This window comes from Phycicoccus duodecadis (assembly GCF_002846495.1).
Taxonomy (GTDB): Bacteria; Actinomycetota; Actinomycetes; order Actinomycetales; family Dermatophilaceae; genus Phycicoccus; species Phycicoccus duodecadis.
In genome coordinates this window covers 2,378,817-2,492,381 of record NZ_PJNE01000001.1, presented here as the reverse complement: position 1 = coordinate 2,492,381, position 113,565 = coordinate 2,378,817, and the positions used below count along the sequence as shown (strand labels likewise).

Annotated in this window: 100 protein-coding genes, 3 tRNA genes and 1 pseudogene (2 of these 104 running past the window's edge); 74 read left to right on the top strand and 30 right to left on the bottom strand. The window is 74.1% G+C overall.

What is annotated here, in order from left to right; genetic code table 11:
• A protein-coding gene (locus ATL31_RS11620; protein WP_101395910.1) for a GNAT family N-acetyltransferase crosses the window boundary here: on the top strand, positions 1–273 show its 3' portion. 477 nt of this gene lie to the left of the window's left edge; the window shows 273 of its 750 coding nt (coding positions 478–750); its start codon lies beyond the left edge, outside the window; the stop codon is at positions 271–273.
• A gap of 2 nt (positions 274–275) precedes the next feature.
• A complete protein-coding gene (locus tag ATL31_RS11615) occupies positions 276–1,292 on the top strand; it encodes a hypothetical protein (protein ID WP_101395909.1) in 1,017 nt (338 codons plus the stop codon).
• A 31-nt stretch (positions 1,293–1,323) separates the two neighbouring features.
• On the opposite strand, the gene ATL31_RS11610 is transcribed toward ATL31_RS11615, so the two are convergent.
• On the bottom strand, positions 1,324–2,601 hold the full coding sequence (locus ATL31_RS11610) for an AI-2E family transporter (RefSeq protein ID WP_101395908.1): 1,278 nt from the start codon (positions 2,599–2,601) through the stop codon (positions 1,324–1,326).
• A gap of 124 nt (positions 2,602–2,725) precedes the next feature.
• Here ATL31_RS11610 and ATL31_RS11605 point away from each other — a divergent pair.
• Positions 2,726–2,798 (top strand) — tRNA-Ala (locus ATL31_RS11605).
• A 466-nt stretch (positions 2,799–3,264) separates the two neighbouring features.
• On the opposite strand, the gene ATL31_RS11600 is transcribed toward ATL31_RS11605, so the two are convergent.
• From ATL31_RS11600 to ATL31_RS11580, 5 genes are all read right to left on the bottom strand, one after another.
• Positions 3,265–3,465 (bottom strand): hypothetical protein, encoded by a 201-nt coding sequence (locus tag ATL31_RS11600; RefSeq protein WP_101395907.1) that lies wholly within the window; start codon positions 3,463–3,465, stop codon positions 3,265–3,267.
• 100 nt (positions 3,466–3,565) lie between these two features.
• A complete protein-coding gene (locus ATL31_RS11595) occupies positions 3,566–5,689 on the bottom strand; it encodes a bifunctional diguanylate cyclase/phosphodiesterase (protein WP_101395906.1) in 2,124 nt (707 codons plus the stop codon).
• A 296-nt stretch (positions 5,690–5,985) separates the two neighbouring features.
• Positions 5,986–6,564: a hypothetical protein gene (locus tag ATL31_RS11590; protein WP_101395905.1), complete on the bottom strand. Its 579-nt coding sequence runs from the start codon at positions 6,562–6,564 to the stop codon at positions 5,986–5,988.
• Between the two features lie 105 nt (positions 6,565–6,669).
• Positions 6,670–10,233, bottom strand: coding sequence for a TM0106 family RecB-like putative nuclease (locus tag ATL31_RS11585; protein WP_101395904.1), 3,564 nt, complete (start codon positions 10,231–10,233; stop codon positions 6,670–6,672).
• A gap of 201 nt (positions 10,234–10,434) precedes the next feature.
• Entirely contained in the window at positions 10,435–11,994 is a 1,560-nt protein-coding gene (locus ATL31_RS11580; RefSeq protein ID WP_101395903.1) for a dolichyl-phosphate-mannose--protein mannosyltransferase, read from the bottom strand.
• A 56-nt stretch (positions 11,995–12,050) separates the two neighbouring features.
• Between ATL31_RS11580 and rsmI the strand changes: the two genes are divergently transcribed.
• The 4 genes from rsmI (at position 12,051) to ATL31_RS11560 (ending at position 16,513) form a co-directional block, all read left to right on the top strand.
• A complete protein-coding gene (gene rsmI, locus ATL31_RS11575; RefSeq protein ID WP_101395902.1) occupies positions 12,051–12,884 on the top strand; it encodes a 16S rRNA (cytidine(1402)-2'-O)-methyltransferase in 834 nt (277 codons plus the stop codon).
• A gap of 124 nt (positions 12,885–13,008) precedes the next feature.
• On the top strand, positions 13,009–13,713 hold the full coding sequence (locus ATL31_RS11570) for a succinate dehydrogenase cytochrome b subunit (RefSeq protein WP_101395901.1): 705 nt from the start codon (positions 13,009–13,011) through the stop codon (positions 13,711–13,713).
• A 12-nt stretch (positions 13,714–13,725) separates the two neighbouring features.
• Positions 13,726–15,723 (top strand): fumarate reductase/succinate dehydrogenase flavoprotein subunit, encoded by a 1,998-nt coding sequence (locus ATL31_RS11565; RefSeq protein WP_101395900.1) that lies wholly within the window; start codon positions 13,726–13,728, stop codon positions 15,721–15,723.
• A gap of 52 nt (positions 15,724–15,775) precedes the next feature.
• Positions 15,776–16,513 carry a succinate dehydrogenase/fumarate reductase iron-sulfur subunit gene (locus tag ATL31_RS11560; RefSeq protein WP_101395899.1) on the top strand — a complete coding sequence of 246 codons (738 nt, stop codon included), beginning with the start codon at positions 15,776–15,778 and terminating at the stop codon, positions 16,511–16,513.
• Between the two features lie 60 nt (positions 16,514–16,573).
• Here ATL31_RS11560 and ATL31_RS11555 read toward each other — a convergent pair whose 3' ends face one another.
• Positions 16,574–17,320 carry a CPBP family intramembrane glutamic endopeptidase gene (locus tag ATL31_RS11555; protein WP_101395898.1) on the bottom strand — a complete coding sequence of 249 codons (747 nt, stop codon included), beginning with the start codon at positions 17,318–17,320 and terminating at the stop codon, positions 16,574–16,576.
• A gap of 89 nt (positions 17,321–17,409) precedes the next feature.
• Between ATL31_RS11555 and ATL31_RS11550 the strand changes: the two genes are divergently transcribed.
• Positions 17,410–18,210: a hypothetical protein gene (locus ATL31_RS11550; RefSeq protein ID WP_101395897.1), complete on the top strand. Its 801-nt coding sequence runs from the start codon at positions 17,410–17,412 to the stop codon at positions 18,208–18,210.
• A 23-nt stretch (positions 18,211–18,233) separates the two neighbouring features.
• Here ATL31_RS11550 and ATL31_RS11545 read toward each other — a convergent pair whose 3' ends face one another.
• Positions 18,234–18,836 carry a DUF4126 domain-containing protein gene (locus ATL31_RS11545; protein WP_101395896.1) on the bottom strand — a complete coding sequence of 201 codons (603 nt, stop codon included), beginning with the start codon at positions 18,834–18,836 and terminating at the stop codon, positions 18,234–18,236.
• A 163-nt stretch (positions 18,837–18,999) separates the two neighbouring features.
• Between ATL31_RS11545 and ATL31_RS11540 the strand changes: the two genes are divergently transcribed.
• On the top strand, positions 19,000–19,827 hold the full coding sequence (locus ATL31_RS11540; protein ID WP_245862354.1) for a GNAT family N-acetyltransferase: 828 nt from the start codon (positions 19,000–19,002) through the stop codon (positions 19,825–19,827).
• Positions 19,828–19,875: 48 nt separating this feature from the next.
• Here ATL31_RS11540 and ATL31_RS11535 read toward each other — a convergent pair whose 3' ends face one another.
• Positions 19,876–20,190 carry a hypothetical protein gene (locus ATL31_RS11535; RefSeq protein ID WP_101395895.1) on the bottom strand — a complete coding sequence of 105 codons (315 nt, stop codon included), beginning with the start codon at positions 20,188–20,190 and terminating at the stop codon, positions 19,876–19,878.
• A gap of 179 nt (positions 20,191–20,369) precedes the next feature.
• On the opposite strand from ATL31_RS11535, the gene metG reads away from it, so the two are divergent.
• From metG to ATL31_RS11505, 6 genes are all read left to right on the top strand, one after another.
• Complete coding sequence (gene metG, locus ATL31_RS11530; protein WP_101395894.1) at positions 20,370–22,169, top strand: methionine--tRNA ligase; 1,800 nt, start codon at positions 20,370–20,372, stop codon at positions 22,167–22,169.
• Positions 22,170–22,173: 4 nt separating this feature from the next.
• Positions 22,174–23,028: a TatD family hydrolase gene (locus tag ATL31_RS11525; protein WP_101395893.1), complete on the top strand. Its 855-nt coding sequence runs from the start codon at positions 22,174–22,176 to the stop codon at positions 23,026–23,028.
• A gap of 323 nt (positions 23,029–23,351) precedes the next feature.
• Positions 23,352–24,479 carry a resuscitation-promoting factor gene (locus ATL31_RS11520; protein ID WP_281256264.1) on the top strand — a complete coding sequence of 376 codons (1,128 nt, stop codon included), beginning with the start codon at positions 23,352–23,354 and terminating at the stop codon, positions 24,477–24,479.
• Between the two features lie 206 nt (positions 24,480–24,685).
• Positions 24,686–25,552, top strand: a complete 867-nt coding sequence (rsmA, locus tag ATL31_RS11515) for a 16S rRNA (adenine(1518)-N(6)/adenine(1519)-N(6))-dimethyltransferase RsmA (RefSeq protein ID WP_211284020.1) — start codon at positions 24,686–24,688, stop codon at positions 25,550–25,552.
• A gap of 46 nt (positions 25,553–25,598) precedes the next feature.
• Positions 25,599–26,528, top strand: coding sequence for a 4-(cytidine 5'-diphospho)-2-C-methyl-D-erythritol kinase (locus ATL31_RS11510; protein WP_101395890.1), 930 nt, complete (start codon positions 25,599–25,601; stop codon positions 26,526–26,528).
• Positions 26,528–28,366 (top strand): ABC-F family ATP-binding cassette domain-containing protein, encoded by a 1,839-nt coding sequence (locus ATL31_RS11505; RefSeq protein ID WP_101395889.1) that lies wholly within the window; start codon positions 26,528–26,530, stop codon positions 28,364–28,366. The genes ATL31_RS11510 and ATL31_RS11505 overlap by 1 nt, the downstream gene beginning before the upstream one ends.
• A gap of 81 nt (positions 28,367–28,447) precedes the next feature.
• Here ATL31_RS11505 and ATL31_RS11500 read toward each other — a convergent pair whose 3' ends face one another.
• Positions 28,448–28,948 carry a MarR family winged helix-turn-helix transcriptional regulator gene (locus tag ATL31_RS11500; protein WP_101395888.1) on the bottom strand — a complete coding sequence of 167 codons (501 nt, stop codon included), beginning with the start codon at positions 28,946–28,948 and terminating at the stop codon, positions 28,448–28,450.
• 85 nt (positions 28,949–29,033) lie between these two features.
• Here ATL31_RS11500 and ATL31_RS11495 point away from each other — a divergent pair, with 85 nt between their 5' ends.
• The gene (locus ATL31_RS11495) at positions 29,034–29,858 is read left to right on the top strand and encodes a methyltransferase domain-containing protein (protein ID WP_101395887.1); all 825 of its coding nucleotides are present in this window, start codon (positions 29,034–29,036) and stop codon (positions 29,856–29,858) included.
• Entirely contained in the window at positions 29,858–30,217 is a 360-nt protein-coding gene (locus ATL31_RS11490; protein WP_101395886.1) for a VOC family protein, read from the top strand. The genes ATL31_RS11495 and ATL31_RS11490 overlap by 1 nt, the downstream gene beginning before the upstream one ends.
• An 11-nt stretch (positions 30,218–30,228) precedes the next feature.
• Here the strand turns inward: ATL31_RS11490 and ATL31_RS11485 are convergent, their stop codons facing one another.
• The gene (locus ATL31_RS11485) at positions 30,229–30,840 is read right to left on the bottom strand and encodes a TetR/AcrR family transcriptional regulator (protein ID WP_101397553.1); all 612 of its coding nucleotides are present in this window, start codon (positions 30,838–30,840) and stop codon (positions 30,229–30,231) included.
• A gap of 230 nt (positions 30,841–31,070) precedes the next feature.
• On the opposite strand from ATL31_RS11485, the gene ATL31_RS11480 reads away from it, so the two are divergent.
• The 5 genes from ATL31_RS11480 to ATL31_RS11460 all read left to right on the top strand — a co-directional run bounded on the left by ATL31_RS11480 (position 31,071) and on the right by ATL31_RS11460 (position 36,228).
• A tRNA-Gln gene (locus ATL31_RS11480) sits at positions 31,071–31,149 on the top strand.
• Between the two features lie 426 nt (positions 31,150–31,575).
• Positions 31,576–33,051, top strand: a complete 1,476-nt coding sequence (locus tag ATL31_RS11475) for an MFS transporter (RefSeq protein WP_101395885.1) — start codon at positions 31,576–31,578, stop codon at positions 33,049–33,051.
• Between the two features lie 13 nt (positions 33,052–33,064).
• Entirely contained in the window at positions 33,065–33,613 is a 549-nt protein-coding gene (locus ATL31_RS11470; protein ID WP_158239845.1) for a universal stress protein, read from the top strand.
• 126 nt (positions 33,614–33,739) lie between these two features.
• Complete coding sequence (gene glmU, locus ATL31_RS11465; RefSeq protein WP_101395883.1) at positions 33,740–35,230, top strand: bifunctional UDP-N-acetylglucosamine diphosphorylase/glucosamine-1-phosphate N-acetyltransferase GlmU; 1,491 nt, start codon at positions 33,740–33,742, stop codon at positions 35,228–35,230.
• Positions 35,227–36,228 carry a ribose-phosphate diphosphokinase gene (locus ATL31_RS11460; protein ID WP_170062480.1) on the top strand — a complete coding sequence of 334 codons (1,002 nt, stop codon included), beginning with the start codon at positions 35,227–35,229 and terminating at the stop codon, positions 36,226–36,228. The genes glmU and ATL31_RS11460 overlap by 4 nt, the downstream gene beginning before the upstream one ends.
• Before the next feature lie 22 nt (positions 36,229–36,250).
• Here ATL31_RS11460 and ATL31_RS11455 read toward each other — a convergent pair whose 3' ends face one another.
• Complete coding sequence (locus tag ATL31_RS11455; protein WP_101395881.1) at positions 36,251–36,805, bottom strand: CGNR zinc finger domain-containing protein; 555 nt, start codon at positions 36,803–36,805, stop codon at positions 36,251–36,253.
• Positions 36,806–36,883: 78 nt separating this feature from the next.
• Here ATL31_RS11455 and ATL31_RS11450 point away from each other — a divergent pair, with 78 nt between their 5' ends.
• The 9 genes from ATL31_RS11450 (at position 36,884) to ATL31_RS11415 (ending at position 48,455) form a co-directional block, all read left to right on the top strand.
• Positions 36,884–37,858, top strand: a complete 975-nt coding sequence (locus tag ATL31_RS11450; RefSeq protein ID WP_101395880.1) for an EamA family transporter — start codon at positions 36,884–36,886, stop codon at positions 37,856–37,858.
• A 205-nt stretch (positions 37,859–38,063) separates the two neighbouring features.
• Positions 38,064–38,738, top strand: coding sequence for a 50S ribosomal protein L25/general stress protein Ctc (locus ATL31_RS11445; protein ID WP_101395879.1), 675 nt, complete (start codon positions 38,064–38,066; stop codon positions 38,736–38,738).
• A gap of 91 nt (positions 38,739–38,829) precedes the next feature.
• The gene (pth, locus tag ATL31_RS11440) at positions 38,830–39,435 is read left to right on the top strand and encodes an aminoacyl-tRNA hydrolase (RefSeq protein WP_101395878.1); all 606 of its coding nucleotides are present in this window, start codon (positions 38,830–38,832) and stop codon (positions 39,433–39,435) included.
• 113 nt (positions 39,436–39,548) lie between these two features.
• Positions 39,549–41,150 carry a tyrosine-protein kinase domain-containing protein gene (locus ATL31_RS11435; protein WP_101395877.1) on the top strand — a complete coding sequence of 534 codons (1,602 nt, stop codon included), beginning with the start codon at positions 39,549–39,551 and terminating at the stop codon, positions 41,148–41,150.
• 64 nt (positions 41,151–41,214) lie between these two features.
• Positions 41,215–44,802, top strand: a complete 3,588-nt coding sequence (gene mfd, locus ATL31_RS11430) for a transcription-repair coupling factor (protein WP_101395876.1) — start codon at positions 41,215–41,217, stop codon at positions 44,800–44,802.
• Between the two features lie 11 nt (positions 44,803–44,813).
• Positions 44,814–45,347: a hypothetical protein gene (locus tag ATL31_RS16940; protein ID WP_245862347.1), complete on the top strand. Its 534-nt coding sequence runs from the start codon at positions 44,814–44,816 to the stop codon at positions 45,345–45,347.
• Positions 45,344–46,300: a MazG family protein gene (locus tag ATL31_RS16935; RefSeq protein ID WP_245862344.1), complete on the top strand. Its 957-nt coding sequence runs from the start codon at positions 45,344–45,346 to the stop codon at positions 46,298–46,300. Before ATL31_RS16940 ends, ATL31_RS16935 begins: the two co-directional genes overlap by 4 nt.
• 62 nt (positions 46,301–46,362) lie before the next feature.
• Positions 46,363–47,526, top strand: coding sequence for a PfkB family carbohydrate kinase (locus ATL31_RS11420; RefSeq protein ID WP_101395875.1), 1,164 nt, complete (start codon positions 46,363–46,365; stop codon positions 47,524–47,526).
• Complete coding sequence (locus ATL31_RS11415; RefSeq protein ID WP_101395874.1) at positions 47,523–48,455, top strand: pseudouridine-5'-phosphate glycosidase; 933 nt, start codon at positions 47,523–47,525, stop codon at positions 48,453–48,455. Before ATL31_RS11420 ends, ATL31_RS11415 begins: the two co-directional genes overlap by 4 nt.
• A gap of 37 nt (positions 48,456–48,492) precedes the next feature.
• Here the strand turns inward: ATL31_RS11415 and ATL31_RS11410 are convergent, their stop codons facing one another.
• On the bottom strand, positions 48,493–49,407 hold the full coding sequence (locus tag ATL31_RS11410) for a type IV toxin-antitoxin system AbiEi family antitoxin domain-containing protein (protein WP_101395873.1): 915 nt from the start codon (positions 49,405–49,407) through the stop codon (positions 48,493–48,495).
• A 178-nt stretch (positions 49,408–49,585) separates the two neighbouring features.
• Between ATL31_RS11410 and eno the strand changes: the two genes are divergently transcribed.
• The 10 genes from eno to ATL31_RS11360 all read left to right on the top strand — a co-directional run bounded on the left by eno (position 49,586) and on the right by ATL31_RS11360 (position 58,283).
• Complete coding sequence (eno, locus tag ATL31_RS11405) at positions 49,586–50,878, top strand: phosphopyruvate hydratase (protein ID WP_101395872.1); 1,293 nt, start codon at positions 49,586–49,588, stop codon at positions 50,876–50,878.
• 221 nt (positions 50,879–51,099) lie between these two features.
• Complete coding sequence (locus ATL31_RS11400; protein ID WP_143598381.1) at positions 51,100–51,540, top strand: FtsB family cell division protein; 441 nt, start codon at positions 51,100–51,102, stop codon at positions 51,538–51,540.
• Positions 51,537–52,088 (top strand): DUF501 domain-containing protein, encoded by a 552-nt coding sequence (locus ATL31_RS11395; RefSeq protein WP_101395870.1) that lies wholly within the window; start codon positions 51,537–51,539, stop codon positions 52,086–52,088. The genes ATL31_RS11400 and ATL31_RS11395 overlap by 4 nt, the downstream gene beginning before the upstream one ends.
• Complete coding sequence (locus ATL31_RS11390; protein ID WP_101395869.1) at positions 52,085–53,038, top strand: Ppx/GppA phosphatase family protein; 954 nt, start codon at positions 52,085–52,087, stop codon at positions 53,036–53,038. Before ATL31_RS11395 ends, ATL31_RS11390 begins: the two co-directional genes overlap by 4 nt.
• 125 nt (positions 53,039–53,163) lie before the next feature.
• Positions 53,164–53,496 carry a PadR family transcriptional regulator gene (locus ATL31_RS11385; RefSeq protein ID WP_101397550.1) on the top strand — a complete coding sequence of 111 codons (333 nt, stop codon included), beginning with the start codon at positions 53,164–53,166 and terminating at the stop codon, positions 53,494–53,496.
• A complete protein-coding gene (locus tag ATL31_RS11380; RefSeq protein WP_101395868.1) occupies positions 53,493–54,470 on the top strand; it encodes a hypothetical protein in 978 nt (325 codons plus the stop codon). The genes ATL31_RS11385 and ATL31_RS11380 overlap by 4 nt, the downstream gene beginning before the upstream one ends.
• Positions 54,471–54,504: 34 nt before the next feature.
• Positions 54,505–54,579 (top strand) — tRNA-Leu (locus tag ATL31_RS11375).
• 270 nt (positions 54,580–54,849) lie between these two features.
• A complete protein-coding gene (locus ATL31_RS11370; RefSeq protein WP_158239844.1) occupies positions 54,850–56,967 on the top strand; it encodes a PAS domain S-box protein in 2,118 nt (705 codons plus the stop codon).
• Between the two features lie 105 nt (positions 56,968–57,072).
• Positions 57,073–57,936 carry a Bax inhibitor-1/YccA family protein gene (locus tag ATL31_RS11365; RefSeq protein WP_101395866.1) on the top strand — a complete coding sequence of 288 codons (864 nt, stop codon included), beginning with the start codon at positions 57,073–57,075 and terminating at the stop codon, positions 57,934–57,936.
• Positions 57,933–58,283, top strand: coding sequence for a hypothetical protein (locus ATL31_RS11360; protein ID WP_101395865.1), 351 nt, complete (start codon positions 57,933–57,935; stop codon positions 58,281–58,283). Before ATL31_RS11365 ends, ATL31_RS11360 begins: the two co-directional genes overlap by 4 nt.
• A 33-nt stretch (positions 58,284–58,316) precedes the next feature.
• On the opposite strand, the gene ATL31_RS11355 is transcribed toward ATL31_RS11360, so the two are convergent.
• The gene (locus tag ATL31_RS11355; RefSeq protein ID WP_101395864.1) at positions 58,317–59,540 is read right to left on the bottom strand and encodes an acetyl-CoA C-acetyltransferase; all 1,224 of its coding nucleotides are present in this window, start codon (positions 59,538–59,540) and stop codon (positions 58,317–58,319) included.
• Positions 59,541–59,746: 206 nt separating this feature from the next.
• On the opposite strand from ATL31_RS11355, the gene ATL31_RS11350 reads away from it, so the two are divergent.
• Complete coding sequence (locus ATL31_RS11350; RefSeq protein WP_101395863.1) at positions 59,747–60,139, top strand: RidA family protein; 393 nt, start codon at positions 59,747–59,749, stop codon at positions 60,137–60,139.
• A gap of 46 nt (positions 60,140–60,185) precedes the next feature.
• On the opposite strand, the gene ATL31_RS11345 is transcribed toward ATL31_RS11350, so the two are convergent.
• Positions 60,186–61,253, bottom strand: a complete 1,068-nt coding sequence (locus tag ATL31_RS11345; RefSeq protein ID WP_101395862.1) for an SGNH/GDSL hydrolase family protein — start codon at positions 61,251–61,253, stop codon at positions 60,186–60,188.
• 136 nt (positions 61,254–61,389) lie between these two features.
• Between ATL31_RS11345 and ATL31_RS11340 the strand changes: the two genes are divergently transcribed.
• From ATL31_RS11340 to ATL31_RS11325, 4 genes and pseudogenes are all read left to right on the top strand, one after another.
• Positions 61,390–62,766, top strand: a complete 1,377-nt coding sequence (locus tag ATL31_RS11340) for a cystathionine beta-synthase (RefSeq protein WP_101395861.1) — start codon at positions 61,390–61,392, stop codon at positions 62,764–62,766.
• 230 nt (positions 62,767–62,996) lie between these two features.
• A complete protein-coding gene (locus ATL31_RS11335) occupies positions 62,997–66,227 on the top strand; it encodes an Ig-like domain-containing protein (RefSeq protein WP_158239843.1) in 3,231 nt (1,076 codons plus the stop codon).
• Between the two features lie 58 nt (positions 66,228–66,285).
• On the top strand, positions 66,286–66,762 hold the full coding sequence (locus tag ATL31_RS11330; protein WP_245862341.1) for a DnaJ family domain-containing protein: 477 nt from the start codon (positions 66,286–66,288) through the stop codon (positions 66,760–66,762).
• Between the two features lie 37 nt (positions 66,763–66,799).
• A pseudogene (locus tag ATL31_RS11325) lies at positions 66,800–68,832 on the top strand (oxidoreductase).
• Positions 68,833–68,850: 18 nt separating this feature from the next.
• Here ATL31_RS11325 and ATL31_RS11320 read toward each other — a convergent pair.
• A complete protein-coding gene (locus ATL31_RS11320; protein ID WP_101395858.1) occupies positions 68,851–69,447 on the bottom strand; it encodes a TetR/AcrR family transcriptional regulator in 597 nt (198 codons plus the stop codon).
• Positions 69,448–69,506: 59 nt separating this feature from the next.
• Between ATL31_RS11320 and ATL31_RS11315 the strand changes: the two genes are divergently transcribed.
• From ATL31_RS11315 to ATL31_RS11305, 3 genes are all read left to right on the top strand, one after another.
• Entirely contained in the window at positions 69,507–70,022 is a 516-nt protein-coding gene (locus ATL31_RS11315; RefSeq protein ID WP_158239842.1) for a MarR family winged helix-turn-helix transcriptional regulator, read from the top strand.
• Positions 70,019–71,710 (top strand): MDR family MFS transporter, encoded by a 1,692-nt coding sequence (locus ATL31_RS11310; RefSeq protein WP_101395856.1) that lies wholly within the window; start codon positions 70,019–70,021, stop codon positions 71,708–71,710. Before ATL31_RS11315 ends, ATL31_RS11310 begins: the two co-directional genes overlap by 4 nt.
• An 80-nt stretch (positions 71,711–71,790) precedes the next feature.
• Complete coding sequence (locus ATL31_RS11305) at positions 71,791–72,534, top strand: hypothetical protein (protein ID WP_101395855.1); 744 nt, start codon at positions 71,791–71,793, stop codon at positions 72,532–72,534.
• A gap of 21 nt (positions 72,535–72,555) precedes the next feature.
• On the opposite strand, the gene arr is transcribed toward ATL31_RS11305, so the two are convergent.
• From arr to msrA, 3 genes are all read right to left on the bottom strand, one after another.
• The gene (gene arr / locus ATL31_RS11300) at positions 72,556–72,966 is read right to left on the bottom strand and encodes an NAD(+)--rifampin ADP-ribosyltransferase (protein ID WP_101395854.1); all 411 of its coding nucleotides are present in this window, start codon (positions 72,964–72,966) and stop codon (positions 72,556–72,558) included.
• A 9-nt stretch (positions 72,967–72,975) separates the two neighbouring features.
• Positions 72,976–73,719 carry an alpha/beta hydrolase gene (locus ATL31_RS11295; protein WP_101397548.1) on the bottom strand — a complete coding sequence of 248 codons (744 nt, stop codon included), beginning with the start codon at positions 73,717–73,719 and terminating at the stop codon, positions 72,976–72,978.
• A 96-nt stretch (positions 73,720–73,815) separates the two neighbouring features.
• Complete coding sequence (msrA, locus tag ATL31_RS11290; RefSeq protein ID WP_101395853.1) at positions 73,816–74,511, bottom strand: peptide-methionine (S)-S-oxide reductase MsrA; 696 nt, start codon at positions 74,509–74,511, stop codon at positions 73,816–73,818.
• Positions 74,512–74,636: 125 nt separating this feature from the next.
• Between msrA and ATL31_RS11285 the strand changes: the two genes are divergently transcribed.
• Together ATL31_RS11285 and ATL31_RS11280 are read left to right on the top strand one after the other, a co-directional pair.
• Complete coding sequence (locus ATL31_RS11285; RefSeq protein WP_101395852.1) at positions 74,637–75,815, top strand: cystathionine gamma-synthase; 1,179 nt, start codon at positions 74,637–74,639, stop codon at positions 75,813–75,815.
• Between the two features lie 52 nt (positions 75,816–75,867).
• On the top strand, positions 75,868–77,184 hold the full coding sequence (locus tag ATL31_RS11280) for a glutamate mutase L (protein ID WP_101395851.1): 1,317 nt from the start codon (positions 75,868–75,870) through the stop codon (positions 77,182–77,184).
• Positions 77,185–77,331: 147 nt separating this feature from the next.
• Here the strand turns inward: ATL31_RS11280 and greA are convergent, their stop codons facing one another.
• Positions 77,332–77,820, bottom strand: coding sequence for a transcription elongation factor GreA (gene greA / locus ATL31_RS11275; protein ID WP_101395850.1), 489 nt, complete (start codon positions 77,818–77,820; stop codon positions 77,332–77,334).
• Between the two features lie 219 nt (positions 77,821–78,039).
• The gene (locus ATL31_RS11270) at positions 78,040–78,417 is read right to left on the bottom strand and encodes a DUF4307 domain-containing protein (RefSeq protein ID WP_158239841.1); all 378 of its coding nucleotides are present in this window, start codon (positions 78,415–78,417) and stop codon (positions 78,040–78,042) included.
• 93 nt (positions 78,418–78,510) lie between these two features.
• Here ATL31_RS11270 and mca point away from each other — a divergent pair, with 93 nt between their 5' ends.
• Entirely contained in the window at positions 78,511–79,449 is a 939-nt protein-coding gene (gene mca, locus ATL31_RS11265) for a mycothiol conjugate amidase Mca (protein WP_101395849.1), read from the top strand.
• Positions 79,446–79,862 carry a hypothetical protein gene (locus tag ATL31_RS11260; protein ID WP_101395848.1) on the top strand — a complete coding sequence of 139 codons (417 nt, stop codon included), beginning with the start codon at positions 79,446–79,448 and terminating at the stop codon, positions 79,860–79,862. Before mca ends, ATL31_RS11260 begins: the two co-directional genes overlap by 4 nt.
• A gap of 34 nt (positions 79,863–79,896) precedes the next feature.
• Here ATL31_RS11260 and trhA read toward each other — a convergent pair whose 3' ends face one another.
• Entirely contained in the window at positions 79,897–80,613 is a 717-nt protein-coding gene (gene trhA / locus ATL31_RS11255; protein ID WP_101395847.1) for a PAQR family membrane homeostasis protein TrhA, read from the bottom strand.
• A gap of 170 nt (positions 80,614–80,783) precedes the next feature.
• On the opposite strand from trhA, the gene ATL31_RS11250 reads away from it, so the two are divergent.
• From ATL31_RS11250 to ATL31_RS11240, 3 genes are all read left to right on the top strand, one after another.
• Positions 80,784–81,548 carry an isoprenyl transferase gene (locus tag ATL31_RS11250; RefSeq protein ID WP_101395846.1) on the top strand — a complete coding sequence of 255 codons (765 nt, stop codon included), beginning with the start codon at positions 80,784–80,786 and terminating at the stop codon, positions 81,546–81,548.
• A gap of 187 nt (positions 81,549–81,735) precedes the next feature.
• On the top strand, positions 81,736–83,073 hold the full coding sequence (phoH2, locus tag ATL31_RS11245) for an RNA 5'-3' helicase PhoH2 (protein ID WP_101395845.1): 1,338 nt from the start codon (positions 81,736–81,738) through the stop codon (positions 83,071–83,073).
• Positions 83,074–83,231: 158 nt separating this feature from the next.
• Positions 83,232–83,954 carry an aggregation-promoting factor C-terminal-like domain-containing protein gene (locus ATL31_RS11240; RefSeq protein WP_245862336.1) on the top strand — a complete coding sequence of 241 codons (723 nt, stop codon included), beginning with the start codon at positions 83,232–83,234 and terminating at the stop codon, positions 83,952–83,954.
• Between the two features lie 83 nt (positions 83,955–84,037).
• Here the strand turns inward: ATL31_RS11240 and coaA are convergent, their stop codons facing one another.
• Positions 84,038–85,030 carry a type I pantothenate kinase gene (coaA, locus tag ATL31_RS11235; protein WP_101397541.1) on the bottom strand — a complete coding sequence of 331 codons (993 nt, stop codon included), beginning with the start codon at positions 85,028–85,030 and terminating at the stop codon, positions 84,038–84,040.
• 142 nt (positions 85,031–85,172) lie between these two features.
• Here coaA and glmS point away from each other — a divergent pair, with 142 nt between their 5' ends.
• The 9 genes from glmS (at position 85,173) to tsaD (ending at position 94,017) form a co-directional block, all read left to right on the top strand.
• Entirely contained in the window at positions 85,173–87,032 is a 1,860-nt protein-coding gene (gene glmS, locus ATL31_RS11230) for a glutamine--fructose-6-phosphate transaminase (isomerizing) (protein WP_101395844.1), read from the top strand.
• 13 nt (positions 87,033–87,045) lie between these two features.
• On the top strand, positions 87,046–87,411 hold the full coding sequence (locus ATL31_RS11225; protein WP_101395843.1) for a holo-ACP synthase: 366 nt from the start codon (positions 87,046–87,048) through the stop codon (positions 87,409–87,411).
• Complete coding sequence (locus ATL31_RS11220) at positions 87,408–88,862, top strand: bifunctional ADP-dependent NAD(P)H-hydrate dehydratase/NAD(P)H-hydrate epimerase (RefSeq protein ID WP_101395842.1); 1,455 nt, start codon at positions 87,408–87,410, stop codon at positions 88,860–88,862. Before ATL31_RS11225 ends, ATL31_RS11220 begins: the two co-directional genes overlap by 4 nt.
• Positions 88,863–88,998: 136 nt before the next feature.
• Positions 88,999–90,165, top strand: coding sequence for an alanine racemase (gene alr, locus ATL31_RS11215; protein ID WP_101395841.1), 1,167 nt, complete (start codon positions 88,999–89,001; stop codon positions 90,163–90,165).
• Positions 90,165–91,316 (top strand): alpha/beta fold hydrolase, encoded by a 1,152-nt coding sequence (locus ATL31_RS11210; RefSeq protein WP_101395840.1) that lies wholly within the window; start codon positions 90,165–90,167, stop codon positions 91,314–91,316. Before alr ends, ATL31_RS11210 begins: the two co-directional genes overlap by 1 nt.
• Positions 91,313–91,801: a tRNA (adenosine(37)-N6)-threonylcarbamoyltransferase complex ATPase subunit type 1 TsaE gene (tsaE, locus tag ATL31_RS11205; protein ID WP_425440329.1), complete on the top strand. Its 489-nt coding sequence runs from the start codon at positions 91,313–91,315 to the stop codon at positions 91,799–91,801. The genes ATL31_RS11210 and tsaE overlap by 4 nt, the downstream gene beginning before the upstream one ends.
• Positions 91,795–92,463 carry a tRNA (adenosine(37)-N6)-threonylcarbamoyltransferase complex dimerization subunit type 1 TsaB gene (tsaB, locus tag ATL31_RS11200; RefSeq protein WP_211284019.1) on the top strand — a complete coding sequence of 223 codons (669 nt, stop codon included), beginning with the start codon at positions 91,795–91,797 and terminating at the stop codon, positions 92,461–92,463. Before tsaE ends, tsaB begins: the two co-directional genes overlap by 7 nt.
• Positions 92,460–92,981, top strand: a complete 522-nt coding sequence (gene rimI, locus ATL31_RS11195) for a ribosomal protein S18-alanine N-acetyltransferase (RefSeq protein WP_101395838.1) — start codon at positions 92,460–92,462, stop codon at positions 92,979–92,981. Before tsaB ends, rimI begins: the two co-directional genes overlap by 4 nt.
• Positions 92,974–94,017, top strand: coding sequence for a tRNA (adenosine(37)-N6)-threonylcarbamoyltransferase complex transferase subunit TsaD (gene tsaD / locus ATL31_RS11190; protein ID WP_101397537.1), 1,044 nt, complete (start codon positions 92,974–92,976; stop codon positions 94,015–94,017). Before rimI ends, tsaD begins: the two co-directional genes overlap by 8 nt.
• Positions 94,018–94,032: 15 nt before the next feature.
• On the opposite strand, the gene ATL31_RS11185 is transcribed toward tsaD, so the two are convergent.
• Together ATL31_RS11185 and ATL31_RS11180 are read right to left on the bottom strand one after the other, a co-directional pair.
• Positions 94,033–95,730 (bottom strand): NAD(P)/FAD-dependent oxidoreductase, encoded by a 1,698-nt coding sequence (locus tag ATL31_RS11185; protein ID WP_101395837.1) that lies wholly within the window; start codon positions 95,728–95,730, stop codon positions 94,033–94,035.
• A gap of 97 nt (positions 95,731–95,827) precedes the next feature.
• On the bottom strand, positions 95,828–97,084 hold the full coding sequence (locus ATL31_RS11180; protein WP_245862330.1) for a glycoside hydrolase family 3 N-terminal domain-containing protein: 1,257 nt from the start codon (positions 97,082–97,084) through the stop codon (positions 95,828–95,830).
• A gap of 178 nt (positions 97,085–97,262) precedes the next feature.
• Here ATL31_RS11180 and ATL31_RS11175 point away from each other — a divergent pair, with 178 nt between their 5' ends.
• The 3 genes from ATL31_RS11175 to ATL31_RS11165 are packed head-to-tail and all read left to right on the top strand — an operon-like array spanning position 97,263 to position 101,104.
• A complete protein-coding gene (locus tag ATL31_RS11175; protein ID WP_245862317.1) occupies positions 97,263–98,237 on the top strand; it encodes a nucleoside hydrolase in 975 nt (324 codons plus the stop codon).
• Complete coding sequence (locus ATL31_RS11170; RefSeq protein ID WP_101395835.1) at positions 98,234–99,067, top strand: PfkB family carbohydrate kinase; 834 nt, start codon at positions 98,234–98,236, stop codon at positions 99,065–99,067. Before ATL31_RS11175 ends, ATL31_RS11170 begins: the two co-directional genes overlap by 4 nt.
• A 57-nt stretch (positions 99,068–99,124) precedes the next feature.
• A complete protein-coding gene (locus ATL31_RS11165; RefSeq protein ID WP_101395834.1) occupies positions 99,125–101,104 on the top strand; it encodes an acyl-CoA dehydrogenase family protein in 1,980 nt (659 codons plus the stop codon).
• 21 nt (positions 101,105–101,125) lie between these two features.
• On the opposite strand, the gene ATL31_RS11160 is transcribed toward ATL31_RS11165, so the two are convergent.
• The gene (locus ATL31_RS11160) at positions 101,126–102,364 is read right to left on the bottom strand and encodes a class I SAM-dependent methyltransferase (RefSeq protein ID WP_101395833.1); all 1,239 of its coding nucleotides are present in this window, start codon (positions 102,362–102,364) and stop codon (positions 101,126–101,128) included.
• A gap of 244 nt (positions 102,365–102,608) precedes the next feature.
• Here ATL31_RS11160 and groES point away from each other — a divergent pair, with 244 nt between their 5' ends.
• From groES to ATL31_RS11145, 3 genes are all read left to right on the top strand, one after another.
• The gene (gene groES, locus ATL31_RS11155) at positions 102,609–102,902 is read left to right on the top strand and encodes a co-chaperone GroES (protein WP_055810586.1); all 294 of its coding nucleotides are present in this window, start codon (positions 102,609–102,611) and stop codon (positions 102,900–102,902) included.
• A gap of 135 nt (positions 102,903–103,037) precedes the next feature.
• Entirely contained in the window at positions 103,038–104,657 is a 1,620-nt protein-coding gene (gene groL, locus ATL31_RS11150; protein ID WP_101395832.1) for a chaperonin GroEL, read from the top strand.
• A gap of 110 nt (positions 104,658–104,767) precedes the next feature.
• On the top strand, positions 104,768–105,466 hold the full coding sequence (locus ATL31_RS11145) for an aspartate/glutamate racemase family protein (RefSeq protein ID WP_101395831.1): 699 nt from the start codon (positions 104,768–104,770) through the stop codon (positions 105,464–105,466).
• 32 nt (positions 105,467–105,498) lie between these two features.
• Here ATL31_RS11145 and ATL31_RS11140 read toward each other — a convergent pair whose 3' ends face one another.
• Together ATL31_RS11140 and ATL31_RS11135 are read right to left on the bottom strand one after the other, a co-directional pair.
• A complete protein-coding gene (locus ATL31_RS11140; RefSeq protein ID WP_101395830.1) occupies positions 105,499–105,726 on the bottom strand; it encodes an RNA-binding S4 domain-containing protein in 228 nt (75 codons plus the stop codon).
• A 250-nt stretch (positions 105,727–105,976) separates the two neighbouring features.
• Complete coding sequence (locus ATL31_RS11135) at positions 105,977–106,267, bottom strand: WhiB family transcriptional regulator (protein WP_101397533.1); 291 nt, start codon at positions 106,265–106,267, stop codon at positions 105,977–105,979.
• Positions 106,268–106,469: 202 nt separating this feature from the next.
• On the opposite strand from ATL31_RS11135, the gene guaB reads away from it, so the two are divergent.
• Together guaB and ATL31_RS11125 are read left to right on the top strand one after the other, a co-directional pair.
• Entirely contained in the window at positions 106,470–108,080 is a 1,611-nt protein-coding gene (guaB, locus tag ATL31_RS11130; protein ID WP_245862314.1) for an IMP dehydrogenase, read from the top strand.
• A gap of 43 nt (positions 108,081–108,123) precedes the next feature.
• Positions 108,124–109,077 (top strand): serine hydrolase, encoded by a 954-nt coding sequence (locus tag ATL31_RS11125; RefSeq protein WP_101395829.1) that lies wholly within the window; start codon positions 108,124–108,126, stop codon positions 109,075–109,077.
• 29 nt (positions 109,078–109,106) lie between these two features.
• Here the strand turns inward: ATL31_RS11125 and ATL31_RS11120 are convergent, their stop codons facing one another.
• On the bottom strand, positions 109,107–110,144 hold the full coding sequence (locus ATL31_RS11120; protein ID WP_101395828.1) for a P1 family peptidase: 1,038 nt from the start codon (positions 110,142–110,144) through the stop codon (positions 109,107–109,109).
• A gap of 60 nt (positions 110,145–110,204) precedes the next feature.
• Positions 110,205–111,854 carry a DHA2 family efflux MFS transporter permease subunit gene (locus tag ATL31_RS11115; RefSeq protein ID WP_342749468.1) on the bottom strand — a complete coding sequence of 550 codons (1,650 nt, stop codon included), beginning with the start codon at positions 111,852–111,854 and terminating at the stop codon, positions 110,205–110,207.
• Between the two features lie 310 nt (positions 111,855–112,164).
• On the opposite strand from ATL31_RS11115, the gene ATL31_RS11110 reads away from it, so the two are divergent.
• Positions 112,165–113,565, top strand: partial view of a fibronectin type III domain-containing protein gene (locus ATL31_RS11110; RefSeq protein ID WP_158239840.1) — the 5' end (the start) only. The gene runs 4,209 nt beyond the window's last position; the window shows 1,401 of its 5,610 coding nt (coding positions 1–1,401); its start codon is at positions 112,165–112,167; its stop codon lies off the right edge, out of view.

The following is a 113,565-nucleotide window of genomic DNA, read 5'->3' as shown; positions in this document are numbered from 1 at the left end:
GAGATCAACATCCGGCCCGAGAACACGGCCAGTCTCGCGGTGGTGCGCAAGCTGGGGTTCCGGTTCGAGGGGCGCCGGCCGCACTACCTGCACATCGACGGCGCGTGGCGCGAGCACCTGTCCTTCGCGCTCACCACCGAGGACCTCGCCGGGGAGACGATGCTCGCGCGGCTGACGCGTCTGACCCTGGAATCACAGTCGTCACACGAGTCACTTGCGCGACACACCGAGCCGGGTGCACGCCCGGGGGAGGCTCCGCACCTACCGTCGTAGCCGTGCAGTCGCCGTCGAGCCTGATCTTCCTCGTCCTCATCGGGGTCTGGGCTGCCTACTTCGTGCAGTACTGGATCCGGCGCCGTGACCACCTGGCCACGGCGCGCTCGGTCGAGCAGTTCAGCGCCGCCATGCGTGTCCTCGAGCGCCGCGCCCCGATCCCCCGCACCGACCTCTCCGACCCCACGCCCCGTTCGTGGGCCGTGCACCCGACCCGCTCGGTGCGGCCCCAGGTCGTCGTCAAGCGCGCCGTGCCCACCGACCCGGGCGGCGTGACCGCCGCGTTCTCGCGCCCGCCCGACCTCGAGCGCACCGCCGTCCCGGCCGCTCGCATCCCGGCCGTGGCCGGCGGTGCGCACCCGTCGCGACGGGTCAGGGCGCTGACCTTCCTGGCGGCCCTCGTCACGACCCTCGTCGTCACGGGCCTGGCCGTCGCCGGGCTGTTCGCCGGCTGGGCGCCGCTCGTGGCGGTGCTCCTCCTCGTCTCCTCCTTCGCCTGGCTGCGCGCGGGCGTCCGCACCGACCAGGCCGCCCGGGCGGCCCGCCGCCGCCGGGCCCGGGCCGAGACCCTCCAGCGTGCCGTCGCTCCGGCCGCCTCCGCCCGCCCGGCCCCGCTGCGCCGCCCCGTGGCGCGCCCGGCCGCGTCCGTCGGGGCGTCCGCCGGCCCGGTCGACGTCGAGGTCGCCGGTGCGGCCGCTGCGGTGGAGCCGTCCGCCCCGGTCGAGACCACCGAGGCGACCATCGCCCCCGTGGCGCCCGCGCCGATCGCCGCCGAGCCCGCCCCGGCTCCGGAGCCCGCGCCGGTCATGGAGATCGAGTACGTCCACCTGGTCGACGAGGACGACATCCCGCTGACCTGGGACCCGGTGCCGGTCCCGCGGCCGACCTACACGATGAAGGCCAAGGCCGAGCGGCCCGAGGTGGCCCCGGCCGCCGTCGCTCCCGAGGCGTCGTCGCTCGCCGCCGAGCTGCGCTCGCACGAGGACGACCTCGACGAACGGCGCGTCGCCGGCGCCTGACCTCCGGTGGGAGCCGGGCGCTGCGGCTCCGTCAGGCGTCGCGCGGGTCGGGCGCCACCGTGCCGTCGGGCGCGTCCTGCGCGGCGGCCTCGTCGGCCTCCACGGCGGCGGGGTGACCGAGGACGTCCTCGGCCGCCGGCTTCTCGATGCCCCGGTCGGCGGCGTCGTCGGGCGTGTCGAGCAGGTGGTGGCCGACCGCGTTGAGCACCGCGACGGTGGGCACCGCGATGAGGCCGCCGATGACGCCGGCCAGGATGATGCCGGCCGCGATGGCCAGGATCACGGCCAGCGGGTGCAGGCGCATGGCCCGGCCGATGAGGAACGGCTGGAGCAGGTGGCTCTCGAGCTGCTGGACCCCGATGACGACGGCCAGCATGATGAGCGCCTGCACCGGCCCGAGGGCGACGAGGGCGAGCAGCACGGCAACGCCGCCCGAGACCGCCGCGCCGACGATCGGGATGAACGAGCCGAAGAACACCAGCAGCGCGATGCCCGAGGGGAACGGCACGCCCAGCACCAGGGCACCCAGCCCGATGCCGGTGGCGTCGACGGCCGCGACGAGGATGGTGGCGCGGGTGAAGGCGGCCACCTGGCCCCACGCGATCAGCCCCGAGGAGTGCACCCGGGTGCGAGCACCCCGCGGGAAGAGCCGCACGATCCAGCCCCAGATCGCGGGACCGTCGTAGAGGAAGAAGAACAGCGAGAAGAGCGCCAGGAAGATGCCGGCCACCAGGTGACCCACGCCCAGCCCGGCCGCGGTGAGCGAGTCGGTGAGGCCCCCCGAGCTGATGGACTCGCGCGCCTTGGCGATGTAGTCGCTGAGCTGGGTGTCGGTGATCGCGAAGGTGTCCTGCACCCACTGGCGGACCTGGTCGATGCCGTCGGTGACCTTGGTCGAGATGTCGCCGAGCTGGCTGGTCAGCTGCGAGCCGACGAAGGAGATGAGCCCGATGACCACGGCGATGGTGCCGAGGACGGTGATGCCGGCCGCCGCGCCCTTGGGCACGACCCGGGCCAGGCGGTCGAAGATCGGGTGCAGCAGAGCGGACAGCAGCAGCGCGACGAGGATCGGGATGACGACCTCGCTGAGCAGGCTGGTCAGGAACAGCACGGCGACCAGCGCGGCGGCGATGACGAGCCCCCGCCAGGCCCACTCACTGGCGGTGCGCACCCCGCGGGGGACCGCCCACTCGGCCGGCAGCCGCGGGTCGTTCATCCAGGGGCCGCCCGGGTCGACCAGGACCCGGCGCGGAGGCCGGGGGCCCGGAGCGGCCTCGGCGCGGGCGCCGCGGGAGAAGGGAAGTCGCATGCCGCGACTCTAGGCGGTGCCGCCCTCGGCCGACGCCCGCCGACCTGCGGCGCAGCCCGTCCGAGGCGGTGACGGGCGGGTTTCGGGCACCCCCTCGCTCGGTGTTATCGTTTCTTCCGCACTCGGGGCTGTAGCGCAGTTGGTAGCGCGTCTCGTTCGCAATGAGAAGGTCCGGGGTTCGATTCCCCGCAGCTCCACCCGAGACGAACCCCGTCCGACCAGCCTGAACGTCGCTGATCGGGCGGGGTTCTCTCGTTGTCACGCACCACCCACGCCGTTTCGTGTCTCCCGGCGCCCCCGGAGTGGCGTTGAGCCTGTCCGACCCCGCCAGATCGTCACCCGTCCCGGAGACGGTGCGGTACCGGTTGACGGGGACAGGGCCATCGGTGAGATCTCGGTTCGATGCGTGCTTGGCGATACACATCGGGAATCTCGCCGGTGGCCCCTGCACTCAGGCGCCGCGCCGTCACCCCGAACCCCGCCACTCCCGAGGCACTGTCTGTCCCGACGTCCGCACCGCCATCCGGATCCCCCGATGAGCGCGAACTTCCGCGTCGTCACCGTGAGGGCGGGGACATGGGTCGAGGGCGCGGATATATCCATGGCAGGAGCGCACTTCCGCGCCATCGGCGTGACCGCGCGCGCGTTCTGACGGAACCGCGCTCATGCCGCGATCCGCTCGGTCAGGCAGGCTTCCCCCCGTAGCGGCAGAGTGCCGTGCGGTGACTCGCTGCTCAGCGCGTGGTGCTGAGCAGCGACGTAGGCGGCGTCGTCGGTGGTCAGGTCGTCCCGCAGCTCCCAGCACCGAGGCAACAACCCCAGGTGCGCGGCGCGGTGCATCGGCAGTGCCGCCACGTCGATCATGGCCAGCTCGGCCCGACGGTTTGTCGAGCATCCCTGCCCGGTTCTGCCGGCGCAACACCGAGGCGACCTCGAGGTCGACCCATCCGGGCATCCCCAGCCGTCAGACGACCAGTGCGGCCGATGTCGCGCCGACGGAGGTACGTGGTGCGACCCGGAACGCGGGGCGCCCGAAGTGGTAGCCCTGGCCCAGGGCGATGCCGACGTCGCGCAGGATGGCCCACTGCTCGCGGGTCTCGATGCCCTCGGCGCAGACGACGGCGCCCATGCTGCGGGCCCACTCGGCCAGCGCCCGCAACGCGTCGGCCCGGCTGCTGTCGCCGTCCAGGCCCGCCAGCAGGCTGCGGTCGAGCTTGACCACCTCCGGCCGCAGCCGCAGGATGCGTTCGACGTTGGAGTACCCCTTCCCCCAGTCGTCGAGGGCGATGGTCGCGCCGCGGCCCCGCAGGGCCGCGAGGGTGGCGATGGCGGCGGCCCAGTCGTCGGTGTCGGTCTGCTCGGTGATCTCGATGACGACGCCCTGCAGGTCGTCCGGCAGCACTGCCTCCACCTCGGGGGCGCCGAGCGAGCCGATGCTCAGGTTCACCGACACGTAGCCCTCGTCCGGGCGCTCGGCGAGGGCGGCACGGATGGCCGTCGCCTCGAGCGCCGGGCCCTGGCCGGACCGGTGCGCCTGGGCGAAGACGGTCTCGGGGTCCCCGTCCGGGAAGCGGCTGAGGGCCTCGTGGCCGACGACCGTGCCGTCGCGCAGGTCGACGATCGGCTGGAAGGCGATGCGCAGCGGCGGCAGCCCACGGTCGGGGCAGCCGGCGTGGGCGACGCGGACGCGGGCGCGGCCGGCGTGCTTGGCCTCGTAGAGGGCACGGTCCGCCAGCTCCACGAGACGCGACGGCTCCGCGCCGCGGTCCCAGGCCGCCACGCCGGCCGAGAACCGCTGCCCGTACGGAGTGAGCCCCTGCATGGTGTCGAGGAGCTCGCAGGCCCGTTCGGTGGTCGAGCCGGGCAGCAGCACCCCGAACTCCTCGCCCCCGTACCGCGCCAGCAGCTCGTGCGGCGCGAGCAGGCTGCTCCACGCCGCCACCGCCTCGCGCAGCAGGAGGTCACCCGCCTGGTGCCCGCGCTGGTCGTTGTAGCGCTTGAAGTGGTCGAGGTCGATCAGGGCCACCGTGAGCGGCGCGTCGGTGTCCTCGGCCTGCTGCACGGCCCGTCCGAGCTCGTGGTCCCAGGTGCGGCGGTTGGGAGCGCCGGTGAGGCCGTCGCTGCGGGCCAGCGCGGCCAGCTGCACGGCCTGCACCTCGACGGTGCGGACCAGCACGCCCATCCTCGCGAGCACGAGCATCGAGAGCGCCACCGATCCGATGGAGACCAACAGCCACGGGGGCTGGTGCCCCAGCAGGCCGTCGGCGAGCAGCGTCGCGCCCGGCAGCACGAGCGCGCAGCCCAGAGCCGCCAGACGCCGGTTCGCCCTCGTGCCGGCATCCACGCTCAGGCCGTCCTCGCCGAGGGCCGGGGCCGAGCGGGCGCAGGCCGCCGCCCCCGCCGCGAGGTAGCCGAGCAGCCACAGCTGGTCGAGCCAGGCGGGTGACGTGGCCGCGGGGTCGGCGATCGCCATCACGTTCCAGGTCAGGTCGGCCACGAGCACCGAGAGCAGGGCGACGACGAGCAGCCGGAACGACGGGGACCGGAGACTGGCGGTGGCCCACAACCGCACCAGGACGGCCAGCAGGAGCACGTCGGCGATCGGGTAGGCCGACGTCACGATCCGCCCGAGCACCGGGACGGCCGAGTCGCTCGCGACCGGGCTGACGAGGAAGGTCCCCACGACGACACCGAAGGACAGCGCGACGATCGACGCGTCGAGGATGAGGGTGGGGTCGGACCGCATCCGGCGACCGCGCGCGAGGTGCAGGAGCCCCGCGGCCAGCACGGCGTACGACGAGAGGTAGGGGACGTCACTGGGGGCCGGGTAGGCGGCCGGCTCGATGCCGTACTGCTCGACGGAGTAGACGACGTCGCCGAGAGCCCACCCCGCGAAGCCGACGGTCACGAGCATCCAGCCGCGGCGGGCGGGGCCGGGGATGCGCCAGGCGCCGTAGAGGCCCGCCGCGACGCACACCACGCCGAAGACGTCCCCGACCACCGACCGGGTCGCTCCCGCCGGGACGAGAGGCAGGAGGCACAGGGCCCCGAGGAGCGCGACGAACACAGCGCGGGACGTCGACCGCATGAGGACACCGCCCTTGGCAGACCCCTGCGTGGATCGTGGACGTGACCATGCTGGCACCGCGGCGCGGGTCAACAGCGGGAACGGCCGGCGCCCTGGCCGTTCGACCGATGGAGGGGACGGGTGTCGCGGCTGGTCAGGGGCGCGGGAACGGCGAACGGCCCGCGGCGCTCGTCGCGCCGCGGGCCGTGGCCATGCGGTGGTCTGACGTCCCGGCCGAACGGCTCACGGCCGGCCGGGACGCGTCCACGTCGGTCGCATCCTCCGACGGGACGTGGGGGGGGCCGGAGGGCCCGGTCTCAGTGGTGGCTCGCGCCCTTGCCGTGGCCCGAGCCGGCGTGGCTGTTGCCGTGGCCCGCGCGGTGGCTGGAGGCCTGGGGACGCTCGGCCTTCGCCGCCCGGCGGGCGGTCCGGGCGGTGTCCTTCGCGGCGTTCTTGGGCGCCGTGAGCTCCGCGCCCGGCTCGGCCGGGGTGACGTCGTCGCAGCCGACCGCCTGCACGTTGCGGAACGCGGTCGAGTCAGCGGCCTTGCCCGGGGTGTCCTTGACGTGCGACCAAGCGGTGCAGAGGCCGTGGTGGGCCGGGCCCGCTGCGTCCGGGCCGGTGGCGGAGTCGCTGGTGCCGTCCTCGGTGTCCGTGGGTTCGGCGGGGTCGGACGCGGAGGGCTCGTCGGTGGGGGTGGCCGAGCTCTGGTCCTCCCCCTGCTCGTCCTCGCCCGAAGCGTCGGGCGTCGCGGTGTCGGAGGACGTGGCGGTGCTGGTCTCGTCGTCGCTCACGACGAGGGAGACAGGGGCGGACGCGGCGACAGCGGCCACACCGCCCGCGAGGACGACGACGGCGGCGCTCGCGAGAGCGGCACCGAGACGGGTAACGGACATGGGGCCTCCGTGCGCAGGGGTGGTGAGGAGCGATGCTGGCGCGGCCGGGGGCCCGGTGTCAGGCAATCGCGTGCGAAGTGGCCGAACGGCCGAGGGCCCGGTCGGTCAGGCCCCCGCGCGCTCGGGCGCTCCGACCGTCTGCGTCGACACCGCGTGGTCGCACAGCCGCAGGAACGCGCCCAGCGCGAGGAGCTCGGCGGGGGAGCGGGGGGAGAAGTCGGTGAGCACCTGCGACCGCACCACGAACGCCGCGTACTGGCCGCGGGAGATGGCCACGTTGAGGCGGTGCCGGTCGAGCAGGAAGCCCATCCCGCGCGAGACGTCGGAGTGCGACGACGCGGCCATCGTCAGGATGGCGACGGCCGCCTCCTGGCCCTGGAACTTGTCGACGGTGCCGACCGCGACGTCGGGGTGGCCCGCGTCGTCGAGCGCGCGCCGGACCAGGCCCGCCTGGGCGTTGTAGGGCGTGATGACGATGACGTCGCCCTCGGCCAGCGGCCGGCCGGCGTCGCCGCCGTCGCGCGCCGACGTGTCGACCCACGTGCGGCCCAGCAGGCCGCGCACGAGCGCCACCACCGCGTCGGCCTCCTGCGGCGAGTGGGTGGAGTTGTCGCGGTGCTCGACGGCGTGCACGTGCACTCCGGGCTCGATGCCCTCGAGACGGCGCGCGCCGGTGACGTCGCCCACCGCGGCCAGCCGCCCCTGGTAGGCGAGCTCGGAGACCGGCCGGGTGAGGGCGGGATGCATCCGCCACGTCGTCGCGAGGAAGTAGCCGAGGGTGGGCGGGAGCACCGACTCGCCGCGCGCGAGCCACGCGAGCGCCGCCATGTCGATCGGCTCGGCGTGCGTGCCGGTGGTGACCTGGGGCAGCTGCTGGGGGTCGCCGAGCAGCAGCAGCCGCCGGGCCGCCACCGACACGGCCAGGGTCTTGGCCAGCGAGAACTGCCCGGCCTCGTCGACGACCAGCAGGTCGAGCTCGCGGCGCCCGACCCGTCCCGGGTTGGTGAGGTCCCAGGCGGTGCCTCCGATGACGTAACCGCGCCCGGCCGCGCGGTGGCCGGCGGCGAAGGCGGCCAGCTCGTCGGCCTTGCCGAGCGCCGTCCAGGCGGGGCCGGCCGTGGCACGAGGGACCTTGGCCACCTGCTCGCCCGGCACGTCGGTGGCGGCGACGATCTTGGACAGTACGTTCTCGACCGCGGCGTGGCTCTGGGCGCAGACCCCCACGGCCCAGCCTTGGGCGACGAGCCGGGCCACCACGTGGGCCCCGACGTGCGTCTTGCCGGTGCCGGGCGGGCCCTGCACCGCCACGTACGAGTCGTCCATCCCGAGCAGGGCCGCGGTGATGGCATCGGTGTAGCCGTCAGGACCGTCGGCCACGGCCGGCAGCGGGGCGCCTCCACGCAGCCGTGGCGGGCAGCGCAGCAGCACGTCGGTGCCGGCGCCCACCGGCACCTGCCCGGTGTCGCGCACGGCCGCGGCGACCTCGGCCAGCGCGCGGTCGATGGGGGCCGAGCTGACGTTGTCGTTGGGCACCAGCGCCACCGGCACGTCGACGTGCGGTTCGCCGTCCTTGGGCTGGAGCTCCTCGACCAGCAGCACCTGGTGGAGCCGACCGGTGTCGGCGAGCAGGTCGTGCGCCTCCAGGACGGTGACCCCCGCGGTGCTGCGCGCGTTGGCGTGCAGGGGCTCGGCGACCACCCCGACCGGCGAGGGCACCCCGTAGACCGCGGAGACGGCGGCGCCCACCCCGATGCCGCCCTGGCGCATCGGCTCGCCGTGCAGGCGCAGGGTGCGGCGGGGGCGCTGGCGGGCCGTCGCCTGGTGCCAGTCGCTGACCACCTCCGCCCGCTCGACCAGGAAGACGCCGTCGGCCGCGCGCCAGTCGCCCACCGGCAGCCGCAGCCGCTCGAAGTGCTCCTGCCATCTGGGCTTGTCCTCGCGCGCGTGGAACAGCACCGCGGAGCCGACGAGGGCGACCGCGTGGTGCTCGTCGGAGCGGTCGGCCGGCGCCACGTCGTCGACGAGGGCCCGGACCGCGGCCTCCAGCTCGAGGGCGGCCCGGCGGGTCTCGCTGACCTCGACCTCGCCGACGGTGTCGGCGACCGGGAGTGCCCAGCCGTCACCGACCTGCTCGGCCCGGCGCTCGAGCAACCAGTCGCGCAGCTTGAGAGTGGAGACGCAGTCGTCCTCGTTGTAGTGGGCGATCTCGGCGATCAGGGCGCGGGCCTCGTCGTCGCGGCCCTCGACGCGCGCGGCGGAGAACTGGTGGTAGGCCACGATGCTCTCGGCCCCGCCCTGGACGTCGCCCTCGCGGGCCTCCATGTAGAGCGGTTCGAGCTTCTTGATCGAGTACGAGCGCTGGGAGACCCGGATGCCGGACCGGACCACCGAGTAGAGGTCGACGAAGACACCGTCGCGCAGCAGCTGGTCGACGTCGTCCTCGCAGACCCCGTGGCGGGCGGCCATCCGGAGCAGGGCCGCGGGCTCGTAGGGCGCGTAGTGGTAGACGTGCAGGTCGGGCCAGCGCCGCCGGCGGGCGGCCAGGTGCTCGACGAAGTCGACCAGCGCCCGGCGCTCCTCGTGGCGGTCGTGGGCCCAGAACGCGCGGAACCGGGCCTCGCCGGAGTCGACCTCGACCATCCCGAAGAGGTACTCCAGCCCCCAGATGCTCGACCCCGGCTCCTGCCACAGCGGGTCGCCCTCGAAGTCGAAGAAGACGTCGCCCGGGCTGGGGCGCGGCATCCGGCGGAGCGCGTCGGGGTCGACCACCTCGAAGCGCACCCCGCCCGCGGGGTCGGCCTCCTGGGCCAGCTGCAGCCGGGCCTGCGCGCGCAGCCGGTCGAGCATGGCCGGGCGGACGTCGGCGACCGCGCCCTCGTGGGCGGCGAGCTGCTCGACGGTGGTGACCCCGGCGGCGAGCAGCCGGGCCCGGGCGGGCCCACGCATCCCGGCCACCAGCAGGAGGTCGCGGGCCCGCTCGACCTCGGCCTCGCACACGTCGCAGCGGCCACAGGCGAGCCAGCGCTCGTCACCCCAGGAGGCCGACGCCCCGGAGGCCCGGTGCTCGGCCAGCAGGGCGTCGAGGCGGGCCCGGCGCGCGCGGTAGACCGGGACGATGTCGCCGAGGGCGTAGTCGTGGTGCTCGCCCGAGCCGACGACCAGCCGCGCGACCGGAGCGGCGGGGACCCCGGCGGCTGCCAGCTGGTCGGCGTAGGCCGCGATCTGCAGCAGCGCCGGCACGCCGGCGGTACGGGCGAGCTTGGTGTCGCTGACCAGCCAGCCGCCAGGCGTGCGCTCGAGGAAGTCGGCGTGCCCCACGAACGACCCGTCGAAGAAGGTGGCCTGGTAGACGACCTCCACCGCGGGGTCGAGCAGAGCGGCGACCGTCTGCGCGTGGGCCCGCTCGAGCGCCTCGCGGGTGTAGCCCGGTCGCTCGAACTGCACGACGTGGCCACGGTGCTCGGCGGCCAGCCGGCGCAGCTCGACCTGCTCGTGCTCGGTGCCGAGGCGGGCGACCCGGGCCAGCATCGGGTCGTCGGCGACGGGCGCCCGCTCGGCCCGGCCGAGCGCGACGTCGAGGGCGTGCGCGAGCGCGAACTCGCAGTCGGCGGCCGTGCGCAGGTCACTCGCGCTGATGACGAGCGCCGCGTCGTCGCCGAGGAGGAACATGACCCGAACCTAACCCCGCCCACCGACAGCGCCGACGGGGCCCGGGGACGCGCGGCACGGCATCCGGCAGCCGTGGGCGCCGGCGCGGGGCCCCCTCGCCCCGGGCGTCGACCGGACGCTTCAGCTCAGCCCGGAACGGTTGCCCTGCGACGGTGAAGGTTCCCGCATGGGGCGAGAAAGTGGAGCCGGGCCGCGGAGCGGTCAGATCCAGCTCGGGAACCACATCCGCCAGTGCCAGTGCTGGTACGGGATGGTGTCGGCCACGTAGATCGGGTGGAAGAACGCGAACAGCGCCAGGGTGAGCAGCAGGTAGCCGCCCACCACCAGGACCCGGAGCCGGAAGCGCGCCGGGTCGGGCTCGCGCCGCCCCACCCACAGCCCGATGACGAACACCACCGCCAGGACCACCCAGGGCTCGAAGGCCACCGAGTAGAAGGTGTAGATGGTGCGGTGCTGGTAGGCGAACCAGGGGAGGTAGCCCCCGACGATGCCGGCCGCGATGGCGCCGGCCCGCCAGTCGCGCCGCACCAGCCACCACCACAGCACCGCCAGCAGCGCGAAGGCCCCCACCCACCAGACCGAGATGGTGCCGACCGGGTTCACGGCCTGCGAGCACTGGGCCACCGTGCAGCCGTCGACACCCCGGGTCGGGCTCTCGTAGTAGAAGGAGGTCGGCCGGGTCTGCACCAGCCAGGACCACGGGTTCGACTGGTACGGATGCGGTTGCGCGAGCGTGGTGTTGAAGCCGTAGGCATCCTGGTGGTACTTGACCCAGTTGCGCAGCGCGGAGGGCAGCCACTGCACCCCCTCGCCCGGATGGAAGCGGTCCCAGTGCCGGTGGTAGCCGTTGTCCGACAGGAACCAGCCGGTCCACGACACCACGTAGACCACGGCCCCGACGACCACCAGCTGCAGCGCCGCGAAGGGCCCGTCCTTCAGCAGCGCCCCACGGGCCCAGTGCCGCACCCCCGCGGCCCGGCGCGCCCCGAGGTCCCACCACACCGTCATCAGCCCGAACGCCGCGAGGAAGAACAGGCCCGACCACTTGGTGCCCATGCACAGGCCCAGCGACACCCCGGCCACCCAGCGCCACGGCCGCCAGCCCAGCCACGGCCCGCCGCCCCCCGGCCACTCGTCCCGGCCGAGCGCGCCCACCTTCTCGGCCAGCACCTCGCGGCTGCGGTCGCGGTCGACCAGCAGCGCCGCGAACGCGCACAGCGCGAAGAACATGACGATGATGTCGAGGATGCCCGTGCGCGACATCACGAAGTGCAGGCCCTCGAAGGCCAGGAGGAACGAGGCGACGCAGCCCAGCGCGGTCGAGCCGAACATCCGCCGGGCCACCCGTCCGATGACGAGGATCGACACGGTGCCGAGCACGGCCACCGAGAACCGCCAGCCCCACCCGGAGTCGGCGCCGAGCAGCCACTCGCCGAAGCCGATGAGCCACTTGCCGACCGGCGGATGGACGACGTAGTCGCCCTCGGTGCTCGAGAAGATGTCGGGGTTGCCGCCCACGAACGCCTCGTCGGGCTTCTTCAGCGAGTCCAGGACCCGCATCTCGACGCCGTAGCGCAGCATCGAGTAGCCCTGCTTGACGTAGTACGTCTCGTCGAAGACCAGCGCGTGTGGGCGGTCGAGGTTCCAGAACCGCAGGACCCCGCCCACGAGGGCGATGAGCCCCGGGCCCAGCCAGCCCCACAGGCGGTCGGTGGGCCGGAACCCGAGCAGGCGTCCGCGCAGCTCGTCCGTCCGGGTCACCGGGACATCGTAGGTGGGCGCCCTGCGGCGCCCGGCCCGCGTGCGAGGATCGCCCCATGAGCGGCCTCCTGGTGCTGGCGGCGACCCCCATCGGCGACCCGCGCGACGCCACCCCACGGCTCGCCGAGGAGCTCGCGAGTGCCGACGTCGTGGCCGCCGAGGACACCCGCCGGATGCGGCGGCTGTGCGCCGACCTCGGCGTGCGACCGGCCGGGCGGGTCGTGTCCTTCCACGAGCACAACGAGGCCGGCCGCGCCGCCGACCTGGTGGCCGAGCTCGTCGCCGGCGCGCGGGTGCTGGTCGTCACCGATGCCGGGATGCCGTCGGTCTCCGACCCCGGCTACCGGCTGGTGGCCGCCGCCGTCGAGGCCGGGGTGCGCGTCACCGCCGTGCCCGGCCCGTCCGCCGTCCTCACCGCGCTGGCCGTCTCGGGCCTGCCGGTCGACCGCTTCTGCTTCGAGGGCTTCCTGCCGCGCAAGGAGGGGGAGCGCGCCCGAGCGCTCGCCGGGCTGGCCGACGAGCGCCGCACGATGGTGTTCTTCGAGGCGCCGCACCGCCTGGCCCGGATGCTGGCGACGGCGGCCGAGGTCCTCGGCCCCGACCGGCCGGCCGCGGTCTGCCGCGAGCTGACCAAGACCTACGAGGAGGTGCGCCGCGGCGGCCTCGCCGCGCTCGCCGAGTGGGCGGAGGAGCACGCGCGCGGCGAGATCACCGTCGTCGTGGCCGGGCGACGCGGGGCCGCCGGCACGGTCGAGGACGCCGTCCCCGAGGTCCTCGCGCGGGTCGCAGCGGGCGAGCGGCTCAAGGACGTCTGCGCCGATGTCGCCGGCCGGGCCGGCCTGGCCAAGCGCGCGCTCTACGACGCCGCCGTGGCGGCCCGGGCGGGCTGAGCCCCGCCCCCGTGCGGCGTCCTCCGCGTGCGGGGGTACCCGGAGGTAACCGGGCCAATGTCACACCTGGGCAGGGCTCGACAGCCCTCGCTGGTGTCCGGGGCGGGGGCTAGGGTTGCTGTTCGTGGCCACCAAGACTTCATCTCGACCCGCGACGGCCCGCCGGACCACGATCGGCCTCAAGATCCTCATGGCTGCGACCGGTCTGGTGTTCGTCGCGTTCGTCCTCCTGCACATGTACGGCAACCTGAAGGCGCTGTGGGGGCAGGAGTCGTTCAACACCTACGCCGAGCACCTGCGCACCATCGGTGAGCCGATGCTGCCGTACCGCGGTCTGCTCTACGTCACCGAGGCCGTGCTGGTGCTCAGCCTGGTGGGGCACGTGTACGCGGCGTACACGCTGTGGAGCCGGGCCGGCAACGCCCGCCGCACCAAGTACGAGGCCGTCAAGCGGGCCTCGCGCACCGCGTGGATGCGGTGGGGCGGCACCTTCCTCCTCCTGTTCCTCGTGTGGCACCTGCTCCAGTTCTCGATCGTGAAGTTCTCGGTGAACTCCGCCAAGCAGGGCCCCGACGTCCAGCAGAACCCCTACGCGCTGCTCGTCGCGAGCTTCCAGGTCCCCTGGAACACCCTCATCTACGTCCTCGCGATGGTCGCCCTCGCCCTGCACCTCTCGCACGGGGTCTTCAGTGCGAGCCAGACCCTCGGCCTCACCGGGACCGCGGCGACCTACCGCCGCGCGAAGCTGGTCGGCCACGCCGTCGCCGCGGTCGTGGTCGTCGGCTTCCTGCTCCCGCCGCTCGCGATCCTCTTCGGCATCATCAAGTAAGGCACGGAACCGATGACAGACACCATCAACGCCGGCATCACCCACGGGCTGTACACCGAGGGCGAGCCCATCGCCGACACCAAGGCCCCTGCGGGCCCCATCGCGCAGATGTGGACCACCCGCCGCTTCGAGGCCGCGCTGGTCAACCCCGCCAACCGTCGCAAGCTCGACGTCATCATCGTCGGCACCGGCCTGGCCGGCGGCTCGGCCGCCGCGACACTGGGCGAGGCCGGCTACAACGTGAAGTCCTTCTGCTTCCAGGACTCCCCGCGCCGCGCGCACTCCATCGCGGCCCAGGGCGGCATCAACGCGGCCAAGAACTACAAGGAGGACGGCGACTCCGTCTACCGCCTCTTCTACGACACGGTCAAGGGCGGCGACTACCGCTCCCGCGAGACCAACGTCTACCGCCTGGCCGAGGTCAGCGCGAACATCATCGACCAGTGCGTGGCCCAGGGGGTCCCGTTCGCCCGTGACTACGGCGGCCTCCTCGACAACCGCTCGTTCGGCGGCGTCCAGGTCTCCCGCACGTTCTACGCGCGCGGCCAGACCGGCCAGCAGCTGCTCATCGGCGCCTACCAGGCCCTCGAGCGCCAGGTCGCCGCCGGCACCGTCACCACCTACACCCGCCACGAGATGCTCGAGGTCGTCGTCGTCGACGGCCGCGCCCGCGGCATCATCGTGCGCGACCTGGTCACCGGCGAGATCGAGACGCACCTGGCCGACGCCGTGGTGCTCGCGAGCGGCGGCTACGGCAACGTCTTCTTCCTCTCCACCAACGCGATGGGCTCCAACGTCACCGCGTCGTGGCGGGCCCACCGCAAGGGCGCCTACATGGCCAACCCCTGCTACACCCAGATCCACCCCACCTGCATCCCCGTCTCCGGTGAGCACCAGTCGAAGCTGACCCTGATGTCGGAGTCGCTGCGCAACGACGGGCGCATCTGGGTCCCCAAGAACCGTGAGGACTGCGACAAGGACCCGCGCGACATCCCGGAGGAGGACCGCGACTACTACCTGGAGCGGATCTACCCCTCGTACGGCAACCTCGTGCCCCGCGACATCGCCTCCCGCCAGGCCAAGAACGTCTGCGACGAGGGTCGTGGCGTGGGCCCGAAGGTCGGCGACTTCCGGCGCGGGGTCTACCTCGACTTCGCCGACGCCATCGAGCGTCTCGGGCAGGAGGCCGTGAGCGAGAAGTACGGCAACCTCTTCGACATGTACGCCCGCATCACGGGCGAGGACCCGTACAAGGTCCCGATGCGCATCTACCCCGCCGTCCACTATGTGATGGGCGGGCTCTGGGTCGACTACGACCTGCAGTCGAGCATCCCCGGTCTGTTCGTCGCGGGCGAGGCGAACTTCTCCGACCACGGCGCCAACCGGCTCGGGGCCTCGGCCCTGATGCAGGGTCTCGCCGACGGCTACTTCGTGCTGCCCAACACCATCCGCGACTACCTGGCCAAGGCGCCCTTCGAGCCGGTCACCGCCGACCACCCCGAGGTCGTCGCGGCGCGGCAGAGCGTCCAGTCCCGCACCGAGCGGCTGCTCGCCATCAACGGCGAGCGCAGCGTCGACTCCTTCCACCGCGAGCTCGGCCAGGTCATGTGGGAGTACTGCGGGATGGAGCGCTCCGAAGAGGGCCTCCTCAAGGCCATCGACCTCATCCGCGGGCTGCGCGAGGAGTTCTGGCGCAACGTGCGGGTGCTCGGCGCCGCCGACACCCTCAACCAGAGCCTCGAGAGGGCCGGCCGCGTCGCCGACTTCCTCGAGCTCGGCGAGCTGATGTGCATCGACGCCCTGCACCGTCGCGAGTCCTGCGGCGGCCACTTCCGGGTCGAGAGCCAGACCGAGGACGGCGAGGCCCTGCGGCACGACGACGAGTACGCGTACGTCGCGGCCTGGGAGTCCACCGGCGGCGACGGGTTCGGCGAGCTCGGCACCCCGGTCCTGCACAAGGAGGACCTCGTCTACGAAGCCATCCAGCTCAAGCAGCGGAGCTACAAGTGACCCCGGCGCGCACCTGCTCCCTGCCCGCCGCCACTACCTCCCGAGGACCCCGATGAACCTCACCCTCAAGATCTGGCGTCAGCCCGGCCCCCGCCACCAGGGCTCGATGCAGACCTACAAGGTCACCGACATCAGCGAGGACATGAGCTTCCTCGAGATGCTCGACATCCTCAACGAGCAGCTGAACGCCAAGGGCGAGGAGCCCATCGCGTTCGACTCCGACTGCCGCGAGGGCATCTGCGGCTCGTGCGGGCTGATGATCTCCGGCAAGGCCCACGGCCCCGAGAAGACCACCACCTGCCAGCTGCACATGCGCAGCTTCACCGACGGCGAGGTCATCACCGTCGAGCCGTGGCGCGCCAACGCCTTCCCGGTCATCAAGGACCTCGTCGTCGACCGCGGCGCCTTCGACCGCATCATCCAGGCCGGCGGCTACATCTCGGTCAACACCGGTTCGGCGCCCGAGGCCAACGCGGCCCCGGTGCCGAAGCCGCACGCCGACCGCGCCTTCATGGCGGCCGAGTGCATCGGCTGCGGCGCCTGTGTCGCCGCCTGCCCCAACGCCTCGGCCATGCTGTTCATGGGCGCCAAGGTCACCCACCTCTCCGAGCTGCCCCAGGGCCAGCCCGAGCGCGACGCCCGGGTGGTGTCGATGGTCGACCAGCACGACCACGAGGGCTTCGGCGGCTGCACCAACGTCGGCGCGTGCTCGCAGGCCTGCCCCAAGGGGATCCCGCAGGACGTCATCTCGACCCTCAACAAGGACCTGCGCGCGGCGCTGCGTCGCTGACGCCGCGCCCCGCCGTGCGGCCCGCCCCGACCACGGGGGGCGGGCCGCACGGCGTCCCGGTCAGAGCCAGCCGACGTGCGGCTTGAGCAGCGAGTAGCCCACGAACGCGACGACGTCCAGGACGGTGTGCGCGAGCACCAGCGGCATGACCCGTTTCGTCCGGGTGTAGAACCACCCGAAGACCAGCCCCATCACGACGTTGCCCACGAAGCCGCCGAAGCCCTGGTACAGGTGGTAGGTACCGCGGATGAGGGCCGAGGTGGCGATGACCCGCCAGGGGCCCCAGCCGGCCTGCCCCCACCGGCGGAAGAGGTAGCCGATCATGATCGTCTCCTCGAGCACCGCGTTCTGCGCGGCCGCCAGGACCAGGATCGGCACCGTGAACCAGGCGGCGCCCACGAGGTTCGCGGCCGACACCGTCGTGTTGAGCCCCAGCGCCTTGGCCGCCAGGTAGAGCCCCAGCCCGGGGATGCCGATGACGGCCGCCAGGGCGGCGCCGCGCCACAGGTCCTGGAACGGGCGGCGCAGGTCGAAGCCCATGGTGTGGGGCTCGGCCGGGTCGTCGCGCCGCAGCAGGTGCAGCGCCAGCGCGACCGGGACCAGGGCCAGGGCGATGCCGACGAGCTGGAACGCGACGTCGAGCCACGGGCGGTCGGGCGTGACGGACGAGTTCATCGTGGCCGTCTGCTGCGACAGTGCCTCGGGGCGGGTCAGCCGGTCGACGATGCGCAACAGGGCGTAGATCGCCGAGGATCCGAGCGAGACGCCGAGGACGAGCCAGGTCTCGGTGAGGTGACGGCGGCGCATCCGCCCACCCTAGGCGGGCGGCCCCGGCGCACCCTGGGTGCCGGCTGCGAGCCGGCTGGATGCCGCCGGGCGCGGCACAATGGGACCCGATGCCATCGCGTGCCCGCCCCGTCGCCCGGCCCACCCGCGGGCGGCTCGCGAGGCGCCCCGGCGGCACGGTGGTGCGCGGGTGGCTCCTGGCGGCGGCGCTGACGCTCGCCGCGAGCGTCACCGGCTGCTCCGGCGTGCCCGGGCTCCCCGCTCCGTCGACCTTCGGCACCGGCCCGAGCACGTCACCGGCGGCGCCCCCGACCCCGCCCCCCGTCGGCGAGCTGTTCTTCGACACCCGGACCTTCGCGCTGTCCGCGCAGTCGGCGCACGTGGCCGGGACCGTCCTGCGCGGGCGGGTGCGGGTCACCATCGACCTCGAGGGCAACGCCTCGGGCACCCAGCAGCGGCTGCGGGTGACGGCCCCCGGCGCCGGAACGGCCGAGCTTCTCACGGTGGGCGACCGGACCTGGCTCTCGGGCGACCAGGCCTTCTGGAGCCGCCGCCTGGGTTCGGCGGCGGCCGCTCGGCCCTATCGCGACAAGTACCTCCTGGTCTCGCCGCGGCAGGCGGCCGCGGTCGGGCCCTACACGCTGCGGGGCCTGCTCACGGCCCGGTTCGCGCGCCCCGACGTGACGACCCTCCAGAAGCGGACCCGTCCGGCGCTCGTCGAGGCGCTCGGCGGGGACGTCGTCTGGCGGCTGGGGCTGGGGGCGGGGGGCCTGGTCGTCGCCAGCGACGGCAGCGCGGCGCTCCTGCGGTTCACGACGGTGGGCACCGACCCGAGCGACCTGCGGTTCGACCGCTGGGGGCAGGTGGGCTCGTTCACCGAGCCCGCGCCGGCCGACGTCATCACGCCCTGAGGGCCGGGACGGCCCGCGTCGGGTCAGCCCGGCGAGTAGGCGCGTTCGCGGCGCGAGCGGCGCCAGTCGCGCACCCGCAGCCAGAGCCAGATGAGCAACCACGCCAGCAGGGCCAGCGCGACGACGACGAACACCGGCGCCAGGATGGCCACCAGGGAGAGGCCGATCGACGCCCCGTCCTCGACGGTGGAGACGATCGGGCCGCCGGTGCCCACGGTGACGCCGTTGACCACCGGGCGCGCGGCCATCTTGCCGGTGTGCACCAGGCCCGACACCACCACACCCAGGACGACGCCGACCCACGGGTGCTGGGTCATCCAGGTCGAGTGGTCGAGGTCGGAGGCGGCGCTCGTGGCGGCGAAGATCAGCCCGCCCATGCTCGGCCGGATGAAGGTCTGGACGGTGTCGTTGACGGTGTCGACGGCGGGCACCTTGTCGAGGACGACCTCGGCCAGCAGGAGCACCGCCCCGATGCCGATCGCCCAGCCGCTCTCGATCCACTCGTAGCCGGAGGGGAGCGTGATGAGGTCGGTGAAACGAGCGACCAGCGCGACGACGAGGAAGGGGATGTAGGCGTTCAGGCCCGCCGCGGCGGACAGGCCCATCCCCGTGAGGGCAGCCAGCACGGCGACCTCCTGACCTGTGGCGACCGCACGACGCGCTCGCACCCGGGAGAGCAACATCGCTCCGACGTCAGCGTAGTCCCGGCCTGTGCCGTCGTGACCGAACCGTTGTGCGGGCCCGCGTAACCCGGTGGACGGGCGCCGACGGGTCGACCACCATCGGGGCGTGACCCCCGACCCGGCAGCTGCCCCGCCCACCGGCGTTCCCGCCGACCCCGCCGCGCTGCTGCGCGTCTACGACGACCAGCTGCGCACCGACGCCGAGACGCCCGGGGCGGTGTCGGTGGCGCGGCTCGGCCCGCTGCGGATGGCCACCTTCCCGGGCGGCCGCGGGTTCGTCTCGTACCGCGACCTCGACGGCGCCGGCGCGGTGACCGTGCGGGGGTGGGTGGGCGAGGCGCTGGAGCACTTCCGGGCCGACCGGTCCGTCGTCGACGTCGAGTGGAAGACCCGGGGCCACGACGTCGCGCCCGGGCTGCACGAGGCGCTGGTCGAGCACGGCTTCGTCGCCGGCGAGGTCGAGTCCGTGATGATGGGCCCGGCCGCAGCCCTGGCCGTGGAGGTGCCGCTGCCACCCGGTGTGGTGCTGCGTCGGGTGACCGCCGAGGCCGACGTGCGGGCCATGAGCGCGATGGCCGACGAGGCGTTCGGCGACCCGGTCTCGACGCGCCGGGCCGACGACCTGATGTTCCGGCTCTCGCGCGAGGACGGCATGGAGCTCTGGGTCGCCGAGGCCGACGGGGTGATGGTGAGCTCGGGGCGCCTGGAGCCGGTGGCGGGCACGGAGGTGGCGGGGGTGTGGGGGGGCGCCACGCTGCCGGCGTGGCGCGGGCGCGGCATCTACCGGGCGCTGACGGCCGTGCGGGCCCGGTCGGCGCTGGCGCTGGGGAAGACGGTGCTGCACAGCGACTCGACCGAGTACTCGCGCCCCATCCTCGAGCGCGCCGGGCTGGTGAAGGTCACCACCACGACGCCGTACGAGTGGACCCGCTGACCCGGCGCCCAGGAAGACGGGGGGTCGGCGGGTCCGTCCCGTCGCTGCTCAGGCGGAGCGGCCCTGGTTGTACATGGCCCCGGTGAAGGCGTCACCCGAGGCGCAGGTCGCCAGCGACCAGTTGCTGCCGTTGGCGTTGCGCCAGGGCCCGTAGGCGTAGACGATCCGGCCGTTCCAGCCGGACCGGCACTCGAGAACGACCCGGAACTGGTTCCCGGCGGGTGCCGAGCAGGAGTCCCCTCCGCCGTTGCCGAAACGGGTCCACTGACAGTCATAACCCCAGGCGTTGGCCGCCGGTGCCGCGACCACTCCGCCGATGAGGACGGCAGCGGCCGCCGCCGCAGTACCGAGGAAACGCTTCATGACCACTCCTTCTCGCTGGGGACGGCGGCCGGTCGCCGCGCGCGAGAACCCCCACGCGTGACCCTAGGGGCGCCGCGGGAGCGGGAGGCGACGATCGGCCGACGCCTCACCGGGGAGCACTCCCCGCTCCCGCGGTGGCGGGGGTAACGCGGGTGTGGATGGCACCTAGGATTCGTCGCATGAAGGTCCTCTCCGCCGTCGCCTGGCCGTACGCCAACGGCCCCCGCCACCTCGGCCACGTCGCCGGGTTCGGGGTGCCGTCCGACGTGTTCAGCCGCTACATGCGGATGGCGGGGCACGACGTGCTCATGGTCAGCGGCTCCGACGAGCACGGCACGCCCATCCTGGTGCTCGCCGACCAGGCCGGGGTGACCCCGCGCGAGTTCGTCGACCGCAACCACGCCCTCATCGCCGGCGAGCTGTGCGACCTCGGCTGCACCTACGACCTCTACACGCGCACCACCACGGCGAACCACTACGCCGTCGCGCAGGAGCTGTTCCGGCAGAACTGGCTCAACGGCTACATGGTCGAGCGCACCCAGCAGGGCGCCATCTCGCCCTCGACCGGGCGCACCCTGCCCGACCGCTTCATCGAGGGCGAGTGCCCCATCTGCCACTACGCGGACGCGCGCGGCGACCAGTGCGACAACTGCGGCAACCAGCTCGAGCCCGAGGACCTCATCAACCCGCGGAGCAAGATCAACGGCGAGGCCCCGCAGTTCGTGCAGACCCAGCACTTCTTCCTCGACCTGCCCGCGCTCGCCGAGGCGCTGGGCGAGTGGCTCACGGGGCGCGAGGCGTCGGGCACCTGGCGGCCCAACGTCATCAAGTTCAGCCGCAACATCCTCGACGAGATCAAGCCCCGTGCCATGACCCGCGACATCGACTGGGGCATCCCGGTGCCGCTCGACGGCTGGCGCGACAACCCGGCCAAGCGCCTCTACGTGTGGTTCGACGCCGTCATCGGCTACCTCTCGGCCTCCATCGAGTGGGCGCGGCGCCGGGGCGAGCCCGAGCGCTGGCGCGAGTGGTGGAACGACCCCGAGGCCCTCACGTACTACTTCATGGGCAAGGACAACATCACCTTCCACTCCCAGATCTGGCCCGCCGAGCTCCTCGGCTACGCCGGCAAGGGCTCCCGCGGCGGCGAGCCGGGCGTCTACGGCGAGCTCAACCTGCCGACCGAGGTGGTCTCGAGCGAGTACCTGACCATGGAGGGCCGGCAGTTCTCGACCTCGCGCGGCTACACGGTGCTGGTGCGCGACGTCCTCGACCGCTACGGCCCCGACGGCATCCGGTACTTCATCTGCGCGGCCGGCCCCGAGAACCAGGACTCCAACTTCACCTGGCGCGAGTTCGTGCAGCGCAACAACTCCGAGCTGGTGGCCGGCTGGGGCAACCTGGTCTCGCGCACGGCCGCCATGGTGGCCAAGAACTTCGGGGAGATCCCGGCCCCGGGGCCGCTCGAGCCGGTCGACGAGGAGGTCCGCGCCACCGTGCTGTCGGGGTTCGAGACCGTGGGCGGCCTGCTCGAGCGGCACCGTCAGAAGGCCGCCATCGCCGAGGCCATGCGGGTGGTCGGCGAGGTCAACGGCTACGTCTCGCGCACGGAGCCGTTCAAGCTGAAGGGCGAGGACCAGCAGGAGCGCCTGGCCACCGTGCTGCACACGCTGGTGCAGTGCGTCGCCGACCTCAACACGATGCTGGCGCCGTTCCTGCCGCACGCCGCCAACCGCGTCCACAGGGTGCTGGGCGGCGAGGGCGAGCTCGTGCCGATGCCGCGCCTCGAGACGGTCACCGGCCTCGACCCCGAGGACGAGGGGCGGTCGTGGCCCGTCATCACCGGCGACTACTCGGGCTTCCCGCGGTGGGGGTCGCGCCCGGTCGTCGTGGGGACGCCGATCAGCAAGCCGGCGCCGGTCTTCACCAAGCTCGACGAGTCGGTCGTCGACGACGAGCTGGCCCGGGCCGAGGCCTGAGCCGATGACGTCGCAGCCGAGTCGGCGGGGTGACCCCGAGCCTCCCGACCCGCTGCCGATCCCGGTGGTGGACAACCACACCCACCTCGACATCAGCCGTGAGGGCGCCGAGATCGCGGTGGGCGACCTCGTGCCCGCACTGCGGGCCGCGGCCGCGGTGGGCGTCGACCGGGTCGTGCAGATCGGCTGCGACGAGGCCGGCAACGAGTTCGCCGTGGCGGCCGCCGAGGCGTACCCGTCGGTGCTGGCCGGGGTGGCCGTGCACCCCAACGAGGCGCCCCTGCTGGCCGCCCGGGGACGGCTCGACGCCGTGCTCGACCGGGTCGAGCAGCTGGCGGCCCATCCGCGGGTGCGGGTCGTCGGCGAGACCGGCCTCGACCACTTCCGCACCGGGCCCGAAGGGCGTCCCGTGCAGGAGGAGTCGTTCCGGCGGCACATCGACATCGCCAAGCGCACCGGGCGGGCCCTGCAGATCCACGACCGCGACAGCCACGACGACGTCCTGCGGGTGCTGGCCGAGGAAGGGGCGCCCGAGCGCACGGTCATGCACTGCTTCTCGGGCGACCTCGAGATGGCGCGTGAGTGCGTCCGGCGCGGCTACCACCTCTCGTTCAGCGGCACCGTGACGTTCAAGAGCTCGCGGGGCCTGCGGGACGCGCTCGCGGTCACCCCGCTCGAGCTCCTGCTGGTCGAGACCGACGCGCCGTACCTGACGCCACATCCCTGGCGGGGCGCGTCCAACAGCCCCGTCCTCGTGCCGTTGACGGTGCGGGCGATGGCGGCCGTGCTCGGGGTGGCGGTGGCCACCTTGTGCGAGAGCCTCTCCGAGAACGCGGAACGGCTCTACGGGCCCTGGTGAACCGGGCCGCGGCGGGGTGGGTGCGCCGGCCGGCCGCCTCAGGGGCCGCTCAGGTCCGACGCGTGTCGTGTGGCCGGTGGGACGGATGGGACGTCAGAGGTCGCCGATCGTTGGCCCTCCCGTTACCGAAACTTGACCTTTGCCCGTCCCGTCCTGCACGGTGGACGGAGATGGCCGGGGCCGGAACGCCTCGGACGACGTGTTCGAACGCCCTCCCGGCACCGCCGCCGGCAGGGCTGTTTCCTGCACTGGGCCCCCTCGGCCCGGGCCCACGGGCCGCCGTCCGACGCCGGTGCCCGGAGAGCCCCACCCCTGGAGTCGTCTTGCTCAACCGCACCGTTCGTCATGCCGCCCAAGGCGTCGCGGCCCTCGCCGTGGCCGTCGGGTCGGTGGGCGTCGCCCACTTCGACAAGGCCGTGGCCCTGAGCGTCGACGGGACCGCGTCGTCGGTCCACGTCCTCGGGTCCACCGTCCGCGACGCCCTCGACAAGCAGGGCATCTCGGTGGGAGAGCACGACGTGGTCGTCCCGGGCCTGGACAGCCCGATCTCCGACGGCGACCGCATCTCGGTGCGGTACGGGCGCAAGCTGGTCGTCACGGTCGACGGGGTCACCCGCGAGTACTGGACGACGGCCACCACGGTCGACGCCGCGCTCAAGGACATCGGGGTGCGGGCCGACGGTGCGGTCCTGACCGCCTCGCGCTCGCTCCCCCTGGGCCGTGCGGGCCTGTCGATGTCGGTCTCGACCCCGAAGGACGTCACGGTCGCCATCGGGGGCAAGCGGCGTGCGGTCTCCACCGCGGCGCCCAAGGTCTCGGGCGTGCTCGGCGAGCTGAACGTCAGCCGTAACGCCACCGACGTCGTGGCCCCCGGTCTCGACACCCCGGTCACCGACGGCATGACGATCGTCTTCAAGCGCGTCACCACCAAGCGCGTCACCACCACGGAGGCCATCGCGTTCCCGGTCGTCAAGCAGCAGGACGCGTCCCTCGCGGTGGGCCGGTCCACGATCGTCACCCCGGGTCGCCAGGGCAGGCGCGAGGTCGTCCGGAGCCAGCGCTTCGTCGACGGCAGGCTCGCCGGCACCTCGGTGCTGTCGCAGAAGGTCCTCACCCGCCCGGTCAGCCAGGTCGTCAAGGTCGGCACCAAGGTCGCCGCGGCCGCCCCGGCGCCCAGCGCCGGCAACACCTCCGGCGCCGGCCTCAACCTCGCCAACGAGGCGATGTGGGACCGCATCGCCCAGTGCGAGTCGAGCGGCAACTGGTCGATCAACACCGGCAACGGCTACTACGGCGGCCTGCAGTTCAACATCCCGTCGTGGCTCGCCAACGGCGGCGACGACTTCGCGTCGCGCCCCGACCTCGCGTCGCGGGCCGAGCAGATCACCGTGGCCAACCGCTACTACGCCAAGGCCGGGCTCTCGCCCTGGGGCTGCGCGTCCGCGGCCTGAGCCTCCCGAGCCCGCCCCCTGAGCCGCTGCCTCCCCGAGGCGGCGGCTCGCGGCCTCCCGGCCCTTGTCGACGTGCGCCCGGCAGCCCGGCGCCCCCCTCGACGCAAGGGTTGCTGCACCGGACCCCGCCTCGCAGGTCTTGTCCGGTGCGCTTTTCGGGGTGACCCCGAAAAGCCGGGAGCTGCGCGGTGGCTAGGGTGGCGCCCGTGACCGACGCCCCGGATGCCGCGCCCGCCGCGCTGCTCGGCGCCGCGCAGGTCCGTGAGCTGGCCGCCCGCCACGGCATCCGCCCCACGAAGCAGTGGGGGCAGAACTTCGTCGTCGACGGCAACACCGTGCGCCGCATCGTCCGCGTCTCGGGCGTGGGGGAGGACGACGTGGTGGTCGAGGTCGGGCCCGGCCTCGGCAGCCTCACCCTGGCCCTGCTGCCCGCCGTGCGCCGGGTCGTGGCGCTCGAGGTCGACCCCGTGCTGGCCGCCGCCCTGCCCGGCACCGTCGAGACGCTGGCGCCCTCCCTGGCCCCCCGGCTCGAGGTCGTCCGCGGCGACGCGCTCGCCGTGACCGAGCTCCCCGGGCCACCGCCCACCGCCCTGGTCGCGAACCTGCCGTACAACGTCTCGGTCCCGGTCGTGCTGCGGATGCTGGAGCACTTCCCGAGCCTGCGCACCGTGCTCGTGATGGTGCAGCTCGAGGTCGCCGAGCGGCTCGCCGCACCTCCCGGCAGCCGCACCTACGGCGTCCCCAGCGTCAAGGCCGCCTGGTACGCCGACGTGCGCCTGGCCGGCACCGTGCCGCGCAGTGTGTTCTGGCCGGTGCCCAACGTCGACTCCGGCCTGGTCGCGCTGACCCGGCGCGAACCGCCCGTCACCACGGCGACCCGGGCCGAGGTGTTCGCCGTCGTCGACGCCGCGTTCGCCCAGCGCCGCAAGACCCTGCGAGCCGCCCTGGCCGGATGGGCCGGCTCGCCGGCCGCGGCCGAGGCGGCGCTGGTGGCCGCCGGGGTCGAGCCCCGCACCCGCGGCGAGCAGCTCGACGTCGCCGCGTTCTCCCGCATCGCCGCCGCCCGCGCCTGAGATGCCGGCGCGGCGGCGGGCCCGGCGCTCTGACTAGGGTGAGGACATGACCGCCAGCCGCCTCGTGCCCGGCCCCGTGACCGTGCGCGTCCCGGCCAAGGTCAACCTGGAGCTCCTGGTCGGGCCCCTGCGCGACGACGGCTTCCACACCCTCGCCACCGTCTACCAGGCGGTCGGTCTGTACGACGACGTCACCGTGGCCGCGGCCGACACGTGGGGCGTCAGCGTCTCGGGGGCGCTGGCCGCGGGCGTGCCCACCGACGCCGACAACCTGGGCCTGCGGGCGGCCCGCCTCCTCGCCGACCGGTACGCCGGTGGGCCGGCCCACGTCGGCATCCGCAAGGGCATCCCGGTGGCGGGGGGGATGGCCGGGGGCTCGGCCGACGCCGCGGCCGCCCTGGTGGGCCTCGACCAGCTGTGGGACCTCGGTCTCGACCGCGACGAGCTGGAGGAGGTCGCCGCCGAGCTCGGTAGCGACGTGCCGTTCCTCGTCTCCGGGGGCACGGCCATGGGGAGCGGCCGCGGTGAGCGACTGGCCCCGGTGCTCGCCCGCGGCACCTACCACTGGGTGTTCGCGCTCGCCGAGGGCGGGCTCTCGACCCCCGAGGTCTACGCCGAGTGCGACCGCCTGCGGGCCGGCACCGTGGTGCCCGAGCCGGTGGCGACCCCCGCCCTGATGGCGGCCCTGCGCACCGGCGACCCCCACGAGCTCGCGCCCCAGCTCACCAACGACCTCCAGCCGGCCGCGATCTCGCTGCGCCCCGAGCTCGGCGAGACCCTCGACGCCGGGATGGAGTACGGCGCGCTCGCGGGCGTCGTCTCGGGGTCCGGCCCCACCATCGCGTTCCTGGTCGAGAACAACGAGGCGGGGATCGACCTCGCCGTCGCCCTCACCGCCAGCGGGGTCGTGCGCGACGTCCGCCGGGCCGCCGGCCCCGTGCACGGCGCCCACGTCATCCACCAGCGGGCCGACTAGTGGCGAGCCTGGTCTCCGTCGAGCGCGCGTCCCTGGCGCTCGGCACCGCGCAGGTGCTCGACGGCGTCTCCCTCGGGGTCAACGGCGGCGACCGCATCGGCGTCGTCGGTCGCAACGGCGGCGGCAAGACGACGCTGCTCCGGGTGCTGGCCGGCACCCGCGAACCGGACGACGGCCGGGTCGCGCGCACGGGCGGGCTGCGGGTCGGCGTCCTCACCCAGGACGACTCGCTCGAGGCCACGGCCACCGTGCACGCCTCGGTCCTCGGCGGCATGGCCGAGCACGAGTGGGCCGCCGACCCGCGCATCCGCGATGTGCTGGTGGGCCTGCTCGGTGGCCTGGACGCCCCGGTCGTCGGAGGGATGGACGCCACGGTCGGCCCGCTGTCCGGTGGCGAACGGCGCCGGGTGGCGCTGGCGGCGCTGCTGGTGGCCGCCCCCGACCTGCTGCTGCTCGACGAGCCGACCAACCATCTGGACGTCGAGGGGGTGGCCTGGCTGGCCCAGCACCTCGCCGGGTCCTTCGCCCGGCCCGACACCGGCCTGGTCGTCATCACCCACGACCGGTGGTTCCTGGACGCCGTGGCCACCCGCACCTGGGAGGTCGACAGTGGCCTGGTGCACCAGTACGAGGGGGGCTACGCGGCCTACGTGCTGGCCAAGGCCGAGCGCGACCGGCTGGCCGGCGTCATCGCCGAGCGGCGCGGCAACCTGCTGCGCAAGGAGCTCGCCTGGCTGCGCCGGGGGCCGCCGGCGCGCACCAGCAAGCCCAAGTTCCGCATCGACGCCGCCAACGCCCTGATCGCCGACGAGCCGCCCCCGCGCGACGACGTCGAGCTGATGCGCTTCGCCACCAACCGGCTCGGCAAGGACGTCGTCGACCTGGTCGACGCCCGGCTCACCGTGGGCGACCGGGTGCTGCTCGACCGCTTCACCTGGCGCCTCGCCCCCGGGGAACGGGTCGGGCTGGTGGGGGTCAACGGAGCCGGGAAGTCGACGCTGCTGCGCGCGCTCGCCGGGCAGGTGCCGCTCGCCGCGGGCAAGCGCACCGTCGGGGTCACCGTGAAGGTCGCGTTCCTCACCCAGGAGGTGCGCGAGCTCGACGCGTGGGCCTCGCGCCGGGTCATCGAGGCCGTCGAGGACGTGCGCTCGGTCGTGCGCTTCGGCAAGAAGGACCTCACCGCCTCGCAGCTGGCGCAGCGGCTGGGGTTCACCGGGCCCCGCCAGCAGACCCGCGTCGGCGACCTCAGCGGCGGCGAGCGGCGGCGGCTCCAGCTGACCCGCCTGCTGATGGACGAGCCGAACGTCCTGCTGCTCGACGAGCCCACCAACGACCTCGACATCGAGACCCTGACCTCGCTCGAGGACCTGCTCGACGGATGGGCCGGCACCCTCGTCGTCGTGTCGCACGACCGCTACCTGCTGGAGCGGGTGTGCGACCGGCAGCTGGCACTGCTGGGCGACGGGCGGCTGCGCGAGCTGCCCGGCGGGGTCGAGGAGTACCTGCGGCTGCGGCGCGACCTGGTCGACCGCGGCGAGGGCGTGCGCGACGTGCCGGGGGCGGAGACCCCGGGTACGGGTGCCTCGCCGCCCGCACCCACGACCGGTGCCGCGGCGCCCTCGCCGGCCGAGCTGCGGGAGGCCCGCAAGGTGATGGCGCGGGTCGAGAAGCAGCTGGCGCGGCTGGCCCAGCGCGAGGACCGCATCCACGCCGCGATGGCCGAGGCGGCCACCGACCACGAGCGCGTCCTGGGCCTCAACCGCGAGCTGCGCGAGGTCGTCGACGAGCGCGAGGGCCTCGAGCTCGAGTGGCTCGAGGCGGCCGAGATCACCGGCTGAGCGCCGCTCGGTCCCCCTCGACCCTCCGGCGCCGGGCGGCCCGGTCGTGCCACGTGGGCGAGGCGCGCGGTGGCGGACCGGTCAGGCCGGGCCGGTCTCGAACGGCCGCAGCAGCCGGCGCAGCAACGCGGCGAGCGCCTGCTGCTCGTCGGGGTCGAGGCGCGCCAGCAGCTCGCGCTCGTGGGTGACGAGCTCGGCCAGCGCGCGGTCGACCGCGACCATCCCGTCGTGGGTCAGCCGCACGATGACGCCGCGCCGGTCGCCCGGGTCGGGGTGTCGCTCGACGAACCCGCGCGCGGCCAGCCGGTCGACCCGGTTGGTCATGGTGCCGCTGGTCACCAGCGTCTCGGAGACCAGCTGGCCCGGGCTGAGCTCGTAGGGCGAGCCCGCGCGGCGCAGGGCCGAGAGGACGTCGAACTCCCAGCTCTCGAGACCCGTCCCCGAGAACGCCCGGCCGCGGGCGAGGTCGAGGCGGCGTGCCAGCCGGGAGACGCGCGAGAGCACCTCGAGGGGGGAGACGTCGAGATCGGGCCGCTCCCGCCGCCAGGCGGAGACGATACGGTCGACGTCGTCAGCGGCCATGGGCGCATGCTACTCCGCGTCAAGTTTCTTGACGTCGAGATACGTGCGGCCCAGCCTGGCGGTGACGGGGACCCGAGGCGAGGAGATGACCGTGCGCGCGACACCGATCTGGGACCCGGGCGGGTACTGGCGCTTCTCCGACGAGCGGTCGCGGCCCTTCGGCGACCTGCTCGGCCAGGTGGGAGCGCGGGAGCCGCGGCTCGTCGTCGACCTGGGGTGCGGCCACGGCCCGATGACCACGCTGCTGGCGAAGCGGTGGCCGCAGGCGCGCGTGGTCGGGGTCGACTCGTCCGAGTCGATGCTGGAGGCCGCCCGCGCCCTCGACCCCGACGGTCGGGTCGAGTGGGTGCTGGGCGACCTGCGGGAGTGGGACCCCGCCTCGGTGGGGGCGGCGCCGGACGTCGTCGTCACGAGCTCGACGCTCCAGTGGGTACCGGGTCATCTCGACCTCATCGAGCCGTGGGTCGGGTCCCTTGCTCCCGGAGGCTGGTTCGCGATGCAGGTGCCGGGCAACTTCGACGCCCCGAGCCACGCCCTGATGCGCGCGACGGCGCAGGGCCACTCCCGGTCCGGCGAGCTCACGGCCGCGCTCGAGGTGCCGGCGGTCGGCGAGCCGGCCACCTACCTGCGGCTGCTCGCGCGCCTCGGCTGCCGGGTCGACGCCTGGGAGACGACCTACCTGCACGTGCTCGATCCGGAGGCGCAGGACGAGAACCCGGTGCTGACCTGGGTGACCGCCACCGGGCTGCGACCCGTCCTCGACCTGCTCCAGGAGGGGGCGGACCGCGACGCCTTCATCGAGCCGTACGCGGCCGCGCTGGCCGAGGCGTACCCGCGGACCACGGCCGGGGTGCTCTTCCCGTTCCGGCGGATCTTCGCGGTCGCGCAGCGTCCGGACGGGGGAGCCTGATGGCCGTCGTCGGGCTGCACCACGTGCAGATCGCCTGCCCACCGGGGTCGGAGGACATCCTGCGGGGCTGGTACGGCGGGGTGCTCGGCATGCCCGAGATCCCCAAGCCCGCCGCGCTCGCGGTCCGCGGTGGGGTCTGGTTCGAGGCCGGCGACCGCCAGCTGCACTGCGGGGTGGAGGACGGGTTCGCGCCCGCGCTCAAGGCCCACCCGTGCTTCCTGGTCGACGACGTCGACGCGGCGGCCCGCGCGGTGGCGCAGGCCGGCGGGGCGGTCCGCTGGTCGGCGGAGATCGCCGGCGTCCGCCGTTTCCACACCGACGACCCCGTCGGCAACCGCATCGAGCTCCAGCAGGCCTGACGGCCGCCGGGTCAGATCTGCTCGAGCGTCTCCGGGGTCAGGGTCGGCTTCGGCTCGAGCCCGGTCAGGCCGTTCCAGGCGAGGTTCACGACGTGGGCCGCCACCTCGTGCTTCTTGAACTTGCGGTTGTCGAGCCACCACTGGCCGACCAGCGCGATCATCCCGACCAGCATCTGCGCGTACATCGGCGCGGCCTTGGGGTCGAGCCCGTGCTGTTTGAACTGGGCGGCGAGGATGTGCTCGACCTGGCTGGCGATGTCGCTCATCAGGCTGGCAAACGAGCCGGTGGCCTGGCCGGCCGGGCTGTCGCGCACCAGGATCCGGAACCCGTCGGAGTTGCTCTCGACATAGGCGAGCAGGGCCAGGGCCGCCCCTTCGACGATCTGGCGCGAGGAGGTGCCCGCGTCGAGGGCCGAGGTGACCCCGGCCAGCAGCGCCTCGATCTCGCGGTCGACGACGACGGCGTAGAGGCCCTCCTTGCCGCCGAAGTGCTCGTACACGACGGGCTTGCTGACCCCGGCCGAGGCGGCGATCTCCTCGACGGTGGCACCCTCGAAGCCCTTGTCGGCGAAGTGCTTGCGCCCGATGCCGATCAGCTGCTCGCGTCGTTCGCGCCCCGTCATCCGGGCTCGGGAGGTGCGTGACTTCTTGGCCCCCGGGTCGTCACTCACCGGGCCATTGTGCCGCCTCCCGAGGATGCGGCGTGGCAGGCGCCGCGCGGCGGTCGACCGTCGAGAGGAGGTGACACGCAGACGGAGCCGCCCGCTGCTCGGCGTGTCACCTCCTCTCGTGGGGTGCGCCGGGGGCGCCGGCGCTCCACTACCCTCGACGCAGCCGCCTCGTGAGGCGGCGGTCCCCGGTTGGTCTGCTGGCAGGGCCCGCCTGACTTTGAATCAGGACTAGCGACGATGGTTCGATTCCATCCCGGGGAGCTGGCGCAGCGGAGCCAGCCAGCGCCCCGGGAGGGAATCCGGGGAGCGGCATCGGCGGCGGCGACGAAGGAGCCGGCGCCGGGACGCGGCGCCATCCCGGGGAGCTGGCGCAGCGGAGCAAGCCGGCGCCCGGGATGGCGGATGGCAGACGCGGCGTGCGGAGCCCTACCCGCTGGGCGCCCGCTCGAAACCGCAGGTCAGCGCGTCCGCCCTGGGGCCCGCGCCTCCGCTGACGAACATCACTGGCCGTCAGCAACTTCGCGCGCACCGGAACCGCACGCCCACCCCGGCCCGGGTCTACGGTGGCCAGCGCACAGGCACCGGGCGCCCCTCCCCGACGTCCTCCGAGCCGGCGACGGCGACGAGCTCAACGACCGCGGGCGCTCCACCCCGGCCCTCGCGGCCGACCACTGGGAAGGGACGGGCATGGCCACCGCCGAAGCCACCACGCAGGAGAAGCCGGTCAAGAGCCTCATCCCGGCCCGGATGCACGACATGCCGTGGGTGAAGTTCCACTGGCTCGTCATCTTCGGGCTCGGGACCGCCTGGATCCTCGACGGCCTCGAGGCGCAGATCGTCGCCGCGGGCGGCTTCGAGAAGTCGCTGGACATGACCGCGGCCGACGTCGGCCTGGCGGGCACCGTCTACCTCATCGGACAGGTCGTCGGCGCCATCGTCTTCGGGCGCCTGACCGACAAGCTCGGCCGCAAGAAGCTCTTCACGCTCACCCTGGCCCTCTACCTGGTCGCCGCGGCGGCCGCCGGACTGGCCCCGAGCATGACGCTCTTCCTCATCTTCCGGTTCATCTCGGGGATGGGCATCGGGGGCGAGTACTCGGCGGTCAACTCGGCGGTCGACGAGCTCATCCCGGGGCGCTTCCGCGGCCGGGTCGACCTGGCCATCAACGGCACCTACTGGGCCGGCGCGGCCATCGGCGCCTTCACCTCGACGATCCTGCTCGACACCTCGCGCTTCGACCAGAACGTCGGCTGGCGCATCGCCTTCTTCATCGGCCCGATCCTGGGCCTCGGCATCATCTACCTGCGCCGCCACATCCCCGAGAGCCCCCGCTGGATGGTCACCCACGGCCAGCCCGAGCGCGCCGAGGAGGTCGTCTCGGCGCTCGAGCAGGACGTCCGTGACGCCGGGAAGACCCTCCCCGACCACAGCGACGACGACGCGATGTGGATCAAGTCGCGCGAGGGCCTCACGGCCAGGCAGCTCATCTACGTCTTCTTCCGGATGTACCCCACCCGTACCGTGCTGGGCGCGACGCTGATGATCACGCAGAGCTTCCTCTACAACGCCATCTTCTTCACCTACGCCCTGGTGCTGCAGAACTTCTACGACAAGTCGGCCTCCGAGGCCGCGCTCTACTTCTTCCCGTTCGCCATCGGCAACCTGCTCGGGCCGCTGCTTCTGGGTCGGCTCTTCGACACCGTCGGGCGCCGCCGGATGATCACCGGCTGCTACGCGTTCGCCGGCATCGTGCTCGCCATCTCGGCCTGGCTGTTCCAGCAGGACGCCATCTCGGCCGGCGTGCACACCGCGTTCTGGTGCGTGGCGTTCTTCTTCGCCTCGGCCGGCGCCTCGGCCGGGTACCTCACCGTGTCCGAGATCTTCCCCCTGGAGGTCCGCGGGCAGGCCATCTCGTACTTCTTCGCCATCGCCCAGGTCTTCGGCGCCATCGGCCCGGTCTTCTACGGCTGGCTCATCGGCGACGGCAAGGACCGCACCCCGATGTTCTACGGCTACCTCATCGCCACCGCCATCATGCTCGTCGGCGCCGCCGTCGCCTGGAAGTGGGGCGTCGACGCCGAGAACAAGTCGCTCGAGGAGATCGCGCCACCGCTCACCAGCTACGACGAGCACGGCAACGAGACCGTCAAGCTCCCGGTCTGAGGGGATGGACACCATGGACGAGACGCGCCGGTCCCCCTGGACCGTGGTCGTCGGGGTCAGCCCCGGCTCGAGCTCACCCACCGCGCTGGGCTGGGCGGTCGACGAGGCCCGCCGCCACGACGGCCGCGTGGTCGCGGTGCGCGCCTGGAAGGTCGCCGGCCCGCAGGCCACCCCGTCGGGCACCACCGCGGCCCGCGTGCCGCGCGACGCCGACACCGAGCAGGAGGCGTTCAGCCGGCTGGTGGCCGACGTCGCCGCCGTCCTCGGGCCCGACCACGGGGTCGACGTCGTGCTCACCCGGGGCGGGCGCCGGCGCGCCCTGCTCGAGGCCGCCGAGGGCGCCGACCTGCTGGTCGTCGACGCGCCGCGCTCGGTGGCCGACGGCCCGCTGTTCGCCCACCGCCTCGTGTACGCCGCGAGCTGCCCGGTGGTCGTGATGCCGCCGCAGATCTCGGGCGAGCCGGAGTCCGGCCTGGCCCGGGCCTCCCGCGCGGCGGGGCGGGCGGCCGTGCGGGCGGCGGGGCAGGCCGGGCGCCCGGGGCTGGGCACGCGTCGCACCTGAGCGCCTGAGGGCCTGAGCACCTGAGCGCTTGAGCAGCACGGGCCCGGCTTCCGGGACGGCCGGCGGCCGGGGCCCCGGTAGAGTGACGCCCGTCCGCCGTCGCCACCTCCCCGGGAGCATCCGAGCGTGAACGCACGACCGGCCGCAGTCATCGTCCTCGCCGCCGGCGAGGGCACGCGGATGAAGTCCACGACCCCCAAGGTCCTGCACCGCATCGGCGGCACGACCCTCCTGGGGCACGCCGTCCGCGCCGCCCGACACACCGGTGCCGAGCACGTCTCGGTCGTCGTCCGGCACGAGCGCGAGCGCGTCGTCGAGTTCTGCGCCGCGTTCGACGCCGGCCTCGTCATCGCCGACCAGGACGACGTCAAGGGCACCGGGCGCGCCACCGAGTGCGGGCTCGCCGTGCTGCCGCCCGACCTCAGCGGCACGGTGCTGGTCACCTACGGCGACGTCCCGCTGCTCACCGGCGAGACGCTGGTCGCGCTCACCGAGGCGCACGTGGCCACGGGCAGCGCCGTCTCGGTCGTCACCGCCCACGTCGCCGACCCCACCGGCTACGGCCGCATCGTGCGCGACGCCGACGGGCACGTCGCCCGCATCGTCGAGCAGAAGGACGCCAGCGACGACGAGCGGGCCATCACCGAGATCAACTCGGGCATCTACGCGTTCGACGCCGGGATGCTGCGCGAGGCGCTGGCGCAGGTCGGCACCGACAACGCCCAGGGCGAGAAGTACCTCACCGACGTCGTCCAGGTCGCTCGCGAGTCCGGCAAGCCGGTCAGCGCCCACGTGGTCGACGACCCCTGGCAGACCGAGGGGGTCAACGACCGCGTGCAGCTGGCGCAGCTCGGCCGCATCCTCAACGAGCGCGTGTGCGAGCGGCACATGCGCGCCGGCGTCACCATCGTCGACCCGGCCACGACCTGGATCGACGTCGACGTCTCCATCGGGCAGGACACCACCGTCCTGCCGGGGACCCAGCTGCTCGGCGCCACCAGCATCGGCTCCGGCGCCCTGGTGGGCCCCGAGGTCACGCTCACCGACACCGAGGTGGGCGACGGGGCCGAGGTCACCCGCGCGGTGGCCAACCTCGCCGTCATCGGCGCCGGCGCCACCGTGGGCCCGTACTCCTACCTGCGGCCGGGGACGCGGCTCGGGGCCCACGGCAAGATCGGCGGCTTCGTCGAGACCAAGAACGCCGACATCGGTGAGGGCGCCAAGGTGCCGCACCTGACCTACGCCGGTGACGTCACGATCGGCGAGGGCGCCAACATCGGCGCCGGCACCATCTTCGCCAACTACGACGGTGTCGCCAAGCACCACTCCACGGTGGGGGCGCACAGCTTCGTCGGCAGCCAGACGGTGGTCATCAGCCCGGTCACGGTCGGCGACGGGGCCTACGTGGCCGCCGGCAGCGCCCTGACCGGCGACGTCGAGCCCGGCCAGATCGCCGTGGCCCGCGGCAAGCAGCGCAACGTCGACGGATGGGTCGCCCGCGCCCGCGCCGGCACCCGCACCGCCGAGGCCGCCGAGCGCGCCCTGGCCTCCCGAGCGGCGCACGACACCGAGCCGACCCCGAGCACCGACGCCACCCCGGAGGACCCCACCCCGTGAGCAGCAACCGCCCGCCCTCGGCCAACATCCGCAAGCGGCCCAAGAAGCAGATGATGGTGTTCTCGGGGCGGGCCAACCCCGGGCTGGCCCAGGAGGTCGCGGCCCAGCTGGGCACCGAGCTCGTCCCCACCAGCGCCTACGACTTCGCCAACGGCGAGATCTACGTGCGCTTCGAGGAGTCGGTGCGCGGGTCGGACGCCTTCGTCATCCAGAGCCACACCAGCCCGATCAACGAGAACATCATGGAGCACCTGCTCATGGTGGACGCGCTGAAGCGGGCCAGCGCCAAGCGCATCACGGTGGTCATGCCGTTCTACGGCTACGCGCGCCAGGACAAGAAGCACCGCGGCCGCGAGCCCATCAGCGCCCGCCTGGTCGCCGACATGTTCAAGACCGCCGGCGCCGACCGGCTCATCTGCGTCGACCTGCACACCGACCAGATCCAGGGCTTCTTCGACGGCCCAGTCGACCACCTGATGGCCATCCCGGTGCTCTCGGAGTACGTCGCGCAGCGCTACGGCGACCAGGACCTCGCGGTGGTCTCGCCCGACGCCGGCCGCATCAAGGTGGCCGAGCAGTGGAGCAAGCGCCTCGGCGGGGCACCGCTGGCCTTCATCCACAAGACCCGCGACATCAACCGGCCCAACGAGTCGGTGGCCAACCGCGTCGTGGGTGCCGTCACCGGCCGCGTCTGCGTCCTCGTCGACGACATGATCGACACCGGCGGCACCATCACGAAGGCCGCCGATGCCCTGATGGCCGACGGGGCCAAGGACGTCGTCATCGCCGCCACCCACGCCATCCTGTCCGAGCCCGCGCGCGAGCGGCTCATGGCGTGCGCCGCCCGCGAGGTCATCGTCACCAACACCCTGCCGATCGCGCCGTCGAAGGAGTTCGACGGGCTGACCGTGCTGTCGATCGCGCCGCTGATCAGCGCCGCGGTCAAGGAGGTCTTCGAGGACGGCTCGGTCACGAGCCTCTTCGGCGGCCGCGCCTGACCGGCGACGCAGGCCGGGGGGCTCAGGCCTGCGCGGCCTTGCGGGCCCGGTAGGCCGCGACGTTGGCCCGGGTGCCGCAGGTGCCGTCGCAGAACTTGCGTGAGCGGTTGCGCGAGAGGTCGACGTAGACGTCGTCGCAGTCGTCGGCCGAGCACACGGCGAGCCGCTCGCGCTCGCCGCCCCGGATGACGTCGACCATCGCCATCGCGAACTCGACGGCCACCCGGTCGGCGAAGGGCGCGTCGTCGTCGGTGGCGTGGATGTGCCAGCCCTGCCCGTCGTGCTCGACGAGCCGGGGGAGGGCCCGGGTCCGCGCGAGCAGCTGGTTGACGGCCTCGACCTGCTCGCGCAGCGGCGCCGACCACACGGCAGCGACGCGGGCCCGCACCCGGTGCAGGTGGGCCACCTCGCGGGTGGATGCCGGGCGCTCGCCGCTCCAGCCCCACTCCGCCATCCAGGCCAGGACGGCCTCGAGGTCGCGAAGGTCCTCGACCCCGCTCGAGCCGTGCCCGGGCGCGGTGTTGACCAGCGCCGCGGCGTGCCTCAGGACGAGGTCGGTGTCATCGGTGAACAGCATCTTGACTCCTGACAGGGGTGGCCCGTAGTGTCAGGACCAAGATAGCAGCTGACTCCTTACACGGGCCGGGAGGTCGGGATGGTCGACACGATGCGGCGGCACGCCGGCACCGGCGTGGCGGCCCTCGTGCTCTCCAGCGCGGCGTTCGGCACGTCGGGGCCGTTCGCCAAGGCCCTCATCGAGGCCGGCTGGAGCCCCGGGGCCGTCGTGCTGCTGCGCATCGCGGGCGCCGCCGCCCTGCTCCTGCCCTGGGTGCTGTGGTCGCAGCGCCACGCCCTGCGGGCCCTCGTGCGCGAGCTGCCGCTGGCCACCGGGTACGGATGCCTGGCCGTGGCGGCCGCCCAGCTGGGGTACTTCCAGGCCGTCGAGCGCCTCACCGTCGGGGTGGCCCTCCTCATCGAGTACCTCGGCATCGTGCTCGTCGTCCTGGTGATGTGGGCCCTCACCCGCCGCCGGCCGCACCGGCTCACCGGCGTCGGCATCCTGCTGGCCGTCCTGGGCCTCGCGCTGGTCCTCGACATCACCGGCCAGACCACGCCCGACCTCGTCGGTGTCGCCTGGGGGCTGGTCGCCGCCACCGGGCTCGCCGGCCACTACGTCCTGGCCGCGCGCGAGACCACGCTCTCGCCCATCACCTTCGTGGCACTGGGCCTGACCGCCGGTGGCGTCGTGCTCGCGCTGCTCGGGGCCACCGGGGTCATCCCCATGCACGTCGGAGGCTCGCAGGTGGCGGTGGGCAGCGGCCGGGTCCCGGCCTGGGTGGCCCTGGTCGAGCTCGTCGTCGTGGCCGCGGCGGTCGCCTACGTCCTCGGGGTGCTCGGGGCGCGCCACCTGGGCTCGACCCTGGCGTCGTTCGTCGGCCTCACCGAGGTGATGTTCGCCGTGCTCGTGGCGTGGCTCGTGCTGGGGGAGCTGCCCGGGCCGCTCCAGCTCGTCGGCGGTCTGGTCATCCTGGCCGGGATCGTCACCGTCCGGCTGGGGGAGCGGGCCGATGCGCGCAGGTCAGCGACGGGGTCGCCGGTCGATTTCGACGTTCCCTCACCCGTCGCCTAGACTCGGGGGGTTGCCTCGGCGAGGGACGTCGCACCGGACGCAGTGGTCCGGTGAGTGTGGACCCCACTCCACGACACCTCCGTGATCGACGCTGGCGGCGCGCAGACCTCCGGGTCCGCGGGCCGTTCGCGCGCCGGTTCGGTGCCACGTCCCGCGTCGAGGACCGACGACCGTCCTTCCCAGACCCACCCCAGGAGTCATCCCGATGTCCGACGTCACCAAGCTCGTCGCCGAGCAGCGCACCCAGTTCGGCAAGGGCGCGGCCCGCAAGATCCGCCGCGACGCCAAGATCCCCGCCGTCATGTACGGCCACGGCACGGCGCCGGTGCACATCGCGCTGCCGGGCCACGAGACGATGCTCGCGCTCAAGCAGACCAACGCGCTCCTCACCCTCGTCATCGACGGCAAGGAGCACCTCGCCCTGGCCAAGGACGTGCAGCGCGACCCGATCAAGCCGGTCATCGAGCACGTCGACCTCGTCGTCGTCCGCAAGGGCGAGAAGGTCACCGTCGAGGTGCCCGTCCACCTCGAGGGCGACGCCGCCCCCGAGACCGTCGTCACGACCGTCATGGGCACCGTCGAGCTCGAGGTCGAGGCCACCCACATCCCCGAGAACGTCACGCACTCGATCGAGGGCGCCCCGGTCGGCACCCAGGTCCTCGCGTCCGACCTCCAGCTGCCCACCGGCGCCACGCTGGTCACCGACCCCGAGGCGCTCGTCGTCAACGTCACCCAGCAGGTCACGGCCGAGGAGCTGGAGGCCGACCTCGAGGAGGCCGAGGCCGAGGCCGGCATCGAGCGCGAGGAGTCCGACGAGGACGCCGCCGCGGGCGAGTCCGCCGAGGGCGACGCCGAGGCCAAGGACTCCGACGAGTCCTGAGCCCCACCGCTCCCGACGGGGCCCGGTCCACTGTGGACCGGGCCCCGTCGCCGTCGTCGAGCGCACCGCCGCGGATGGCAGAATCGGCGCCGTGAGTGACACCGCCCCCTGGCTCGTCGTCGGTCTCGGCAACCCCGGGCCGGGGTACGCCGGCAACCGGCACAACGTCGGCGCCATGGTCGTCGACGAGCTCGCCCGGCGCGGCGGGGTGAGCCTGCGCACGCACAAGGCCCGGGCCGTCGCGGCGCAGCTGCGGGTCGGGACCGGCCCGGGCGGGGTCCCCGGGCCGGCCGCCGTGGTGGCCGTCCCCTCGTCCTACATGAACGAGTCCGGCGGCCCGGTCAAGGCGCTGCTCTCGTTCTTCTCGGTGCCGGTCGAGCGGCTGGTGGTCGTGCACGACGAGCTCGACATCGACGCCGGTGCGGTACGGCTGAAACGCGGTGGGGGAGAGGGCGGTCACAACGGGCTGCGCTCCATCAGCTCCTCGCTCGGCACCAAGGACTACCACCGGGTCCGGGTCGGCATCGGCCGCCCGCCCGGCCGGATGGACCCCGCCGACTTCGTGCTGAAGGACTTCTCGCCCAGCGAGCGCAAGGACCTCCTGCCGTTCCTGCTCGACGACGCCGCCGACGCCGTCGAGCAGCTCGTCACGGTGGGTCTGCTCGACGCCCAGCAGCGGGTGCACGCGCCCCGCTGAGCCCGGTGACCGGCGGGGCTGGTGAGGCTGACCGAACGGACGACACCGGCCCTCAACTCCCCGCGGCCGGGCCGGGCCGGTCTACCGTGAGGTCACACGACGAGAGGCCGGGCATGACCCTGTTGGAGGCCGTACGCATCGCGCGCCGGTTCTGGAGCACAATCGCCATCTGCGTCGCCGCCGCTCTCGCGGTGGCCGGCGCCTACGCCGCCACCCAGCCCCGGCTGTACAGCGCGAGCTCCGAGGCGTACGTGCAGATCGGCGGGGGCACCGGGTCGGTCTCCGAGGTGTCGGTGGGCAACAACGTCGCGAGTGCCAAGGCCGCCGCCTACGCGCCCCTCACCCGCAGCGGGATGGTCGCCGACCGGGTCATCGCCTCGCTGGGGCTGAAGACCACGCCGGCCCAGGTGGCCGCCGCCATCTCCTACGCCACCGAGCCCGAGAGCCCGCGCATCCAGGTGTTCGTCACCTCCGGGTCGCCGCAGGAGGCCAAGAACATCGCGGACGCCGTCGTCGGCGCCACCGCCGAGGTCGCTTCCATCGTCGAGGGCGGGCGCCCCGGCAGCGCCGCCCGCACCGTGCGCCTCATCCCTGTCACCACCGCCGCCGTGCCCACCGCGCCGGTCTCGCCCGACGTCGAGAAGCTGCTCGCCCTGGGCCTGGCCGGCGGGCTCGTGCTCGCCTACCTCGTCGTGATGGCGCGGCTGCGGCTCGACACCCGCATCCGCCGGGTCGACGACGTCACCGGGCTCACGTCGCACGGGGTCATCGGCACCATCCCCCGCTCGCGGGACCTGAAGCAGCGGCTCCACTCCGAGAGCCTGCTGTCGGGGCCGGTCGGCGAGGCGCTGCGCCACCTGCGCACCAACCTGGTGTACGCCGACCCCGACCACGCGCCTCGCACCGTCATCGTCACCAGTCCGCAGCCGGGCGAGGGCAAGTCCACCATCTCGGCCCTGCTGGCCCGCAGCCTGGCCCTGCGGGGCGAGCGCGTCGTCCTGGTCGACGGCGACCTGCGCCGCCCGATGGTGGCCACGCTGTTCGACGTGCGCAGCGGCCTCGGCCTCACCCAGGTCCTGTCGGGCGCGGTGCCGTTGCGCGAGGCGCTGGTCGCCACCGACACCCCGGGCCTCACGGTGCTGCCGGCCGGCCGCATCCCGCACAACCCGAGCGAGGTGGTGGGCTCCGAGCGGATGCGCCAGCTGCTCGACCATCTCGGCCAGGACCACCTGGTCATCGTCGACGCACCGCCGACGCTCCCCGTGACCGACGCCCTCGTCCTGGCCCAGCGCGCCGACGGCGTGCTCGTCGTCTCGCTGATGGGGCGCAGCCGCAAGGAGCAGCTGAAGCGCACCCTCGAGCTCGCCGAGGGCGTGCACGCCAAGGTGCTCGGCGTCGTCGTGAACGGCATCCCCCAGGGGCGCTCGGCCGGGGTCTACGGCTACGAGAGCTACGGGTACGAGCAGGGCACCACCTCGCGCGCCGGGATGCTGCGCCGGGTGCTGAGCCGGGCGCGCGGCACCGACCCCGACGGCACGTCCGACCCGCGACCCGCGGGGTCGCGCCCCGAACGCGCCGGGGGCTCTGCGTCAGGCGACGGTCCGGCGCGGGCCGGGGCCGCGCCCTCGGCCGCCGACCCCGCGCCGGACGCGACGCCCGGCGAGCCCGACCTCGCGCCCGCGTGGCTGACCGGGAGCGACCCGGCCGTCCGCTGACGCGCCACCCGAGGCTCGACAGCGGTCGGGGCTGTCGGCCCCGGCGACTACGCTTGAGCCCGACATGCCCTCGCTCTCCCCGCTCCGTGCCCGCGTGGCCGCGCTCCCCGGCCCCACCCGTCTCGCCGAGGCCTTGGCCGTGCCCTCGGCCGAGGTCGAGGCGACCGCCCCTCCCGGCGCCCGCCACGTCGTCGTCGCCGCCGTCGCACCCCGGCCCTCCGGCGCGCCGGTGCTGGCCGTCACCGCCACGGGCCGCGAGGCCGAGGACCTCCACGGTGCCCTCGCCGCCAGCCTCGGGCCCGACGCGGTCGCCCTCTTCCCGTCCTGGGAGACGCTGCCGCACGAGCGGCTGAGCCCACGCAGCGACACCGTGGGCCAGCGGCTGTCGGTGCTGCGCCGGCTCGCGCATCCCGAGGTCGGCGACGGCGCGCACGGCTCGCTCGCCGTGGTGGTCGCCCCCGTCCGGGCCGTGCTGCAGCCCATCTCCAAGGGCCTGGGCGACCTGCGCCCGGTGGCCCTCGCGGCCGGTGACGACGTGCCGCTCGAGCGGGTCGTCGAGGACCTCGCCGCCGCGGCCTACGCGCGGGTCGACCTCGTCGAGCGGCGCGGCGAGTTCGCGGTGCGTGGCGGCATCCTCGACGTCTTCCCGCCCACCGAGGAGCACCCGCTGCGGGTGGAGTTCTGGGGCGACACGGTCGAGGAGATCCGCTGGTTCAAGGTCGCCGACCAGCGCTCGCTGGAGGTCGCCGAGCACGGCCTCTGGGCACCCCCGTGCCGCGAGCTGCTGCTCACGCCGGCGGTGCGCGAGCGCGCGGCCGCCCTGGCCGACCAGCTCCCGGGCGTGGCCGACATCCTCGAGAAGCTCTCGCTCGGCATCGCGGTCGAGGGGATGGAGTCGCTGGCCCCCGCCCTGGTCGACGGCATGGAGACCGTCCTCGAGGTGCTGCCGGCCGACACCGTGGTGGTCGCGTGCGACCCCGAGCGGGTGCGCACCCGGGCCCACGACCTGGTCTCGACCAGCGAGGAGTTCCTCCAGGCCGGCTGGGCCAACGCCGCCAGCGGCAACGCCGTGCCCGTCGACCTCGAGTCGGTGCTCGGCACCGCCTCCTTCCACACCATCGCCGAGCTGCGCGAGCAGGCCCGGGCGCTCGGCCAGCGCTGGCTCGACCTCACCCCGTTCGCGGGCGACGACGACGACACCATCGACCTCGGCCTGACCGTCTCGCCCACCTTCCGCGGCAGCACCGAGGACGCCGTCGCCGAGGTGCGCCGACTCGTCGCCGACGACTGGTCGGTGCTGGTCGCCACCGAGGGCCCGGGCCTGGCCAAGCGGGTCGTCGAGATGCTCGGCGAGCACGAGGTCCCCACCCGGCTGGCCACCGACGAGGCCGAGCCCGAGCCGGGCCTGGTCACCGTCACCACCGGCGGTACGGGCGCGGGCTTCCTGGTGCCGGCCGAGCGCCTGGCCGTCATCACCGAGGCCGACCTCACCGGCGCGGCGGGCGGGTCCGGGACCTCCACGAAGGACATGCGGCGGATGCCGTCCAAGCGCCGCAACCAGGTCGACCCCCTCCAGCTCCACCCCGGCGACTTCGTGGTGCACGAGCAGCACGGCGTCGGCCGCTTCGTCGAGATGATGCAGCGCACCGTGCAGGGCGCCACCCGCGAGTACCTGCTGCTCGAGTACGCCCCGTCCAAGCGGGGCCAGCCCGGTGACCGCCTCTACGTGCCCACCGACCAGCTCGACCAGGTCACCCGCTACACCGGCGGCGAGGCGCCCAGCCTCAACAAGATGGGCGGCTCCGACTGGCAGCAGACCAAGGGCCGCGCGCGCCGGTACGTCAAGCAGATCGCCGCCGAGCTCATCCGCCTCTACTCGGCGCGGATGGCGACCCGGGGCCACGCCTTCGGGCCCGACACGCCGTGGCAGCGCGAGCTCGAGGACGCCTTCGCCCACGTCGAGACCCCCGACCAGCTGGTCACCATCGACGAGGTCAAGGCCGACATGCAGCGCGAGGTCCCGATGGACCGCCTGGTCTGCGGCGACGTCGGCTACGGCAAGACCGAGATCGCGGTGCGGGCCGCCTTCAAGGCCATCCAGGAGGGAAAGCAGGTGGCGGTGCTCTGCCCCACCACCCTGCTGGTCCAGCAGCACCAGAACACCTTCGCCGAGCGGTACGCCGGCTTCCCGGTCGTGGTCCGCTCGCTGTCGCGCTTCCAGACCGACGCCGAGGCCAAGGCCACCCTGGCCGGGCTGGCCGACGGCTCGGTCGACCTCGTCATCGGCACCCACCGCCTGCTCTCGAAGGAGATCACCTTCAAGGACCTCGGGCTGGTCGTCATCGACGAGGAGCAGCGCTTCGGCGTCGAGCACAAGGAGCAGCTCAAGGCCTTCCGCACCTCGGTCGACGTCCTCGCGATGTCGGCCACGCCCATCCCCCGCACCCTCGAGATGGCGGTCACCGGCATCCGCGAGATGTCGACCCTGGCCACCCCGCCCGAGGAGCGCCACCCGGTCCTGACCTACGTCGGCGCCTACGACGAGAAGACCGTGACGGCCGCCATCCGCCGCGAGCTGCTGCGCGAGGGCCAGGTCTTCCTGGTGCACAACAAGGTGTCGACCATCGAGAAGGCCGCCGCCCGGGTGCGCGAGCTGGTGCCCGAGGCGCGGGTGGCCACCGCCCACGGCAAGATGGGCGAGCACAAGCTCGAGCAGGTCGTGCTCGACTTCTGGGAGAAGCGCTTCGACGTGCTGGTGTGCACCACCATCGTCGAGACCGGCCTCGACATCAGCAACGCCAACACCCTCATCGTCGAGCGCGCCGACCGCCTCGGGCTCAGCCAGCTGCACCAGCTGCGCGGGCGGGTCGGGCGCGGGCGCGAGCGCGCCTACTCGTACTTCCTGTACCCGCCCGAGAACCCGCTCACCGAGACCGCGCTCGACCGGCTCCAGACCATCGCGAGCAACACCGACCTCGGGTCGGGCATGCAGGTCGCGATGAAGGACCTCGAGATCCGCGGCGCCGGCAACCTGCTGGGCGGCGAGCAGTCGGGGCACATCGCGGGGGTCGGGTTCGACCTCTACGTGCGGCTCGTGGGGGAGGCGGTGGCCTCCTTCCGCGGCGAGAGCGACGACGCGCCGGCCGAGATCAAGATCGAGTTGCCGGTCGACGCGCACCTGCCGCACGACTACGTGCCGCACGAGCGGCTGCGCCTCGAGATGTACAAGAAGCTGGCGGCCGTCGCCGACGAGCAGCAGCTGGCCGACATCGAGGGCGAGCTGGTCGACCGCTACGGCGCGGTGCCCGAGCCGGTGCGCAACCTCCTCGAGGTCGCGAGGCTGCGCACGGTGGCGCGCGCCGCGGGCATCGCCGACATCTCGGTGCAGGGGCAGACGGTGCGTTTCGGGCCGGTCGAGCTGCGCGAGAGCCAGCAGCTGCGGCTGCACCGCGTCTACCCCGGCTCCATCATCAAGCCGGCCACCGGCGCGATGCTGGTGCCGGCACCCAAGACGGCCCGCGTGGGTGGCCGCCCGCTGCGCGACCGTGACATCCTCGACTGGGCCGCCACCGTGGTGCGTTCCGTCGTCATGGACAATGTGGGGGAGGCCGCCCGTGCGGCCACCGCCCCGGCCGGGGCGACCCGACCCTGAAAGGACCGCTCGTGACCCTCCCGGTTCGCCGCGTGCTCGCGGTGCTCACCCTCGGCGCCGCCCTCGTCACCTCCGGCTGCGGGTCCCTCCAGACCAACCGCGCCGCGACGGTGGACGGCACGGTCATCACCGAGGACGAGGTCCGGGCGGTCATGACCGAGGTCAACTCGATGCAGCCGGCCCTCCTCCAGGAGAAGTTCACACCGTCGAGCGCCCTCACCGCGCTGGTCCGGGCTCGTCCCGCCATCACGTTCTTCGAGGAGAACGGGGTGGTGGCGTCCCAGAGCGTCGCCACCAAGGAGGCCGAGACCCGCGGGGTCGCCGACCCGAGCGACGCCACCATCGAGGTCATCCGCTTCGTCGACGCCCTCAGCCAGGCCGCGTCCAGCCAGAAGTTCACCGCCGCCGACGAGACCGAGCTCGTCCAGCAGATCAGCCGGCAGAAGGTCACCGTCAACCCGCGTTACGGCGTGTTCGACGCCGACACCGCGGCCGTGGGCACGGCGACGCCGCCGTGGGTCACCGCCTACTCGCCCCGGCAGTGAGCACCGGCCGGCTCGGCCTCCTCGTCACCTCGCCCCGCGTCGCGCCGGGGCTGCTGTCGGCCGCCGCCTGGTCGGCCGTCTCCGGGGCCGGCCGGCTGCTCGCGCGCGCCGACGACGAGCCGCTGGTCGAGGCCCTGGCCGACGCCGGGGTCGCCGTCGAGGCGGTGGGCGACCTGCCGCCCGCGGCGTTGGCCCGGCTGTTGGTGGACGCCGCCGGGCTCGGCTCGGTGGTGTGGCTGGGCTCGGCCGACGCCGACCCCGGGCTGTCGGACGCCGTGGCCTCCGAGGTCTCGCGGCTCGAGTCCCCGCCCGACGTGGAGCTGGTCGTCGGCTCGTGGGACGTCCAGGGCGGCCGGCTGCTCGACGTGGTGGCCGCCATGGACCGGCTGCGCTCGCCGGGCGGCTGCCCCTGGGACGCCGAGCAGACCCACGCCTCGCTGGCCCCGTACCTGGTCGAGGAGGCCCACGAGGTGCTCGAGGCCATCGACGGCGGTGACCCACGGGCGCTGGCCGAGGAGCTCGGCGACGTGCTGCTCCAGGTCGTCTTCCACGCCCGGGTGGCCGAGGACGCTCCCGAGGGCGACGCCTTCGACGTCGACACGGTGGCCGGGCTGCTGGTCGAGAAGCTGGTGCGCCGGCATCCGCACGTCTTCGCCGACGGCCAGGCCACGACGCCCGGCGAGGTCGAGCAGGAGTGGGAGCGGATCAAGGCCCTCGAGAAGGCGGGCGCGGGCGACGCCTACGCCCAGGACCTGCTGCACGGCATCCCGCCCACCCTGCCGCCGGCACTGGCCGCCGACAAGGTGCTGGCCCGGATGCGGCGGAGAGACCTCGAGGCCCAGCCCGCGGTCCTGGCCGAGCTCGAGGAGGCCCGGGCCGCGCTCGCCCAGGCCGAGGAGCGGGTCCGTGCGGCGGTCGCGGACGTGGCCGGTAGCGCCGTCCCCACCGCCTGAGCAAGCGCCGGTCGCCACGTCGTCTTGATTTGTAACTGCAAGGTCGCTTAATATCTGCAAGTATGAGCCTGACCGAGCGGGAGCGCGCGATCGTCGCCCTGCTGCGCGCCGACCCCCTGCTGGATGCCGCGGGGCTGGCCGAGCGCCTCGGCTCGACGCGCGCGGCCGTGTCGGTGCACCTGTCGAACCTCACCCGCAAGGGCGTGCTGCTGGGGCGCGGCTACCTGGTGCGGCCGGATGCCGGGTCCGTGCTCGTCGTCGGCGGAGCCGTCCTCGACCTGAAGGTCCGCACCAGCACGCCGCCGGTCCTGGCCACCAGCAACCCCGGCACGGCCACCTCGGCGGTCGGGGGGGTGGGGCGCAACATCGCCGAGAACCTGGCCCGGCTCGGCACGCCCACGGCGCTGGTCGCCGCGGTCGGGCGTGATGCCGCGGCCGACACCGTGCTCGGGCGCACCTCCGAGGCGGGCGTCGACTGCCGCCACGTGATCCTCTCGCCGCACCCGACCGGCACCTACACCGCGCTGCTCGACCACGTCGGCGACCTGCACCTGGCCGTCGCCGACATGCGTGCCACCGACGAGCTGACCGTGGGCGACCTGGCCGTCGTGCCGTCGCTGCTGGCCGGCGCCGGGGCTCTGATCGTCGACTGCAACCTGCACGTCGACGTCATCCGCTGGCTGCTCACGACCGCGGCGGCGGCCGGGGTGCCGGCGGTCCTCGAGCCGGTCAGCGTCGCCAAGGCCACCGAGGCCGCACCGGCGCTCGACGGCTCGGTGCCGCTGCACACCGTCACGCCCAACGTCGACGAGCTCGCGGCCCTCGTCGGCGCCCCGGTCGCCGACGCCGTCGACGACGTCGTGCGGGCGGCCGGTGTGCTGCACGCGCGCGGCGTCGAGCGCGTCTGGGTGCGCCGTGGCACCCGCGGCAGTCTGCTCTCGGTCGACGCCGGCGTCGACGGCGACGGTGCCGCGCGCCGGGTCGTCCTGGTCGCCGCGCCCGCGGTCGAGGTCGCCGACGTCACCGGCGCCGGCGACGCGATGACGGCCGGCTACGTCCACGCCGTCCTGCGTGGCGAGGGTGTCGTCGAGGCCGCCCGCACCGGCCAGGTCCTGGCCGCCCTCACCTGTGCCTCGCCCGACACCGTCCGCCCCGACCTGACCGCCGCCCTGGTCGCGGCCCACCTGACCCCCACCCACCCCGCCACCGAGGAGACCTCCCGATGACCACCGCCACCACGCCGCACCCGATGCTCGCCGTCGCCCCCGAGGTCCGCGAGGCACTGGCCGACGGCCGGCCCGTCGTGGCGCTGGAGTCGACGATCATCAGCCACGGGATGCCCTACCCGCAGAACGTCGGCATGGCGCGCGAGGTCGAGCAGATCGTGCGCGACCACGGCGCCGTCCCGGCCACCATCGCCATCCTCGACGGCCGCCCCACGGTGGGCCTGTCGGACGACGAGCTCGAGATGTTCGGCGCCGACACCGCCATCCGCAAGGTCAGCGTGCGCGACCTCCCGCACGTCGTCGCCACCGGGGTCCACGGCGCCACCACCGTCGCGAGCACCATGCGGATCGCTGCCCTGGCCGGCATCCGGGTCTTCGTCACCGGCGGCCTGGGGGGCGTGCACCAGGGCGCCGAGACCTCGATGGACGTCTCGGCCGACCTCACCGAGCTCTCGCGCACCGAGGTCGCCGTCATCTCCGCCGGGGTGAAGTCGATCCTGGACATCGGTCGCACCCTCGAGGTGCTCGAGACCCTCGGTGTGCCGGTGGTCGGCTACGGCACCGACGAGTTCCCGTCGTTCTTCTCGCGCTCCAGCGGCCTGCCGGTGCCGATGCGCCTCGACACCCCGGAGGAGGTGGCGGCGCTGATGCAGGCGTCGTTCGGGCTGGGGCTCGGCAGCGGCATCTCCATCGCGAACCCGGTTCCCGCCGAGGACGAGATGCCGCGTGCCGACATCGACGCCGTGATCACGCGCGCGCTGGCCGACTGCGCCGAGCGCGGCATCACCGGCAAGGACATCACGCCGTACCTGCTCGGCCGCCTGGTCGAGCTGTCGGACGGGCGCTCGCTGCGGACCAACCTCGCGCTGGTGCGCAACAACGCCGTCGTCGGCACCGCCATCGCCGTCGCGTACGCCGGACTGGCCTGACCGGGCCACCTCGACGCGTTCGAGGCGGCTCGCGCGCTCAGGCGGCCGCGCCGGCCAGGGCCGCCCGCACCCGGGCCAGTACGGCCGCCGGGTCGGCCAGCTCGGCCCAGGTGACCCGCACGACGCGGTATCCGGCGTCGCGCAGCCGTTCCTCGCGGCGCTTCTCGCGGGCGAGCTCGGAGGGGCCCTCGATGCCGCCGTACTTGACCATCCCGTCGAACTCGACCACCACCCGGCCGCCGACGAGCCGGTCCACGCGGCCCACGAAGCCGGCCGCGTCGTGGACGTCGACCTGGCTGCGGACCTCGACCCCGAGCGCCTCGAGGACCAGGCGCGTCCGTGACTCGCCTGGCGACTCGGCCCGTCCGTCGGCGCGCTCGACCGCGGCGCGGGCGCGCGCGATCCCGTGCTTCAGGCCGGGATGGGCGAGAGCGGCCACCAGGTCGTCGGTGCCGCACCGCCGCTCGTGCAGCGCGCCGTCGAGGGCCACGACCCCGGCCTCGACGCCGTCGCGCGCCGCCACCTGCAGGCACGCCACGGCCGGCGGCAGGGCCCGGGGATGCGCGGTGACCAAGTGCTGGTGGTGGGCCGCGAGCCGGTGGACGTGCAGGCCGCGGCGGACCTTGGTCGTGCGCACCGTGCCGGCGACGTCGACCGTGGTCAGGTCGACCCCGTGCATCGGCAGCCCGTGCAGGACCAGTGCGGCGTGATGGGAGGCGACCCAGCGGGGATGCGCGGCGATGACCCCGACGACGGTGAGCCGGTAGCGCTCCCACGGCGGCGCGGCGTCCCAGACCGGGGCGGCGGCGTAGAGCCCGCGTCGGACGCGGCGCAGGTCGCCGGCCGAGACGGCGCACCGTAGGTCGTCCGGCGACAGGCCGCCCCGCCGGGCGGTGGCGGTGTCCAGGACGCCGGGGCCGGTCGCGAGGAGTCGTCGCAGGTCGGGGAGCACGGCATCCAGCCTGCCGACTCCGGGCCCGTGCGCCGTGGAGTTGTCCACAGGCCCCCCGCGCGGGTCGCCGCACCCGGCTCCGGCCGGGGCGTCCGGGGTGCGGGTCGCTCGCGGGTGACGTACGCCACCCCGGCTACCCTCGGAGGCGAACCCCATCCCCTCTCCACAGGAGTCCCTGGTGGCCAGCATCGATGCAGTAGGCGCGCGCGAGATCCTCGACTCGCGCGGCAACCCCACCGTCGAGGTCGAGGTCGCCCTCGACGACGGCACCGTGGCCCGTGCGGCCGTCCCGAGCGGCGCCTCCACCGGCGCGTTCGAGGCCGTCGAGCGCCGCGACGGTGACAAGAACCGCTACCTCGGCAAGGGTGTCGAGAAGGCCGTCGACGCCGTCATCGACGAGCTCGGCCCCAAGCTGCTCGGCTTCGAGGCCAGCGAGCAGCGCCTCGTCGACGCCGAGATGCTGGCCGTCGACGGCAGCGCCAACAAGGAGAAGATCGGCGCCAACGCCATCCTCGGCGTGAGCCTGGCCGTCGCGCGCGCCGCCGCCGACTCGGCCGACCTGCCCCTGTTCCGCTACGTCGGCGGCCCCAACGCGCACGTCCTGCCGGTGCCGATGATGAACATCCTCAACGGCGGCAGCCACGCCGACTCCAACGTCGACATCCAGGAGTTCATGATCGCGCCCATCGGCGCCGAGACCTTCCGCGAGGCCCTGCGCTGGGGCGCCGAGGTCTACCACGCGCTGAAGGGCGTGCTGAAGGAGAAGGGCCTGGCCACCGGGCTCGGCGACGAGGGCGGCTTCGCGCCGAACCTGGAGTCGAACCGGGCCGCGCTCGACCTCATCCTCGAGGCCATCGAGAAGGCCGGTTACACCCCGGGCGAGCAGATCGCGCTGGCGCTCGACGTCGCCGCCTCCGAGTTCTACTCCGACGGCTCGTACGCCTTCGAGGGCGGCACCAAGACCGCCGAGGAGATGGTCGACTACTACGCCGACCTCGTCGCGTCCTACCCGCTGGTCTCCATCGAGGACCCGCTCAACGAGGAGGACTGGGACGGCTGGAAGGCCATGACCGACCGCCTCGGCGACCAGGTGCAGATCGTCGGCGACGACCTCTTCGTCACCAACCCCGAGCGCCTCGCCCGTGGCATCGCGTCGGGCACGGCGAACGCCCTCCTGGTGAAGGTCAACCAGATCGGCTCGCTCACCGAGACCCTCGACGCCGTCGACCTGGCGCACCGCAACGGCTACCGCTGCATGATGAGCCACCGTTCCGGCGAGACCGAGGACACCACGATCGCCGACCTCGCGGTGGCGACGAACTGCGGCCAGATCAAGACCGGCGCCCCGGCCCGGTCCGAGCGCGTCGCCAAGTACAACCAGCTGCTGCGCATCGAGGAGGAGCTCGACGACGCCGCCGAGTACGCCGGTGCCGGCGCCTTCCCGCGCTTCGCGGCGCGCCGCCAGGGCTGACCGGCGGAGCACCGATGGCCGGACGCACGACCGGGCCCGCGTCGCGACCTGCGCGACGCGGGTCGGCCGCGCGCCCGGCCGCCCGCGGAACCTCCGCGTCCGGCCGCGCCGGCTCCGCGCGCTCGGGCTCCGCGCCGCGGGGCACCGGCGCGGGGCGTGCCCGGCCCGCGGCATCCGCGGCCGCCCGATCAGCCGCCTCGAGCCCCACCACGGCCAAGGTCGTGCGCCGAGCACCGGCCGGCTGGCGCCGGGTCGGCGGCGCTGCCACCAACCGGGTGGTGCGCCGCGGTGTCGTGCTGGTCTCGATCCTCGCCTTCCTCGCCGTCCTACTCGGGTCCTCGGTCGCGGCGTGGTTCCACCAGCGCACCCAGATCGCGGCGCTGCGCGAGCGGGTCGCCTCGCAGGAGGCCGACGTCGCCGCGCTGCGCGCCGAGCGTGAGCGCTGGAACGACCCGGCGTACGTCGAGCAGCAGGCGCGGGAGCGGCTCAAGTTCGTGCGGCCGGGGGAGCGCTCGTACACCGTCCTCGACCCGGCGCCGGCCACCGCCACGACCCCCGAGATCGCCGGTCCGGGCGCGCGCGAGAAGGTCGCGCCGCGCCCCTGGTACGACACCGTCTGGGAGTCGGTGCGCACGGCCGACGCCCCCGGAGCCCGCCGGTGACCCCGCCCGCTCCGCCCGTCCCGCCCACCGCCGCGGATCTCGATGCCGTCACGCGCCAGCTCGGCCGCCCGGTCCGCGGCGTGGCCGAGGTGGGCCACCGTTGCCCGTGCGGTGAGCCCGATGTCGTCCGTACCGAGCCGCGATTGCCCGACGGCACCCCGTTCCCGACCTCGTTCTACGCCACCTGTCCCCGGCTGACGGGAGCGGTCTCCACGCTCGAGAGCCGGGGCGTGATGCGCGAAATGAGCGAGCGTCTCGACGCCGACCCCGAGCTGCGGGCCGCCTACCGGGCCGCGCACGCCGACTACCTGACGCGCCGGGCCGAGCTCGGCGACGTCCCCGAGGTCGCCGGGGTCTCGGCCGGGGGGATGCCGACGCGCGTCAAGTGCCTCCACGTGCTCGTGGCCCACTCGCTCTCCGCCGGGCCGGGGGTCAACCCGCTGGGCGACGAGGCCCTCGCGATGCTGGGCCCCTGGTGGGAGCGCCATCCGTGCGCCGCGGTCACGGCCGCCGAACGCGCGGGCGACGCCTCGCCCGACGGCCGATGACGGGGCGCCGGGTGGCGGCCGTCGACTGCGGCACCAACTCCATCCGCCTGCTCATCGCCGACGTCGGCGACGACGGGCTCCTCACCGACGTCGTGCGGCGCACCGAGGTCGTGCGGCTCGGTCAGGGCATCGACCGCACGGGCGTCATCGCCCCCGACGCGATGGAGCGCACCCTCGCCCGCTCCCGCGAGTACGCCGCCCAGTGCCGCGAGCGCGGCGTGCGCGACGTGCGCTTCGTCGCCACCTCGGCCTCGCGCGATGCCCGCAACGCCGACGAGTTCGTGGCCGGGGTCCGCGAGGCGTTCGGCGACCTCGACGTCGCGCCGGAGGTTGTCGCGGGCGACGTCGAGGCGCGGCTGTCGTTCACCGGCGCCACCGGAGACCTGCGGCGGCTCGGCATCCCCGGCCCGTACCTCGTCGTCGACCTCGGCGGCGGCTCCACCGAGCTGGTCCGGGGGACCGACGCCGTCGAGGCGGGGCGCTCGATCGACATCGGCTGCGTACGCCTCACCGAGCGGCACCTGGCCGGTGACCCGCCCACCGACGACGAGGTCGTGGCCGCGCGCGCCGACGTCGCGGCCGCCCTCGACACCGCCGAGGAGGTCGTCGACCTCGCCGGGCTGTCGGCCGTGGTCGGGCTGGCCGGGTCGATCACCACCGTCACCGCGCACCTGCTCGCCCTCGACCGCTACGACCCCGAGGCCGTGCACCTGGCCGAGCTGCCCCTGGCCGAGCACCGCACCGCGTGCCGCGGGCTACTGGGGATGGCGCGGGCCGACCGCGGCGCGCTCCCGTACATGCACCCCGGCCGGGTCGACGTCATCGGGGCCGGCGCGCTGGTCTGGCACGAGGTGCTGGGGCGCGTGGCCCTGCGCTCACCCGGCGCGCGCGTCGTCACCAGCGAGCACGACATCCTCGACGGCATCGCGCTGTCGGTCGCCGCCCGCTGACGCCTCGCCGACCCGGGCCACGAGTCCGAGCGACCCAGCCGCCTCCCGATGACACGCGGTGTCGTCCTCTGCGCGGTACCGCGGTGTGCGGAGTACTGTGCCATCCACAGGAAAGGGAGGTGGCGATGGACGACACCCAGCTGGTCAAGGGCGTGCTCGACCTGGCGGTGCTCGCCGTGGTTGCGCGGGAGGACGGCTACGGCTACGACATCGTGCGGCGGTTGCGCGAGGCGGGCCTCGAGGAGGTCGGCGACGCGTCGGTCTACGGCACGCTGCGCCGGCTGTACGCCGCGGGGGCGCTGACGTCGTACGTCGTGCCCTCCGACGAGGGACCGCACCGCAAGTACTACGGCATCAACCCGGAGGGACGTCACGTGCTCGAGACCCAGGCGAAGACATGGGGTGGCTTCGTCGCCACCATGGACGGGCTGCTGACCGGGGCGGGGGTGGCCTCGTGAGCACCCCGACGATGCCGCTCGCCGACCCGCGCGCCGAGGACGTGCGCGCCTACATCGGGGCCGTGCGCGCCTGGCTGGCCGACCTGCCGGCCGAGGAGGTCGAGGACCTGACGCTCGGGATGGAGGCCGACCTGGCCGAGCGGGCGGCCGAGAACGGCGGCCGGCTCGGCGAGCTGCTGGGCGACCCCGAGGCCTACGCCGCCGAGCTGCGGGCCGCGGCCGGTCTCCCGCCCCGCGCGGTGCCGGAGGCGGGGCCGGCGTCGCACGGGTTCTGGGCCCGCTCGGTCGACGACGCACGCCGCGAGACGACGCTGCGCCTGGAGCAGTGGCCCTGGCTGCGCGACCTGCGGCCCGTCTGGTGGCTCGCCCGCGGCTGGGTGCTGGGCTGGGCGGTGGCCGCCGTGCTCGGCACCGGGCACGTGCTGGTCCTACCGTTGCTCGGTGCGGCCCTCTCGTTCTGGTGGGGTCGCCGGCTCGCCTCCCGTGCGCCGTCCGGCGCGGCGCTCGGGGCGCTGCGGGCCGCCAACGTGCTGGCGGTCGTGCTGCTCCTCCCGGCAGCCGTGTCGGTGCTGGATGCGAACGGCGTTGGTGCCGAGGATGTCTCGTACCAGCCGCCGGCCGGTCTGTCGCTCGACGGTGCGCCGGTGTCCAACCTCTACGTCTACGACGCGCAGGGGCAGCGGGTGGAGGGCGCGCGCATCCTGACCCCCGACGGGCGCGGGGTGTTCGTCGACCCCACGACGACCTCGGGCTCGCCCGAGGAGCTGCCCTACCGGCCCGACGGCACTCCCGACGTGCGCAACGACGTCTTCCCGCTCGTCATCGGTGACCGCGACCCGTGGGCCGACCCCGGCTACGGATGGGTCCCGCCGCTGAGCCTGACCCCGCTGGCGGTCACGCCGTCGTCATCCCCCTCGGCGTCGGCGACCGGCACGGCGTCGCCCACCCCGACCCCGACGCCCCCGGGCGGCTGACGCGACGGGCACGGGGTCGCGCTACCGTGGGCGCGCCCCCGTGGCCCAACCGGCAGAGGCAGGCGCCTTAAAAGCGCCACAGGTGCGGGTTCGACTCCCGTCGGGGGCGCGTAGCGCTCCCGCGGGGAGTCGGGAGGAGCCCGAACGGAGTGAGGGCGACGGTTCCCGTCGGGGGCGCGTAGCGCTCCCGCGGGGAGTCGGGAGGAGCCCGAACGGAGTGAGGGCGACGGTTCCCGTCGGGGGCATCCGAACGGCTACCCCGAGCGGTCCGTTCGTTGCTGATCCGCCTCCCACCGGGCCCGGAACGCCCATTCGCCCCCGGGCTGCCCGGCCCCGCCGCTACCGTCCGAGGGCAGGCACCTCACGAGGACGGATGGCCGTGTACGGAGCAGAGGGACCTTTCGACGACTGGGCGAGCCGGCCGGGCGCCGTCGCGTCGTCGTTGACCCATCGCCTGAGCATCGCCGTCTACGTCGCCGAGCCCGGGCCGGTCGGCCGCTGGTTGCACGTGAGCCCTGCCATCCACGAGGTCCTGGGTGTCTCGCCGACCGCCATCCTCGAGGACCCGACGCTGTGGAACTCGCTCCTGCACCCCGACGACCGGGAGGCCCTGATCGGCAGCGAGGTCGTCCTCGAGCCCGACACCCGGGCACGCACCGACTACCGGGTCATCCGCCCCGACGGTCGCGTCGTCTGGCTGCTCGACGACGCCGTCATCGGCCTCGACGCCGCCGGCAGGCCGGTCATGGACGGCTACCTCGTCGACATCACCAGCCAGCGTCGGGCCGAGCGGATGATGGCGGCTCAGGCCCGCGTCGTCGAGGGGCTCACCGGCCGCACCCCGCTGCGCGAGGTCCTGGTCGGTCTGCCCGAAGCCTGCGTGGAGTCCGCCTCGGCGGTCGCGTGCGTGGTCGAGGTCGGGGACGCCCGCCTCGTGGCGCTCCGCTCGGACGCCGACAGTGTGCCCCGCCTCGGCGCGACGCTGTCGGCCGACACGCCCCTCCCCGACTCCGAGGCCACCGGCCGCGTCACGCTGCACTACGCGCCCGGCGTCGTCCCGCCGGCCGACGACCGGGCCGTTCCCGAGTGGGCCGTGGGGCTGGTTTCGCTGGCCGCCACCCGCCTGGCCGAGCGCGAGCGGGCCGAGCTGATGACCGCGCAGCTGGCGGCCACTCTCGAGTCGACCGTCGACGGCATCCTCGTGGTCGACCGCCACGACCGGGTCGTCGGCCACAACACCCGCTTCGCGCGGATGTGGGATCTCGACCCCGCCGTGCTGGCCGCGGGCGACACCGCCGCGGTCACGGGGGCGATCCTCGACCGGCTCGAGGACCCCGCCGCCTTCCTCGCCGCCGTGCAGCACCTGGCCGGCAACCCCGAGGAGACCAGCGTCGACGAGCTGCGCACCCGCGACGGTCGCGAGCTCGAGCGCTACTCGCTGCCCCAGCGCATCGACGGCCACCCCGTGGGCCGGGTCTGGAGCTTCCGCGACGTGACCGAGACCCGCCGGCTCCAGGCCGAGGTCCGCGAGCGGGAGGCCAGCCTCGACCGGCTGGTCAGCCAGGTCAAGGACTACGCCATCCTCAACCTCGACGCCGAGGGGCGGGTCGCCTCGTGGAACGAGGGGGCCGCGCGCATCCTGCGGCACGCCGAGAGCGCCGTGCTCGGGATGTCCTACGAGGTGTTCTTCCCCGACGACGCCCCCGAGTTCGGCCGTGCCGACCGCCTCCTCCAGCTGGCGCTGACCCGCGGCTCCGCGCGCGAGGAGGGCTGGTTCGTGCGCCGGGACGGCGAACGCTTCTGGGCCGCCGTGGTGCTCACCGCCCTGCGCGACGACCAGGGGCGGATGCGCGGCATCGGCCTCGTGCTCCAGGACGTCAGCGAGCGCCGCACGGCCCAGCTGGCCCTCGAGCGGCGCGCCCGCACCCTGGCCACCGTCGGCACCATCGCCACCGCCGCCAACTCGGCCACCTCGATCGGCGGGGCCCTCGACACCGCCCTGTTGGCGGTCTGCGAGCACGGCGCCTGGCAGCTGGCCCACGTGTACCTGCTCGACGACGAGTCCGGGACGTTGCGCCACCACGCCTGGCACGTGGCGCACGACCTCGACCCGCACCGGTTCGCGGCCTTCATCGCCGCCACCGACGCCATCAGCCCGATCGACCTGCCGCTGCCCGCCGCCGTCCTCGAGCAGGGGCGTACCGTCTGGGTCAGCGACCTGACCGTCATGCCCGCCACCGGCCGCGCCCCCGTCGGCAGCGCCGCGGGTCTGGTGTCCGGCAGCGGCGTGCCGGTCCTCGTCGGCAGCGAACGCGTGGGGGTCCTGGAGTTCTTCAGCACCTCGCCGCGTCCGTTCGACGTCGAGTCCGACCTGGTGATGCGCCAGCTCGGGACCCAGCTCGGGCGGGTGGTCGAGCGCGAGCGCGCCGAGCGCCGTTCGGCGGCGCTGGCCCGCAGCGTGATGCGCCTCTCCGGGGGCAACCCGCCGCCGGCCTGACCGCAGGGCCCACCGGTTCTCAGCGGGAACTCAGCGGCCGTTCCCGACGTCTACTCTGGTGGAGACGACGGTGATCGACACCGTCACGACGAGCACGGAGGAACGATGGCCAGCAGTAACCCGGCCTTCAACCGGATCGAGCAGGACGCACGCAACGGCTACGCGGGCTTCCGCGGCGGTTCCGCCCCCACCAGCGGCCCGGGCGAGCAGCTCAGCGCCCAGCAGCTCCAGGACATGTACAGCGCGCCCTCGCCGGTGCGCAACGCCGGTGACCGCGCCGTCACCATGGACGACGTCATCATGAAGACGCTGGCGCTCTTCGCCATCGTCCTCGTCACGGGCGGCATCGGCTGGGGCCTCGCGGCGTCGAACCCGGGCATCGGCTTCGCGCTCTGGGCCGGCGGCGGCATCCTCATGCTGGTCCTCGGGCTGGTCATCGCGTTCAAGAAGACCCTCAGCGTGCCGCTCATCGTGCTCTACGCCGCGGTCGAGGGTGTCTTCGTCGGCGCCATCAGCCAGTTCTACGCGCTCCGCTTCGACGGTCCCGGCGTCGACACCGTCTCGTTCCAGGGCATCGTCCCGCAGGCCGTGCTGGCCACCGTGGCCACCTTCGCCGGGATGCTCATCGCCTACAAGACCGGCCTGATCAAGGTCACCGCCCGGTTCCGCAAGATCATGACGATGGCCCTCATCGGCTACGCGATCTTCGCCGTGGTGAACTTCGTCTTCGCGATCGTCACGAACACCGCGTTCGGCATCGGCGGCTCGACCGCCCTCGGTGTCGGCATCTCGCTCTTCGCCGTCGGGCTCGCGGCCTTCACCCTGGCGCTCGACTTCGACGCCATCGACCGCGCCATCGCCACCGGTGCGCCGCAGAAGTACTCGTGGCTCCTGGCCCACGGCCTCGTCGTCACCCTGGTGTGGCTCTACCTCGAGTTCCTGCGACTCCTGGGCCGTCTCCGCTCGTGACCCACGGCTCGACGCACGACGACGCCGGGGTGGCCGCAGCCGCCCCGGCGTCGTCGTCGCTGCCCTCGCGGGGCGTCGACGTGCTGCCGCCGGTCGCGCGCACCGAGCTCGAGCGCATCCGCCGTCGCTGGTCCGAGCTGCCGGCCCGGGAGGCCGCGACGGCCGCGCCCGCGCTCCGGGAGGCCGTGGAGGCCATCGCCGGTCGTTCCGCCGCCGCCGCCCTGCCCGACCTCGGCCCGGCCGTGCTGAGCGACCAGCTCGCCGTGGTCGTCTGGGACGCCTACGCGAGCGGCCACGGGGATGGCGTCGCGGACGCCCTCACCGGGCTGCGCCGCGCCCTCCCCTGAGCCGGGAGGACGCGCGCGCCCGGGGGCGTCGGGTCAGGACAGGCGCTCGACGATGATGGCCATGCCCTGGCCACCGCCGACGCACATCGTCTCGAGGCCGTAGCGGCCGTCACGCTCGCGCAGCCCGTTGAGCAGAGTCGTCATGATGCGGGTGCCGGTGGAGCCGAAGGGGTGGCCGAGGGCGATGGCGCCGCCGTGGGCGTTCAGCTTCTCGGGGTCCATCCCGAGGTCGTCCGCCGAGGCCAGCACCTGGGAGGCGAACGCCTCGTTGATCTCGTAGAGGTCCAGGTCGGCGATCGTCAGGCCGGCGCGCTCGAGCGCCTGGCGCGAGGCCTCGACCGGGCCGAGACCCATGATCTCGGGCGAGAGGCCCGAGACCCCGGTGGACACGATGCGCGCCAGGGGGGTGAGGCCGAGCCCGGCCGCGCGCGTGTCGCTCATGACGACCACGCCGGACGCGCCGTCGTTGAGCGGGCAGCAGTTGCCGGCGGTGACGGTGCCGCCCGCGCGGAACACCGGGTTCAGCCCGCTGACGCCCTCGAGGGTGACCCCCGCGCGCGGGCCGTCGTCGCGGCTCACGACCGAGCCGTCGGGCACCGTGACCGGCAGGATCTCGCGCTCGAAGAAGCCGCTCGCGATGGCGGCCTCGGCCCGGTTCTGGCTGGTGACGCCCCACTCGTCCTGGCGCTGCCGCGAGATGCCGCGCGACGTCGCGACGTTCTCGGCCGTCTGGCCCATCGCGATGTACACGTCGGGGAGCAGGCCGTCCTCGCGCGGGTCGTGCCACGCGGCGTTGGTGCGGGCGGTCTCGGCCGTCCGGGCGGCGGCCTCGGCGAACGCCGGGTTCTGGGCGTCGCCCGTGCTGCCGCCGGCCCCGGTGAAGCTCTCGTACTGGCTGACGCACTCGACGCCGCCGACCACGAAGGTGTCGCCCTCGCCGGCCTTGATGGCGTGGAAGGCCATCCGCATGGTCTGGGTCGACGACGCGCAGAAGCGGTTGACGGTGGCGGCCGGCAGCCGGTCGAGCCCCGCCAGGACGGCGATGACCCGCGCCATGTTCGAGCCGTGCTTGAAGCTCGGCTCGGCGCAGCCCCAGTAGAGGTCGTCGATGGTCTGCGGGTCGAGCCCGGGCAGCTGCTCGAGCAGGCCGTGGACGACCTGCACCGACAGGTCGTCGGGGCGGATGTCCTTGAGCGAGCCCTTGAACGCGCGCCCGATGGGCGTACGGGCGGTGGCGACGATGACGGCCTCGGTCACGGGAGTCCTCCTGGCGGTGGTCGTCGGGCAGCCGGCGGGCCGGCCCGAGCGCGGGTAAGCAAGCGCTCACCACGGGTCTGCAAGACTAGGCGCTCGGCGCGCCCGAGGGAACCTCGCGGGGCCGTGGCCTCCGTCTCCTGGGCAGGTGGCAGCCCGGGGCTGCCGAGAGGCTCGTGCCGCGGGGGCGCGAGGGACAGGATGGCCTCATGGACACCACGCGCAGCCGGGCATCGTCAGGGTCGCCGTACGAGGGGTCGGTCGGGTTCGCTCGCGCGGTCCGCGTCGGCCAACAGGTCGCCGTCTCCGGGACGGCACCGATCGGACCGGGTGGGCACGTCCCCACGGATGCCGGTGAGCAGGCCCGGCGCTGCTGGGAGATCGCCCTGGGCGCGCTCGCCGAGCTCGGCGGGGCCCCCGGGGACGTCATCCGCACGCGGCACTACATCACCGACCTCGATGTCGTCGACGCGGTCTCGGCGGTGCACGGCGAGATCTTCGGCGACATCCGGCCGGCGAGCACGATGGTGCTCGTCGCTGGCCTGCTCGACCCGCGCTGGCTCGTCGAGATCGAGGTGGACGCGGTCGTCCCCGAGGGCTGACCCGGGGAGGCGACCCCGCCGGGCAGCGGACGAGGAGCGCCGGGCGTCAGCGCGTGGCGGCCCCGGGGTCGTCGACGACCGACCGGCCCGCGGCCGGCGCCGCGGCCGGACCGGCCGCGGGGGGCACCACGTCGGGACGGCGGCGCAGCAGCACCGCCCACCGGCCCCGGGGGCCGCGCGACTGCCCGGCGACCTCGGTGGGGGAGACCTCGGTGCCGGCCTCACGCACGGCCTGCCCGGCGGCGACGGCGACCGGCCCGACCCGCTCACCGCGGCGCGGCTCGGGAGCGCGGTCGCCGGTGTCGGCGCCCCAGACGCCCAGGGCGGCGCACACGCTGGGCAGCAGCGCGGCCGCGGCCCGGGCGTAGCCGGTGGCCGACGGGTGGAAGCGGTCCTTGCTGAACATCTCGTGCGGGGCGGCGGCGAACTCGGGGCCGATCAGGTCGCCGAGCGAGACGGTGCGACCGCCGGCCTCGACCACGGCCACCGTCTGGGCGGCGGCGAGGTCGCGCGACCAGCGCTGCATGAGGGCCCGCAGCGGCTGCTGGATGGGCTGGATGGTGCCGAGGTCGGGGCAGGTGCCGACGACGACCTCGCTGCCGAGGGCACGGATGCGGCGCACGGTCTGCTCGAGGTGGCGCACCGCGGCGGAGCGGTCGATGCGGTGGGTGACGTCGTTGGCGCCGATCATGACCAGGACGACGTCGGGGCTCAGCACCTCCTCGAGGGCGTTGGCCAGCTGGCGCTCGAGGTCGCTGGACTCGGCGCCCACCACCGCCCGGTTGGTGAGGCGCACCGGGCGCCCCGTGAGGGCCGCGACGCCGCTGGCGACGATGGCGCCCACCGTCTCGTGCGCGTGGTCGACGCCCATCCCGGCCGCCGACGAGTCCCCGAGGACGACCACCTCGTACGGGGTGCCCCGCCCCGCCCCGTAGACCCCGTTGTCGTCGGGGGAGTCGTCGAAGGGCGTGCCGATGAGCCGCCGGGCCAGGGCGGCCTCGGCCTTGATGACGCCGTAGCCGAGGGCGCCGATGGCCGCCCCCGCGGCGGCCACGCCGCCACCCCCGTACGCGGCCGTGGCGGCGATCCTGCGCGCGCGTCGAGCCCGTCCCATCCCTGCTGCGCCTCCTCGTGCTGCTCCGGCCTCCCACGGTAGCCCCGGCCGGTGACGCCCGCGGACGGACCCGGCAGGAGGGGGAGGGCTCGCCGGAGCGACCGGCCCCCGGCAGCGGCGTGACAGGATGCGGGGCGTGAAGTACGCCGACCACATCGCAGACCTCGTCGGGGACACCCCGCTCGTCAAGCTCAGCTCCGTCACCGAGGGCATCGGGGCCACCGTCCTGGCCAAGGTGGAGTACCTCAACCCGGGCGGGTCGGTGAAGGACCGCATCGCGCTGAAGATGATCGAGGCCGCCGAGGCCTCCGGCGAGCTCCAGCCGGGCGGTGTCATCGTCGAGCCGACCTCGGGCAACACCGGCGTCGGGCTTGCCCTGGTCGCCCAGCGCAAGGGCTACACCTGCATCTTCGTCTGCCCCGACAAGGTCTCCGAGGACAAGCGCAACGTGCTGCGCGCCTACGGGGCCGAGGTCGTCGTCTGCCCCACCGCGGTCGCCCCCGACCACCCCGACTCCTACTACTCGGTCTCGGACCGGCTGGTGCGCGAGACCCCGAAGGCCTGGAAGCCCGACCAGTACTCCAACCCCAACGGCCCCCTCTCGCACTACGAGAGCACCGGGCCCGAGATCTGGCGCGACACCGACGGCCGGCTCACCCACTTCGTCACCGGCGCCGGCACCGGCGGCACCATCAGCGGCGCCGGCCGCTACCTGCGCGAGGTCAGCGCCGACCGCGAGGGCGGCCGCGTCCAGGTCGTGGCGGCCGACCCCGAGGGCTCGGTCTACAGCGGCGGCTCGGGCCGCCCGTACCTGGTCGAGGGCGTCGGCGAGGACTTCTGGCCCAGCGCCTACGACCCGTCGCAGGTCGACCGGGTCGAGGCCGTCTCGGACGCCGACTCCTTCGAGATGACCCGGCGCCTGGCCCGCGAGGAGGGCCTGCTCGTCGGGGGCTCCTGCGGGATGGCCGTGGTCGCCGCGCTGCGGGTGGCCCGCGAGCTGCCCCACGACGCGGTCGTGGTCGTGCTGCTGCCCGACTCCGGGCGCGGCTACCTCTCGAAGATCTTCAACGACGACTGGATGGCCTCCTACGGCTTCATGCGCGTCGAGGGCGGCCGCACCGTCGGCGACGTCCTGCACGCCAAGGCCGGCGACCTCCCCGCGCTGGTCCACACCCACCCCAACGAGACCCTGCGCGACGCCATCGAGATCCTGCGCGAGTACGGCGTCTCGCAGATGCCGGTCGTCAAGGCCGAGCCGCCGGTGGTCTCGGGCGAGGTCGCGGGCTCGGTCTCCGAGCGTGAGCTGCTCGAGGCGCTCTTCACCGGGGCCGCCCACCTGGCCGACCCGGTCGAGAAGCACATGGGCCCCGGCCTGCCGCTCGTCGGGGCCGGAGAGCCGGTGGCCACCGCGCGGCACGAGCTCGAGGCCTCCGACGCCGTGCTGGTCGTCGAGGACGGCAACCCGGTGGGCGTGCTCACCCGCGCCGACCTGCTGTCCTTCCTCAGCGACTGACGACAGCAGCGCCGATCGGCCACGGGTCCCGCCGGCCTCGACGGCGGGGCGCCCGATCACGTGACCAGGCGAACCCTTCTCCGCCTGGATGAGCCGGTCAGGGGAGGGCCGACCTCCGTCGTTCGGCTGGTTCCCGGGCGGAGTGCCGGATGCGTCGTCACGCCGAGTGCGAGGTTGGGCGACGCCGTGGCAGGGGTGCGCGGTGCCCGCCCGACGTGAGAGGTAGAAGCGTGACCCGCGCGCAGAAGACGGACAGCCGCCAGTGGCAGCCCCACCCCGTGCGCGCCGCCGCCCTCAGGGCCCTGGCCTTCGCCCTTCCACTCGTGGTCTCGATCGGGGTCGGCATCCTGGTCGGCGCGCTCATGCCGGTCCCCAGTTCCACGAGCACGCTGGTCCTCTGGTGGGCCGCGGTACTCAGCTCGTCGACCGTGGCCGTCTACGCCGCCGACCGCGTGACCCGCCGGGTCCTCCCGTTGGCAACCCTCATGCGGCTCTCGATCCTCTTCCCCGACCGGGCACCCTCGCGGCTCAAGGTCGCCCGGAAGGTGTCCGGCAGCCGGGCCATCGCGGCGGAGCTGGCCCGGGCGGGCATGGCGTCGGACCGCCAGGAGGCTGCGGAGACGATCCTCGCGCTCGTCGGTGCTCTCGGTGACTACGACGCGCGGACCCGCGGCCACTCCGAGCGCACCCAGCTGTTCGTCACGATGCTCGCGGACGAGCTCAGGCTGAGCAACGAGGACAAGGGCAAGCTCATGTGGGCGGCCCTGGTCCACGACATCGGCAAGCTCAAGGTCCCGCACTCCATCCTCAACAAGCCGGCCGCTCCCACCGCCGACGAGTGGGAGGTCCTGCACAGCCACCCGCACCACGGCGCGGAGATCTGTGAGCCGCTCCGGGAGTGGCTGGGCCCCTGGTGGCTCGCCATCGAGCAGCACCACGAGAAGTACGACGGCAGTGGCTACCCGCACGCCCTCGCCGGCCGGGAGATCAGCTACGGCGCGCGAATCGTCGCAGTCGCCGACAGCTACGAGGTCATGACGGCATCGCGTCCCTACAAGCGCCCGATGACGGCACTGGCGGCTCGCGCGGAGCTCACGGCCTGCGCCGGCAGCCACTTCGACCCGGACATCGTGCGGGCCTTCCTCAACATCTCCCTCGGCGGCCTGCGCCGTTCGATCGGGCCGCTGGCGTGGCTGGCCCAGATCCTCATGGTGCGTCCGGGCCCCATCCTCGGGCAGGTGTTGGGAGTGGCCGCCGGGGCCGTCGGTGCGGCCGCCGCGATCGTCGGGCTGAACCTCGCGCCTGGCATCGCGAGTGCCGAGCCCCTGACGACGGCCCACCCCACGCCGGCGGTGGCGGCGCCGAGCCCGACCCGCGGGACCCCGACCCCGACCCCGACCCCGGCGCCGAGGGCCACCCGCCCGACCGCGCCGCAGCGGACGGGTCCCGCCGAGCCCGGCCCGTCGCCCGTCACGCCACCGGCCTCGCCCTCCGTGGCGGCGCCCCAGCCGACGATTCCACCGACTGTGACGCCGTCGCCTGCCCCCGGCCTGTTCGTCCTGGCGGACGACACGGGCTCCACCCTCGAGGACACCCCGCACACCTTCGACCTGCTCGCCAACGACATCGTCGATGGGCCCGTCGAGGTCGTCGCGGTCAGCGACCCGGCCCGCGGCTCGGCCGCGGTCGTCGGCGGCCGCGTCGTCTACACCCCCGATCCCGACGTCAACGGCACCGAGCGCTTCGGCTACACCGTGCGCGACAGCCTGGCGCGGCTGCGTACGGCACAGGTCACGGTCGAGGTCATCGCCGTCGACGACGCGCCCGTGGCGACCCCGGACGCCGTCTCCCTGGCCGAGGACTCCGGCACCACCACCCTGTCCGGGCTGCTCGCCAACGACACCGACGCCGAGGACGACACGTTGACCGTCACCGCCGTGACGGGGGCCGCGCACGGCACGGTCGCGGAGCCGACTGCCGGTGTCTTCACCTACACCCCGCAGCCGGACTTCGCCGGCGCCGAGACCCTGAGCTACGACATCAGCGACGGCAACGGCGGGACGGCCGCGGGCACCGTGGCCGTGACCGTGGCCCCCGTCAACGACGCGCCGGTGGCCAACGCCGACGCCCTCACGGTGTTGGAGGACGCCGCGGCGTCGACCCTCGACCTGGTGTCGAACGACGTGGATGTCGACGGGGACCCGCTGACCGTCACGGTGGTCTCGGGGGCCGTGCATGGCACGCTCGGCGAGGCCTCTCCGGGGGTGTGGGCCTACACGCCGGACCCGGACTGGAACGGGACCGAGAGCCTGAGCTACGACATCAGCGACGGCAACGGCGGGACGGCCTCGGGCACCGTGGCCGTGACCGTGGCCCCCGTCAACGACGCGCCGGTGGCCAACGCCGACGCCCTCACGGTGTTGGAGGACGCCGCGGCGTCGACCCTCGACCTGGTGTCGAACGACGTGGATGTCGAGGGCGACCTGCTGACCGTCACGGCGGTCTCGGGGGCCGTGCATGGCACGCTCGGCGAGACCTCTCCGGGGGTGTGGGCCTACACGCCGGACCCGGACTTCGCCGGCGCCGAGACCCTGAGCTACGACATCAGCGACGGCAACGGCGGGACGGCCACCGGCACCATGACCGTGACGGTAACCCCCGTCAACGACGCGCCGGTCTCGGGTCCGGACGCCTTCGCGGTGACCGTGGGTCAGACCCTCTCGACCACCGCCTCGGACGGTGTCCTCGCCAACGACAGCGACGTCGACGGCGACCCGCTGACGGTGACCGGGGACGACAGTCTCGTCGTCGACATCAACCCCGACGGATCCTTCACCTACACGGGCCTGGCGCCGGCGACCGAGGTGGTCGGGTACACGGTGTCCGACGGCCAGGGAGGCACGTCCAGCGGCACGTTGACGATCACGGTGACGCTCCTCCCGAGCTCGGTCATGGACCTGTACCTGCAGCCGGTGGACACGCTCTCGACGGGCGCGCTCTCGACCGCCCCCCCGGGCAACGGGATCGGTGACTACGACGCCGACGGCAACCCCGGCCTCACGATCAAGCCCAGCGACATGAAGCCCACCGAGACCGACCCGCTGAAGTACCAGGAGTGGGGCTACGCCGTCCCGTCCGGCGGGCTGACGATGAACGGTCCCCTCACGATGGACCTCTGGACGTCGCTGAAGAACCAGGCCGGCAAGGACCTCGACTACGCCTCGTGGGTCTACGACTGCACCGCACCCTCGACGTGCTCGCTCATCGCCTCCACGGTGAACGTCCACGTGTCGAAGTGGAGCACCACGACGACGTGGGAGGAGCACACGGTGACGGTCGGCAGCGCCGACACCACGGTGCCGGCGGGGCACACGATCAAGGTCCGCCTCGCCTTCAACCACACGGACGTGTGGATGCCCCTCGACACCGCCCATCCCTCCTCGCTGACCTACAGCCAGTAGTGGCTCCGTTTGCCGGGGCATGGGTGCCGCGCCGGCCTCGGCGGGGCACACTGTCGGGGTGGAGCCGGCGCGTTACGAGTCCCCCGTCGAGCGGGTCATCCGTGAGGCGCAGGAGCGCGGGGAGTTCGACGACCTGCCGGGCACCGGCAAGCCGCTCGACCTCGGCGACGTCGACGACCCGCTGTGGTGGGTCCGGCGGTTGGCCGAGCGCGAACAGCTCGACTTCACCGCCGCCCTGCCGCCCGGGGTGGCCCTGCGCAAGGAGGCCGCCGGCTTCCCCGCGTCACTGGCCGAGCTGCGCACCGAAAAGTCGGTGCGGGCGGTGCTCGACGACTACAACCGGCGGGCCAGGCGTGACCGGCTGCGCCTCCCCGACCGTGGCATGCCGCAGATCATCGCCCCGACCGTCGACGTCGACGCGATGGTGCAGCGATGGCACGACCTGCGAGCAGCCTCACAGCCCCCCGAGGTTGACCCGCCGGTGACGCCGGGGGAGGCTCGGTCGGGCCGCCGCTGGTGGCGCCGTCGCCGCTGACCCGCCCGGGTGGCCCGGCACCGACCCGGAAGGCCTGATGGACCCCCACCCCCACCCCCGCCTGCTCGCCCCGCTCGACCTCGGCCACGTCACGCTGCGCAACCGCGTCGTCATGGGCTCGATGCACACCGGGATGGAGGACCGGGCGCGCGACTTCCCGCAGCTGGCCGCCTACCTGGCCAACGGGCCCGCGGGGGCGCCGGCCTCATCGTCACCGGGGGCTTCGCGCCCAACCTGACGGGCACCCTGTACCCCGGTGCCTCGAAGCTGAGCCGTCGCGGCGAGGTGGCGCGCCACCGCATCGTCACCGACGCCGTCCACGAGGCCGGCGGCCTGGTGGCGCTGCAGCTGCTGCACGCCGGCCGCTACGCCTACACCCCGTGGTGCGTCGCCCCCTCGGCGATGCGCAGCCCCATCAGCCGCTTCACCCCCCACGCGCTGAGCGACCGCGGCGTGCACCGGCAGGTCGCGGCCTTCGCCCGGGCCGCCCGGCTGGCGCAGGAGGCGGGGTACGACGGCGTCGAGGTCATGGGCTCCGAGGGCTACCTCATCAACCAGTTCCTGGCCCCGCGCACCAACCGGCGCACCGACCGCTGGGGCGGCGCCCCCGAGAACCGGCGCCGCTTCGCGGTCGAGGTCGTGCGGGCGGTGCGCCGGGCCGTCGGCCCGGACTTCCTTCTGGTGTACCGGATCTCGGCGGTCGACCTGGTCGAGGACGGGCAGACCTGGGATGAGGTGACGACCCTCGCGCGGGACGTGGAGGCCAACGGGGCCAGCATCCTCAGCCTGGGCATCGGCTGGCACGAGGCGCGGGTGCCGACCATCGTCACGTCGGTGCCGCGGGCGGCCTTCGCCGGGTACGCGGCGCGGCTCAAGGAGCACGTCTCGATCCCGGTCTGCGCCACCAACCGCATCAACACCCCCGACGTCGCCGAGGAGGTGCTGGCCGGGGGCGCCGACCTCGTCGCGCTGGCGCGCCCGCTGCTGGCAGACCCCGAGTTCGTGGCGAAGGCCGCGGCCGGGCGCGACGACGAGATCAACACCTGCATCGCCTGCAACCAGGCCTGCCTCGACCACACCTTCGTCAAGCAGCGCGCCTCGTGCCTGCTGAACCCCCGGGCCGGCCGCGAGACCGAGCTCGTCATCGGCCGGGCACCGCACCGGCGACGGGTCAGCGTCATCGGTGGCGGGCCGGCCGGGATGGCGGCGGCCGTCACCCTGGCCGAGCGCGGCCACGACGTCGAGCTGCTCGAGGGGCGCGACCACCTCGGCGGCCAGTTCGACATCGCGATGCGCATCCCCGGCAAGGAGGAGTTCGCCGAGACCATCCGGTACTTCACCCGCCGGCTCGAGGTGCTGGGCGTGACGGTGCGGCTCTCGACGTGGGCCGACGCCGACGCGCTCGCGGCGGCGGGGGTCGACGACGTGGTGGTGGCGACGGGTGTGACGCCGCGGCTGCCCGACATCCCGGGCATCGAGCACCCGATGGTGATGACCTACGACCAGCTGGTGCGTGGCGAGCGGGTGGCCGGCACGCGCGTCGCCGTCATCGGGGCCGGTGGGGTGGGCGTCGACGTCTGCGAGTTCCTGACCGCCGACCGGCTCGGGCCGCAGGACGTCGACGCATGGCGTCGCGAGTGGGGTGTGGGCGACCCCGCCAGGACCCGCGGGGGCCTCGTGCCGGTGGCGGTCGAGCCCAGCCCACGCGAGGTCGTGCTGCTCCAGCGCAAGACGACGGCGATCGGCAAGGGGTTGGGGAAGACCACGGGGTGGGTGCACCGGGCCTCGTTGCGCGCCAGGGGCGTCGAGCAGGTGACCGGGGTGCACGCCTACGAGCGCATCGACGACGACGGCCTGCACGTGCGGCTGGGGAGCGACGCCGGCGAGCGGCGCACCGTGGCGTGCGACACCGTCGTCGTCTGCGCCGGGCAGGAGTCGGTGCGCGGCCTGGCCGAGCCCCTGGCCGAGCGCGGCATCCGGGTGCACGTGGTGGGCGGCGCCGACGTCGCGGCCGAGCTCGACGCGAAGACCGCCATCCGGCAGGGCACCGAGGTGGCGGCCGCCATCTGACCGGCCGCCGGGTGTGCCTCAGGCGTGCGGGACGGCGGCGAACGCGGCCTCGAGGCGCTCGGTGACCGAGCCGGCGTGGCCGGCCGCGCGGTGCTGGTCGAAGGCCGCCCGGACGACGGCCATCGTGACGCGCGCCGCGACGCCGGTGGCGAGGTCGACGGCCGGGTCGGTCCCGGTGCGCGCGTACGCCGCCCGCACCAGTGCCGTCTCGAGTCGCAGCCCGGCCCCGGCCAGGCGGGCGGCGAGCTCGGGGGAGCGGTCGGCGAGCTCGCGCCGCATCCGCCAGGTCTCGTCGTCGGCCTCGAGTGCGGCGACGCGGGCCGTGACGACCGCGCGCAGGGCCGTGGCGACGGACTCGTCGCCGGGCCGCTCGGCGACGGCGCGGGTCAGGTGCTCCGCGACCTCGGGGTCCTCGCCGACCAGCGCGGACTCCTTGGTCGCGAAGTAGTTGAAGAAGGTGCGCGGCGACACCTCCGCGGCGGCCGCGACCTCCTCGACCGTGACGTCGCCGACCCCGCGGGCCAGGGCGAGCGAGACCGCGGCGCGGTGGATGCGGGCCCGGGTGTCGCGCTTCTTGCGGTCGCGCAGGGAGCTCCCGGCCGCCTCGGTAGTCATGGCGTCAGTATGCCCACGTGAAAATGTGCAGAGACTGCAAAAAGATGTATGCTTGCACCATGCAACAAACCTCCGCCGAACCGCTCGTCGCCGAGCACCTCTCGGCCCTGTTCGGCCTGCTGAGCCGCTCGCACGCCGTCGACGGTCCGGTGAGCCGCGGGGAGTACGCCGTGCTGGCCCTGACCGCCAAGCTCGGGCCGCAGCGCGCCTGCGACCTCGCCGACGCCGCCGGCCTCGACCCCTCGACCACGAGCCGCCGGGTCAGCAGCCTGGTCGAGCGCGGCTTCCTCGAGCGCCGCGCGGACCCGCACGACGGGCGCGCCCACCGGATCGGCCTCACCGACACCGGGAGCGGCGTGCTGGCCGGTGCGCGCGCCCGGCGCGTCGAGCTCGTGGGCGTCGCCCTCGACGACTGGGCCGAGTCCGACCGCGCCGCCCTGGCCGACCTCCTCGGCCGCCTCGAGACCTCCCTCGCGCGCGTCGCGGAGGGCACCACCGACGTCCCCGTCCGCAGCGTCGCGGGCTCCGCCCCGGCCGCGTCCCCCGCGGCCTCCCCCGAAAGGACCCTCGCATGAGCACCGCGACCACCACGGCCCGGCAGCCGTACCGGCTCAGCCCCGAGGCCTCCCGGGTCTTCGTCGGGCTGATGCTGGGCATGCTCGTCGCCTCGATCAGCCAGACCATCGTCGGCCCGGCCATGCCGCGCATCGTCTCCGAGCTCGGCGGCATGGACCACTACAGCTGGGTCGCCACCGCCGCGTTGCTGGTCTCGGCCATCACCGTGCCGATCGTCGGCAAGTTCTCCGACCTCTACGGGCGCCGCGGCTTCTACATCGCCGGCCTCGTCGTCTTCATGCTCGGCTCGCTCGTCGCCGGCCTGGCCCAGGGCTTCTGGGTCCTGGTCGCCGCCCGCGCCATCCAGGGGCTCGGCATGGGCACGATCATGCCCCTGTCGCAGACCATCATCGGCGACATCATCCCGCCGCGGCAGCGCGGCAAGTACCAGGGCCTGATGGGCGCCGTCTTCGGCGTCACGTCGGTCGCCGGCCCGCTCGCGGGCGGCGTCATCACCGACCACTTCGGCTGGCGCTGGCTGTTCTTCGCCGGCATCCCGGTCGGCATCATCGCCACCGGCTTCATCCTCAAGTTCCTCCACCTGCCGCACGAGCGCCGCGAGGCGAAGGTCGACGGCTGGGGCATCGCCACCCTGTCGCTCGGGCTCGTCGCGATCCTGCTGGCCACGTCCTGGGGCGGCACGTCGTACGCGTGGGGCTCGGCCACCATCATCGGCCTCTACGTCGTGGGGGTCGTGTCGCTGGTCGCGTTCGTGGCCGCCGAGAGCCGGGCCGAGGAGCCGGTCATCCCGCTGCGCCTCTTCCGCTCAGGGATCTTCACCGCGGCCAACCTGGCCAGCTTCGGCCTGGCCATGGTGATGTTCGGCTCGATCATCTACATCCCGGTCTACGCCCAGGGCGTGCTCGGCGTGAACGCCACCAACTCCGGCCTCATCCTCGCGCCGCTGATGCTCGGCTTCATCGTGATGGGCGTCGTCACCGGCCTGCTCATCACCCGCACCGGCGTCTACAAGCCGTTCATGGCGGTGGGCGTGGCGATCATGGGCGCCGGCGTGTGGCTGCTGACCCGGATGACGTACGGCTCGACCCAGACCCAGCTGACCCTCGCGATGGTCGTGCTCGGCATCGGGATCGGCATGGCGATGCAGCAGTACACCCTCGTCGTGCAGAACGCGGCCGAGCGGCGCGATCTCGGGGTCGCCACCGCCTCGAGCCAGTTCTTCCGCAACGTCGGCTCGACCGTCGGCATCGCGGTCTTCGGCTCGGTCCTCACCAGCGGCCTGGGCCCGGCCATCGCGTCGCACCTGCCGGCCGGAGCGGCGGCCTCGATCCCGCAGGGCGCGGCCAGCGCCGGCTCGGTGCTCGACCCGACCGCCCTGGCGGCGCTGCCCCCTGCCGTGGCCACCGCGGTGCGCCAGGGCCTGGCCGACCAGCTGCACGCGGTGTTCCTCCTCGGGCTCCCGATCGTGGTGCTGGTGTTCCTCGCCACGCTGGCCATCAAGGCCATCCCGCTGCGCGATGCCGACCCGGTCGTGCCGGCCGACGCCGGCGTGGCCGAGGCCGAGCCGGCCGACCCGCCCCGGGTGACCGTCGCCCAGGAGGCCGGACTGGAGGTGCTCGGCACCCTCGGGTCCACCTCGGGGGAGCCGGAGGACGAGCTCGTCGGGTCCGGCCGCTCGGCCCGCTGAGGCCGCGCTCGCCCTGATCACGCCGCGAGGCCCGCGTCCGACATCGGGCGGGGGCCTCGCGGTACGGGCAGGATGGGCGCATGGAGACGCCGAGCCGGCTGGAGCGGTACCGCAGCGGGGCCCGCGAGCAGGTGTGGCACGAGCTGCGGCAGGACGGCCGGCAGGTGCGTGAGCCGGGGCTCGCGGCCGAGGCACAGGCCGTCTGCGACGACATGGCGAGGCGGGCCCGGCACAACCTCGAGGTGCTGGTCGAGCGGCTGCGCGCGGACGGCTACCGGTTCCACACCAACGACGAGGAGCAGGCGCCGGTAGAGCCCTTGACGGACCCGGGCCCGGGGGCCGAGGAGCTGGTCACGTGGCTCGACGAGACCTTCGGCGGCATCCCGATGGCCGTGTCCTCCTGGCTGCGGCTGGTCGGCGACGTGTGGCTCGTGGGCACCCACCCCGAGTGGCCGGAGTCGTCCGCGGCCGACCCGCTGGTCCTGCAGCTCGAGGGGTCGAGCCGTCGCACCTCCGTCCGCGACTTCTACTCGATGGAGCTCGACGCGTGGCGCGAGTGGAGCGGGGAGGACCCGGGTGCCGACGGATTCGTGCTCCCGGTGGCGCCGGACCACCTGCACAAGGCCAACGTGAGCGGCGGCGACCCGTACGGGTTCCGGTTGCCGGACGCCACGGCGGAGGGGTTCTTCGTCGGGGACGTGGCCATGCCGTTCGTCGCGTACCTGAACCAGGTGTTCCGCCTCGGGGGCTTCCCGGGGGCCGCACCCGGCGACCGGCAGTGGGGCATCAAGCAGAGGCTCGCGCAGGACCTGCTGCCCCTCTGACCGGTCTCGGAGAGGCACGGGTCAGTTGATGATCTCGCCGCGTTCGTCGTCGCGGAGGGCGGCCAGGCGCTGACGCCACGCCCGCAGGGCGTCGGGGGTGAGCCGGGCCCAGTCGTGGACCTCGCCGACGACCCGGATCGGGGCGGTGCTGCGGAAGGACCGCGTCGGGTTGCCGGGGAACTTCTTGTCCGTGACGTTCGGGTCGTCCTCGAAGACGCCGGTGGGCACGACCTCGTAGACCCGGGGGGCGGCGTCCCCGGCGGCCAGCTCGGCCGCGAGGCCCGCGCCGTCACGCAGCGCGGTGAAGTAGACGTGGTTCATGACCACCTCGGGCCGGTAGTTCGACCGGAAACCCGCCGTCAGCAGGTCGCCGACCCGTAGGTCGGCCTTCGTCCCGTGGAAGAACGGCCCCTCGTCGAGCACGCCGGTCACGGTCGCACCCTACGACGGTGCCGGCGCCAGGTGCCGCCGGAAGAAGCGGGCCGCCTCGTCGCCGGCGTGGGCCGGGACACCCGTGTGCCCCCCGAGGTTCGCGCACAGGGTCTTCTCCGCCGAGCCGAACGCGTCGAACAGGTCCAGCGCCATCTGGCGGTCGTTGCCGCGGTCGTCCCACTGCAGCAGGAGGTGGAGGGGGATGGTCACCGCCCGGGCCTCCTCGAGGATGCTGCGGGGCACGAAGCTGCCCGCGAAGAGTCCGGCCGCCACGAGGCGCGGCTCCACCCGCGCCATCCGCACCCCGATCGCGACGACCCCACCCGAGAAGCCCACCGGGCCGCCGACCTCCGGCAGGGCGAGCAGCGCGTCGAGCAGCGCCCGCCACTCGGGCACCGCGGCCTCCACCAGCGGGAGGACGAGGCGGTCGACGACCTCGCCCGCCACCGGCTCACCGGCGGCGAGGGCGGCGCGCAGGTCGGCCCGGGCGGCCTCCACCTCGGGCAGTGGGGGCCGCCCGCCGCTGCCGGGCAGCTCGAGGGTGGCGGTGGCGAACCCGTCGGAGGCCGCGCTGCGGGCCCGGGCGACCAGCCGCGGGTACATCCCGTCGAGGCCACCCGGATGGCCCATCAGCACCAGCGGCACCGGCGTCGCGGGCGCCACGGGCATCCAGAGGAGGCCGGGGACGTCGGCCAGCAGAAAGCGCCGCTCGACGAGGGTGTCGTCGAGGAGCTGCTCGGAGGTCACCTGCACGGCGCCCACCTTTCGCGAGGGTCCGCGCAGCGTAGGACGGCCGAGCCCCCTCCCGCAGCGGGGAGAGGGCTCGGCCGTGGGGTGCGGCTCGGCGGGTCAGGCGGGCGGGAGGACGTCCGTCTGCGCCGGGAGGTTCGCGACGCCGACCGGGCAGGTGAGCCCGTTGGGGCCGTGGTTGCAGTAGCCGTTCGGGTTCTTGTGGAGGTACTGCTGGTGGTAGTCCTCGGCGTACCAGAACGGGCCGGCGTCGTCGGCCGAGGCGATGCTGGTGGAGATCTCGCCCCGCCCGGCGGCGGTCAGCACGCCCTGGAAGGCCTCACGGGTGGCGTGGGCCGCGGCGTCCTGCCCAGGGGTCGAGGTGTAGATCGCCGACCGGTACGCGGTGCCGATGTCGTTGCCCTGCCGGTTGGGCGTGGTGGGGTCGTGGTTCTCCCAGAAGGCCTTGAGCAGCAGCTCGGGGGTGGTGACGGCCGGGTCGTAGGCGACGAGCACCGTCTCGGCGTGACCGGTGCGGCCGGTGCAGGTCTCCTCGTAGGTGGGGTTCGGGGTGTACCCGCCCATGTAGCCGGCGGCCGTGGTGACCACGCCGGGCAGCTGCCAGAAGATCCGCTCGACGCCCCAGAAGCAGCCCATCGCGACGTAGAGGATCTCGGTCCCCTCGGGCCACGGGCCCTCCAGCGGGGTGCCCAGCACGGCGTGGGTCGACGGGACGGGGAAGATCCGCTGGTCGCGGCCCGGCAGGGCCTCGTCGCGGGAGGGGAAGGTGGTCTTGGCGCGGGAACCGAAGAGCATGAGCGTTCCAACGGCATCGGGTGGCACCGTGTTCCACGGAGCCGCGCCCGTCTCGACATCGGGGAACGACCCCCACGCCGCGGGGTGGCTGGGGGAGACACCGCCGAGGCCCCTACCCTCGGAGCATGACCGTCGACGACCTCGGCTTCTCCTCGCGCGCCATCCACGCCGGGCAGGAGCCCGACCCGACCACCGGGGCCGTGGTGCCGCCCATCCACCAGGTGAGCACCTACAAGCAGGACGGGGTGGGCGGCCTGCGCGGCGGCTACGAGTACTCGCGCTCGGCGAACCCCACCCGCACCGCGCTGGAGGAGTGCATCGCCTCGCTCGAGGGCGGTGAGCGCGCCTTCGCGTTCGCCAGCGGCCTCGCCGGTGAGGACACCGTGCTGCGCGCCCTGCTGGCCCCCGGCGACCACGTCGTCGTGCCGTCGGACGCCTACGGCGGCACCTACCGGCTGTTCAACCGGGTGCTGAAGCCCTGGGGGGTCGAGCACTCCATCGCACGGGTCGCCGACGTCGAGTCGGTGCGGGCGGCGCTGCGGCCGGAGACCCGGATGGTGTGGGTCGAGACGCCCACCAACCCGCTGCTCGGCATCGCCGACATCGCCGCCATCGCCGAGGTCGCGCACGCCGCCGGGGCCCTCCTGGTCGTCGACAACACGTTCGCCTCGCCGTACCTGCAGAACCCGATCGCCCTCGGGGCCGACGTGGTCGTGCACTCCACCACGAAGTACGCCGGCGGCCACAGCGACGTCGTCGGTGGCGCCGTGGTCGTCGCGGCCGGCGCCATGACGCCGCGGGGCGAGTCCGTCGTCGAGCGGGTCGCGTTCCACCAGAACTCGATGGGTGCCGTCGCTGGGCCGTTCGACGCGTGGCTGGTGCTGCGCGGGCTGAAGACGCTGGCGGTGCGGATGGAGCGGCACTGCGACAACGCCGAGGTCGTCGTCGACTTCCTCCAGGGCCACCCGGGGGTCACGGCCGTGCACTACCCGGGCCTGCCCGACCACCCCAACCACGAGGTCGCCTCCCGCCAGATGAAGCGCTTCGGCGGCATGGTCGCCTTCCGGGTCAAGGGCGGCGAGGACGTCGCGGCCAAGGTCTGCGCCGAGACCCGGCTGTTCACCCTGGGGGAGTCCCTCGGCGGCGTCGAGTCGCTCATCGAGCACCCGGCCCGGATGACGCACGCCTCCGTCGCCGGCACCGAGCTCGAGGTGCCGGCCGACCTCATCCGGCTGTCGGTCGGCATCGAGGACGCCGCCGACCTCGTGGCCGACCTGCGCCAGGCCCTCGACCGGCTCACCTGAGCCGTCGGCCGACCGGGGAGGGGGGCCGGCCCGCCCTCACTAGAGTGCGCGGATGCCCGATGTCCTGTGCGTCGACGTCGGCTCGACCTACACCAAGGCCCTGCTCGTCGGCGACGACGGCGAGGTCCGGGGCCGGGCCGCGCACCCGACGACGGTCGGCACCGACGTGATGGACGGCGTCGACGCCGTGCGCGCCGAGCTCGGGGTGGCTCACGACCCGGAGCACCTGGCCCTGTGCTCCAGCGCCGGGGGCGGGCTGCGGCTGGCCGTCGTCGGCTACGAGCGCGAGGTCACGGCCGAGGCCGGGCACCGGGTGGGGCTCTCGGCCGGGGCGCGCGTCGTCCACGTCGCCGCGGGCCCGATGACGGCTGCCGACGTCCGCGCCCTGCGTGCCGCCCGCCCCGACCTCGTCCTGCTGGTCGGCGGCACCGACGGGGGCAACGCCGACGTCCTGCTGCACAACGCCGAGCGCCTGGCCCGGGCACGGGTGACCGCCCCGGTCGTCGTGGCCGGCAACGCCGATGCCGCCGACCGGGTCGCGGACCTCCTCGAGGCCACCGGCCGGCGCCACGTGCTGGCCGACAACGTCCTGCCCCGCATCGGCGAGGTCGCGCCCGGGAGCGCCCGCGCGGCCATCCGCGCCGTCTTCCTCGAGCACGTCATCGGCGGCAAGGGCCTCTCGCGCGGTCGCGGTTTCGCGCCGCTGGTGCGGGCCGCCACCCCCGACGCCGTCCTGCGCGGGGTCGAGGTGCTGGCGCAGGCGCGCGGCGAGGACGTGCTGGTCGTCGACGTCGGCGGAGCGACCACCGACGTCTACTCCGTGCTCACCCCGCAGGGCGAGGACGCGACCATCCGGCGCGAGGTGGTGGGCACGCTCTGGCACGCCCGCACCGTCGAGGCCGACCTCGGGATGCGGTGGAACGCGGAGGCGGTCGTCGAGGCCGCCGCCCGCGAGCGGCTCGACCTGCCGCGGGCCGTGGCGGCGTGGGCGACCACGGTCGCCGCCGACCCCTCTCGGCTGGCCACCACGGCCGCCGAGTGGGACGCCGAGACCGCGCTGGCCCGGGCCGCCGTCACCGTGGCCGTCCGCCGGCACGGGCGCCCAGCGACCCCTGGTGACCGCGCCCGGCCGCTGGCCGACGTGGGCCTGGTCGTGGGCTCCGGCGGCGTCCTGCGGCACGCCCCTGCCGGCGGCGCCGAGGCCGTGCTCGCCCCGGCCCTCGGTGACCACGGCGGCGGCTGGCGGGTGCCCGACCGGGCCCGGGCCGTGGTCGACCGCGAGTACGTGCTGTTCGCCGTCGGGCTGCTGGCCGAGGACCATCCGGACACGGCCGCTGCCCTGGCCGAGCGGCTCGGCGCGAGCGGCTGACGACCGGAACCCGGCACGTGCGGGGTTCGGGTCGCCGCGCGGGGGACCCGACGACCGGTACCCGGCACGTGCGGGACGCCGGACGCGACGCGGCCCGGCCCCTCACGCGAGGGGCCGGGCCGGGCGGATACGCCGCGGGGCGCGGGGTCAGCCGGTGTACGGCGTCGCGCCGAGGATCTTGACGTCGACCTTCTTGCCGTTGGGCGCCTCGTAGGAGACCGAGTCGCCGATGACGTGGCCGTTGACGGCCGCGCCGATGGGGGACTGCTCGGAGAAGACCTGCATCGAGGAGTCGGTGATCTCGCGCGAGCCGAGGAGGAACTCCTCCTCGTCGCCGAACATCTCGACGCGCACGATCATCCCGGGCTCGACCACGCCGTCGTCCTTGGGCGTCTCGCCGATGGTCGCGTTCTCGAGCAGCTGGGTGAGCTGGCGGATGCGGGCCTCCATCTTGCCCTGCTCCTCCTTGGCGGCGTGGTAGCCGCCGTTCTCCTTGAGGTCACCCTCCTCGCGGGCCGCCTCGATCTTCTTCGCGATGTCGGTGCGACCCGGGCCGGACAGCTCCTCGAGCTCGCCCTTGAGCCGGTCGTACGCGGCCTGGGTCAGGAAGCTCTGGTTCGTCGTCGTCTCGGTCACGGCTGCTCAACTCCTGCTGGGTACGTGGGGCGCCGGACCCTCGGGGGGTCGACGCCGAGGGTGCTACGGCAACGGGCCCGGGCCGACCGCTGTCTTCTCAGCGACTATCGGACCCAGACCCGAACGTGAAAGATCCACCTTACCCCCGCGGGCCGGACGGGGCACCTCCGTCCGGACGGGTCGAGGATGTCGTGACCGAGCCGTGACCATCGCAGACGGTCAGCCGGCGTCGGCCCCCCGGACACAGGACTCGACGACGCCGGTGACCGCCCGGGCGCTGGTGCGTACCCGGACGACCTCGTGCACGACGGTCGGACCGGTGGCCGGGACGGTCTCGATGACGGTGCCCACCCGGCCCTTGCGGTCGTCGAGGGCGCTGACCCGGCAGGTGAGGGCGGTCCCCGCGGGGCGCGAGACGTCGAACTCGACCCGGGTCAGGGCGTCGGACTCGACCTCGTAGGCGGTCACCTGCACCCGGACCTGGGCGGAGGTCGTCGACCAGCCGTACCAGGAGATGGCGACCACGGCGGCGAGCAGGGCCAGGCCGGCGGCGAGCACACGGCGGCCCTGCGGGGTGCGCGGGTCGGGCAGCGGCACGGTGCTCCCTCGGGGCGGTCGGTGGCGGGTGACAGAATGGTCTCCGCACCATTCTCGGGGACGCCCCGAGCCCACGACACGAAGGGTCCCCGCATGTCCGAACCGCTCCGGCTCATGTGCGTCCACGCGCACCCTGACGACGAGTCGAGCAAGGGTGCGGCGACGATGGCCAAGTACGTCGACGCCGGCCACGAGGTGCTGGTCGTCTCGTGCACCGGCGGCGAGCGCGGCGACATCCTCAACCCCCGCCTCCAGCACGACGTGCACATCCTGCGCGACCTGGCCCAGGTACGCCGCGACGAGATGGCCCGCGCGCAGGAGATCCTGGGCGTCGGGCACACCTGGCTGGGGTTCGTCGACTCCGGGCTGCCCGAGGGCGACCCGCTGCCCCCGCTGCCCGACGGCTGCTTCGCGCTCGAGCCCCTCGAGGTCACCACCGAGGCGCTGGTGCGCGAGATCCGCCGCTTCCGACCGCACGTGGTCACCACGTACGACGAGAACGGCGGCTACCCCCACCCCGACCACATCATGTGCCACGACGTGTCGGTGGCAGCCTTCGCCGCCGCCGGCGACCCCGCCCGCTTCCCCGAGGCCGGCGCGCCCTGGCAGCCCCTGAAGCTCTACTACAACCAGACCTTCAACCGCGCCCGCATCGAGGCCTTCCACGAGGCGCTCACCGCGCTCGGCGAGGAGAGCCCCTACGCCGAGTGGCTCGAGCGGTGGGACCGCGACGAGCGCCCGGTCACGACCCGCGTCCAGTGCGCCGACTGGTACGACCGTCGCGACGCGGCGCTGCTGGCGCACGCCACCCAGGTCGACCCCGACGGCACCTGGTTCAAGGTGCCGCGCGAGGTGCAGGCCCGGGTGTGGCCGGTCGAGGAGTACGAGCTGGCCGCGTCCTACGTGCCCTACGCCGACATCGAGGACGACCTGTTCGCCGGGCTCCCGCCGACCACCGCCGAGGCCGACGCCCTCGCGACCTCGGGGGACCTGCAGCTCGCCCACGACACCCGCACGGAGCGTGCCGCGTGAACGACACCCCCACCACCGACATCGTCCCGGGGTTCCTGGCCTTCGTCGCCTTCGCCCTGCTCGCCGTGGCCCTGTGGTTCCTCATGCGGAACATGAACGCCCGGATGCGTCGGATGTCCTACCGCCAGCAGCAGGCCCACCGCAGCCGTGACGAGGCCCAGGCGGGCCCCGCCGACACCCGTGTGGTCGCGGCCGGTGCGGCGTTCGGGTCCGACGACGGTCGCCCTGACGGAGAGCGCCCCGACGGGCAGCACCCGGCCGGTCATCACTCGGGCGGCCAGCACGGCGGTCACGACGGCGGTGGGCAGCACGACGGCCACGACGGGGGTTCGGCCACCGGTGACGGCGGCGGCTCCGGTGGGGGCGACGGCGGCAGTGGCGGGAGCGACGGCGGCGGGAGCGGCGGCGACTGACGCCGTGACGCCCGGCTGCCGTTCAGGACCGGGGTCAGGCGGGGGCGGCGGAGAGCGCCATCGACGCCGCCACGAAGTGCGCCATGAAGGCCAGCACCGTCAGCGCGTGGAAGACCTCGTGGAAGCCGAACCAGCGCGGTGAGATGTCGGGGCGCTTGGTGCCGTAGACCACCGCGCCGATGCTGTACAGCGCGCCGCCGATGACGACCCAGGTCATCACCGCACCCCCCACGTGCTGCAGGAGCGGGCCGAAGTAGAACACCGCCACCCAGCCGAGCATCAGGTAGGCCGGGACGTAGAGCCAGCGGGGCGCGTTGGTCCAGAACACCCGGAACAGCACCCCTGCCACGGCGCCGGTCCACACGATGACCAGCATGGTGCGGGCCTGGTCCGGGGGCAGCAGCAACGCGAACGGCGTGTAGGTGCCGGCGATGATGAGGAAGATGTTGGAGTGGTCGAGGCGCCGTAGCACCCCGCCCACGCGGGGCGACCAGGTGCCGCGGTGGTAGACCGCCGAGGTGCCGAAGAGGAGGACCGCGGTACCGGCGAAGACCGCCGCCGACACCTTGCCCTCGGTGGTCGTCGCGAGGGTGACCAGCACGATGCCCAGGACCAGCGCGACCGGCGCCATCCCGGCGTGCAGCCACCCCCGTAGATGGGGCTTGACCTGCTGGATCGCCGCCTCGACCTTGGACTCGACGACCCCTCGCGGACCCGGGTCGGGTGCGGTCGTACCGTCGGTGGAGTCCATCGCTCCACGGTAACCTACGCAACCGTAGGTTGTCAGCGGGCGAACGCCCTCACCGGACCTTCACAGGGTCCGCGCGCGGCTCTCACGACCCGGCGGCGCCCGCGGAGTAGCGTGGCCCGCGGCGTCCGGGCGGTCCGGGGGCACCGACGCAGGCGGGAGGCGCGAGCGCGATGGGGCGGTTCACGGACGTGGCCTACGCCGCGTACGCGAAGCGACTGACCCGCCAGCTCGGCACGGCCGCCGTCCCGCGCCACGTCGGGGTCATGCTCGACGGCAACCGCCGCTGGGCCAAGGCCCGGGGCGCCGGCGCCAGTGAGGGCCACCAGGCCGGGGCCGACAACATCGTCAACCTGCTGTCCTGGTGCGACGAGGTGGGCGTCGAGGTGGTCACCCTGTGGCTGCTCTCGACCGACAACCTCAACCGGCCCGAGGCCGAGCTGCGCCCGCTGCTCGGCATCATCCAGAAGGCCGTCGAGACCCTGGCCGAGGCACACCGCTGGCGCATCCACCCGGTGGGGGCGCTCGACCTGTTGCCGGCCGAGACCGCCGCTCGGCTCAAGGCGGCCGAGGAGACCACGCGCGACGTCGACGGGATGCTGGTCAACGTGGCCGTGGGGTACGGCGGCCGCCGCGAGATCGCCGACGCCGTGCGCTCGCTGCTGCACGAGCACGCCGGCCGGGGGACCTCGATCGAGGAGCTGGCCGAGGTCATCGACGTCGAGCACATCGCCGAGCACCTCTACACCAAGGGCCAGCCCGACCCGGACCTGGTCATCCGCACCTCCGGTGAGCAGCGCCTCGGTGGCTTCCTGCTCTGGCAGAGCGCGCACAGCGAGTTCTACTTCTGCGAGGCCTACTGGCCCGACTTCCGCAAGGTCGACTTCCTGAGGGCCCTACGCGCCTTCGGCGACCGGCACCGACGTTTCGGGGCCTGACCGCCCTCGAGGCCGGCGACGAACGGTCGACCGGAGGGTGGCCAACGGATGATATTTCCCCCCAGTCGCCACCTGAGTCACACGCGTCACTCCGGTGACGACACGCCGGGCATCCGTGCCGACCCCGGCGCAGGGGACGGTCGTACGTTCGCCGTACGGCACAACCCCTCGACCTCAGGGAGCGGCAATGGCTTCGACGACGCAGACGGCTGACACCACGCGATCGAGGACGGGGCCGCACCGCACGTTCGTCCTCGACACCTCCGTCCTGCTCTCCGACCCGCGCGCCATCCAGCGCTTCGCCGAGCACGAGGTGGTGCTTCCGGTCGTGGTCGTCACCGAGCTCGAGGCCAAGCGCCACCACCCCGAGCTGGGCTACTTCGCCCGTCAGTCGCTGCGGATGCTCGACGACCTGCGCGTCTCCGCCGGCCGGCTCGACGCACCGGTGCCGATCGGCGACCAGGGCGGCTCGCTGCGCGTCGAGCTCAACCACACCGACCCCACCTCGCTGCCGGCCGGCTTCCGGCTCGGCGACAACGACACCCGCATCCTGGCCGTCGCCCGCAACCTGGCGAACGAGGGCAGCCACGTCACCGTCGTCAGCAAGGACCTGCCGATGCGGGTCAAGGCCTCGGCGTGCGGCCTGGAGGCCGAGGAGTACCGCGCCGAGCTGGCGGTCGAGTCGGGCTGGACCGGGATGGCCGAGCTCGACGTCACCGTCGAGGAGATGGACCACCTCTACGAGTACGGGCGGCTCGAGAGCGTCGCCGGCGCCGAGTTCCCCTGCCACACCGGGCTGGTGCTCACATCGCCGCGCGGCTCGGGGCTGGCCCGGGTCGGCCCCGACAAGCAGCTGCGCCTCGTGCGCGGTGACCGTGACGCGTTCGGCCTGCACGGTCGCAGCGCCGAGCAGCGCATCGCCCTCGACCTGCTGATGGACCCCGACATCGGCATCGTGAGCCTCGGCGGTCGCGCCGGCACGGGGAAGTCCGCGCTGGCACTGTGCGCCGGCATCGAGGCGGTGATGGAGCGCCGCCAGCAGCGCAAGGTCGTGGTCTTCCGCCCGCTGTACGCGGTGGGCGGCCAGGAGCTCGGGTACCTGCCCGGCTCGGAGGCCGAGAAGATGAACCCGTGGGGGCAGGCCGTCTTCGACACCCTGTCGGCGCTGGTCTCGCGCGAGGTGGTCGAGGAGATCCTCGACCGCGGGATGCTCGAGGTGCTGCCGCTCACCCACATCCGCGGGCGCAGCCTGCACGACGCCTTCGTGATCGTCGACGAGGCCCAGAGCCTCGAGCGCAACGTGCTGCTCACCGTGCTCTCCCGGATCGGTCAGAACTCCCGCGTCGTCCTCACCCACGACGTGGCCCAGCGCGACAACCTGCGGGTGGGGCGCCATGACGGGGTCGTCGCGGTGGTCGAGGCGCTCAAGGGGCACCCGCTGTTCGCCCACGTCACGCTCACCCGGTCCGAGCGCAGCCCCATCGCGGCCCTGGTCACCGACCTGCTGGAGGGCATCGAGGTCTGACCCGGCGACATCCCCGGAAGATCCCCCTCCGAGCGGCTGCTCAGTCCTCGATTTCACCCCCATGGGACCAGCGCCTACAGTAAGGTCTCGATTCCGTAACGTTGGGTGTGTCTCGTGCATGCTCCCGTCCCACCCCTGGAAGGCACCACCGCGCTCTCATGGCCCGCTATACCCCCCGGCACGCCCCCCGACACGCGGCCCCCCGCCGTTCCACCGGCCGGTCGGCGCTCTCGGCCGTCGGCAAGCCGGTCGTGTCCACCGGGCTCGTGGCGGCCGCGGTCATGGGCGGGATGGCGCTCGTGCCCCTCGACGACCGCGCCAACGCCGACCCGCTGACGCTCGCGATCGACGCGGCCACCACCACGACGTCGCTCGAGGAGAGCCGCACCGCGAGCCAGGACGACGTGCGCGTGGCCACCGACCGGTCCGCGACCAACGACCAGCGCGCGGTGCTCGCGGCCAAGGCCGACAGCGCCGCGCGGGCCCAGGCCGCCGCCCTCGCCAAGGTGCGCCAGCAGCAGGCCGAGCGTGCCGCCCGCGCCGCCGAGCGCACCCGCATCTTCTCCAACGCGCAGGACGACCCCAAGGCCGCCGCGCAGATCCTGCTGCCCGAGTACGGCTTCAGCCAGGGTCAGTGGCCGTGCCTCGAGCAGCTCTGGACCGGCGAGAGCGACTGGCGCTGGTGGGTGGCCAACTCCTCCTCGGGCGCCTACGGCATCCCGCAGTCGCTGCCGGCCTCCAAGATGGCCACCGTCGGTGCCGACTGGCGCACCAACCCCGTCACCCAGATCCGCTGGGGGCTCGACTACATCAAGCGCTCGTACGGCTCGCCCTGCAACGCGCTCGACATGTGGAACAGCCGCTCCCCGCACTGGTACTGACCGACCTCCGACCTCGACGCCCCGGCCCCGTGCCGGGGCGTCCGTCGTTCGTACGCCGCGCGGGAGGCACCCCCGGGTGCGGCTCAGAGCTTGCGCAGCCGGATGTGGCTCACCGAGTGGTCGTGGCTCTTGGTCAGCACCAGCGTGGCCCGGTCGCGGGTCGGCTGGATGTTCTCGACCAGGTTGGGCTCGTTGATGCGCTCCCAGATGGCGGTGGCGGTGGCGGTGGCCTCCTCGTCGCTGAGGGCCGCGTACCGGTGGAAGTACGACTGCGGGTCGGCGAAGGCCGTCTCGCGCAGCCGCAGGAAGCGCTCGACGTACCAGTGCCGCACGTGCTCGGGCGGGGCGTCGACGTAGACCGAGAAGTCGAAGTAGTCCGACAGGGCGGTCGCGCTGCCCCCGTCGGGCCGGGGCGCCGGAGGTTGCAGCACGTTGAGCCCCTCGACGATCAGGACGTCGGGCTTGCGCACCTCGGTCGGCTCGGGCAGCACGTCGTAGGTCAGGTGTGAGTACTGCGGCGCCGGCACCACCGCCATCCCCGACTTCACGTCGGCGACGAACCGCAGCAGGGAGCGACGGTCGTAGGACTCGGGGAAACCCTTGCGCTGCAGCAGCCCTCGTCGCTCGAGCTCGGCGTTGGGGTAGAGGAAGCCGTCGGTCGTCACGAGCTCGACCCGCGGGGTGTGCGGCCAGCGCGACATCAGCTCGCGCAGGATGCGGGCCGTGGTCGACTTGCCGACGGCCACCGACCCGGCCACCCCGACCACGAACGGCACCCGGCTCGGCCGGTCGCCGAGGAACTCGCTGGTCGCCAGGCGCAGCCCGTGCACGGCCTCGACGTAGAAGTGCAGCAGACGCGACAGCGGCAGGTAGACGTCCTCGACCTCGCGCAGGTCGAGCCGGTCGCCGAGCCCTCGCAGCCGGGCCAGGTCGTCCTGGGTCAGGCTCATCGGGTGCTCTTCGCGCAGCCGCGACCACTGCTCGCGGTCGAGCTCGACGTAGGGGGTCGGCAGGCCGGCGTCACCGGCGGCGCCGAGACGCGCGAGCGCCTCCTCGGCCGCGGTCACGGGCGCCATCATTGCGTATCGCCCCGCGCCGGGCGGCCGGACGCGCGCCGACATCCGGCCCGGCCCGCGGCGGCGACCCCCGCGGCCGCCCCGCCCGGGGGCGCCCCCGGCGTGCGGCTCTGGGCATCCGCCACGGGCTACGCTGGCGCGCATGTGCGGAATCGTCGGCTACGTGGGCCGGACCATGGACGGCACGGCTCTCGAGGTCGTCATGGAGGGCCTGGCGCGCCTCGAGTACCGGGGCTACGACTCGGCCGGGGTGGCCCTGGTGACCGACGACGGCGTCGCCACCGAGAAGCGCGCCGGCAAGCTCGAGAACCTCCGCTCGGCGCTGGAGGCCCACCCTCTGGCGGCGTCGCGCACCGGCATCGGCCACACCCGCTGGGCCACCCACGGCGGCCCCACCGACGGCAACGCCCACCCCCACCGCGGCGGCGAGGGCGACCGGCTGGCGCTCATCCACAACGGCATCATCGAGAACTTCCACGCCCTGAAGAAGGAGCTCCTGGCCGAGGGCGTCGAGTTCCGCTCCGAGACCGACACCGAGGTCGCGGCCAAGCTCGTCGGCCGCGAGTACGACCGGCTCGGCGACCTCACCGAGGCGATGCGGGCCGTCGTGGGCCGCCTCGAGGGCGCCTTCACGCTCCTGGCCGTGCACGCCGACAGCCCCGGCGTCGTCGTCGGGGCCCGCCGCAACAGCCCCCTGGTGGTCGGGCTCGGCGAGGGCGAGAACTTCCTCGGCAGCGACGTCGCGGCCTTCATCGGCTACACCCGCCAGGCCCTCGAGCTGGGCCAGGACCAGATCGTCACCATCACGCCCGACGGCTACCAGGTCATCGGCTTCGACGGCTCCCCGGCCGAGGGCAAGGCCTACGAGGTCACGTGGGACGCCGCGGCCGCCGAGAAGGGTGGCTACGCGACCTTCATGGAGAAGGAGATCCACGAGCAGCCGCACGCGGTGGCCGACACCCTCCTGGGACGCACCGACGACGCGGGCCGGCTCGTGCTCGACGAGGTCCGCATCCCCGAGGAGCGGCTGCGCCAGGTCGAGCGCATCACCATCGTCGCGTGCGGTACCGCGGCCTACGCCGGCATGGTCGCCAAGTACGCGATCGAGCACTGGACCCGCATCCCGGTCGAGGTCGCGCTGGCCCACGAGTTCCGCTACTGCGACCCGATCGTCGACGAGAACACCCTCGTGGTCTCGATCAGCCAGTCCGGCGAGACCATGGACACCCTGATGGCCGTCAAGCACGCGGCCGAGCTGGGCGCGATGACCCTGTCGATCTGCAACACCCACGGCTCGACCATCCCGCGCGAGTCCGACGCCGTGCTCTACACCCACGCCGGGCCCGAGATCGCGGTCGCCTCGACCAAGGCGTTCCTGGCGCAGATCACCGCCTGCTACGTCCTCGGCCTCTACCTGGCGCAGCTGCGGGGCGAGACCTACGCCGACGACGCCCGGGCCGTGATGGCCGAGCTGCACGAGATGCCGGCCAAGATCGAGGACCTGCTGGGCCGGATGGGCCGGGTGCAGGAGATGGCCGAGTTCATGTCCGACAGCCGGGCCGTGCTCTTCCTGGGCCGCCACGTCGGCTACCCGGTGGCGCTCGAGGGCGCGCTCAAGCTCAAGGAGCTCGCGTACATCCACGCCGAGGGCTTCGCGGCCGGCGAGCTCAAGCACGGGCCCATCGCGCTCATCGAGCCCGGCCAGCCGGTGTTCGTCGTGGTGCCCTCGCCCGAGACCCCGCACGAGCTGCACAAGAAGGTCGTCTCGAACATCCAGGAGATCAGGGCCCGCGGCGCGCGGACCCTGGTCATCGCGCACGACGGCGACGAGGACGTCGAGCCGTTCGCGAGCGAGGTCATCCGCATCCCGCACTGCTCGCCGATGCTGGCGCCCCTGCTGGCGGTCGTGCCGCTGCAGGTCTTCGCCCTGCACCTGGCCTCGGCCAAGGGCCTGGACGTCGACCAGCCACGCAACCTCGCGAAGTCGGTCACGGTCGAGTGAGCCCGGTGGCGCCGTGATCGTCGGAGTCGGCATCGACGTGGTCGACGTGGCGCGCTTCGGCGAGAGCCTCGAGCGCACCCCGGCGCTGGCCGTGCGGCTGTTCACCGAGCGTGAGCGGGCGCTGCCGCTCTACTCGCTGGCGGCCCGGTTCGCGGCCAAGGAGGCCCTGGCCAAGGCCCTCGGCGCCCCGGTGGGCCTGGGCTGGCACGACGCGGAGGTGCACCGCGGCGAGGGACGGCGCCCCGAGTTCGTGCTGCGCGGCACGGTGGCGGAGCGGGTGGCGGAGCTCGGCATCACCTCGGTCCACGTCTCGCTGTCGCACGACGCGGGGATCGCCTCAGCGGTGGTCGTCGCCGAACGGGAGGCGGGTCACTCGTGATCGAGGCGTACTCGACGACGGCCGTCTACGCGGCCGAGGCGTCGCTGATGGCGACGCTGCCCGACGGCGAGCTGATGGCCCGTGCCGTCGAGGGGCTGGTGGCCGTCGCCGAAGCCCGGCTCGAGGCGCTGGGGGGGACCACCGTCGTGGGTCTGGTGGGGCCGGGCAACAACGGTGCCGACACCCTCTACGCCCTGGCTCGCCTGGCCGAGGCCGGGCACGCCGCGGTCGCGGTGCACCACGACACCGTGCACGAGGGCGCCCGTGAGGCGGCCGAGGCCGCCGGGGTGGTGCTGACCTCGGACCCGGCGGCCGTGGCCGAGGCCGACCTCGTGCTCGACGGCATCCTCGGCATCGGCGCCCGCCCCGGCCTGCCCGGATGGGCCCGCGCGTGGGTCGACGCCGTGCCCGACGACGCCTACCTGCTGGCCGTCGACCTGCCGTCGGGGCAGGACCCCGCCGGTGGGAGCCTCGACCCGGCCGGCGTGGTGGCCGACGAGACGGTGACCTTCTCGGTGGCCAAGCCGGTGCACCTGCTGGGGCCCACCGAGCAGACGTGCGGCGTGCTCACGGTGGTCGAGGTCGGCATCGAGCTCGAGGGCGACCCGGTCGTGCGCCGGCTCGACCACGACGACGTCGCGGCCCGGTGGCCGGTGCCCGGGCCCGGCGACGACAAGTACTCGCGCGGCGTGGTGGGGGTGGTCGCCGGGGGTGAGTCCTTCAGCGGAGCCGCGCTGCTGTGCACGACGGCCGCGGTCGAGGCCGGGGCCGGGATGGTCCGCTACGTGGGGACGCCCACGCCCACGGGCCTGGTGCGGGCGCACGTGCCCGAGGCCACCCACGGGGTCGGGCGGGTGCAGGCCTGGGTCGTCGGGCCCGGGCTCGACACCGCCTCGCGGGCCGCGGGCTCGAAGGCCCAGCTCGACGTCGCGCGCGACGCCCTGGCGGGCGAGGAGCCGGTGGTGCTGGACGCCGGTGGTCTCGACCTGCTCGACGCGGGCGTCATCCGCCGGCGGTCCGGGCGGGTCACGCTGCTCACCCCGCACGCCGGGGAGTGCGCCCGCCTCTTGACGCGCCTGGGCGGCGGGGAGGTCGCGCGGGGCGAGGTCGAGGCGGCTCCGCTCGAGCACGCGCGGCGTCTGGCCGGGCTCACGGGCGCCACCGTCCTGCTCAAGGGGGCCGTGACCCTGGTGGTGCCTCCGGCGGCCGACGCCCCGGTGTGGTCGCAGTCCGACGCCCCGGCGTGGCTCGCGACCGCCGGGGCCGGTGACGTGCTGGCCGGCCTGCTCGGGATGCTGCTGGCCGCGGGGCTGCCCGCCGACGAGGCCGGGGCGCTCGGGGCGCTGGTGCACGGAGTCGCGGCCGAGCGGGCCAACCCCGGTGGGCCGGTGCGTGCCCTCGGGGTGGCCCACGCCCTGGGCGGCACCGTGGCGGGGCTCCTGCGCCGCTGAGCCCGCGCGCCGTCTCCCGAACGTGTGTGTACACGCCGGGGATTCCCGCAGGTGTTCACACACGTTCGCGAGCAGCAGGACGGGGACCCACCTGCGCGAACACCACCGGGCAGGCGCACCTAGACTGGTGCGGCCCATGACCGAGACCGCCGCCCCGCAGCCCGCTCCCGCGGGCGCTTCCGCGTGGCTCACGGTCGACGCCGGGGCCATCGCCGACAACGTCGCCGAGCTGGTGCGCCGCGCCGCTCCCGCGCAGGTGATGGCGGTCGTCAAGGCCGACGCCTACGGTCACGGGCTGGCCACCGGCGCACGCGCCGCGCTGGCCGGCGGTGCGAACTGGCTGGGCGTGGCCCAGCTGTCGGAGGCCCTGGCGCTGCGGGCCGCCGGAGTCCAGGCCCCCCTGCTGACCTGGATCTACCCGCCGCAGGCCGACCTCGCCGCGGCGGTCGAGGCCGACGTCGACGTCACGGTGGGCAGCGCGTGGAACCTCGAGGCGGTGGTGGCTGTGGCCCGGGCCCTGGGCCGGCCGGCGCGGGTGCAGGCCAAGGTCGACACCGGGCTCGGCCGCGGCGGGGTGCTCACCGACTGGCCGGAGTTCACCGTGGCGCTGGCCCGCGCCGTGGCCGAGGGTGCGGTCGAGGTCACCGGCACCTGGTCGCACTTCGCCTGGGCGGACGCACCGACCCATCCGACCGTGCGGGCCCAGGAGCAGCGCTTCGTCGAGGCCGTCGCCGAGCTCGAGGCCGCCGGGGTCGACCCCGGGCTGCGGCACCTCGCGAACTCGGCGGCCACCCTGACCAACCCGGGCGCGCACTTCGACATGGTGCGGCCCGGGCTGGCCGTCTACGGGCTCTCACCGGTGCCCGACCTCGGCTCGCCCGCCCACTTCGGGCTGCGCGAGGCCATGCGGGTCACCGCTCGCCTCACCCAGGTGAAACGCGCCCGCGCCGGCCAGGGCGTCAGCTACGGGCACGAGTACACGACCCCGCGCGACACCGTGCTGGGCCTGGTGCCGCTGGGGTACTCCGACGGGATCCCGCGCCACGCGGGCAACCGCGGCCCCGTGCAGGTCGGCGGGCGCCGCCTCACCGTGGCCGGCCGGGTCTGCATGGACCAGGTGATGCTCGACCTCGGCCCCGACTTCGACGGGGCGCCCGGCGACGAGGTCGTGGTCCTGGGCCGCGGCGCCGACGGCGAACCCACCGCCCAGGACTGGGCCGACGCCGCGGGCACCATCAACTACGAGATCGTCACCCGGATGAGCCCGCGGCTGCCGCGTGTCGTGGTCGGCGGTGACCGCTGATGGCCGGCGCCCCGGTCCCCGCGGCCCTCGGCGTGGCCGCTGCCCGCGTGGGCGAACGGGTGCGCACGGCCCGCACCCGCCGGCTCGAGCCCGACACCCCGCTGGACTGGTCGAACCCCGCCACCGAGGCCCTGGTCGTCCCCACCAGCGACGGGGTCGACCTGCACGTCGAGATCGACGCGCCGGCCGCCGCCGCCCGGGGGCGGCGGCACCTCGCGGGCCGTACCCCCACCGCCGTGCTCGTGCACGGGTTCGCCCTGACCATGCAGTCGTGGGTGCTCCAGCGCCGCGAGCTGGTGGCCCAGGGCTACCGGGTCGTCAGCTACGACCAGCGCGGCCACGGGCGTTCGGGGCGCCCCGACCTGGCCTCGTGCACCGTCGACCGGCTCGGGCGCGACCTGGCCCAGGTCCTCGAGGCCACCTGCCCGTCCGGCCCCGTCGTGCTCTTCGGACACTCGATGGGCGGGATGAGCGTGATGAAGTTCTGCGCCCAGAACCCCGAGCTCGTGCGCGAGCGGGTGCTGGCCGTGGCCCTGGTGTCGACCTCGCCGGGCGGCCACGAGGTCACCGAGCTCGGGCTGGGCCGCCTGGTCGGCCGCATCGTCGGCACCGTCGGCCCGGGCGTGCTCACCCGGCTCTCGCGGCACGCCGGTCCCATCGGGCTGGTGCGCCGCATGGGCAAGGGCGTCCAGGACGTCGTCGTCGCCCGCTGGGCCTTCGGGTCACCGGTCAGCCCGGCCACCGTCGACCTGGTGGCGGAGATGATCTTCGGGACCTCGTTCGACGTGATGGCGGCGTTCCTGCCCGATATCGACGCCCTCGACCTGGTGCCCGGCCTGCGCCCGCTGCTGGGCGTCGAGACCCTGGTGATGAACGGCGCCCGCGACCTCATCACCCCCGCCTCGCACTCCGAGGAGATCGTGCGCCACGTGCCGGGCGCCGAGCACGTCGTCGTCGAGGAGGCGGGCCACATCATCATGCTCGAGCACCCCGAGCTGGTCAGCCAGCAGCTGCTGATGCTCGTGCAGCGCGCCCAGCGCGGTGTCGCCGAGGGCGTGCCGGCCGGCAGCAAGCCACGGGTGCGCGCGCGGGTCCAGGACATCTCCAAGCGGCGGCGCTCGGCCCGGCGGCGGCGCGGGGCGGCGTCGTGAGCGCGGTGCGGGTCGCCCTGCCGACCGTCGACGACACCCGTGCCCTCGGTGCCCGCCTCGGGGGGATGCTGCGCGCCGGCGACCTGGTCGTGCTCACCGGCACCCTCGGGGCCGGCAAGACCACGCTGACCCAGGGGCTGGGGGAGGCCCTCGGCGTCCGCGGAGCCGTGACCTCGCCGACCTTCGTCATCGCCCGGGTGCACCCCTCCACCGTCGGCGGCCCGGCCCTGGTGCACGTCGACGCCTACCGCCTCGGAGGCGCCCTCGAGCTCGACGACCTCGACCTCGACGCGTCGGTCGAGCAGAGCGTCACCGTGGTCGAGTGGGGCCACGGGCTGGCCGAGGGGCTGGCCGCCGACCGGCTCGAGGTCGTCCTCGACGTCGACACCGACACCGAGGAGCGCACCGCCATCGTCGCCGGCGTGGGCCGGCGCTGGGCGGGTGGCCCCGACGTGCTGGCCGCCCTGGGAGGAGAGCCGTGCTGACCCTGGCCATCGACACCTCGACCACCGCGATCGGCGTGGCCGTGCTCGCCGGCGAGGCCGAGCCGGTGCGGGCCGTCGTCCTCGACGCGCGCGCACACACCGAGCACCTGGCCCCGCTGGTCGCCGACGCGCTGGCCCGTGCGGGCGCCACACCGGCCGAGGTCACCGACATCGCCGTGGGCACCGGCCCGGGGCCCTTCACCGGTCTCCGGGTGGGGCTCGTGACGGCCGTGACCATGGGGTACGCCCTGGGCGTACCGGTGTACGGGGTGGGCAGCCTCGACGCCCTCGCCGAGCAGGCGTTCGCGGCCACCGGCGACGACGTCGGCGAGGTGCTGGTCGCCACCGACGCCCGCCGCCGCGAGGTGTACTGGGCCCGCTACGCCCACACCCCCGACGGCGCCCGGGCGCTCGGGGACCCGGCGGTCGAGGCGCCGGCCCAGGTCCCGGAGCACACCCGGATGCTCCCGACCGCGGGCCGCGGGCCGCTGCTGTACCCCGACGCGTTCCCCCACGCGGTGCGCGACGTCCTGGACGTCGACCCGGCGGTGCTCGGCGTGATCGCCCGGCGCCGGGCGGCGGCGGGTGTGCCGATGCCCGTCGAGCCCCTCTACCTGCGGCGCCCCGACGCGCTGACCACCGCCGAGCGGGCCGCGCGATGACGGGGACGACCGCTGTGCGCGCCGCCGTGAACCCGGCCCCGGCGCCCGCCGGCACCGCACTGCGCGACGCCCGCTGGAGCGACGTCGAGGCCCTCGCGGCCCTCGAGGGCGACCTCTTCCCCGACGACGCGTGGTCGGCGGCCTCCTGGTGGGCCGAGCTCGCCGGCCGGCCGCGCCGCGACTACGTGGTGCTCACCGACGGTCGCGGCATCGCGGGCTACGCCGGCCTCGACCACGGCGGTGAGGTCTCGGACGTCATGACGGTGGCCGTCGCCCCGCGATGCCGCGGCGGCGGCCTCGGGCGGCTGCTGCTGGGCGAGCTCGAGCGTCGCGCGTGCGGCCGGGGCGCAGCCCATCTGATGCTCGAGGTCCGCGCCGACAACGAGGCCGCGCTCGCGCTCTACCGGCGCAGCGGCTTCGTCGAGCTCGCCCGTCGACGCGGCTACTACCGGCCGGGGCCGGTCGACGCCCTGGTCCTGCGGAAGACCCTGTCCACGAACGGAGTCGGTGATGGCTGACCAGCCCCTCGTGCTCGGCATCGAGACCTCGTGCGACGAGACCGGGGTCGGGATCGTGCGCGGCGAGACGCTGCTGTTCGACGCGATCGCCTCCAGTGTCGACGAGCACGCCCGGTTCGGCGGCGTCGTCCCCGAGGTCGCCTCCCGCGCCCACCTCGAGGCCATGGTGCCCACCATCGAGCGCGCCTGCCGCGAGGCCGGGGTCACCCTCGGCGACCTCGACGCCGTGGCCGTCACCTCGGGCCCCGGCCTGGCGGGGGCGCTGATGGTGGGGGTCGCCTCGGCCAAGGCGCTGGCCCTCGCGCTGGGCGTGCCGCTGCACGGTGTCAACCACCTCGCGAGCCACGTCGCCGTCGACATCGTCGAGCACGGCCCGCTGCCCGAGCCGACCCTGGCGCTGCTGGTGTCGGGCGGCCACTCCTCGCTCCTGCTCGTCCCCGACGTGACGCACGACGTGCGCAGCCTCGGCTCGACCATCGACGACGCCGCCGGCGAGGCCTTCGACAAGGTGGCCCGGGTGTTGGGCCTGCCCTTCCCGGGCGGCCCCCACATCGACCGGATGGCGCGTGAGGGCCAGGTCGTCATCGACTTCCCGCGGGGCCTCACCGGCGGGCGCGACGCCGAGCGGCACCGTTTCGACTTCTCGTTCTCGGGCCTGAAGACGGCCGTCTCCCGCTGGGTCCAGGCGCGCGAGGCGGCGGGCGAGCCGGTGCCGGTGGCCGACGTGGCCGCCAGCTTCCAGGAGGCCGTCACCGACGTGCTCACCCGCAAGGCGATCGACGCGTGCCGCACCCACGGGGTCGCTCACCTGCAGGTGGGTGGGGGGGTCGCGGCCAACTCACGGCTGCGGGCCATGGCCCAGGAGCGCTGCGACGCCGCGGGGATCCAGCTACGGGTGCCCCGCCCGGGCCTGTGCACCGACAACGGCGCCATGGTCGCGGCCCTCGGGGCGCAGATGGTGCTCAAGGGCCGCGCGCCGTCCGACCTCGGCATCCCCGCCGACTCCTCGATGCCGGTCACGCAGGTCTCGGCCTGAGCCTCGCCGGGGGCGTCAGTCGGGTGCGAGGAACTCGTGCACCAGCGGCACCACGGAGGCGCCCTCGCCGGTGGCCGCGGCGACCCGCTTCATCGAGCCGGCCCGCACGTCCCCGGCCGCGAAGACGCCCGGCACGCTGGTCGCGAGGTTGGCCGGCGGGAGCCCGTCGACCCATCGCGTGGGCGGCACGTCGCGCCCGGTGAGGACGAAGCCGCGGGCGTCGAGGTCGACCTCGCCGGGCAGCCAGCCGCAGTGCGGCTCGGCCCCGAGGAGCAGGAACAGCCCGCGGGTCTCGTGCCGCCGCCGCTCGCCGGTGACGCTGCTCTCGAGGGTCACCCACTCGAGCCGGCCCTCGCCCCCGCCGTCGACCACCTGGGTGCAGGGCTCGACGGTGATGCGGGGGTTGAACTCGATCTCGCCCACCAGGTAGGCCGACATCGTCTCGGCCAGGGTCGGGCGGCGGACGACGACGGTGACCGAGCGGGCGAAGCGGGCCAGGTGCACGGCCGCCTGCCCGGCGGAGTTGCCGCCGCCGACGACCACGACGTCCTGGTCCTCCATCTCGCGGGAGAGCGACATGGCGGTGCCGTAGTTGACGCCGCGCCCGATGAGGTCCTCGACGGCCGGGACGCCGAGGTGCCGGTAGCGCACGCCCGACGCCACGACCACGGTGCGGGCCCGCAGCGCGAAGTCGGGGCCGCGCAGGGTGTGCGGCTCACCGTCGGTGCCGGCGACGAGCTCCTCGACCTCCCAGCCGGTGTGGAACCGGGTGCCGAAGCGCAGCGCCTGGTTGCGGGCGCGCTGGGCCAGGCGCATCCCCGCGATGCCGCGTGGGAAGCCGAGGTAGTTGCGGATCATCGAGCTGGTGCCGGCCTGGCCGCCGATGGCGCTGGCGTCGAGGACGACGGTCGAGAGGCCCTCGGAGGCCGCGTACACCGCGGTGGCGAGACCGGCGGGCCCACCGCCCACGACGGCGACGTCGACCACCTCGGGGTCGGTCTCGGCCGCCAGCTCGCGCTCGGCCGGCGTCTCGAAGAACGAGCGGGCGATGTCGCGCACGGAGGTCGCCACCATGGGCTCGCGGTTGACCGCCCAGACCCGCGGATACCCCGCGTCGGCGGGGAACGCGGTCGCGACCCGGCGGCCGATCTCGCTGTCGGGCGTGATGATGCGGCAGGGCATCCCCATCCGCTCGAAGAAGTCGCGGATCTGCTGGGCCAGCGGGTCGTGGGCCGGCGCGACGATCTTGGCCACCACGATGTCCGGGTCGGTGGTGGTCCAGCCCCAGTCGCTGAGCAGCTCGGTGACGGCGTAGTGGAACTCCTCGTCGCGGGTGCCGCGTGGCATCAGCAGGTACGCGTCGTACTTGCCCTGGGCCATGCCCGCCCGCAGCCCGGGGGCGTCGGCCAGGAAGCGGTCGAACGGCGAGACGACGAGGCGCCGCGCCGTGGGGACCAGGGTGCGCCACTGCGCGAAGGCCGCGAGCACGTCGTCCTCGTCGGGCAGCCGTGAGTCCGAGACGAACATCGCGACGGGAGCCCCCTCGGCCAGGGCCGCCGCGGTGACGGCGCAGGCCTCGCGGCAGGTCGTGGCGGTGCGGATGTCGTACTCGCGCGAGTAGCGCCAGAAGACCTCTCGCAGGGTCTCGGCGTGCTCGCCGGAGACGAGCACGAGGACGGGGGTGGGGGAGCCGGGGAAGGGCTGGACGCTCACCCCTCGAGCCTAGGCGGCTCGGCGCCGCGGGCCCAGGGGGTTACGCGCCGGGCGGAACCGGAATGCGGAGGCGGCCGCCCGCGAGGGGCGCCCGGCGTCAGTCCTGCGGCCCCCGCGAGCAGGGGAGCAGGCCCATCCTGTCCTTGAGGGTGAGGACGCGCGTGACGGAGGCGTCGACCTGGGCGCGGAACGCGGGGTCCGCGGCGGCCCGCTTCGCCAGCGCCGCGGCCATCCGCGGGGCGACCGAGGCGTCGCCGGTCAGGACGATGTCGCCGCCGGCCTCGACGACCGCGACCGCACGCTCGGCCGGCGGGGTGGCCGCCACGGCCTTGGCGTTGACGTCGTCGGTGATGACCACCCCGTCGTAGCCGAGGTCGCCGCGCAGCAGGTCGGTGACGATCGGCGTCGAGAACATGGCCGGCACGCCGGGGTCGAGCTTCGTGTAGCGGGCCGAGCCCACCATGACCAGCCCCGCCCCGGCCTCGACCCCCGCCCGGAACGGCTGCAGGTAGGGGTCGGTGGCGGAGGTGGTGGCGTCGGTGATGCCGGTGGCGCTGAAGTCGGTGTTGTTGCGGATGCGGCCGAGCCCGGGGAAGTGCTTGACGGTGGCCTCGACCCCGCCCTCGAGCATCCCGATGATGAACGCCTCGGAGGCCTTCTCGACGGTGGCGGGGTCGGAGCCGTACTGGCGCCCGTACTTGCCGATGGGCTCGTTGGCGCGGCCGAGGTCGGCGGGCACGGTGTCGGTGACGGGGGCGAGGTTGACGTTGACGCCGGCGGCCTTGAGCTCGCGGGCCCACCCGGTGGCGGCCTTCGTGAGGGCCGCGGGTGACATCTGGGCCTGCTCGCGGGCGGTGGGGGGCCGGGTGAAGCCCTCGCCCCGCAGCTGGTGCACCTCGCCGCCCTCCTGGTCGGCGGCGACGAGCAGGCCCACGCCGCCGGTCGCGGCCTTCGAGACCAGTCCCTGGAGATGCTCGGAGGTACGGGTGACCTTGTCGGCGCCGTACCAGCCGCCGAGGTAGATGACGTTGCCGACGTGGTCCCGGACGATCTCGTCGTCGAGCGAGGTCAGCGAGGCGTTGGTGTCGAAGCCGACCATGAGCAGCTGCCCGATGCGCTGGTCCTCGGTGAGGGACCCTTCGGTCTGCTCGACGCAGGACGGGGTGGCCGTCACCGAGGGGACGGGGGAGGGGGAGGTGGTCGGGCCGGCGCTCGAGGTGCTGGGGGCCGGGGTGGCGCTCGTGACGGGCGGGGCCGCCGGGGTGGCACCGGAGCAGCCGGCGACCGCGAGCGCGAGCGCGCCACCGAGGGTGACGGCGGCGCGGCGGCGGACGGGGCGGGTGCGGCTGGTCACGCGACGACGCTACGCGACCGTCCCCGTGGAGTGGAATCGTGCGGGTGGCCACAGACGAGACCGGCGACGGGCCCCGCCGGCGGCAGGAGGGTCGGTCCCAGGGGGCCGGTCCCCGGAGCGCGGGGAGGGGTGTCCACGCCGCCCGACGCCCCCGGCCGCGATGCGCCATGATCGTGGGGTGCCGACCATCCCCCTCGTCCTCGACGTCGACACCGGTGTCGACGACGCCTGCGCGCTGCTCCTCGCGGCCCTGCACCCGGGCCTCGACCTGCGGGCCGTCACCTGCGTGGGCGGCAACGCCCCCCTGGCCGACGTCGTCCGCAACACCCTGACCGTCCTCGAGACCGCCGGACGCGCCGACGTGCCGGTCGGCGTCGGGGTCGCCCGACCCCTCCTCGAGGAGCCGGTCGACGCCCGCCACGTGCACGGGTCCGACGGCATGGCCGACCTCGGGATGCCGGCGCCCACGCTCGCTCCCGACCCGCGCTCGGCGGTGGACCTGCTCCGCGAGGTGGCCGACGCCGCCGCCGCGGAGGGCGACCCGGTCACCCTCGTGCCGCTGGCGCCGATGACCAACGTCGCGATCTTCGCCCGGCTGCACCCGGCGTCGTTCGCCCGGCTGGGCCGCATCGTCTTCATGGGCGGCGGGGCCGACGTCAGCAACGCCACCGCCGCGGCCGAGTTCAACGTCTTCCACGACCCCGAGGCCACCGCCATCGTCCTCGACGCCTGCGCCACCCTGGGCGTGCCCGTCACGATGTACGGCCTCGACGTGTTCTACGACCCCAAGGTCACCGACGCCGACGTCACCGCCCTGCGCGCCGTCGACACGCCCGTCGCCCGGCTGGCCGCCGACCTCATCTCGTTCCACCACCGCCGCTTCGCCAACGACGGCGCCACCATCGGCGACGCGGGGGCCGTCGCCTCCCTGCTGCTGCCGCAGGCCCTCGAGACGCGCAGCCTGCCGGTGCGCGTCGAGCTCACCGGCTCGTGGACCCGCGGGCGCACCATCGTCGACCGCCGCGACTGGTCGGGCGACATGGAGCACGATCCCCACGGCCTCGCGCCGGCCCAGGTCGACGTCACGCTGGCCTGCGACGGGCCCGCGCTGGCCGGGCTCTGGCTGCGCACCGTGGCGGGGGAGGAGCGATGAGCGGCCGGGTGATGGTGCTGGGCTCGCTCAACGTCGACCTCGTGACGCGGGTGCAGCGGCATCCGCGCCCGGGGGAGACGGTGCTGGGCGACGGGCTACGCCGGCTCGCCGGCGGCAAGGGCGCCAACCAGGCGGTGGCGGCCGCGGCCGCCGGGGCCGAGGTGCTGATGGTCGGCTGCGTGGGCGACGACGACGGCGGAGCCGCCTACCGTGCCCGGCTCGCCGACCGCGGCATCGACGTCGGCGCCCTGCGCACCTGCGACGGGGTCCCCAGCGGGCACGCCATGATCCAGGTCAGCGACGACGGCGAGAACTCCATCGTCGTCGTGCCCGGCGCCAACGACGCCCTCGACGAGCGCGAGGTCGCCGCCGTCGACCTCCTCGGGCCCGGCGACGTGCTCGTCCTCCAGCTCGAGGTGCCCCGCACCGTGGTCTGCGTCGCCGCCCGGCGCGCCGTGGCGCGCGGGGCCCGCGTCGTGCTGAACATCGCGCCCTACGCCGCCCTGCCCCCGGACGTGGTCGCCCTGGCCGACCCGCTCGTGGCCAACGAGCACGAGATGCAGGCGCTGGCCGAGTCCGGCGCGCAGCCGGCCTCGCTCCTGGTCACCTTCGGTGCCAACGGCGCCTCGTGGGACGGGCAGACGCTCCCGGCCGTCGCCGTGCCCGCCGACGAGGTGGCCGACACCACCGGGGCCGGTGACGCCTTCTGCGGTGCCCTCGCGGCCGCCCTGGCCCGCGGCTCCGACCGTTCCGACGCGCTGGCCGCGGCGCTCGCCGCGGGGGCCGACGCCGTGCGCCACGAGGGAGCCCAGCCTGAACCCTACTTGTGAGTAACTTCTCGGTCGCGAACCCTGCCGTGGCCGCGGTGCCCGTGCCACAGTGGCGCCATGGCCTCCACTGACGCCGCCTCCCGCACCGCCGCCCCGCGCACGCCGCCGCCGCTCGAGGGCGACGCCGCCGCGCTGCGGGCCTTCCTCGACGGCCCTCACGCCGCGGTCCGCGACCAGGTCCGGGCCCAGCTGGTCGAGCACGCCCCCATCCTCGACGAGCGGGTCGACCTGCCCCGCGCGGAGCTGCGCCGCCGGGTGCGCGACCTCGTCGTCGACATCGGCGCCCGAGGCCAGTCCGGGCACGGCTTCCCACCGCAGTACGGCGGGGGCGGCGACATCGGCGCCTCCGTCGCGGCTTTCGAGACCCTGGCCTACGGCGACCTCTCGGTGCTCGTGAAGTCCGGCGTGCAGTACGGCCTGTTCGGCGGCGCCGTCCTCCAGCTCGGCACCGCCCGCCACCACGAGGCCTACCTGCCCGACCTCGTGAGCGGTCGCCTCCTCGGCTGCTTCGCGATGACCGAGACCGGCCACGGCAGCAACGTCCAGGCTCTCGGCACCCTCGCCCGCTACGACGCCGACACCGACGAGATCGTCGTGACCACCCCCGACGACGCCTCGCGCAAGGACTACATCGGCAACGCCGCCGACGACGGCGAGATGGCGGTGGTCTTCGCCCAGCTCGAGGTCGGCGGCGAGGGGCACGGGGTGCACGCGGTGCTGGTCCCGCTGCGCCGTGACGGGGAGGTGCTGGCGGGCGTGCGCATCGAGGACTGCGGCGCCAAGCTCGGGCTCGAGGGCGTCGACAACGGGCGCATCTGGTTCGACGAGGTGCGGGTCCCCCGGGGCAACCTGCTCGACCGGTTCGCCACCATCGACGACGACGGCACCTACCGCTCGAGCATCGAGAACCCCGACCGCCGCTTCTTCACGATGCTCGGCACCCTGGTCCAGGGCCGCGTCAGCGTGGGGGGTGCGGCCCTCGGCGCGTCCAAGGTCGCCCTCGAGATCGCCGTCCGCTACGCCCTGCGCCGCCGCCAGTTCGAGGCGACCACCCCGGGCGTGGAGGACCTCCTGCTCGACTACGGGATGCACCAGCGCCGCCTGCTGCCCCTCCTCGCCCGCACCTACGCGCTCTCCTGCGCGCAGGAGGAGGTGGCCGGGCAGCTGCACCAGGTGTTCTCGGCCGGCACCCCCGACGCCGACGAGCGCGCCCGCCGGGCCCTGGAGTCGCGCGCCGCCGGCACCAAGGCGCTGCTCACGTGGCACGCCACCACCACCATCCAGGAGTGCCGCGAGGCGTGCGGCGGGGCCGGCTACCTGGCGGCCAACCGGTTCTCGGCCCTCAAGGCCGACACCGACGTCTTCACCACCTTCGAGGGCGACAACCACGTGCTGCTCCAGCTCGTGGCCAAGGGCCTCCTCACCGACTACTCCTCGGAGTTCGAGGACCTCGACCAGTTCGGGATGGTGCGCTTCGTCACCGGCCTGGCCGTCGAGACCGTCATCGAGCGCACCGCCGCCCACCAGCTGCTCGAGCGCATCCGCGACGTCCTGCCCGGCGGCCGCGACGGCTGGGACCAGGAGGCCGGCCTGCTCGACCCCGACTACCAGCTGGCGATGCTGCGCTACCGCGAGGAGCACCAGCTGGCCGGGGTGGCGCGCCGCCTCAAGGCCGGCGTGGCCGCCGGCACCGCGCCCGGGACGGTCTTCAGCGCCGTGCAGGACCACGTCATCGCCGCGGCCCGCTCGCACGTGGAACGGCTGGTGCTCGAGGCCTTCGTGGCCCGGGTCCGCGCGCAGCCCGAGGGGCCCACCCGTGACACCCTCGCGGCGCTCTGCGACCTGCACGCCCTCGCCACCATCGAGGCCGACCGCGGCTGGTTCCTCGAGCACGGTCGGCTCTCGGCGCCGCGGTCGAAGGCCATCACCCGCGAGGTGTCGACGCTGCTGCGCCGGCTGCGCCCGGTGGCCGCCCCGCTGGTCGAGGCCTTCGGCATCCCACCGGGGGTCCTCGGCGCCCGCGACCTGGTCGGCTGAGGCCCGGCGCGGTCCGCGGGGTCAGGCGGGCTCGACGACCAGCACGGTCTGCCGGCCCGCGACGCGGGTCAGGATGACGGTGGCCTGCGCGCCGTCGCCGGCCTTGCGCCCGATGCGCAGCTCGCGGCGCAGCTCGTCGTCGTCGAGCCGGACGCCGCGCTTCTTGATGGTCAGCCCGGTGACGCCGTGCTGCGCGAGCCAGGCGCGCAGCGTCCTGACCGTGAACGGCATCGACTCGAGGACGGCGTAACGGCGCGCGAACGGCACGTCGACCTCGGCGTCCGAGAGCACGTAGCCGAGACCGCGCTCGACCTCGCTGCCCAGGGTCGCGGCCGTGACCGCGCCGAGCAGCCCCGCCTGGGTGACCGCGCGGTCGGGTTCGTACAGCCACGCGCCGATCGAGGTGGGGCTCTCGACCACCGGCGGGTCGGGCTCGCACATCCGCTCGTCGACCTCGACCGGGGAGGCGTGCGGCATCAGGATGCGCGCGGTGCGGCCCGGGGTGTAGGCCAGCGGCCCCCACCACACGGCGCACTCGAGCACCTCACCGCCGAACGAGGTCCACTGCGCCTCGGCCCCGAGCGGGACGGCGTCGTGCGGCATCGACGGCGACAGCTTCGCGCCGGTGGCCGGCACCGCGGTGGCCACCTGGAGGACGAACTCCCAGGTGGGGCGGATCTCGTCGAGGCGGAAGACCCGCTTGATGCGCCCGTGCCGGCCGGTGTGCCCGGGCACGCGGCGGGCCGGGTCGAGCCACACGCCCACGCGTGAGCGCAGCGGGTCGCGCGGCGCCTCGAACTCCTCGGCCATCCCCTCGCGGGCCCGCGAGTCGGGCCACGGCCGCAGGTTGGAGTCGGCGACGGCCGCGGTGACGGGGTCGATGTCGACGCCGCGGACGGTCACCCCGAGGGCCGACATGGCCACGGCGTCGCTGCCGATGCCGCAGCCGAGGTCGTGCACCGTCGCGAGGCTGGCGTTGTAGAAGCGGCCGGCGTGGGTGGCGGCCACCTCCAGGCGCGAGGCCTGTTCGAGGCCGTCGGGCGTGTAGAGCATGTCCGAGGCGAACTCGCCGAACTTGGCCACCGCCCGGGCGCGCAGCCGTTGCTGGGTCAGGGCGGCGGCCACGAGATCGGGCGGATGCCCGTCGCGGCGCAGCCGGTCCTGGAGGCCGATGACCGAGGTCTCGTCGTAGGGGGGGAGGGAGCGCAGGAGGGCCTGACCGTCGGGTGTCCCCAGCGCTCGCACCGTCCCGACGTCCACGGCTGGTCATCCTGCCATCCGCGTGCTCGCTGGGTGCGGCATCCCCCGGAGCGGGCGGGAACGGGGGGCTGCTGGCACTCGAGTTGACCGAGTGCTAATCGCGGACCTAGATTTGGCTCATTGGCACTCGCCCCCGGTGAGTGCCAGCGCCCCCGGATCACGATCGACCCCCGCGACGGCGAGAGCGGCCCGGAGCGCAGTCCCCGTCCACTTCGACTCATCCCAGCAAGGGGAGGAGCACACCGTGTCGGTTTCCATCAAGCCGCTCGAGGACCGCATCGTCATCAAGAGCCTCGAGGCCGAGCAGACCACCGCGTCCGGGCTCGTCATTCCGGACACCGCGAAGGAGAAGCCCCAGGAGGGCGAGGTCCTCGCGGTCGGTCCCGGTCGCATCGACGACAAGGGCAACCGCGTGCCGCTCGACGTCAACGTCGGCGACCGTGTCATCTACAGCAAGTACGGCGGCACCGAGATCAAGCACGGCGGCGAGGAGTACCTCATCCTCTCCGCCCGCGACGTGCTCGCCGTCGTCGGCTGAGCATCCCGCTGACGCCGTGACCGCGTCCCGGTGGCCCCGTGCCACCGGGACGCGTCCGGCACCCACGACCCAGCCACCCGCCGCGGGCCGGCCGCACACGCGCCGCCCGCCGCACCCCCAGCACGAAGGACAGCAATGGCCAAGGAACTGGAGTTCAACGACTCCGCCCGCAAGTCGCTCGAGCGCGGCGTCGACGCGCTCGCGAACGCCGTCAAGGTGACGCTCGGCCCGCGCGGTCGCAACGTCGTCCTCGACAAGAAGTGGGGCGCCCCCACCATCACCAACGACGGCGTCACGATCGCCCGCGAGGTCGAGCTCGACGACCCGTTCGAGAACCTCGGCGCGCAGCTCGCCAAGGAGGTCGCCACCAAGACCAACGACGTCGCCGGTGACGGCACCACCACCGCCACCGTCCTGGCGCAGGCCATGGTCAAGGAGGGCCTGCGCAACGTCGCCGCCGGGGCCGCCCCGTCGGGCCTCAAGCGCGGGATGGACAAGGCCGTCGAGGCCGTGTCCGAGCGCCTGCTCGAGACCGCTCGCGAGATCGAGTCCAAGGACGAGATCGCCCAGGTCGCCTCGCTCTCCGCGCAGGACCAGGAGATCGGCGCCACCATCGCCGACGCGTTCGACAAGGTCGGCAAGGACGGCGTCATCACCGTCGAGGAGTCCTCGACCGCGTCCACCGAGCTCGAGTTCACCGAGGGCATGCAGTTCGACAAGGGCTACATCTCCCCGTACTTCGTCTCCGACCCCGAGCGCATGGAGGCCGTCGTCGAGGACGCCTACGTGCTCATCCACCAGGGCAAGATCTCGGCCATCGCCGACGTCCTGCCGGTCCTCGAGAAGGTCGTCCAGGCCGGCAAGCCGCTCCTGGTCATCGCCGAGGACATCGACGGCGAGGCCCTCTCGACGCTGGTCGTCAACAAGATCCGCGGCACCTTCAACGTGGTCGCGGTCAAGGCGCCCGGCTTCGGCGACCGCCGCAAGGCCATGCTCCACGACATCGCGATCCTCACCGGCGGCCAGGTCGTCGCCGAGGAGGTCGGCCTCAAGCTCGACCAGGTCGGGCTCGAGACCCTCGGCCAGGCCCGTCGCGTCGTGGTCACCAAGGACAACACGACGATCATCGACGGCGCCGGCGACTCCGCCGAGGTCGACGGTCGCGTCGCGCAGATCAAGCAGGAGATCGAGCGCACCGACTCCGACTGGGACCGCGAGAAGCTCCAGGAGCGTCTCGCGAAGCTCGCCGGTGGCGTGTGCGTCATCAAGGTCGGCGCGCACACCGAGGTCGAGCTCAAGGAGAAGAAGCACCGCATCGAGGACGCCATCTCGGCGACGCGTGCGGCCATCGAGGAGGGCATCGTCGCCGGTGGCGGCTCGGCCCTCATCCAGGCCGTGGCCGTGCTCGACGGGCTCTCGCTCGAGGGTGACGAGGCCGTGGGTGCCAACATCGTCCGCAAGGCGGCCGCCGAGCCGCTGCGCTGGATCGCCGAGAACGCCGGGATGCAGGGCTACGTGGCCGTCGCCAAGGTCAGCGAGCTCGCGGCCGGCATGGGCCTGAACGCCGCCACCGGCGAGTACGAGGACCTCATCAAGGCCGGCGTCATCGACCCGGTCAAGGTCACCCGCTCGGCGCTGCGCAACGCGGCCTCGATCGCCTCGATGGTCCTGACGACCGACACCCTGGTCGTCGAGAAGAAGGAGCAGGAGGAGCCGGCGGCCGGCGGTGGCCACGGCCACGGTCACGGCCACTGAGCCTGCTCGTCCCCTGTCGCCGGGCCCGCCCGGCCGACGCACCGTGACGCCGCCCGGTCCCCTCGTGGGGCCGGGCGGCGTCCGTCGTCCGGGGGCCGTAGCGTGGGGGGATGCGGCTGCTCGGTGTGCTCGGCGGGATGAGCTGGACCTCGACGGAGCTGTACTACCGCGGTCTCAACACCGGGGTCGCGGCCAGGCTCGGGGGCCTGCACTCGGCCCGGCTGCTGCTGCACTCGGTCGACTTCGCGCCCGTCGCGCAGGCCCAGCACGCCGGTGACTGGGAGGCCACCGCCGCCCTGCTCGGCTCGGCGGCCCGGGGGCTGGCGGCCGGGGGCGCCGAGGCCCTGATGATCGCGACGAACACCATGCACAAGGTGGCCGGCGCCGTCGAGGAGGCGGCCGGCATCCCGCTGCTGCACATCGCCGACCCGACCGCCGAGGCGCTGCTGCGGGGCGGCCACCGGCGGGTCGGGCTCCTGGCCACCCGGTTCACGATGGAGCAGGCGTTCTACGTCGAGCGGCTCAGGGCCCAGGGCCTCGAGGTCGTCACGCCGGACCCCGCGGACCGCGAGCTGGTGCACCGCGTCATCTACGACGAGCTGGTCCACGACGTGGTCCGCCCGGCGTCGCGCGAGGCCTACCTGGGCGTGGTCGGCCGGCTGGTGGGCGAGGGCGTCGAGGCCGTCGTGCTCGGCTGCACCGAGATCGGGCTCCTCGTCCACGACGGGGACGCCGCCGTGCCCCTCGTCGACACGACGGCCCTGCACGTGGCGGCCGGCGTCGACTGGCTCTGCGCCACGCCCGGCTGAGCCCCGGGCCCTCGCTCCGGGGGAGGGGAGGGTCAGCCGGCGGTGACGCGCACCGAGCCGCCGCCGTCGAGCGCCACCACGTCGCCCACGTGCACCTGGCGCCCGCGCCGGGTGTCGACCTCGCCGTTGACGCTGACCAGCCCGCGCTCGATGACCTCGCGCGCAGCGGCACCGTCGTCGGCGAGCCCGGAGTGCTTCAGCAGTTGCCCGAGCCGGATGACGTCGTCGCGGATGGGGAGGTCCTCAGGGGTGCCGGTCACGCTCCCCAGCCTAGGGGCACGCTCCGGGCCGGCCCGGGCGGAGAAAAGGGCCGCGGGGCGGTTCGTGGGCTCTCGCCCCCACGAACCACCCCGCGGCCAGGGTCGGTCTCCCGGTGACCGTGGGCTCTCGCCCCCACGGTCCCCGTCCGGCCGCGACCCTCTCGTGCCGCGACCTGCGGTGACCTGACTCTCGTCCCCTCGGAGCAGGGGACCACCCTCGTCGGGCGTCTGTGACGGGTGCCGGCTCGCCTCAGGAGGCGATGTGCCGCTCCCGGGCGTAGTGCGACTCGCGCTCGTCCTCGGTGAGGCCGCCCCACACGCCGTACGGCTCGCGCACGGCGAGGGCGTGGGTGCGGCACTCCTGGATGACCGGGCAGGCGAGGCAGATCTCCTTGGCGGCCGTCGCACGACGGCTGCGCTTGCTGCCTCGCTCGCCCTCGGGGTGGAAGAACGGCTCGGGACCGACCCGACGGCACGCGCCGTCGAGCTGCCAGTCCCACAGGTCGGCCACGGGCCCCGGCAGCCGGGTGATCTCGGCCATGTGTACCTCCACGAACGGACGGGCCACTTCCCCGAGTGGCGACGGTCCTCACCGTAGGTCGGGATGTGCAGAGGGTGGGCAAGGGCCGGGTAAGCCTTTGGTCAAGGGTCGGCGGCGAGGTCAAGAGTTCGCAAAGTGCGAGGTGGGGCCCCGGCCGCGGGACGGGCACGGGGCATCCCGCGCGGGGTCGTAGAATCGTCGGATGAGCCTCGGACTGGACGAGACCCGCGCCACCACCGATCGTCCCGAACCCCTCGCGGGCCGCCCGGGCGGTGACGCGCACGGCGTGCCGGTCACCTCGGCCCAGCCGGCGCCCACCGGCCCCTTCGCCGCCCTGGGCCTCACCTACGACGACGTGCTGCTGCAGCCGGGTGAGACCGACGTCATCCCGAGCGAGGTCGACACCACCGCGCGGCTCACCCGCGAGATCTCGCTACGGGTGCCCCTGGTCTCGGCGGCCATGGACACCGTCACCGAGGCGCGGATGGCCATCGCGATGGCCCGCCACGGGGGCCTCGGCATCCTGCACCGCAACCTGTCGATCCAGGACCAGGCCTACCAGGTCGACCTCGTCAAGCGGACCCAGACCGGGATGATCAGCAACCCGGTGACCATCGGCCCCGACGCCACCCTCGAGGAGCTCGACGAGATCTGCGGGCGCTACCGCGTCTCGGGCCTGCCCGTGGTCGACCCCGGCGACCACCTCCTCGGCATCGTCACCAACCGCGACCTGCGCTTCACGCCCGTGGCCGAGTGGGTCCACACCCTGGTGCGCGACGTCATGACCCCGATGCCGCTCATCACCGGCAAGGTCGGCATCGGCAACGACGAGGCGACACTGCTGCTGCGCAAGCACAAGCGCGAGCGGCTCCCGATCATCGACGACGAGGGCCGGCTGCGCGGGCTCATCACCGTCAAGGACTTCGTGAAGTCCGAGCAGTTCCCGCACGCCAGCAAGGATGCCGACGGGCGCCTCCTGGTCGGCGCGGCCGTCGGCTACTTCGGCGAGGCCTGGGAGCGCGCGGCCACCCTGGTCGAGGCCGGGGTCGACGTGCTCGTCGTCGACACCGCCCACGGCCACGCCCGGCTGCTGCTCGAGATGGTGCAGCGGGTCAAGCGTGACCCCGCCCTGCGCCACGTGCAGGTCATCGGCGGCAACGTCGCCACCCGCGCCGGGGCCCAGGCCCTGGTCGACGCCGGGGTCGACGCCGTCAAGGTCGGGGTCGGGCCGGGCTCGATCTGCACCACCCGGGTCGTGGCCGGCGTCGGCGTGCCGCAGGTCACCGCCATCTACGAGGCGTCGCTCGCGTGCGGCCCCGCCGGCGTCCCGCTCATCGGCGATGGCGGCCTGCAGTACTCCGGCGACATCGCCAAGGCGCTCGTGGCGGGGGCCGACACCGTGATGATCGGCTCGCTGCTGGCCGGCTGCGAGGAGAGCCCCGGCGAGCTCGTCTTCATCAACGGCAAGCAGTTCAAGGCCTACCGCGGGATGGGCTCGCTCGGCGCGATGTCCTCGCGCGGCAAGAAGTCCTACAGCAAGGACCGGTACTTCCAGGCCGACGTCGCCTCCGACGACAAGATCGTCCCCGAGGGCATCGAGGGCCAGGTCGCCTACCGCGGCCCCGTCGGCGCCGTCGTGCACCAGCTGGTGGGCGGGCTGCACCAGTCGATGTTCTACGTCGGGGCCCCCACGGTGCCCGAGCTCAAGGCCCGCGGCCGGTTCATCCGCATCACGACCGCCGGGCTGCGCGAGTCGCACCCGCACGACATCACCGGCATCGTCGAGGCGCCGAACTACTCCTCGAAGGGCTGAGCCCCGGGTCGTGCCGCTCCGTGAGCCGACGTATGGTCTGCGCGTGCGCCGCCTCCCCGCCCGCTGGCTCGTCCCGGGTCTGCTCGCGCTCGGCCTCGCCGGGTGTGGGAGCGTCCCCGCACCCGCGCCGACGGGGCCGAGCGTGAGCCCCAGCCACGACGCGGAGGCCGAGCCGTCGCGCGCGCCGACCCCCACCCGCGCCACCCCGGCGCCGACCGCTACCGACGACCTCGTCGTGGCGGTGCCCTCGCCCACTGTCGCGACGACGACGGCGCCGACCGCGGGCGGGCCCCCGGGAGGCTCGGCGGCGCCGGCGGCCGGTCGGCTGACGACGCTGGTGGGCGACACCCGCAGCGCGATGGTGTGGGCGCCACTGTCGGACCCGTCGGCGGTCACGACCGAGGGCTCGGTGCCCAGCGCCCGGGCGTGGTCGACCTCCAAGGTGCTGGTCGTCGCGGCCTACCTCGACACCGTCGTCGGGGGTGACCCGTCGAGGATCCCGAGCACCGAACGCGGCTGGATCCGGGCCGCGCTCACGGCCAGCGACGGTGACGCGGTGGTCGCCGTCCGGGACCGCATCCCCGGCAGCCCGGGCGCGGCCATCACCGCCGTGCTGCGCTCCATCGGCGACACCCGTACCTCGGCGCCCGACCGCTCGCAGGGGATGATGACCTGGACCCCGCGCGAGCAGGTGCGGTTCATGGCGGCGCTGGCGGCCGGCCGGGTGGTCAGCCCCGAGGCCAGTGCGTACCTGCTGGCCCAGATGCAGCCCATCGCGGCCCACCGCTGGGGGCTCGGCACCATCGGGGCGTCGTCGTTCAAGGGCGGCTGGCTGACCTCGGAGACCGAGACCCGACAGATGGGCATCGTGGGCGGCTACGCCGTCGCCATCATCACCGTCGGTGTCGGGCCGGCCGTCCGCCAGACCGACGGCGACTCGGCCCACGTGCACCAGATGGACCGGATCGCCGACCTGCTGGCCCGCCGCCTGGGCTGAACGGCCGCCCGGCGCCGGGCCGAGCTCGGTCAGCCGGCCCGGGTCATGGTGTCGCGCCAGGATCGGATGGTGAGGCCGCCGTCGGCGCTGCGGTCGACCGAGGTGCCGGCGGCCACCGCCCGGGCGATGGCGCGGGTGACGCAGCGGGCCGCAGCGTCGTGCAGCTCGAAGAGGTCGATCCGCTGCGGCTCCGGGCGCGCGCCGGTGGCCAGGGCGAACACGGTGTCGCCGTCGAACTCGGTGTGCACCGGTGACAGGGCCCGGGCCATGCCGTCGTGCGCGACGGTGGCCAGCCGGCGGCATCCGGCCTTGGTGAGGGTCGCGTCGGTGGCGACGACGGCCAGGGTCGTGGCGCGCCCGGCCCGCAGGGCGGCCACCTCCGCGGCCCGCTCGCGCCAGTGCGCGGCCGCGGCGTCCGGGCCGGGGTGGGGGAGGGCGGCGAGCTCGCCCTCGACCAGGGCGGCGGCGCCGAGGAGGGTGCCGTCGGCGGCCACGGCGCTCCCGGCGGCGTTGACCACGACGAGAGCGGCCACGGTGACCCCGCCCTCGACGACGAAGGAGGCGGTGCCCACCCCGCCGCGCAGGCCCCCGGCCCGGGTGCCGGTGCCGGCTCCGACGGGCCCCTCGGTGACCGGGCCGGGCGCGGCGGCCCGGTAGGCGGCCGCCCCGTCGGCGGGGGAGGGGTGGTGGCGCCACGACCCGGCCCGGCCCAGGTCGAAGACGATGGCGGCCGGCACGATCGGCACCCGTTCGTCGGGGCCGGGGCCCACCGGCCAGCCGCGCCCGGCCGCCCACGCGGCGTCGGCGGCACCGTCGGCCGCGCCCAGCCCGAAGGCGCTGCCGCCCGCCAGCACGACGGCATCCACGGCGTCGACCCGGTTGACGGGGTCGAGCAGGTCGGTCTCGCGGGTCCCCGGCCCGCCGCCACGCACGTCGACGCTGCCCACGGTGCGCGGGGGCGGGACGACGACGGTGACCCCGGTGAGCCACCCCGGCTCGTCGCGGGTGACGTGGCCCACGAGGACCCCGTCGACGTCGGTGATGGCGTTGTGCCGGCCGGGCTGCATGGCCCCAGCATGGCCGATGCCGGCCCCGCGGTGGCGGGACCGGCATCGGGCCGGGGCGGGTCAGTGCATGAGCACCGGCGGTGCCACCTCGTCGGCGTCGGCGTCGTCGAGGAGGTGGGCCTCCTCGTGCTTGCGCGGCAGGAAGGCGGCCGCGACCAGCGTGAGGGTGACGAAGCCGGCGGCGAACCAGAAGGTGTGCGCGTAGGCCTGGGCCGCCAGGTCGGCGACCCGGGCCGCGAGGGCGCCGGCCGCGGCCTGGGCGTTGCCGCCCTGCTCGGCGAGGAACTGCCCCACCAGGGGCAGCCGGGCCAGTGCGCTCCGGGCGGCCTCCGGGCCCTGCGTCTGCACCGTCTGGAGGTACTGCCCGCCCTGCCCGACCAGCGGCCGGTCCTTGAAGGCGTTGGTGAGCAGGACCGAGAAGATCGCCACCCCGACCGAGCTCGCGATCTGCTGGGTGATGTTGAGCAGCGTGGTGCCGCGGGCGACCTCGTGGTGGGTGAGCGTCTTGAGCGCGGAGGTCATGATCGGCATCATCGTGGCGCCCATCCCGAGGCCCATGACGAACAGGACCGGGATGAGGAAGCCCCAGTGCGAGGAGTCGGCCTGCAGCTGGGTGAGGGTGAACATGCCACCGGTGATGAGCAGCAGCCCGAACGGCACGATCCGCCCGACCGGGAAGCGGTCGACCAGCGCGCCGGCGATGGGCATGGTCAGCACCGCGCCCAGACCCTGGGGCGCGATGAGCCAGCCCGCCGACAGCGGGGTCTCGCCCTGGACCTGCTGGAGGAACTGCGGGACGAGCAGCAGGCCGCCGAAGAAGGACGCCGCGAAGATGAACATCGTGATGACCGAGACCGTGAGGTTGCGGTTGCGGAACAGCCGGAAGTCGAGCAGCGGGTGCGCCGGCCGGAAGCTGTAGACGACGAACGAGGCGATCAGCGCCAGGCCCACGATGCCGGGGATGAGCACCTTGGGGTGGCCGACGCCGCCCTGCTCGGGGATGGAGGAGATGCCGTAGAGGAAGAGCGCGAGGCCGGGGCTCATCATCAGCAGGCCGCGCCAGTCGAGCGACTCCGACGGGTGCGGGCGGTCGCGCGGCAGGACCCGCCAGGCGTAGACGAGCGCCAGGATGCCGATCGGCACGTTGATGAGGAAGATGAAGTGCCAGCTGAACGCGTCGATGAGGTAGCCGCCGAGGATGGGCCCGAAGATCGGGCCGAGCAGCATCGGGACACCGAGCACGGCCATCAGCCGGCCCATGCGCTTGGGGCCCGCGGCGCGGGTCATGATCGTCATGCCGAGGGGCATGAGCATGCCGCCGCCGAGGCCCTGGATGACGCGGAAGGCCACCAGCATGTGGATGCCGGTGGCGGTGGCGCACAGGGCCGAGCCCAGCGTGAAGAGCAGGATCGCCATCATGTAGAGGCGCTTGGTACCGAAGCGGTCGGCGGCCCAGCCCGAGAGGGGGATGACCGTGGCGAGCGCCAGGGTGTAGCCGGTGACGGTCCACGCGACGGCGGAGTAGTCGAGCGGGCGGCCGTCGACGGCGAAGACGTTCTGGAACGTGCGCAGCGCGACGTTGACGACGGTGATGTCGAGGATCGACATGATGGCGCCGAGGACGACGACGCCGGCGACCTTGAGGACGGCGGCGTCGATCTTGTCGGGGTAGTCGGGAGGCGCCGCGGGGGCGGTGGTGGTCGTTGACACGTGGGGCTCCATGTCGGGTCGGGCTGGGCGGGGGGAGGCGGCCCGGGCGGCGGGCAGCCGGGGCGCGCGGGCCGGCGGCGATGCCGGGAGCGAGTCTGCCGGACACATCCGACAGGCGTGGAACGGTTTTCTGTTCCCGTCTAATCCCCACAGGTCAGCCGGGGTCGCGGGTGCCCGACCGCAGGCCCGACGAAACCCGAGTTGCCGCGCACGACCGAACGGGTCGACATCCTTGCCATCGTCGGACGAACCGGTGTTGTGCGTGAGAGCATCCCTCTCGGCCGGCTGGACGGGACGACGGGGGAGACGCATGACGGGTGCTCGGCTGCGGGTGGTGGCGGCGCTGGTCGTGGCGTCCGTCCTGGGCCCTCTCGCGGCGTCGGTGGGCGTCGCCGCAGAGGCCCCCCACGCCCTGCACCCGGCGACGCTCGCCGCCGGCCCGGCCGAGACCCTACCGACGCCTCCCGTCGTGGCTTCGGTGGCGGGTGACGCGCTGTCGGTCGCCGTCTCGTGGCTGCCCGCTCCCGAGGGTGCGGGCGTCACCTCGTACACCCTCACCGCCCATCCGGGGGAGGGCGTGACGACCTCGGAGTGCCCGCAACCGGCCGACGTCACGGCATCGGCCGCCGGCGGCTCGAGCGCCACCTGGGTCACCGGGCTGTGCGCGCGGGTTCCCTACGTCGTGCAGATGACGGCGACGAACTCCGCCGGCACCAGTGGCCCCAGCGCGCCCTCGCAGCCGGGTGTCCCCGTCGCCGCGCAGGCGCCCCGGGCCCCGGCGGTGCTCGGTGCCCTCGGACGTGACGGCCGGGTGGTGGTGTCCTGGGCGGCTCCGGCCCTCGACGGCGGGCGCCCGGTGACGGGTTACGTCGTCTCGGCCACTGATCCCGGCGGGGTCGTCCGCGGGACGGCGACCTTGGGCCCCACCAGTTCCGAGGCCACGCTCACCGGGCTCCAGAACGGCGTCGTGCACACCGTGGACGTCGTGGCGACGAACGACGTGGGGGCCTCATCGGCCGGCTCGACCGAGGTCACCCCACGCGCTGCCTACGCGCCCTCGGTCCCGCGTGGCCTGGTGGTCGCGCCCGACGGAACCGGCGGCGTGGACGTGTCGTGGCAGGCCCCGCTGGACGACGGAGGCAGCTCGATCAGCGGTTACGTCCTCGTGTGGCAGCGGGTCGTCCGGAGCCCGGACGGGTCGTACGACCTCGACCCGGTGGCCCCACAGCACACCCAGTCCCTTGCTGGCGACGTGACCGCTGCGTCCGTCTCCACCTTCGAGGACGCGGCTGCCTCCTACCGCTTCGAGCTGACGGCCACGACCGTCGCCGGGTCCGGAACGGCCGCGACCTCCGCCGCAGTCCGACCCACCGTGGTCCTCGCGGCGCGCACGCTGGTCCTCGACGACGTGAGCGCCGGCGCCGTCGCCGCCGTCTCCCCCGACACGGTCGAGTGGGCCCAGCCCGCCCCGTCCCAGGTGGTTTCCATCACGCCGGGCACGGTGATCGTCGCCGCCGCGACCCCGGGTACTCCCACCGGGCTGCTGCGTCGGGTCACCACTGTCGAGTCGACCGCTGACCACCTCGTGCTGCGGACGGTCGAGGCGGCGCTCGACGACGTCTTCGACGACGTGACCGTCTCCGCGGTGCTGGACCCGACCCGCGCCACGGCTGCGGGTGCGACACCGGCCCCGGGTGTTCGACCTACCTTC

Excerpts from the sequence above, each read along its gene's own strand:
- ATL31_RS11610 (WP_101395908.1), bottom strand. The coding sequence starts at position 2,601 with ATGCGACTTCCCTTCTCCCGCGGCGCCCGCGCCGAGGCCGCTCCGGGC.
- ATL31_RS11600 (WP_101395907.1), bottom strand. The coding sequence starts at position 3,465 with ATGATCGACGTGGCGGCACTGCCGATGCACCGCGCCGCGCACCTGGGG.
- ATL31_RS11595 (WP_101395906.1), bottom strand. The coding sequence starts at position 5,689 with ATGCGGTCGACGTCCCGCGCTGTGTTCGTCGCGCTCCTCGGGGCCCTG.
- ATL31_RS11590 (WP_101395905.1), bottom strand. The coding sequence starts at position 6,564 with ATGTCCGTTACCCGTCTCGGTGCCGCTCTCGCGAGCGCCGCCGTCGTC.
- ATL31_RS11585 (WP_101395904.1), bottom strand. The coding sequence starts at position 10,233 with ATGTTCCTCCTCGGCGACGACGCGGCGCTCGTCATCAGCGCGAGTGAC.
- rsmI (WP_101395902.1), top strand. The coding sequence starts at position 12,051 with ATGAGCGGCCTCCTGGTGCTGGCGGCGACCCCCATCGGCGACCCGCGC.
- ATL31_RS11565 (WP_101395900.1), top strand. The coding sequence starts at position 13,726 with ATGACAGACACCATCAACGCCGGCATCACCCACGGGCTGTACACCGAG.
- ATL31_RS11560 (WP_101395899.1), top strand. The coding sequence starts at position 15,776 with ATGAACCTCACCCTCAAGATCTGGCGTCAGCCCGGCCCCCGCCACCAG.
- ATL31_RS11555 (WP_101395898.1), bottom strand. The coding sequence starts at position 17,320 with ATGCGCCGCCGTCACCTCACCGAGACCTGGCTCGTCCTCGGCGTCTCG.
- ATL31_RS11550 (WP_101395897.1), top strand. The coding sequence starts at position 17,410 with ATGCCATCGCGTGCCCGCCCCGTCGCCCGGCCCACCCGCGGGCGGCTC.
- ATL31_RS11535 (WP_101395895.1), bottom strand. The coding sequence starts at position 20,190 with ATGAAGCGTTTCCTCGGTACTGCGGCGGCGGCCGCTGCCGTCCTCATC.
- metG (WP_101395894.1), top strand. The coding sequence starts at position 20,370 with ATGAAGGTCCTCTCCGCCGTCGCCTGGCCGTACGCCAACGGCCCCCGC.
- ATL31_RS11525 (WP_101395893.1), top strand. The coding sequence starts at position 22,174 with ATGACGTCGCAGCCGAGTCGGCGGGGTGACCCCGAGCCTCCCGACCCG.
- ATL31_RS11510 (WP_101395890.1), top strand. The coding sequence starts at position 25,599 with ATGACCGCCAGCCGCCTCGTGCCCGGCCCCGTGACCGTGCGCGTCCCG.
- ATL31_RS11500 (WP_101395888.1), bottom strand. The coding sequence starts at position 28,948 with ATGGCCGCTGACGACGTCGACCGTATCGTCTCCGCCTGGCGGCGGGAG.
- ATL31_RS11495 (WP_101395887.1), top strand. The coding sequence starts at position 29,034 with ATGACCGTGCGCGCGACACCGATCTGGGACCCGGGCGGGTACTGGCGC.
- ATL31_RS11490 (WP_101395886.1), top strand. The coding sequence starts at position 29,858 with ATGGCCGTCGTCGGGCTGCACCACGTGCAGATCGCCTGCCCACCGGGG.
- ATL31_RS11485 (WP_101397553.1), bottom strand. The coding sequence starts at position 30,840 with ATGACGGGGCGCGAACGACGCGAGCAGCTGATCGGCATCGGGCGCAAG.
- ATL31_RS11475 (WP_101395885.1), top strand. The coding sequence starts at position 31,576 with ATGGCCACCGCCGAAGCCACCACGCAGGAGAAGCCGGTCAAGAGCCTC.
- ATL31_RS11470 (WP_158239845.1), top strand. The coding sequence starts at position 33,065 with ATGGACGAGACGCGCCGGTCCCCCTGGACCGTGGTCGTCGGGGTCAGC.
- ATL31_RS11455 (WP_101395881.1), bottom strand. The coding sequence starts at position 36,805 with ATGCTGTTCACCGATGACACCGACCTCGTCCTGAGGCACGCCGCGGCG.
- ATL31_RS11450 (WP_101395880.1), top strand. The coding sequence starts at position 36,884 with ATGGTCGACACGATGCGGCGGCACGCCGGCACCGGCGTGGCGGCCCTC.
- ATL31_RS11445 (WP_101395879.1), top strand. The coding sequence starts at position 38,064 with ATGTCCGACGTCACCAAGCTCGTCGCCGAGCAGCGCACCCAGTTCGGC.
- ATL31_RS11435 (WP_101395877.1), top strand. The coding sequence starts at position 39,549 with ATGACCCTGTTGGAGGCCGTACGCATCGCGCGCCGGTTCTGGAGCACA.
- mfd (WP_101395876.1), top strand. The coding sequence starts at position 41,215 with ATGCCCTCGCTCTCCCCGCTCCGTGCCCGCGTGGCCGCGCTCCCCGGC.
- ATL31_RS11420 (WP_101395875.1), top strand. The coding sequence starts at position 46,363 with ATGAGCCTGACCGAGCGGGAGCGCGCGATCGTCGCCCTGCTGCGCGCC.
- ATL31_RS11415 (WP_101395874.1), top strand. The coding sequence starts at position 47,523 with ATGACCACCGCCACCACGCCGCACCCGATGCTCGCCGTCGCCCCCGAG.
- ATL31_RS11390 (WP_101395869.1), top strand. The coding sequence starts at position 52,085 with ATGACGGGGCGCCGGGTGGCGGCCGTCGACTGCGGCACCAACTCCATC.
- ATL31_RS11385 (WP_101397550.1), top strand. The coding sequence starts at position 53,164 with ATGGACGACACCCAGCTGGTCAAGGGCGTGCTCGACCTGGCGGTGCTC.
- ATL31_RS11365 (WP_101395866.1), top strand. The coding sequence starts at position 57,073 with ATGGCCAGCAGTAACCCGGCCTTCAACCGGATCGAGCAGGACGCACGC.
- ATL31_RS11350 (WP_101395863.1), top strand. The coding sequence starts at position 59,747 with ATGGACACCACGCGCAGCCGGGCATCGTCAGGGTCGCCGTACGAGGGG.
- ATL31_RS11345 (WP_101395862.1), bottom strand. The coding sequence starts at position 61,253 with ATGGGACGGGCTCGACGCGCGCGCAGGATCGCCGCCACGGCCGCGTAC.
- ATL31_RS11320 (WP_101395858.1), bottom strand. The coding sequence starts at position 69,447 with ATGACTACCGAGGCGGCCGGGAGCTCCCTGCGCGACCGCAAGAAGCGC.
- ATL31_RS11315 (WP_158239842.1), top strand. The coding sequence starts at position 69,507 with ATGCAACAAACCTCCGCCGAACCGCTCGTCGCCGAGCACCTCTCGGCC.
- ATL31_RS11310 (WP_101395856.1), top strand. The coding sequence starts at position 70,019 with ATGAGCACCGCGACCACCACGGCCCGGCAGCCGTACCGGCTCAGCCCC.
- ATL31_RS11305 (WP_101395855.1), top strand. The coding sequence starts at position 71,791 with ATGGAGACGCCGAGCCGGCTGGAGCGGTACCGCAGCGGGGCCCGCGAG.
- msrA (WP_101395853.1), bottom strand. The coding sequence starts at position 74,511 with ATGCTCTTCGGTTCCCGCGCCAAGACCACCTTCCCCTCCCGCGACGAG.
- ATL31_RS11285 (WP_101395852.1), top strand. The coding sequence starts at position 74,637 with ATGACCGTCGACGACCTCGGCTTCTCCTCGCGCGCCATCCACGCCGGG.
- ATL31_RS11280 (WP_101395851.1), top strand. The coding sequence starts at position 75,868 with ATGCCCGATGTCCTGTGCGTCGACGTCGGCTCGACCTACACCAAGGCC.
- mca (WP_101395849.1), top strand. The coding sequence starts at position 78,511 with ATGTCCGAACCGCTCCGGCTCATGTGCGTCCACGCGCACCCTGACGAC.
- trhA (WP_101395847.1), bottom strand. The coding sequence starts at position 80,613 with ATGGACTCCACCGACGGTACGACCGCACCCGACCCGGGTCCGCGAGGG.
- ATL31_RS11250 (WP_101395846.1), top strand. The coding sequence starts at position 80,784 with ATGGGGCGGTTCACGGACGTGGCCTACGCCGCGTACGCGAAGCGACTG.
- phoH2 (WP_101395845.1), top strand. The coding sequence starts at position 81,736 with ATGGCTTCGACGACGCAGACGGCTGACACCACGCGATCGAGGACGGGG.
- ATL31_RS11240 (WP_245862336.1), top strand. The coding sequence starts at position 83,232 with ATGGCCCGCTATACCCCCCGGCACGCCCCCCGACACGCGGCCCCCCGC.
- coaA (WP_101397541.1), bottom strand. The coding sequence starts at position 85,030 with ATGGCGCCCGTGACCGCGGCCGAGGAGGCGCTCGCGCGTCTCGGCGCC.
- glmS (WP_101395844.1), top strand. The coding sequence starts at position 85,173 with ATGTGCGGAATCGTCGGCTACGTGGGCCGGACCATGGACGGCACGGCT.
- alr (WP_101395841.1), top strand. The coding sequence starts at position 88,999 with ATGACCGAGACCGCCGCCCCGCAGCCCGCTCCCGCGGGCGCTTCCGCG.
- ATL31_RS11210 (WP_101395840.1), top strand. The coding sequence starts at position 90,165 with ATGGCCGGCGCCCCGGTCCCCGCGGCCCTCGGCGTGGCCGCTGCCCGC.
- rimI (WP_101395838.1), top strand. The coding sequence starts at position 92,460 with ATGACGGGGACGACCGCTGTGCGCGCCGCCGTGAACCCGGCCCCGGCG.
- tsaD (WP_101397537.1), top strand. The coding sequence starts at position 92,974 with ATGGCTGACCAGCCCCTCGTGCTCGGCATCGAGACCTCGTGCGACGAG.
- ATL31_RS11170 (WP_101395835.1), top strand. The coding sequence starts at position 98,234 with ATGAGCGGCCGGGTGATGGTGCTGGGCTCGCTCAACGTCGACCTCGTG.
- ATL31_RS11165 (WP_101395834.1), top strand. The coding sequence starts at position 99,125 with ATGGCCTCCACTGACGCCGCCTCCCGCACCGCCGCCCCGCGCACGCCG.
- groL (WP_101395832.1), top strand. The coding sequence starts at position 103,038 with ATGGCCAAGGAACTGGAGTTCAACGACTCCGCCCGCAAGTCGCTCGAG.
- ATL31_RS11145 (WP_101395831.1), top strand. The coding sequence starts at position 104,768 with ATGCGGCTGCTCGGTGTGCTCGGCGGGATGAGCTGGACCTCGACGGAG.
- ATL31_RS11135 (WP_101397533.1), bottom strand. The coding sequence starts at position 106,267 with ATGGCCGAGATCACCCGGCTGCCGGGGCCCGTGGCCGACCTGTGGGAC.
- guaB (WP_245862314.1), top strand. The coding sequence starts at position 106,470 with ATGAGCCTCGGACTGGACGAGACCCGCGCCACCACCGATCGTCCCGAA.
- ATL31_RS11120 (WP_101395828.1), bottom strand. The coding sequence starts at position 110,144 with ATGCAGCCCGGCCGGCACAACGCCATCACCGACGTCGACGGGGTCCTC.